Origin of the sequence: Streptomyces sp. SAJ15 (genome assembly GCF_007595705.1) — a bacterium.
Classification (GTDB): Bacteria; Actinomycetota; Actinomycetes; order Streptomycetales; family Streptomycetaceae; genus Streptomyces.
Genome location: NZ_NISY01000010.1, coordinates 57,672 through 170,041 on the forward strand (window position 1 = coordinate 57,672; position 112,370 = coordinate 170,041).

The window sequence follows — 112,370 nt, forward strand, 5'->3', positions numbered from 1 at the left end:
CGGATGCTCCGCACCGTGTGGACATGCTCATCGGTGTACTCGCGGTACCCGCTCGGCCGTCGCAGCGGACTCAGCAGCCCCTGCTCCTCGTAGTACCGCAGGGCCCGTTCGCTGACTCCGGTCCGCTGGGACAACGCCCCGATACGCATGTGTTGACAAGCCCCCCGAAAAAGCGAGTTGACTCTGACGTCGACGTGAGGGTTTAGCTTACGCGGCATGTCAACGGAAACACCCCACACGACCCTCCCCCCACAGCTGGCCGGGCCCCGAGAATGGCTCGGGCTGGCCGTGCTCGCGCTCCCCACCCTGCTGCTCGCCATGGACGTCACCGTCCTGTACCTGGCCGTCCCGCAGATGAGCGCCGCCCTCCAGCCGGGCGGCAGCGAACTGCTCTGGATCGCCGACATCTACGGCTTTATGATCGCCGGCTTCCTGGTCACCATGGGGACGCTGGGCGACCGGATCGGCCGCAGGAGACTCCTGATGATCGGGGCGGCCGCGTTCGGCGTCGCCTCGGTGCTCGCCGCGTACTCCACCAGCCCCCAGATGCTGATCGCGGCTCGGGCGCTGCTCGGAATGGCCGGGGCGACCCTGATGCCGTCCACCCTCGCGCTGATCAGCAACATGTTCCGTGACCCGAGGCAGCGCGGCACGGCCATCGGTGTCTGGGTGACCTGCTTCTCGGCCGGTGTCGCGCTCGGACCTGTGCTGGGCGGGCTGCTGCTCCAGGCGTTCTGGTGGGGCTCGGTCTTCCTGCTGGGCGTGCCGGTGATGATCCTGCTGCTGGTGACCGCCCCGGTGCTGCTTCCCGAGTACCGCGACAACCAGGCCGGTCGACTGGACCCGACCAGCGTCGTGCTGTCCCTCGCCGCCATCCTGCCGATCATCTACGGCATCAAGGAGCTGGCCAAGGACGGCCTCGCGATGCTGCCGGTGGCCGCCCTGACCGGCGGTCTGGTAGTCGGGGTGCTGTTCGTGCGCCGGCAGTCCGGGCTGGCCAGTCCCCTTCTCGACGTCACGCTGTTCAGGAACCGTTCGTTCAGCGCCGCCCTGGTAATCCAGCTGCTCAGCATCGCCGCCATAGGCGGCGTCTACCTGTTCATCACCCAGTACACCCAACTGGTCGAGGGACTCTCGCCGCTCAAGGCCGGGCTGTGGCTGCTGCCCGCCGCCGGTGCGCTCATCCTGGCGTCCGCCCTGACCCCGGCGCTCGCCCGCAAGGTGCCCGTCGCGTACGTCATCGGTGCCTCGCTGGCGATCTCGGCGGTCGGCTACCTGATACTCACCCAGGTCGACAGCGTCTCCGGGCTGCCCGTCCTCGTGACCGGCTTCGTCATCGTCTACCTGGGCATCAGCCCCATGCTCGTGCTGGGCACCGACCTGATCGTCGGGGCGGCCCCGCCGGAGAAGGCGGGCTCGGCCGCCGCGATGTCCGAGACGAGTACCGAGTTCGGCGTCGCCCTGGGCGTCGCGGTCCTCGGCACGGTGGGCGCCGCCGTCTACCGCGACCGGATGACCGGCACCATCCCCGGCGAGGTCCCGGCACGGGACGCCGAGTCCGCTCGCGAAAGCCTGCCCGACGCCATGGCCACGGCGGACGGTCTCCCCAGCCGACTGCACGACGTCCTGCTCGACCCCGCCCGCGCCGCCTTCACCGACGGCCTGAACACCACCAGCGGCATCAGCGCCCTGCTCGTCGCCGCCCTCGCCATAGGGGCCGTATGGCTGCTGCCGCGAACCCGCCCCGACCACGCCACCACAGAGCCGAGCGGCGCCGCGGACACCGAAACCACCACGGGGAGCACTGGTGCCACGAAGGCCGAAGCCCCTGAAGCCGCCGCGAGCACCGCGCGGTTCGCAACCGCCGAGGGCCCCGCCCCCGTAGCGGCCGACTCACCCCGCTAGAACGAGGGGATCGAGGTCGCTCAGACGGCCGCCATCGTCTTCCTGGCCAGCTCGTACGCGGGCAGCATCTCCTCGTGCTCCTGGCTGTCGAAGCCGCCCAGGTGCACCACCACCCCGCCCTTGGGGGTGACGACGGCGAAGGCGCGCTCACGCTTGGGATCGTCCTCGTAGCCGGGGGCGGCGTTGAGGTAGGAGACCTCGGCGGCGGCCAGGGAGCCGGCCTTGAGCTCGCGGTACTCGGGCTTGCGGTGGTACTTGTCGTCGGCCATGAAGGACTTCAGCAGCTCCATGGGCTTGGTGCCGGTGCCGCCGTTGTCGTTGGTCCACACCCGCAGGAAGCCGATGTTCCCGGCGGGCTTGGCGTCGATCTCGCAGGCGAGCTTGACCGGGCCCTGGCTGATGAGGAAGGCGGCCGGCTCGTCCTCCTTGGGCGGCTTCACGGCCTTCGGCTTCCAGGACTCGGCGAGGGCGAACTCCACCGGGAGCGGGCAGGCCGTGCCCCTGCCGCCGACCTGACCGGCCTTCGGGGCCGCCGCCACCGCGGCGTTCTTGCCGGCCTCGCCCGCGGTGCCGCCCTTGCCGTCCTTGCCGCTTTTGTCGTCGGTCGAACCGGAGTCGGACGAGCAGCCGGTGAGAACGCCCAGCGCGAGCGCAGCGCACACCGCTGCCGGCCCGATTTTCCGCATGACTGTCCTTTGCGCACGAGGGTTCGACGAATCGTCGGTGCAGAGTACGTCATGCCCCGAGCCCTCCGAGCAGGGGTCGGGCGGCTCACACCGGCCGCGTCGCCCCCGCGAACGGCATCTGGTCGACGGGGGCGAGACGCACCGCGGAGCCGGGGCGCGGGGCGTGGATCATCTGGCCGTCGCCGACGTAGAGGCCGACATGGCTGACGCCGGAGTAGAAGAAGACCAGGTCACCGGGGACGAGCTGGTCGCGGGCGATCCGCCGGCCGGCGCTGATCTGGGTGTAGGTGGTGCGCGGCAGGGCGACCCCGGCGGAGCGCCATGCGGCCTGGGTGAGCCCCGAACAGTCGTAGCCGGCGGGGCCGGTGGCGCCCCAGACGTACGGCTTGCCCAGGGCGCCGTACGCGTAGGAGACGGCCTGCGCGGCCCGGCCGGAGGGGGCCGGGGCCGCCGCCGCGGGCCGCGCGGAGGCGGCCTGCTTCGTCGGCCCGGGCGCGGCCGCGGGCCGGGCCGGCGCGTCGGCCGCCGCGATCCGTGCCCGCTGTGCCGCCGTCAGCTGCCGTAACAGCCGTTCCGCGGCGGCCAGTTTGCCCTCGATCGTCCGCTTGTGGCGGGACAGCGCGTCACGGGAGCGCCGAAGTTCGGCGAGTCGGTCGCCGGCCTCGGCGCGGGTCTGTCGGAGGCCGCGCAGCTGGCGCGCCACGCCGGCGGCGGCCGCGGCCTGCCGGCTGCCCGCGCGGTCGGCGAGCGAGGCGCGCTCCAGGTACTGGTCGGGGTTGGAGGAGAGGGCCAGTTGTAGCTCGGGGGCGACCGAGCCGGAGCGGTACTGCGCGGTGGCGGCGGAGCCCAACGCGTCACGGGAGGCGTTGAGCCGCTCCGCCTTGCGGGCGGCCTCGTCGCGCAGCTCGTCGTAGCGGGCGCGGGCGGTGTCCGCCTTCTCCTTCGCGTCGTTGTACCGCTCGGTGGCCTCCTCGGCCTGCCGGTGGTACTCGTCGACCTTCGACTTCACCTGCGCGGGGGAGAGCCGCGGCTGGGCCTGTGCGTCGGTGTCGGCCCCCGTCACGGCGCCGGCGACCCCGGCGAGGGCCAGGGCCGCGGCGGCGTGGGCCGAACCGCCGGGGAGCAGCCGCCGTCTGGGCTTCCGATGCGAGGCCACGACGTGATCACCATCCTTCCGAGTGACGGCGGCGCCCCTACGCAGCGTGACGAGGAGCGGGCCGGCGTCTGGAGGAGGACGCTAAGCCCGCGCGCGGGGCCAAGGCGGGGCGATGCGGGAGAGTGAATGGATTCGGCGGCTTGGCGACCGGAGCTGAGAGCTTGGGCGGCGGGTCGCCGCAGGTGAACGCGCGGGCTTGACCGAGCTTCCGAAGGCGCCGCGGCCGCGGTGCGCGCGATGGTATACGCGCCCGGCGGCGAGCGGCACGGCACCCACGCGGCCTGCCGGCGCCCCGCCGCGGCTACGCTCCGAGGCCATGAACGTACTGATCAACGTCTTCGTCGGCCTCCACATCATCGGCATCGCCGCCCTGCTCGGGGGCTTCCTCTCGCAGACGAAGGCGATGCGCGCGGGCGAGGCGCGGATGACCCCGGGCATGCTGCACGGCGCGCTCACCATGCTGATCACCGGCGTGGCCCTGGTCGGGCTCAACCAGGCCGACGACCAGGCGGTCAACAATCTCAAGATCGGCATCAAGATGGCGCTGCTGATCGTGATCCTCGCGCTGGTCTACGTGAAGCGGGACGAGGAGCGTGTCCCGAACCCGGTCTTCGGCCTGGTGGGCCTGCTGACCACGGCGAACGTCTTCATCGCGGTGCTGTGGACCTGAGCGGGCCGGGACCGGGGACGCCGGTTCCCGTACCCGCCGGTTCCCACGGCCGTCCGCCGCGGCGCCCCGGGGTGAGGCCGGGCGCCGCCGGCTACGCCGGGCGGACGTTGCCGTAGATCGGCATCTCCGTGATCGGAGCGATCTTCACGATGTCGCCCGGCTTCGGCGCGTGGATCATCATTCCGTCGCCGATGTAGAGCCCCACATGGCTGATGTCGTCGTAGAAGAAGACCAGGTCACCCGGGATGAGCTCGGACGTCGCCACCCGCTGGCCGACCTTCACCTGGTCCCAGGTGGTGCGCGGCAGGGTGACCTCGGCGGCCTTCCAGGCGGCCTGGGTGAGCCCCGAGCAGTCATATGAATCGGGGCCGGTCGCTCCCCAGACGTACGGCTTGCCGAGCTGGGCCCGGGCGAAGGCGATCGCCCGCTCCGCCTTGGTGGCGTGCGAGCCGGAGTCGCTCCCCGGGCCCGAGCCGGACCCGGTGTCGGTACCGGTCCCGCTGTCGCCGCCGGCGTCCTGGTCGGGCGTGGGCTGCCGCCTGCGCCGCTCGGCCTCCTCGCGCTGCCGCTCCTTCTCCGCCAGCTCGGCGGCCTTGCGGCGGGCCTCCGCCTCCTTGCGCCTCTCGATCGCCGCCAGTCGCGCCTTCTCCTCGGCGGTCAGCCGCGACAGCAGCGTGCGGGCCTCCGCCAGCTTGCCCTGGACGGTCTCCTTCTTGGTTCGCAGCCGCCTCTGCGACTCGGACAGCCGGGTCAGGCTCCGGGCGGCCTCGGCGCGCTGGGTGGCCGCCTCCGCCGTCTGGACGCGGAAGTCGTCGACCGCCTCCTTCTGGCGGCCGGTGAGCCGGTCCATGAGGTGGCTCCGGTCGAAGAAGTCCTGCGGGTCGGAGGCGAGCAGCAGGGTCGCGGTGTTCGCCACCCCGCCGTGCCGGTACTGGGCCGCGGCGTACGAGCCCAGGACGCGGCGTGCCTCGTTGAGCTTCTCGGTGCGCCGCGCGGCGTCCTCGATCATGCGGTCCACGGTGGCGCGCTGCGTGTCCGCGCGCTCCTTGGCCGCGTTGTACTCCTGGGTGGCGGTGCCCGCCTCCCGGTAGAGCAGCTCGACCCGCTCCCTGACCTCCTCCAGCGTCGGCTCGGGCGCGCGGGGCGCGGCCTGCGCGCTCGGGGCGGCCTGGGACAGCAGGGTGACGGAGGCGAGGGCGGCGGTGGTGACGCCGACGGCCGTCCGGCGCCCGGCGGGCGCGGACTGGATCCGGGCGGATATCCGGGGGCGCGGTTTGCGGTGCGACGCCAAGGAGGCGCCTCCTTCCGTGGACCGCCTACCGGGTTAGCTGTCGGGTTCGGGCGTCGGAAGGCTGCCCTACGGTCCGTACGGGCCGGCATCGAGCGAGAGCACCGATGGCCGGTGGTCCGATACGGTCTGATTCACCCCGGTCCTGCGTGTGGGTCCCCGGCTCCGGGTGCCTGGTGGGGCAGGGCCGGACTCGACGGAGGCGGCCCGTGCCGGCGCGGTCGCCGACGGGCGGTGCGGGCCGCTTGGGCGAGCACGCTAGCCAACGCGCGGGGCCCCTGGGAAGCCTGCTGTTCGATTTGCCCCGATACCATTCCGTGACTTCGTCGGCCCGTTGTCGGTGCGGACGCCTAGACTCGTGTGGCGATGAGCAGCAGCCTCTTTGACGACAGCTTCCTGGCGGGCCTCGAACCCTCGGGCGAGGAGCCCCCGCCGCCGCCCGAGGACCCCGAGGACGTCGGGTACGCGGCCGCGGAGGAGGTGCCGCACGACCTGTTCGGCGACACTTTTAACGTGCCCGCACCGAGGGAGCCCAGGGACACCCACTACCGGGACGGCGCCCCCCGCCCCGCCGTCGACCCGGCGGCGCTGCTGGAAGGGCTCAACGAGCAGCAGAGGGCGGCCGTCGAGCACTCCGGCGGACCGCTGCTGATCGTCGCCGGCGCCGGCTCCGGCAAGACCCGGGTGCTGACCCATCGCATCGCCCATCTGCTCGGCACCCGCCGGGTGCACCCCGGCCAGATCCTGGCGATCACCTTCACCAACAAGGCCGCCGGCGAGATGAAGGAGCGCGTCGAGGACCTGGTCGGCCCGCGGGCGAGCGCCATGTGGGTGATGACCTTCCACAGCGCCTGCGTGCGCATCCTGCGCCGCGAGTCGAAGAAGCTCGGCTTCACCTCCTCCTTCTCGATCTACGACGCGGCCGACTCCAAGCGGCTGATGGCGCTGGTCTGCCGGGACCTCGACCTGGACCCCAAGCGCTTCCCGCCCAAGTCCTTCAGCGCGAAGATCTCCAACCTCAAGAACGAGCTCATCGACGAGGAGACCTTCGCCGGCCAGGCCGCGGACGGCTTCGAGAAGACGCTCGCCCAGGCGTACGCGATGTACCAGTCGCGGCTGCGCGAGGCGAACGCGCTGGACTTCGACGACATCATCATGACGACGGTCAACCTGCTCCAGGCGTTCCCTGACGTCGCCGAGCACTACCGCCGTCGCTTCCGCCATGTGCTGGTCGACGAGTACCAGGACACCAACCACGCGCAGTACACCCTGGTGCGCGAGCTGGTGGGCACCGACACCGAGGAGCTCCCCGCCGCCGAGCTGTGCGTGGTGGGCGACGCCGACCAGTCGATCTACGCCTTCCGGGGCGCCACCATCCGCAACATCCTCCAGTTCGAGGAGGACTACCCGCAGGCCAGGACGATCCTGCTGGAGCAGAACTACCGCTCCACCCAGACCATCCTGAACGCCGCCAACGCGGTCATCGAGCGGAACGAGAACCGCCGCCCCAAGAACCTGTGGACCGAGGCCGGCGCCGGGGCGACGATCACCGGCTATGTCGCGGACACCGAGCACGACGAGGCCCAGTTCGTCGCCGACGAGATCGACCGGCTGACCGACGACGGCCACGCCAAGGCCGGCGACGTCGCCGTCTTCTACCGCACCAACGCCCAGTCCCGCGTCTTCGAAGAGATCTTCATCCGGGTGGGCCTGCCCTACAAGGTCGTCGGCGGTGTGCGCTTCTACGAGCGCAAGGAGGTCCGGGACGTCCTGGCCTACCTGCGGGTGCTGGCCAACCCCGAGGACACCGTCCCGCTGCGGCGCATCCTCAACGTGCCCAAGCGCGGCATCGGCGAGCGCGCCGAGGCGATGATCGAGGCCCTCGCGCTGCGCGAGAAGATCTCCTTCGCGCAGGCGCTGCGCCGCGTCGACGAGGCGTACGGCATGGCGGCCCGCTCCAGCAACGCCGTGAAGCGCTTCAACACGCTGCTGGAGGAGCTGCGCACGGTCGTGGAGTCGGGCGCCGGTCCCGCCACCGTGCTGGAGGCCGTCCTGGAGCGCACCGGCTACCTCGCCGAGCTGCAGAACTCCACCGACCCGCAGGACGAGACCCGCATCGAGAACCTCCAGGAGCTGGCCTCGGTCGCCCTGGAGTTCGAGCAGGAGCGCACCGAGGCCGAGCCGGGCACCCTCGCCGAGTTCCTGGAGCGGGTGGCCCTGGTCGCCGACTCCGACCAGATCCCCGACGAGGACACCGAGGGCACCGGCGTCATCACCCTGATGACCCTGCACACCGCCAAGGGCCTGGAGTTCCCGGTGGTCTTCCTGACCGGCTTGGAGGACGGCGTCTTCCCGCACATGCGGGCGCTGGGCCAGACCAAGGAGCTGGAGGAGGAGCGCCGGCTGGCGTACGTGGGCATCACCCGCGCCCGCGAGCGGCTGTACCTGACCCGGTCCACCATGCGCAGCGCCTGGGGCCAGCCCTCGTACAACCCGCCCTCCCGCTTCCTGGAGGAGATCCCCGACCAGTACCTGACCTGGAAGCGGACCGGGCCGTCGACACCGTCGGCCAGCATGGGCGCGCTGGGCTCGCGGGGCTCCGGGACGTCGATGGGCGCGATGGGCGCCATGGGCGCGGTCTCCGGGATCACCTCCGCCCTGTCGGCCTCCTCCGCGGCCCGCGGCAAGACGGCTGCCAGCGGCTTCGCCACCCGCCGCGCCAAGGAGCGCCCCGTGGTCGCGCTGGCCGTCGGCGACCGGGTCACCCACGACACCTTCGGGCTCGGCCGGGTGGTCGGGCTGAAGGGCAGCGGGGACAGCGCGGAGGCGACGATCGACTTCGGGGACGAGAAGCCGAAGCGGTTGCTTCTGCGGTACGCGCCTGTCGAGAAGCTCTGACGCTCCGCTAGGGGTGCGGGGGGAGTGGGGGCGGGAGGCTGAGGCCGTCTCTTGCCTGCGGGCCGGTTGTGGCTGAGCGCGCGGTTCCCCGCGCCCCTGAGGGGGACGCCTGGTTCGCGGTTCTGGGGCGGGCCCGCTGGGGCTGAGCGCGCGGTTCCCCGCGCCCCTTACGGGGTCTGGGCTGGGGGGAGGGTGCGGCAGAGGGCCTGTAGGGCGTCCGGGTAGGCGTGGTCGGGCGGGGTCGCGTAGCCGACCACCAGCCCGTCGACGGGGGGTGTGGGGCACTCGGGGTGGCGGTAGGGCGCCAGGCCCTCCAGGGCCAGGCCCTGCCAGACCGCGTCGCGCACCACGGCCCGCTCGGTGCCCGGCGGCAGGCCCAGCACGGCGTGCAGCCCGGCGGCGATGCCGGTGACGCGGATGTGCGGGGCATGCTCGGCGAGCGCGGCGACGAGCTGGTCGCGGCGGCTCCGGTAGCGCTGCCGCATCCGGCGTACGTGCCGGTCGTAGCCGCCCGACTCGATGAAGTCCGCCAGCGTCAGCTGCTCCAGGGCGCTGGTCCACGGCTCCCGCTGGCCCTTGGCCGCGATGACCGGCTCGACCAGATGGCCGGGCAGCACCATCCAGCCCATGCGCAGCGCGGGGGAGAGCGCCTTGCTGACGGAGCCCAGGTAGACGACCCGGTCGGGGTCCAGGCCCTGGACCGCGCCGACCGGCTGCCGGTCGTAGCGGAACTCCCCGTCGTAGTCGTCCTCCAGCACCAGCCCGCCGCCGGTCCGCGCCCAGTCGACCACGGCCGACCGTCGCTCGGGGTGGAGCGGGCCGCCGGTGGGGAACTGGTGGGCGGGGGTGAGCAGAACCGTTCCGGTCCCGCGCGCCGTCGGGCCGGACAGCGCGTCGACCACGGCGCCGTGCTCGTCGATGGGCAGCGGGACGGTGCGGACTTCGGCGTCGGCCAGGAGGGAGCGGTGGAAGGGCAGCCCGTAGGACTCCACGGCGAGCGGGGCGGGCCCGTCGGCGGGCGCGCCGGACCACCCCAGCACCCGGGCCAACAGCCGCAGGGCGCCGGCGAAGCCGGTGCAGATGACGATCCGGTCGGGTTCGGTGCGGACACCGCGGACGCGGGCGAGGTACTCGGTCAGGGCGCGGCGCAGCTCGATGCGGCCGTGGGGATCGCCGGGGCCGAACGCCTCGTTGGGGGCGACGTTCAGCGCCCGACGGGCGGAGGCCAGCCAGGCGGCACGCGGGAAGGCGGACGGGTCGGGCTTGCCCTGCACCAGATCCAGGACCGGGCGGGCATGCGGCTGCGGCGGGCGTCGACGCACCGGCGCGGGGCGCAACGGTTCGGCACGTCGGGCGACGCGGGTGCCGGAGCCCTGACGGGCGGTCAGCCAGCCCTCCGCGACCAGCTCGGCGTAGGCGTCGGCGACGGTGTTGCGGGCGATGCCGAGGTCGGCGGCGAGGGACCGGTAGGGCGGCAGCTTGGTTCCGGGGGCCAGCCGCCCGGTGCGGATGGCGTCACGCAGGGCGCGCATGAGGACGGCGCGGCGGCTACCGGCGCCGGTGAGCTCAAGGTGGAGGTCGCTGCCGAGGGTCTCGGCGGCTCTGAGCCAAGAGTCCGTCATGGGACGGAGCCTAGGTGGTGGGCCCGGGGGGACCGCGGGGTGGTCGCGGCTGTGACGGCGGGCGCGGCGCGGGGTCGCCGGCGGGCTACATCGGGTCGAGCCCGTGGCTGCGCAGCCACGGCACCGGGTCGATGGCCGAGCCGCTGCCCGGGCGGACCTCGAAGTGCAGGTGGGGGCCGGTGGAGTTGCCGGAGTTGCCGGAGTACGCGATGACGTCCCCGGCCTTCACCGAGCCACTCCGGATCTTGGTGGTGCTGAGATGGCAGTACCAGGTCTCGGTGCCGTCGGGGGAGGTCACTATCGCCATGTTTCCGTACGCGTTGTTCCACTGGGTGCGTACGGTGCCGTCGGTGGCGGCCATCACCGGCGTGCCGTAGCTCACCGGGAAGTCGATGCCGGTGTGCACCGACATCCAGTTGATGCCGGCCTGTCCGTAGCCGGCGCTCAGTCCGTGCTGGGCGACCGGGAGGGCGAACTTCGGCCGCAGCCGCTCCTTGCGCGCGGCCTCCTCCGCCGCCCGCTTCCGCTCGGCCTCCTGACGTTCCTTGAGGTCGATGCGCTCCTGGGTGCGGCTGGCGCGGTTGGCGAAGTCGTCGGCGTTGCGGGTGACCCCGGCGAGCTGGGTGTCCAGCTTGCTGTTGGCGACCGACGCCTTGACGGGCGGGGCGTCCTTGGCGGCCTGCGTCGTCTTGGACTCCTCCTTCGAACCGCTGCCGATGCCGCTGACGGCGGCCGCGGCCACCGCGGTCACACCCATGATGGCGACCGAGGGGACGGCGACGGTGAGGAGCGCGGAGCGCTTGGGGCGGGCGGCCGCGGTGCGGCGGCGGGCGCGCGCTCCGTCGCGGCGGGCGGACTCGCGGCGCGGGGCGTCGGCGTGGGATGCCGCGTCCGCGTCGGCGTGCGGCGCGACGAGGACGGGTTCGGCGTCGTCCGGGTCGCCGTGGAGCTCCGGATCCGGGCGGGGCGCGTCGTCGGCGTGCGCGGCTGCCTCGGCGGCCGTGGAATCCCCCTCGGGCGCGGGGTCGTGCCGGGGCTGCTCGCCGTCCTGGGCCCAGAGGGCGGCGTCCCAGGTCTGGGTCAGACCGGTGTCGGTTCCGGTACCGGTGTTCCAGTGGCCGGTGTCGTATGAGGCGCCGGTGTCGTACGAGCCGGTGCCGTGCGAGCCGGTGTCGTGCGAGCCGCCGGTGTCGTACGAGCCGGTGGCGTGCGCGTCGTAGCCGCCGGGGGCGGCCGCCGCCTCCCAGGTCCCGCCGTCCCAACCGCCCGAGGCGTCGGCGGCGTCCCAGGATCCGGTGTCCCAACCGCCGCTGTCCCAGGAGCCGCTGGTGTCCACGGCGCCGTGCTGGGCGGGGATGCCGGCCTGACCGGAGGCGTCGGCGACCGGCTGGTAGTCGGCACCGGACCAGAGCGCGGAGGTGTCGTACGCGCCGGAGTCCCAGTGCTGCGTGGCGTCGCTGGAACCGGCGGCCCACTGGGTGGCGTCGTACTGACCGCCGGTGTCGTACGAGCCGGTGCCGTGCGCGTCGTAGCCGGAGTAGGCGCCGGTGTCGTAGCCGGCGAGTTGGTCGAAGGAGCCGGTGGAGTAGACGTCGGTGCCGGTGACGTAGCCGTCGTACGCAGCGTAGGAGTGCGTGGAACCCTGCTGCTCCTCATAACCCCCGTAGTGCGGGGTGTAAGAGGCGTCGGGAGCGGGGACGGTCGGGATGGAGCTCCCCGACGGGTGACGGTCGTTCACCACCAACTTCTCTTTCGCCTCGGCAGCAGGAGCTGGGGGTCTGGGGGGATCCCCAGGGCGGTGCAGTGCGGCGACTGTACCCGGCAGTATGCGACGGCGACAATCTTCGGCGGGGCACCGGCGGCACCCGAAAGGGCTTTTGGCCGTCTTTCGGCTGTCTGAACGCCATTGCTTGGCCCGGCGTTCGAATCGCGTTCGGGGAATTCGTCGGTGTGTTCAGGCGACCGAGGCGGTGCCGGAAGCGTCCGCCGGTGGGTCCGGAGGGCCGTCCTGCGTGCGTTCCGGTGGCTTCTTCGAGCGAGGGTTGGACCGGGCGTCTCGGCGCGTCGACTTCGGCTCGGTCGACTTCCGGCCGGCCTCGTCCCGTCCTTCCGTTTCGGGGTGTTCCTCCGCTTCCGGTTCGATCGGGGACCCGTCCAGGGCCTGCCGCACCCCGGTGGCTATCGCGGGGTGCACCGGGAGCGCGAGATGCCCGACGCCCTTGACGCAGACGTTCTCGGCCTGAAGGTCGGGGTGGTCGATCTGGGCCGTCTCGACGGGCGTCATCACCTGGTCCATGTCGCTCCAGAAGCTCACGAACCGGGTGCGGCAGCCCGGCGCGGGCAGCCGCAGCTCCGCGATCACGGTCGAGTCCGGGCGCATCTGGCGCACGATGGGGTGCGCCGAGAGCAGCGGCGCGGCGCGGGTGCCGCTGTGCGGGGTGCCGAGCGTCACCAGGGTGTGGACGCGGGCGTCGCCGCCCAGGCGCTGCACGTAGTAGCGGGCGATCAGCCCGCCGAGGCTGTGCCCGACCAGATCCAGCCGGCGCTGGCCGGTGCGGGCGCAGATCTCCTCCACATGCTTGCCCAGCAGCTCGGCGGCGGTGCGGATGTCGCAGGTGAGCGGAGAGTAGTTGAGCGCCTCGACATGGTGCCGTCCGTGCTGACGCAGCGAGCGGCGCAGCAGCACGAAGACGGATCGGTTGTCGATGAACCCGTGGAGCAGAAGGACGGGCCTGTGAACCTGGCTTTCGGGAGATTTCGGCGCGCGCTCGGACGACGAGGGTGCCGAGTCCTCCGGCGGGTGCTCCTGCGCGAACCCCGTCGGGTACAGCAGGACGTGCGCGGCGAGCACCGCCACGTCGACGGCGGTGGCCCTCACCAGTGCCGTAGAGGAGCGCAGTGGGGAGAGTAGGGAATGGGGAAAGGGAATGGCCCTCATGGCGCCGACCTCCCGAAATCGGCACGACGGGGGGCGGCTCTGCCCCCGTGTGCCCTTGCGGGCAGCCGAGGCGGGGTGGGTGGGGGCCGGGCCCGGATGGACGGCCCGGCTCTTGGGCGGACCGCACCGCCGCGCCGTGCGGCTACGGCGCGGCGGTGCGATTCCCCGCTGCGGCTCCCTGACAGCCGTACACGACTCTCGTGTGCGTCCGCCTCGACTGCCTCTCGGCGTCGGATGCGGACCGGTTACGACTGTTTCCGATCGTGTCCCATATGTGATTTCCCCCTCGCCGCTCGCCGCGAAACTGCCGCGTGCGGGAAGCTGGGGATAACGTTCGTTCACCGCTTACGGGCGGTAACGGCTGTCGTGCAACGGAGCATGGAGGCAGTGATGGGAGTGACTGGTCCGATCCGCGTGGTGGTGGCCAAGCCGGGGCTCGACGGCCACGACCGCGGGGCCAAGGTCATCGCGCGGGCGCTGCGCGACGCCGGTATGGAGGTCATCTACACCGGCCTCCACCAGACACCGGAGCAGATCGTGGACACCGCGATCCAGGAGGACGCCGACGCGATCGGCCTGTCCATCCTCTCGGGCGCGCACATGACGCTGTTCGCGAAGGTGCTGGAGCTGCTGCGCGAGCGCGACGCGGCGGACATCAAGGTCTTCGGCGGCGGGATCATCCCCGAAGAGGACATCCCTCCGCTCAAGGAGCAGGGCGTCGCCGCGATCTTCACCCCCGGCGCGACCACCACCTCCATCGTGGAGTGGGTGCGGGAGAACGTCCGCCCGGTCGCCGCCTGAGGGACCCTGAGGGACCCTTCCCGCCTCCCGGCCCCGAGGGGACGCCGGGAGGCACCCCCATGCCACCGCGACCGTGGCGCCCGCAGCCACCGCGCCGTGGCGCCCACAGCCACCGCGACCGTGCGCGACGGGGATGGCGGGGGCCGGTGGTCGTGCGGCGGCAGCACCGTCGGGGCCGCCCGGCGGCAGGCCGGTCCCGTCACGGGGCGGGGGGCGAGCCCGCCGGGTCCGGGGTGAGGAGTTCGGCGCGCATGGTGGCGCGCAACCGCAGGGTGCCGACCAGCCGCTGGAAGGCTTCGGACCAGTAGCCGACCGCGCCGGGAGAGCCGTCCTCCGGATCGTCCGGGGCGGCGGTGAGCACCTCCAGGCGATCGGCCTGGGACGGGTCGAGGCAGCGCTCGGCCAGCCCCATGACGCCGCTGAAACTCCACGGGTAGCTACCGGCGTCCCGGGCGATGTCCAGGGCGTCGACGACCGCGTGGCCCAGCGGCTCGGCCCAGGGCACGGCGCAGACGCCGAGCAGTCGGAAGGCGTCGGACAGGCCGTGGGCGGCGATGAACTCGGCCACCCAGACCGCCCGCTCCGCGGCGGGCAGCGCCGACAGCAGCTTGGCCGGGTCGCGCCAGGACGCCGCGGTGGCGGCGGCCGCGAGCGCCGCCTCGCCCGCCGCGGGCGGCGTGCTGAGCGGCTCCGACGGGGCGCCGAGCAGGGCGCGGGACCAGGCGGTGTCGCGCTGCCGGACGGCCGCCCGGCACCAGGCGGCGTGCAGGTCGGGTTGCCAGCCGTCGGCCACGGGCAGGGCCACGATGGCCGCCGCGTCCAGCCCGCCGAACCACTCCGACCAGCGCTCCAGCGGAGTCGCCTCGACCAGCTGGCCCAGCCACCAGGCCCGCTCCCCGCGCCCCGCCGGCGGCTTCGCGACGACCCCGTCGCGCTGCATCCCGCCGTCGCACTCGACCGGCGCCTCGACGGCGACGCGCGCCGCCGTGCCGTCCGGCGCCACCTCCAGCGTGACGTACGCACGGGTCCGCTCGGCCATCCGAGCGGCGAGGGCGGATCCGGGGAGCGCGGAGAGCAACTCGGCGGCGGTGGCGCGCACATTGCGGCTGCGATCGGACAACGCCGCCTCGAGGAACGGCTCGTCGCCGGCCGACAGCTCCTCGCGCAGCGAGTCCAGGAACATCAGCCGGTCCTCCGCGCGCTCCGTCGCCCAGGTGCCGGCGAGCAGCGCCAGGCCGGCGGCGGGGTCGCGGTGCCGCACGGCGCCGAGCACCGCGACGCGCTCCGCGAACAGCCCCTCCTGCCAGCGGGGTTCGGCCGCCCGTAGCAGCGCCTCCGTCGTCTCCAGGGCGGCGCCCGAGGGGGCGGGGCCGAGCGCCGAGGGAAGCCCCGCGGCCGGCGGACGCCCGGCGGCCCCCCGCCGGGCGAACTTCCACTCCGGGTTGAGCGCGGCCAGCCACAGGGCGCGCGGCCCGGCGAGCACGAGCGCCTCCGGGCGCAGGTCGGTGCGGGCTCGGGCGGCGTCGAGCAGGGCGGGGAGCAGCGCGGCGGGCGCGCGGTAGCCGCGCTCGTTGGCGAGGGCGAGCCACTGCGGCAACAGCTCGGTGAGGTCGGGGGCGGCACGCGTGCCGGAGTGGCCACCGGCGGAGCGGTCCGCCAGCAGCAGTGCCAGCCGTCGCCGCGCGGCCGGGGGCAGCGGCGGGCGCGGGTCTTCCGGCGCGGCGGCGGGGGCGGCCCAGGCGGCGGCGGGCCGCAGCCCGGCCCGCCGGGCCACCGTGCTGAGCGCGGCGGCGTCCAGCAGCGCGGTTGGTGCCTCCTGCCCGGGGCGCGGGGTGACGGGCGGCCGGCGGCGGTCGGTACCCAGCAGGGCGGCGGCGAGGAGGTCGTCCCAGGCGGGGACGGCTCCGGCGCGGTCGTCCGCGTCGGTCGCGGGGTGGTTCACGGCGTCCTCCGTCTGTGCGGGCGGTCGATGGTCGGGCGGAGTCGGTGGGGTCGGGTCCGGTGAGGTCGGTCGTGGCGGACGGTCGTGGCGGTCGTGGCGGTCGTGGCGGACGGTCGGTCGGGCGGGTGGTGAGATCGGTCGTGGCGGCCGGTCGGGCCGGTCGGGGCGGTCGGTCGGGGCGGTCGATCGGGTGTCGCGGAAGGGCGGCGGTCCTCGGGGCCGCCCGTCGCGGGACCCGGCCACGGAGTCAACCGTGGCCGGGGGCGCAGCCCCCCGCGGGCCCGTACGCCGGGCCCGCGCAGGCAGCTCGTCTCGGGAGCGGTCCATGACCAGGCACGGAGCCCGTCGCCGGCCCGGGGCGCCGGCTCAAGCGGCCGGCTGCGGGTGTCGGTCCGGGCGCCCGGCCGGCGTCGGCCTCGGCGGTGGGCCGGGCGTCGGCCTCGGCGGTGGGCCGGGTCGCCGAGGTGCTCGGGTACGGCGGCCGTGTGGGCGGTGCTCATGAGTCCGGGCGAGTGAGGTCGGCGTCCATGGGGCCGGGTGGTCCGGTCGGGGCTCATGGGCCGGTTTGGGTGAGGTCGGAGGCACGGGGCTGAAGCCGCGGGACCGGGTGGGGCGGGACTCACAAGGGCACGAGGGCACGCGGCACGGGGCATGGGGGCCTGGCCCGCGGGGCCGGGTGGGCTGGGACTCACAAGGGCACGGGAAGGGGGTCCCAGGTCGTCACGGGGCTGAAGCCGCGGTGGCCGCACTCGCCGAAGACCGTGATCGGGCCGCCGCCGGAGACGGCGGCGAGCTGCCACAGGTCGGCGCGGCCCAGGCAGCGCGGGTCGACGGGGAGGGCGGTGCCGGTGCGGGTGTCGGCCAGCTGCCAGCCCTCCCCGCGGGGTATCGGCGTGACCTGCGCGAGCACGGTGGGCCAGGCGTCCAGCCACGGGTCCGCCCGCAACGCCTCCCCGTACGTGGCCAGGGCGGCGGCCGGGTCGACGCCAGGCGGCGGCCCCGGTTCGAGCCGCGCGGGCGCGGACTCGGCGCGGCGGGGGCCCAGCACCGCGCGGAGCGGCCGGGCCGAGGGGTAGTAGACGAGGTCGGCGTCGAGCATCAGGCCGGTGGGGAACGCGAGCTCCGGCGCGCGGCCGGCGGCGCCGAACGAGAGCAGCAGCGCCATCCGCTCCGTGCGCTCCCCGCGCAGCCAGATCCGGCGCGTGGTGAGCCTGCCGTCGGCGCTGTCCTGCTGGCCCAGCACCAGCCAACGGTCCCGTACGGCGGGGCCCGAGGAGAGCACCTCTGCCGCGTTCGAACTGATGCCGACGCGGGCGCGGGTGGTGGCGGCCAACTCCTCGGGCAGCTCGTCCAGATGGAGATAGCCCTGGTTGAGCAGGTGGATGAGCGCGGCCTCCTCCAGCAGTCGGGCAGGCCAGCCGGGGCCGGAGGCCCGGATGGCGCCCAGCTCGCGGACCCGCGCCTCCAGCCCGGGTGCCTGGGCGTCCACCATCCGGGCCGCCGTCTCGTCCCATGTCGCGTACGCGGCGTGCGAGTCGTCGGCGTCGCCGGTAGCGGCCAGTCCGTCGCGCAGCAGGTCGGCCAGGCGACGTTCCAACTCCGTGGCGCCGGCCGCGATCCGCTGACTACGGCGCTCGGCCCGCCGCCGGGCCGCCACCGGATCGGCGGCCCCCGAGCCACCCGGGCCACCCGAACCCCCCGGGCCCTTCGAGCCCGCCGTGTCGTCGGCACCGCCGGCGCCGGGCGTCGCACCCGCCGCCGCACGCTCGGACCGCCGCCGCCGACCGCTCAGCCACCGCTCGGCCCACGGCGGCGGCTCGGTCGCCTCCCGTACACCCCCCTCTCCCGCCTCGCCCGTCGCCCACAGCAACAACAGGCCCAACGCGTGTTTGCACGGAGACTTCCGGCTCGGGCATGTGCACACGGCGGTCGGGCTGGTCGGCCCGGAGAGATCGACCACCGTCTGGTACGGCGTCCCTCCGCCGCCCTTGCAGAGCCCCCACACGGAGGCCCCCGGCGAAGACGCCCCCGCGCCCCCGCCCGGGTCCACCGCGACGCTCGTGACCGTCCCCGTGTCCGACCACGGATCGGCGGTCGCGAGCCTGCTGCCCGCCTTGCGTGATGCGGCGTCAGGAGCCAGCTCCAGCACCTGCTCCGCCGTCCAGCGTTCCCCCTGCGGATTCATGTCCACGACGTTAGATTCCGCCACTGACAATCGCCCTGGCCTGCACGTTCGTTGACGCCGGACCGATTGTCAGTGGGGTGGTGCAAGGTGGTTCTCAGATCCGGATCCCGGACCGAGTGACGAGCTGGGGGAGCTGTGACCATGACTGTGCCCGGACCCGCGGACACGCCCTCGACGCCGGCCCAGACGCCGCCGTCCACCCCGTCCCCGACCCAGGCCCCGGCCGCTCTGCGACCGCATGCCGAGGACGCCTTCGCCGATGAGCTGAAGGCCCTCGCGGCCGCCGACGACCGGCCTCGGCCGGAGCGCTGGCGGCTCTCTCCCTGGGCGGTGGCCACCTACCTCCTGGGCGGCACGCTGTCCGACGGCACCGTCATCACCCCGAAGTACGTGGGCCCGCGGCGGATCGTCGAGGTCGCCGTGACCACGCTGGCCACCGACCGGGCGCTGCTGCTGCTCGGCGTGCCGGGCACCGCCAAGACCTGGGTGTCGGAGCACCTGGCGGCGGCGGTCAGCGGGGACTCGACGCTGCTGGTGCAGGGCACCGCCGGCACGCCGGAGGAGGCCATGCGCTACGGGTGGAACTACGCGCGGTTGCTCGCCCACGGCCCCGGCCGCGAGGCGCTGGTGCCCAGCCCGATCATGCGGGCCATGGCGCGGGGGATGACCGCCCGGGTGGAGGAGCTGACCCGCATCCCCGCCGATGTGCAGGACACGCTGATCACCGTCCTGTCGGAGAAGACGCTGCCGATCCCGGAGCTGGGGGAGGAGGTCCAGGCGGTGCGCGGCTTCAACCTGATCGCGACGGCCAACGACCGTGACCGGGGCGTCAACGAGCTCTCCAGCGCGCTGCGCCGCCGGTTCAACACCGTGGTGCTCCCGCTGCCCGCCACGCCCGAGGCCGAGGTCGACATCGTCGCCCGCCGCGTCGACCAGATCGGCCGCTCGCTCGACTTGCCCGCCGTGCCCGAGGGCGTGGACGAGATCCGCCGGGTGGTCACCGTCTTCCGCGAGCTGCGCGAGGGCGTCACCTCCGACGGGCGCACGAAGCTCAAGTCGCCCTCTGGCACGCTCTCGACGGCCGAGGCCATCTCCGTGGTGACCGGCGGCCTCGCCCTCGCCGCGCACTTCGGAGACGGCGTGCTGCGCGCGGGCGACGTGGCCGCGGGCATCCTGGGCGCGGTCGTCCGCGACCCGGCGGCGGACCGCGTCATCTGGCAGGAGTACCTGGAGGCGGTCGTCCGCGAGCGCGAGGGCTGGAAGGACTTCTACCGCGCCTGCCGTGAGGTGAGCGCGTGACCGCGTCGCGGCGGGGGGCGCGCGCTCCGCGCGGGGGGAGCGCGCCGGGCGGCGGTCGGCCGGGCGCCGGGCCGGGTCCCGTCCTGCTGGGCGTGCGGCACCACGGGCCGGGCTCGGCGCGAGCGGTGCGGGAGGCGCTGGACGCCTGCCGGCCGGCGGTGGTGCTCATCGAGGGACCGCCGGAGGCGGACGCGCTGGTGGGCCTCGCAGCCGACGAGCGGATGCGGCCGCCGGTGGCGCTGCTGGCGCACGTCGTGGACGACCCGGGGCGCGCGGCGTTCTGGCCGCTGGCGGAGTTCTCGCCGGAGTGGGTCGCCATCCGCTGGGCACTGGCCCACGAGGTGCCGGTGCGCTTCATCGACCTGCCCGCCGCGCACTCGCTCGCGCTCGCCGCCGCCGAGGAGGAGCGGGCCCGGCGGCGGGACGCCGATGCGGCGCGTCCCGACGGGACGAGCTCCGCCGCCGGGGGCCGCGATGCCGTGGGCGCCGGCCCGCGGGAGCCCGAGGTGGTCGAGCGTGAGGCGGTCGAGCCCGCCGGTGAACCGGCCGGCGCCGGCCCGGACATCGGAGCGACCCGCGTCGGCCCGGCTGCCGTCGGCCCGGAGGCCGGCGGTCCGGCAGCCGGTGTCCCCTCCGGTGACGACCCCGCCATCGTTGACCCGTCCGGCGGAGACGCGGAGGCGGCCGACCCGCGTGTGGACCCGTTGGCCGTGCTCGCCGGGGCGGCGGGGTACGACGATCCGGAGCGCTGGTGGGAGGACGTCGTGGAGCACCGCCGCGCGGCCGCGTTCCAGGAGGCTCGAGACGTCGACGCGGACGACAGCCACGCCGCCCGTGTGCTGGCCCCGTTCGAGGCGCTGGCCGAGGCCATGGCCGAGTTGCGCGCCGCGTACGGGCTCGGGGGCCACTCCCGCGATGCCGTGCGGGAGGCGCACATGCGGCTGCGGCTGCGTGAGGCACGGCGGGAGTTCGGGGACGCGGTCGCGGTCGTCTGCGGGGCGTGGCACGTGCCGGCGCTGTCCCAGAAGACGACCGTGACCGCCGACCGCGCCCTCCTCAAGGGGCTGCCCAAGGCCAAGGCGGAGTTGAGCTGGGTGCCGTGGACGCACCGCCGTCTGGCCCGACACAGCGGTTACGGCGCCGGCATCGCCTCGCCCGGCTGGTACGCCCATCTCTTCCACGCGCCCGACCGCCCCGTGGAGCGCTGGTTGACCCGGGTCGCCACCCTGCTCCGCGCCGAGGACCACGCGGTCTCCTCCGCCCATGTCATCGAGGCGGTGCGGCTCGCGGAGACGCTGGCGGTCATGCGCGGCCGCCCGCTGGCCGGACTGACGGAGACCCTGGACGCCGTCCGCGCGGTGATGTGCGAGGGCTCCGAGGTGCCGCTCGCCCTGGTCCGCGACCGCCTGGTGGTCGGTGACGAGCTGGGCGAGGTGCCCGACTCCGCACCGGCCACCCCGCTCCAGCGGGATCTCACCCGCGCTCAGCGTTCGTTGCGCCTCAAGCCGGAGGCGCAGGAGCGCGAGCTGGACCTGGACCTGCGCAAGGACACCGACGCGGCGCGCGGCCGGCTGCTGCACCGGCTGCGGCTGCTCGGTATCGACTGGGGCGTCCCCGCCCGCTCCGCGCGGGCCAACATCGGCACCTTCCGCGAGACCTGGCGGCTGTGCTGGGAGCCGGAGCTGTCGGTACGGGTCGCCGAGGCGGGGGTGTGGGGGACCACCGTGCTGTCCGCCGCCACCGCCAAGGCGGAGGCGCTGGCTGTGGGGGCGTCGACGCTCGCCGAGATCACCGAGCTCGCCGAGCGGTGTCTGCTCGCCGGCCTCTCCGACGCGCTCCCCGTGGTGATGCGCGCCCTGGCCGACCGCGCCGCGCTCGACGCCGACGTCGGGCACCTCGCCCAGGCCCTGCCCGCCCTGGTCCGTTCCGTGCGCTATGGAGATGTGCGCGGGACCGACACGGCGGCCCTCACGGACGTGGCCGCCGGTATCGCCGAGCGCGTGATCGTCGGCCTGCCGCCCGCCTGCGGCGGGCTGGACCGGGACGGGGCGGCCGAGATGCGCCGCCATCTGGACACCGTGCACCAAGCGGTCGGCCTCCTCGCCGAGGCGCGGTCCGGCCCGGTGACGCCTGCCGCGAGTGGTCCCGGCGACCCGTCCCCAGCCGGCGATCACGACCCGGGAGCCGGCGGTGACGACCCGGGCCGGCTGCCGCCCCCGCACATCCGCTCCGACATGGACGGGCTGGACACCCGGTGGCGCGGCGCGCTGCGTGGGCTGGCCGACCGGGACGGCGTGCCGGGGCTGATCCGTGGTCGGGCGGCGCGGCTGCTGCTGGACGATGGGTCCCTGGCCGAGGGGGAGGCGGCGCGGCTGATGCGGCTGGCGCTCTCGCCGGGCACCGCGCCGCCGGAAGCGGCCTCCTGGATCGAGGGCTTCATCGGCGGCGGCACGGGCGGCGGGATGCTCCTGGTGCACGACGAGCGGCTGCTGGCCCTGGTGGACGGCTGGCTGACCGGTGTGCCGGCCGACTCCTTCACGGATGTGCTGCCGTTGCTGCGGCGCACGTTCTCGGCGTACGAGCCCGGGGTCCGCCGCACCCTGGGCGAGCTGGTCCGCCGCGGCCCGGTCGACCGGTCGGGGGCCGCGGGAGCCGGCGGCCCTCCGCGCACCCCGCCCGCGCCCGGCTTCGCCCCGGAGCTCGACCCGGCCCGCGCGGCCGCCGTGCTGCCGACGCTCCGCCTGCTGCTGGGCCACCACCACCCCGGCGGTCCTCACCACCCCGGCGGTCCTCACGACCCCGGCGGTCCTCACGATGCCGGCGGTCTCCACGATCCCGGCGGTCGCCATGAGGCCATCGCCACGACGACCGGCGCGGAGGGGCGCGCATGACCAGTGAGGTGAGCGACATGACCGACGTGACCGCGGCCGCCGCGGAGGGGCGCGGCTTCGACGCCGGCACCGCCGACACCGCCGACACCTTCGAGGCCCGCGAGCGGCTGCGCCGTTGGCGGCTGGTGCTGGGCGGCGACGGGGGCGGCGCGGCCGACGGCACGGGGTGCGTGCTGGGAAGTCGGGACGCCGCGATGGACCGCACCCTGGAGGCGCTCTACGGGGGCGACGGCGGCAGGGGGCCCGGCGGGCCCGGCGGCCCCGGTGGGGCCGGCGCGGGCGGTGGGGCCGCGCGGTCCGCGGGGCTCGGCGGCTCCGCGCCCCAAGTCGCCCGCTGGCTCGGCGACATCCGTGCGTACTTCCCCACCTCGGTGGTCCAGGTCATGCAGCGCGACGCCATCGACCGGCTCGGGCTGTCGGCGCTGCTGCTGGAGCCGGAGATGCTGGAGGCGGTCGAGGCGGACGTGCACCTGGTGGGCACGCTGCTCTCGCTCAACAAGGCGATGCCTGAGACCACGAAGGAGACCGCGCGGGCCGTGGTCCGAAAGGTGGTCGAGGACCTGGAGCGGAGACTCGCGTCCCGCACCCGCGCCACGCTGACCGGGGCGCTGGACCGCTCGGCCCGGGTCAGCCGTCCGCGCCACCGTGACATCGACTGGGACCGCACCATCCGGGCCAACCTGAAGAACTACCTGCCGGAGCACCGCACGGTCGTGCCGGAGCGGTTGGTCGGCTACGGCCGGGCGGCGCGCGGGGTGCGCAAGGAGGTCATCCTCTGCGTCGACCAGTCGGGCTCGATGGCGGCGTCCGTCGTGTACGCCGCGGTGTTCGGCGCCGTGCTCGCCTCGATGCGCTCCATCGCCACCCGGCTGGTCGTCTTCGACACCGCCGTCGTGGACCTCACCGACCAGTTGGACGACCCGGTGGACGTGCTGTTCGGGACCCAGCTGGGTGGGGGCACCGACATCAACCGGGCGCTGGCGTACTGCCAGTCGCGGATCACCCGGCCCGCCGACACCGTCGTGGTGCTGATCAGCGATCTGTACGAGGGCGGCATCCGGGCCGAGATGCTGAAGCGGGTGGCGGCGATGAAGGCGTCGGGGGTGCGGTTCGTGTCGCTGCTGGCGCTGTCGGACGAGGGCGCGCCCGCGTATGACCGGGAGCACGCGGGGGCGCTCGCGGCGCTCGGTGCGCCGGCCTTCGCCTGTACGCCCGACCTGTTCCCGGAGGTGATGGCGGCCGCGATCGAGAAGCGTCAACTGCCCATACCGGACAAGGCGCCGCAACGGTAACCGGGGGGTTGCGCGGGCCCCCGCCCCTCGTGCAAGGATCAAGCCACCGGCCGGAACGTGTGGTCATCCGTTCGCCCGGCCAGTCCAGACTCCCCGTCACCACCCCGTCGTAGCGCGCGGGCCCCGCCATGCCGGGCACCGCGGCGCACCGTCGTTCCCAGGGAAGGTTCCGCTCGTGTCCGTCGCGTTCACCCTCTCCGCCGCCGTGCGCTTCTCGCGCACGGTCGCGGTGCGGCGGGCGCTGCTGACCGTGCTCCTCCTCGGGGGCTTCCTGGCGCTGGCGTTCGTCCTCGGCGGCACCGCTCAGGCCGCGGAGCGGGGCGAAGGGGCAAAGGCCCCTGTCGGTGCGGGCGGGCCAGGCGTCTCCCAGGCGCTCGACCCCCGGGAGTCCGGCGTCGACCACGAGGTCGACGCCACCGAGACCCGTGACGGAGCGGGGGACGCGGCCGCCGTGCGCCGCCCCCGCTCCCTCAGCCCCGTCGAGGCCGTCAAGGTCGTCGAGGCGACGCGCCAGCGGACCGTGGAGCGCGTCGTGTCCACGGCCGAGACCGCGCGGTCCGTCGAGACGGTGCTACGGGAGGCCGTGCGGCCGGTCACCGAGCCGGTGGAGCGCATCGCCGCGCCGGTCGGCGAGGTGGTGCGCGACACCACCGGTGCCCTGCCCGTGGACCCGGTCGGCGACGTCGGTCCCGGGGCCGGCGAGGGCGCCCGCCCGGCCGACCCGACGACGTCGGATGACGCGACCCGACCGGCGGCCGACGGCCGTGCGACGCCGGACGTCACCGCGTCCGACCGCCGAGCGGCGGCGTCGACCGATGCCATCAACACGCCAGCTACACAGGGCCGTTGGAGCGTTGCCGTCCCGTCGGCCGATGCCGCCGACGATGCGCGGCGCCCTGTGGCGCGGGTGGCTGACGGCCGGTCACGCGACGGGGAGTCCCCGGTGCCGAGCCGGCTCCCGCGGGCCCCGTACGGGACGGTGTCCTCGTCCGCCGGCGACGGCGGCGCCCCTCGCGGCGGGGATGCGCCCGCCGCCCTGCCGCCGTCCGGCGTGGCCCGCTTCGGGCTGGCGCCCGGCGCGGTGAGCGGCGACAGCTCCGCGCCGACGCGCGAGCGCTACCACGAAATCCTCGAATTCCCCGGCTAGGGCAGACCGTCTCCCCCGTCTGCTGAAGACCTGCCGCGCGGGGGCGGGACAGGTCTGCCCGTTCGCCAACTCCACGAATTCGAAGGACTTTCCTCCACCATGCGTACCAACCTTCGCCGTTCCATCCTCGTCGCCGCCGCTGCCACCGGAATCTGGGCGCTGGGCACCGCGGCCGCCAGTGCCGACGAGCGTCCCGAGGCGCCGGCGACCGACGCCGTGACCAGCACCGTGAGCGGCGCCACCGACACCGCCAAGGGCGCACTGCCGGCCGAGGACCTGTCGACCGAGAGCGTGTCGACCGGTGCGCTGGACGGCGTCACCGACACCGCCGACCTGGGCAAGGTCACCGACCTGGGCGAGACTGCGGACCTGGGCGAGACAGCCGAGCTCGGCAAGACCGCCGACCTGAGCACGGCGACCGACCTGGGCAAGGGCACGGACCTGGGCAAGGTGACCGACCTCGGCAAGACCGCGGACCTGGGTAAGGCCGCGGACCTGGGCAAGGCGGCCGACCTCGGTAAGGCGACCAAGCTGGGCAAGGCCGGGGAGCTGGGCAAGGCGGCCGACCTGGGACAGGCCCGCCGGGCGGTGGACGGGGCGGCCGAGCGCGCAGGCGACGTCGCCGACCTCGACGGTCTGTCCGGTGAGGTTCCCGGCGCGCTGTCGGACATCCCGGTGGTCGGTTCGCTGCCGTCCGTCCCGGCGGTCCCGTCTGTTCCCTCCACCCCCTCCGTGCCCTCCGCCCCCGGCGCCCCGACCCTGCCCGCCGAGCTGCCCTCGCTGCCCGCCGGCGCCGGCTCCGCCGATGACCTGCTCGCCGCGCTGGCAGGTGCCGGCGTCCGTCCCGAGCAGCTGACCGGCACCGCGCAGGGCGCCGTCGCCCAGACCCGCCCGACCGTCGACCGGGTGGCCGGCGACGTGCTGCCGCCCGTCGCGCGCCCGGTCGTCGTCGAGGCGGTCCCGGTGGCCGAGCGGGCCGCCGGCGACACCGGCGCGCTGGCCGAGCACGCGACCGGGGCCACCACCCCCTTCGCACGGACCGTGGCCGGCGGTGCGGTGTCCCTCACCACCGGCGCCACCGAGGGGGCCTACGACCTCGCGGGCGGGGTGACCGGCGATGTGCGGGGGCTCGCGGGCGACGCGACTGGGTCGGCGGGGGTCCTGGCCGGCGACGCGACCGGTGACGCCCGGACCTTCGCCGACGGAGTGACCGCCACGGCCGCCCCGTACGCCCAGGTCCTGACCACCACCGCGGTCGCCGACGGTCGGCGCGCCGCCGACAACGCCGTCTCCGGTGCCCAGCGGATCCTGCCGGCCGTCCCCGCCGACCTGAGCAACGCCGCCAACATTCCGGCGCTCCCGGCCCTGCCCACCGGGGCCGACCTGCCCACCGGTGCCGAGCTGCCGACGACCCCGCCGGCCGTCGACGGCGTCCCGGCGACCCTCCCGACGCTGCCCGCGACCGGCGGTCTCGGACTCTGATCCACCCGTGCCGCCATTCGGCCGTACGGCGGTACCGCCGAATGGCACGGGCGCGACGGCGCTGACCCGACCGACCGGGCGGCCCCCTTTGGGGAGGGGGCTGCCCGGTCGTCGCTTATGCCCTCGATGACCCCTACCGCATTCGAATGCATGGCCCGTACCCCGATCTGTGACCGTAATCACCGCGTGAGTGTGACCTGTGATTTAGGGACCCAGGTCCCACGGGGATAACCTGCGAGACGGACATGCCGCGTACCCGGCGCACGTGTGCCGCCCTCGTCAAAGATCGCGTCCTCACGCTGCCACCGCGGCACGCCCGCGCAGACAACGAACCGCGAAATCCAGGAAAAGGGACGGACGCGCGTGGACCTGTTCGAGTACCAGGCGAGGGACCTCTTCGCCAAGCACGGTGTACCGGTGCTGGCCGGTGAAGTCATCGACACGCCTGAGGCGGCGCGCGAGGTGACCGAGCGGCTCGGCGGCCGGTCGGTCGTCAAGGCGCAGGTGAAGGTCGGCGGCCGCGGCAAGGCCGGTGGCGTCAAGCTGGCCTCCGACCCGGAGGACGCGGTCGAGAAGGCCGGTCAGATCCTTGGCATGGACATCAAGGGCCACACGGTCCACAAGGTGATGCTGGCCGAGACCGCGCCGGAGATCGCCGAGGAGTACTACGTCTCGTACCTCCTCGACCGCACCAACCGCACCTTCCTGGCCATGGCCTCCGTCGAGGGCGGCATGGACATCGAGGAGGTCGCGGCCACCAAGCCCGAGGCCCTCGCCAAGATCCCGGTCGACGCCAACGAGGGCGTCACCGAGGAGAAGGCCCGCGAGATCGTCGCGGCCGCGAAGTTCCCGGCCGAGGTCGCCGACCAGGTCGCCGAGGTCCTCCAGACGCTGTGGAAGACCTTCATCGCCGAGGACGCGCTCCTCGTCGAGGTCAACCCGCTCGCCAAGGTCGCCGACGGCCGCGTCATCGCGCTCGACGGCAAGGTCTCCCTGGACGCGAACGCCGAGTTCCGTCAGCCGGGCATGGCCGACCTCGAGGACAAGGCGTCGGCCAACCCGCTGGAGGCCGCGGCCAAGGCCAAGGGCCTCAACTACGTCAAGCTCGACGGCGAGGTCGGCATCATCGGCAACGGCGCGGGTCTGGTCATGTCGACCCTCGACGTCGTCGCGTACGCCGGTGAGAGCCACGGTGGCGTCAAGCCGGCCAACTTCCTCGACATCGGTGGCGGCGCCTCCGCCGAGGTGATGGCGAACGGCCTGGAGATCATCCTGGGCGACCCGGACGTCAAGTCCGTCTTCGTCAACGTCTTCGGTGGCATCACCGCCTGTGACGCGGTCGCCAACGGCATCGTGCAGGCCCTGGAGCTGCTGAAGTCCAAGGGTGAAGAGGTCACCAAGCCGCTGGTGGTCCGCCTCGACGGCAACAACGCCGAGCTGGGTCGCAAGATCCTGACGGACGCCGACCACCCGCTGGTGCAGCAGGTGGACACCATGGACGGCGCGGCCGAGCGCGCCGCCGAGCTGGCTGCGAAGTAAGGGACGAGGGACACCACAACCATGGCTATCTTCCTCACCAAGGACAGCAAGGTCATCGTCCAGGGCATGACCGGCTCCGAGGGCCAGAAGCACACCCGTCGGATGCTCGCCTCCGGCACCAACATCGTCGGTGGCGTGAACCCGCGCAAGGCCGGCACCACGGTCGACTTCGACGGCACCGAGATCCCGGTCTTCGGCTCCGTGGCCGAGGCCATCGAGAAGACCGGTGCGGACGTCACCGTTATCTTCGTCCCGGAGAAGTTCACCAAGGACGCGGTCATCGAGGCGATCGACGCCGAGATCCCGCTGGCCGTGGTGATCACCGAGGGCATCGCGGTCCACGACACCGCCAGCTTCTGGGCCTACGCGGGCGAGAAGGGCAACAAGACCCGCATCATCGGCCCGAACTGCCCGGGTCTGATCACCCCCGGCCAGTCCAACGCCGGCATCATCCCGGCCGACATCACCAAGCCGGGTCGCATCGGTCTGGTGTCGAAGTCCGGCACGCTGACCTACCAGATGATGTACGAGCTGCGCGACATCGGCTTCTCGTCCTGCGTCGGCATCGGCGGTGACCCGATCATCGGCACCACCCACATCGACGCGCTCAAGGCGTTCCAGGACGACCCCGACACCGACCTGATCGTGATGATCGGCGAGATCGGCGGCGACGCCGAGGAGCGGGCGGCCGACTTCATCAAGGCCAACGTCACCAAGCCGGTCGTCGGCTACGTGGCGGGCTTCACCGCCCCCGAGGGCAAGACCATGGGCCACGCGGGCGCCATCGTCTCCGGTTCGTCCGGCACCGCCCAGGCGAAGAAGGAGGCCCTGGAGGCCGCGGGTGTGAAGGTCGGCAAGACGCCGTCCGAGACGGCGCGGCTGGCTCGGGCGGCCCTGGCGGGCTGATCCCGACCGCAGCGAGGCCGTGGGCCCGTACCCCTCCGGGGGTACGGGCCCACGGCCTTTCCGGCCCAACGCCCCCTTGTTTCACGTGGAACGTGCGTTCTGTCCGGGTGTGGCCGCGGGTGTCGAGGTGGCGGTGGAGGTGGCAGTGGGGGTGGGTGAGGGCGTCGGCGAGGAGGTGGATGCGGGCGAGGCCGTGGGGCCGGCCGCGGGGGAGCCGGCCGGCTCGGGGCGGACCGGGTCCGACGCCGGGGTCTCCGCGTTCCGGGTGACCGCGACGGTCAGCCCCATCAGGACCAGGAAGAGGACGGCGCCGGCGATGGCGGCCCGCGTCCAGCGGCGTACGGCCCGCTCGCTCGCCTGCCGCACGGCCCGGGCCGCCCGGGGCGGCGCCGGCTGCCCCGCGGCCAGCGCGGTCAGTTCCTCGCGGAGGATCCGGCTCTGCTCGGTGGGCGGCGCGTCGCGCAGCTCGGGCAGCGGATCGGTGAGCACCCGGTGCCCGCGGATGATCCGGTTGGCCGTGGCCGGCGTGCTCGCCTGCGACTCGGCGGCGGTCTCGGCCAGGCCGAGAGCGAGGCCGTCGTAGAGCACCAGGGCGCGGCGATAGGAGGCGGGCAGCGTGAGCAGCGTGCCGAACAGCGGTGGTGGGCCCGCGGCGCGGCCCCACCAGCGGCGGAGGAGCCACCGCCGGCGGGTGCGCGGCCGTCGGCGCCAGGGCGCCAGCGCGTAGTCGTGCGCGGCGGCCCGTATCCATCCGCCGGGGTCGCGGTCCACGGCCACCTCCGGCCAGCGCCGCCAGGCCAGCCGGAAGGCGTGCTCCACCGCCCGCCGCGCGGTGCGCGGACAGCCGGTGAGCAGATACGCCTGCCGCGCGAGCGGCGCGGCATGCCGGTCGTAGAGCGCGTCGAAGGCGGCCGCGGGGGTGGCGGCGGAAGTGCCGGTGTGAGTGCCGGCGGGGCTGTCGGCGGGAGCGGGAGCGGGGGCCGGTGCCGGTGTCGGTGCCGCGGGAGCCGACGCCGGTACGGCGGGGAGCGGCAGGGTGTCCTCCAACTCGGCCCAGGACGGGTCGGCGGCCTTCGACGCCTCGTCAGGTTCCGGGGCCCGCGGCGGTTCCCCGGTGCCGCGCTCGGTACGGGGCGGTCGCGCGGCCGTGGGGGGTGGCGCGGGGCCGATCGTCGCGCCGGCCTCGGGAGGTGGCGGGGCGGCGGCCGGTGCGCCGGGCTCCGGGTGCGACGGGGTGGCCTTGTGGCCGGTCGTGTGGTGCGGCGCGGACGTGTCGCCCCTCGCCGCCGCCGTGACCGTGTCGGTCTTCCGAAGCGGCCGGTGGGGAGAGCCGTCCGTCGGTGCGTCTGTCGGTGCGTCTGTCGCCCAACGGGGTGTCGGGCGTCGGCGTCGGCCCGTCCCCGCCTGCGCGTCGCACTGCGTCCCGGTGGCTTCGGCCGCCGGGTGGGGCTTCGCGGGTGCCCTGGTGGCGGCCCGGGGCGCCGTCCGGGTGCCGGTCGACGCCCTGGCGCCTCGGCCGATGCCCTCGTCGGCCCCGGAGTTGGCCGTGGAGCTCGCCCCGGAGTTCGCCTTCGAGTCGGACTCCTGGTTCCCGCTCGGGCTCAGGGTGGCCGTGGCGGTGGACAGGCCGGTGCCGGTGTCGGCGGATATGCCCGCTTGGGCTCGCCGGCGGCGGCTCGTGCGCTTTCTGCTCATGCCGATGCACCACCGCAGAAGTAGTCCAAAACGTGCATAACCATATCTTGGGCGACACGTCGGGTATTCGCCCGCTGCCGGGGCGAAACGGTGGTTATTGGCAGCATGGTCATGTGACCCAAATGTCCGACCACAGCCCCCCGTTGTCTCCGCCCTCCCCGTCCGACCACCTCGTCTCCCGCGGCTCGTCCGCCGCCGGGCAGGCGTTCCTGGGCGGGGTGATCGCCGCCGGGCTGGGCCTCGGTGTGCTCGCCGTCGCCGTACTGCTGCTGTGGATCGTGTCGCCGTATCCCGACAACGGCCCCGGCGGGGCCCTGCATATCGCGGCCGACCTGTGGCTGCTGGCGCACGGGGCGGAGCTGGTACGGGCCGAGACGTCGTCCGGCGCGGCCGCGCCCATCGGAGTGACGCCGCTGCTGATCAGCGTGTGGCCGTGCTGGCTGCTGTACCGGGCGGCGCGGGGCGCGCTGGAGCCGCCCCGGCTGGAGCCGCCCGCCGGGGCGGCGGATGTGGACGTGGCCGGGGCGGTCGATGCCGTCGCGGCCTGGCGCGGCCTGGCGCCGCGGGCCGCGCTCGGCTGGGTGACCGGCGGCTACCTGCTGGTCGGACTGGCCGCGGTGGCGTACGCGGCGGAGGCCGGGCCGCTACGGGTGGCGCCGCTCAGCGCCGTGCTGTGGCTGCCGTTGGTGTCCGTGTCCGTCGCGGCCGTCGGGGTGTGGGCGGGGGGACGGCGGCTGCGCGTGCCGCTGCCCGCCGTGGCCTACCGGCTGGTCGAGCCGGTACGGGAGCGGCTGCCGCGCCTCCGACCGCTGCTGCGCCGGGTGCCCGGCGCCGCCTGGTTGGCGGCCCGACGACTCCGGCGCCGGCCCGGCGTGGAGCCCTGGCCGTCGCGCGCCTGCCGGGCGGCGGCCCTACGGGCGGCGACCGGGGCGACGCTCGCCTTGCTCGGCGGCGGCGCGGTGCTGGTGGTGGTCTCGCTGATCGGTCACGCGCACGCCGTGCAGCAGACCTTCGGCGAGCTCTCCGACGCCTGGACGGGGCGCTTCGCGGTGCTGCTGCTGGCGCTGGTCCTGCTGCCGAACGCCATGGTGTGGGCCGCGGCGTACGGGCTGGGGCCCGGCTTCACGGTGGGCGCGGGCAGCGTGGTGGGCCCCCTCGGCGTGTCGGCCCGGCCGCTGCTCCCCGACTTTCCGCTGCTCGCCGCGCTGCCGGAGCCGAGCGCCCGAGGCGGCCCGCTGGTGTGGTCGCTCGCGGGCCTGCTGCCGCTCGCCGCCGGGCTGTCGGTGGCGTGCTTCGTCGGCGCCGCGGCGACCCGCCGCAGGCCCGCCTGGCACTGGCGCGAGACCGCCCTCGCGGCCGCCTTGGCGGCGCTGGGCTGCGGGATCGCCACGGCGCTGCTCGCGGCGTTCGCCGGCGGCCCGCTCGGCTCCCGGGCCCTCGCCCACTTCGGCCCCAGCTGGTGGCTGACCGGCGCCGCGGCGTTCGTCTGGGCGGCGCTCATCGGCGTGCCGGGCGCGCTGGTGTTGCGGGGGTGGCGCCTGTGGCGGCTCTGGCGACTCCTCCGGCGCGCCGCCCCGGAGCCCACCCCCGGAAGGGAGGCCCCCGCCGCCCCCGCGCTCACCCCCTCGGCACCGGCCGTCGCGCGGCCCGCCCCTGTCCCGACCGCGTTCGTCACCGTCCCTCCGGGACCGGAGTGCGTCGACGCGCCCGAGGCCGACGAACCCTTCGCGGAGGCGGCGACGGGGGACGCCGGGCCGCCCAGGTCCGCCCTCGACGCGCTGTTCGACGCCCAGCTCGACATCGAGGCGGACGGGGAGATCGACGCCGGGCCCGATGTCGAAGCCGATGTCGACACCGTCAGCCATGCCGGCGCTGTCCCCGATGTCGACATCGTCACCCGTGTCGATGCCGTCCTGGATGTCGACGCCGCGGTCGATGCCGAGAGCGCTGCCGGTGCCGGTGCCGGTGCCGGTCTGGGCGCCGGTGCCGGTGGCGGTGGCGAGGTCGAGTCCGGTGCCGGGGTCGGGGGACCCGACGGCGCGGTGCGGAAGGGCGAGCTGGGCGGCGGCGCGGCGCTGGTCAGCGAGGAGGACGACACCGAGGAGGGACTGCCGCGCCGACGCCGCTGGTGGGGGCGGCGGCGGGACATCTACGGAGACGACGACGAGTTCTAGCGCCTGGCGCGGCCGGTCGTGCCGGGCCGCTCCGGCCCGCCGCGTTCCGGCCCGCCGCCCGCCGCCCGCCCCGCGGTGCGCGGACGCGGGCCCGCACGGCCCGGCGCGAAACGCCGCCGCCCCCGTCGGCGGCCCGGCAGGGCGGTCGGCGGGGGCGGCGGGCAGGGCCGGCGGTGGATGCTCAGTCGTCCGTGGAGAGCAGGGGGCGGAGCTGCTCGGGGAGGATCTGTTCGCAGGCCTGACGCGACTCGTGGGTCAGGGCGTCGTCCACGCACGTGTAGTAGTCGCTGTAGACGAACTGGAAGGCGTACGTCGCCGCGACGATGGCCAGGGCGATGCCGCCGGCCACCAGGCCGCTGATGGCGGCGACGGACTGCGGCTTCGCGCCGTTGGCGCGAGGGGCCGGCAGGGGCGCGCGGGTCGCGTCGGGGGCGGGCGGCGGGGCGTCGACCGCCGGCCCGGCCGCCGCCGGGGCCGGCCGGGGCTTGGCCCGGAGCGAGCTGATCGCCCAGTACAGGGAGAGCGCGCCCAGCAGCAGGGCGATCTCCTTCAGGCTGAAGAGCGCGAAGAAGAACGCCCACATGCCCGCGAGCAGCGCATAGCGCGCCCGGCGCTGGACCGGGTCGGTCGGGTCCCAGCGGAGTCCGCCGGACCCGCCGCGCTGGCCGCCGTTCTGGCCGGGGGCCCGGTTGCCACCGGGGCCGCTGCCGAAGCCGCCGTTCTGGCGGCGCGGCTGTCGGCTGCTCCACTGGCTGCCCCACACCGGCGGCTGTTGCTGCGGGGGCTGCTGCGGCTGCGGCGGCACCTCGCCGGGCTGACCACCCGGCCGGCCCTCCGCGTCACCACCGGAGCCGTTGCCCGACCCGCCGCCGGAGCCGTTGCCGGATCCGTCACCGGAGCCGTTGCCCGACCCGCCACCGTGGCCGTTGCCCGACCCGCCGCCGTGGCCGGACCCGGCACCGCCGGACCCGCTGCCCGAGCCGGCCCCCGTACCTCTCTGTCCCGCACCGGTGTCGCCCGCGCCGGCACCCTCCCCGCCGTCACCCGGCGGGGACTGCGGGAACCGCGGGGCCTGCCGTGGCTGCCACGGCCGGTCCGGGCTGCCCTCCGGCGGCGGGGCGAAGGGGTTGTCGTGATCCTGGCCCCCGGGAGACGCGGGGGAGGAGGGTGGGTGCTGCTCCCGCGTCAGCGGCGAGTGAGCCGCGTGGCGGCGTCGGTCCGGCATGTGGAGTGTGTCTTCCCCTTGTGTCGTCGTCCCGCACACATCGTGTCATCGCCCCGCACGCCCGGCGCCGTGCGTGAACCGGCGTGCGCGCGTGACGCGAGTATGCGCCATACCACCAGTGTGCGGACGGGACGGCGTTCTTCCACGACGTCATCGGATTTCGCAGACCAGACGCTACCTCCCTGGTCCGCCCCCGTCCCGTGGGGGCTGCTCGGTGTGCCGGTATCGTTGCTGTCGGCCGACGGCTTCGTAGGGTCCCCTCAAACGGACCCGCTGTCGACTTGTACGACTACACAAACCCGTAGCGAGAAAGAGTCCCGCCGTGGCCTCCCCGCCCACCCCCGCCTCTCCGGCACCGGCCCGCCTCGTCGTCCTCGTCTCCGGCTCGGGTACGAACCTCCAGGCGCTGCTGGACGCCATCGCCGCCCAGGGGGCGGCCGCCTACGGTGCCGAGGTCGTCGCCGTCGGCGCGGACCGCTCCGGCATCGCCGGGCTCGAGCGTGCCGAGCGCGCCGGAATCCCCACGTTCGTGTGCCGGGTCCAGGACCACGCCACCCGTGCCGAGTGGGATCGCGCCCTCGCCGAGGCGACCGCCGCCCACGCACCCGACCTGGTCGTCTCGGCCGGGTTCATGAAGATCGTGGGGAGGGAGTTCCTGGCCCGCTTCGGCGGCCGCACCGTGAACACCCACCCCGCGCTGCTGCCGAGCTTCCCCGGCGCCCACGGCGTGCGCGACGCGCTCGCGTACGGGGCCAAGGTGACCGGCTGCACGGTCCACTTCGTCGACGACGGTGTCGACACCGGCCCGATCATCGCCCAGGGCGTGGTCGAGGTCCGGGACGAGGACGACGAATCCGCACTGCATGAGCGGATCAAGGAAGTCGAGCGACGGCTGCTCGTCGATGTCGTGGGACGCCTGGCCCGCGACGGCTATCGCATTGAGGGACGAAAGGTACTGATCCCGTGACCGCCACCGGCACCTCCACCTCCACCACCGCCACCGACGAGGGCACCAAGCGGCCCCTCCGCCGCGCCCTGGTCAGCGTCTACGACAAGACCGGACTCGAGGAGCTGGCCCGCGGGCTGCACGCGGCGGGCGTCCAGCTCGTCTCGACGGGCTCCACCGCCTCCAAGATCGCCGCCGCCGGCGTCCCGGTCACCAAGGTCGAGGAGCTCACCGGCTTCCCGGAGTGTCTCGACGGCCGGGTCAAGACCCTGCACCCGCGCGTGCACGCCGGCATCCTCGCCGACCAGCGCCTGGACGCGCACCGCGCGCAGCTCGCCGAGCTGGGCGTGGAGCCCTTCGAGCTGGTGATCGTCAACCTCTACCCCTTCGAGCAGACCGTCGCCTCCGGCGCCGCGCCCGACGAGTGCGTGGAGCAGATCGACATCGGCGGCCCCTCGATGGTCCGCGCCGCCGCCAAGAACCACCCCTCGGTTGCCGTGGTGGTCAACCCCGAGCGGTATGACGAGGTGCTCCAGGCCGCCGCCTCCGGCGGCTTCGACCTGGCCCGGCGCAAGCGGCTGGCCGCCGAGGCGTTCCAGCACACCGCCGCCTACGACCTGGCGGTGGCCTCCTGGTTCGCCGCGGACTACGCCGGCGACGGCGAGACCTTCGCGAACTTCATCGGCGTGGCGTACGAGCGCAAGAACGTGCTCCGTTACGGCGAGAACCCGCACCAGCCCGCGGCGCTCTACACCGGCGGTTGCGGCGGCCTGGCCGAGGCCGAGCAGCTGCACGGCAAGGAGATGTCCTACAACAACTACGTCGACACCGACGCCGCCCGCCGCGCCGCCTACGACCACGGCGCCGAGCAGCCGTGTGTCGCGATCATCAAGCACGCCAACCCGTGCGGCATCGCCGTGGGCGCGGACGTCGCCGAGGCACACCGCAAGGCGCACGCCTGTGACCCGCTCTCCGCCTTCGGCGGCGTGATCGCCGTCAACCGGCCGGTGTCGGTGGCCATGGCCGAGCAGGTCGCCGAGATCTTCACCGAGGTCATCGTGGCCCCGGACTACGAGGACGGCGCCGTGGAGGTGCTGGCCCGCAAGAAGAACATCCGGGTGCTGCGCTGCCCCGAGGGGCCGAGCACCCCGGCGGAGTTCCGGCCGATCGACGGCGGCGGCCTGGCCCAGGCCAAGGACGCCTTCCAGGCCGAGGGCGACGACCCGGCCAACTGGACCCTGGCCACCGGTGAGCCGCTGGACGCGGCGGGCCTGGCGGAGCTCTCCTTCGCCTGGCGCGCCTGCCGCGCGGTGAAGTCCAACGCCATCCTGCTGGCGAAGGACGGCGCCACGGTCGGAGTGGGCATGGGCCAGGTCAACCGGGTCGACTCCGCGAAGCTCGCCGTGCAGCGGGCGGGAGAGGAGCGGGCCAGCGGTTCGTACGCCGCGTCCGACGCCTTCTTCCCCTTCGCGGACGGGCTGGAGGTGCTGACCGCCGCCGGGATCAAGGCCGTGGTGCAGCCGGGCGGCTCGGTCCGCGACGAGCAGGTGATCGAGGCCGCGAAGAAGGCGGGGGTGACCATGTACTTCACGGGCACCCGACACTTCTTCCACTGAGTCGCCAAGCGCCATGAGTCGCCAAGCGCCATGAGTCGCCGAGCGCCATGAGCCGCTGAGCGCCGGAGCCATCGAGCGCCGGAGCCCTTCGAGGCCCCGAGCCGTCGAGGAGCCCCGAGCCGTCGAGGCGCCCAGGCGCCGAGCCACCGAGCCGTCCGACACGGGCCGCCGCCACCGCCGCGCGGCCCGTGTCGGCCGCTCCCACGCCCCTGCTGGACACCGACATCCCCGCATCCGGGAGGATGGAACCATGACCGCCCAGATTCTCGACGGCAAGGCCACCGCGGCCGCGATCAAGGCCGACCTCGTCTCCCGCGTGGAGGCGCTGAAGGCAGCCGGGCTCGCGCCCGGACTCGGCACCCTGCTGGTCGGCGAAGACCCCGGCAGCAAGTGGTACGTCGCGGGCAAGCACCGCGACTGCGCCGAGGTCGGCATCGCCTCCATCCGGCGCGAGCTGCCCGACACCGCCTCCCAGGAGGAGATCGAGGCGGCCGTCCGGGAGCTCAACGAGAACCCGGAGTGCACCGGTTACATCGTCCAGCTGCCGCTGCCCAAGGGCATCGACACCAACCGGGTGCTGGAGCTGATCGACCCGGCCAAGGACGCCGACGGGCTGCACCCGATGAGCCTGGGCCGCCTCGTCCTCAACGAGACCGGCCCGCTGCCGTGCACCCCGTACGGCATCATCGAGCTGCTGCGCCGCCACGGCGTGGAGATCAACGGGGCGCATGTCGTGGTCGTCGGCCGCGGCATCACCGTGGGGCGCTCCATCGGGCTGCTGCTCACCCGTCGCTCGGAGAACGCCACGGTCACGCTCTGCCACACCGGCACCCGCGACCTCTCCGCGCACCTGCGCCAGGCCGACATCATCGTGGCCGCGGCGGGTGTGGGCCACCTGATCAAGCCGGAGGACGTCAAGCCGGGCGCCGCGGTGCTCGACGTCGGCGTCAGCCGGGACGGCGAAGGCAAGATCATGGGCGATGTGGACCCGGGCGTGGCCGAGGTCGCCGGCTGGCTGTCGCCGAACCCCGGCGGCGTCGGCCCGATGACCCGCGCCCAGCTGCTCGTCAACGTGGTGGAAGCCGCGGAGCGGCGGGCGGCCGCGAAGTCCGGCTGAGGAAAGGGAGCGTGCGCCATGGGCGCTGAGGTGCGGTCGCCGGGTGCGGGCGCGGACGACGGCGTGGAGCCGGGTGTGGTGACGACGGAGACGGCCAGCGGCACGAGCGAGGACGCCGGTACGGGCACGGACCCGGGCGCGGGCACCGGCACGGACCCGGACGCGGGTGCCGGTACGGGCACGCGCACGGCCGTGGGTGAGGTCGCGGCCGCGCCGCGCCGCCTCTCCCGCCGTTTCCCGCTGATCACCCGGGACACCGCCCGCCCCGAGGGCGGCGGGCGCGCCGCGTCCGGTCACGCCCCGGCGCCGGTGCGACAGTGGCCGCTGCTGGCGGTGATGGCCGGCGTCGGCGTCGGACTGCTGGTCGTGGCCTTCGACGCGTTCCGGGCCGGCACGATCATCGTGGGGCTGGCGCTGCTGCTCGGCGCCGTGCTGCGGTGGCTGCTGCCGGACGTCGGCATGCTCGCGGTGCGCTCGCGCTTCACCGACCTGGCGACCTACGGCGGCCTGGGCCTGGCGGTCGTGCTGCTGTCGATGATGGCGCAGCCGGACCCCTGGCTCGAAGTGCCGTTCCTGGAGGACCTGGTGCACTTCACCGTCCGCTGACCCACGCGGCCCACGCGGCCCATGTGGCGCCTGTGGCCCATGTGGCGTACGGGCGTTGCCCCGTGAGGGCGCGCGCCTTTCACACCTTGGAGCGACCCGCTTCCGTTCATCGGAGGCGGGTCGCCCCTTTTTCTCTAGACGTCGAGTATCTTGATATCGAGATAAGTGCCTGACTCAGTGACCCCACGTGAGAGGGACGTCCAGCCCATGGCCAAGATCAAGGTGGTCAACCCCGTCGTCGAGCTCGACGGCGACGAGATGACCCGCATCATCTGGCAGCTCATCAAGGACAAGCTGCTCCTGCCCCACCTCGACGTCGACCTGCGCTACTTCGACCTCGGCATCCAGCACCGCGACGCCACCAGCGACCAGGTCACGGTCGAAGCGGCGCGTGCCATCAAGGAGCACGGGGTCGGGATCAAGTGCGCGACGATCAACCCGGATGAGGCGCGGGTCGAGGAGTTCGGCCTGAAGAAGATGTACCGGTCGCCCAACGGCACCATCCGGAACATCCTCGGCGGCGTCATCTTCCGCGAGCCGATCCTCATGGCCAACGTGCCCCGGCTGATCCCCGGCTGGACCAAGCCGATCGTGATCGGCCGCCACGCCTTCGGCGACCAGTACCGGGCGACCGATCTGAAGATCCCCGGCGAGGGCACGCTCACCATGACCTTCCAACCCAAGGACGGCTCCGAGCCGATGGAGTTGGATGTCTACGACTTCCCGGGCCCCGGCGTCGCGCTCTCCATGTACAACCTGGACCAGTCGATCCGGGACTTCGCCCGGGCGTCCTTCAGCTACGGCCTGAGCCGGGACTTCCCGGTCTACCTGTCTACGAAGAACACCATCCTGAAGGCGTACGACGGCCGCTTCAAGGATCTCTTCCAGGAGGTCTTCGACGCCGAGTTCAAGACCGAGTTCGACGCCCGGGGCCTCACCTACGAGCACCGCCTGATCGACGACATGGTCGCCTCGGCGCTCAAGTGGGAGGGCGGCTACGTCTGGGCCTGCAAGAACTACGACGGGGATGTGCAGTCCGATGTCGTCGCCCAGGGCTTCGGCTCGCTCGGGCTGATGACCTCGGTGCTGATGTCCCCCGACGGCCGGACGGTGGAGACCGAGGCCGCGCACGGCACGGTCACCCGCCACTACCGCCAGCACCAGCAGGGCAAGGAGACCTCGACCAACCCGCTCGCCTCGATCTACGCGTGGACGCGCGGTCTGGCGCACCGCGGCACGCTGGACGGCACCCCCGAGGTGGTCGACTTCGCGCGGAAGCTGGAGGAGGTCTGCGTCGAGACCGTCGAGGGCGGTCAGATGACCAAGGATCTGGCGCTGCTGATCGGCCCCGAGCAGCCGTGGCTGACGACGGAGCAGTTCCTGGACGCGCTCGACACCGGGCTGCAGAAGCGGCTGCTGGACTGAGCGCGGGGCACCGGACGGCGGCCGGTCCCCTCCCCCGAGAGGACCGGCCGCCGTCATGTCGTCGCCGGGCCGGATCAGCCGCCGCGCCGGATCAGCCGCTGCGCAGGTACTTCCAGGTCTTCTTGCCGACGACGCCGTCCTTCTTGATGTTGTGGGCACCCTGGAACTTCTTCACCGCGTTCGCGGTCCTGGTGCCGAACTTCCCGTCAATCGCGCCGGGGTTGTAGCCCCAGCCCTTGAGCATGCACTGGGCCTCCGTCACGTGCCTGCCCGAGTCGCCCTTGCCGATCACGGCGGACATGGTGTTGCTGTAGTTGGCGGTCCAGCCCCACTTGCCCCCCTCCAGCTTCTTCCACTTGTAGTCGCCGCCCTTGGGGCACGCGGCCTTCGCTTCGACGTCCTGCGGGGCCACGGTCGCGTGGCCCTTCTCCGCGGACGCGGCGAAGGCGCCCGTGGACGGGCCGGCGAGCGCCAGTCCGCCGAAGGCGACGACGCTGGCGGCGAGCACGAGGTGCTTGCGACGGTTCATGGTCGGGTTCCTCCCCTGTGAACTGCCGGTCGGCGGGTGCCGGTTGGCGCTACCGAGATTGCAGGCCATTTCGGGACGCCGGCCAGCGCCCCGGCGACCCTGGGACACCGTGGGACGTCCCACGCGCCGACCTGCTGGGACGCCGGTCGGGGTGCGGACGCCGTGGGACGCCGGGGCGGGCGCGCGGCTGACCGAAACCCGCCGCCGCCGGGCCGCGCGGGGAACTCGTACCGCCCGCGCGCCGCTCTATTCGGCACAGAGGCAGACATCGGGGGATGTCGAACGCGAATGGGGGGATCATGTCGCGTTGGAAAGAGCTGCCGGAAAGACTGGACTCACGGGTCCGGCAACTCGTCGTGCAGTTGCGGCGCCTGAAGGACCGGGGCGGGCTCAGCCTCTCCTCCCTGGCGACGCGCACGGGCTACAGCCGCTCCTCCTGGGAGCGGTACCTCAACGGAAAGGCGCTGCCGCCGCGGGACGCGGTGGAGGGGCTGGCACGGGCCGCCGGGGCCGACCCGACCCGGCTGCTGGTGCTGCACGAACTCGCCGAGGAGGCGTGGGGCAGGGGTACGGACGAGGACGGCGGCACGGGCACGGACGGGGGCACGGAGGCGGACGCGGCCCGGGAGCCGACCCCGGACCACCCGTCCCAGGAGCACCCGTCCGAGGACCACCCGTCCGAGGATCACCCGTCCCCGGACCACCCGTCGCGTGACCCGTCCCCGGACGAAGACCGCCGCCCGCGCGGACCCGTGGCGCTCATCGCGGCCCTCGTCATGGTGCTCGCCGCGGCGGCCGTGGCGCTGCTGGCCGTGGCGCCCTGGAGGGACGACGGCGCGCGCGGTGCCGGGGAACCGACGCGGGGGCCGCACGGGAGCGCCTCCTTCGCGCCCACCCCCGGCAGGACGTACAGCTGCGAGGTCCGCCGTGAGGGCGGCCTGTTGTACGCGGGCCACAGCACCACCCGGGACGCCATCCTCCAGATGAGCACGGCCGGGTGGGACGTGGCGGAGGCACAGTGCCTGCTGCGCCGCCACGGCTTCGACCCCGGCGGTGTGGACGGCGTCTTCGGCGACCGCACCGAGCGGGCGGTCAAGCGCTTCCAGAAGAGGTCCGAGCTGGTCGTGGACGGCAAGGTCGGCCCGCACACCTGGAAGGCGTTGCGCGGGTGACCCGGGGGACGCGAACGGCCGGAGGCGATCCGGCGGCCCGCGCGCCCGAGTGCGTACGGCTGGCCGAGGGGCTGCGCGAGCTGCGGTCGCGCACGGGGCTGAGCCTGGCCGCGCTCGCCGCCCGCACCGCCTACAGCAAGTCGTCCTGGGAGCGTTACCTCAACGCCAAGAAGCTGCCTCCCCGGCAGGCCGTGGAGGCGCTGTGCGCGCTGGCGGACGAGCCCGCGGGACGGATGGTGGCGCTGTGGGAGCTGGCGGAGGCGGAGTGGAGCGGGCGCGCGCAGAGCGCGCCGGCGGCCGGTGGCGGGGACGGCACCCCGCCACCGCGCGGGGACGTGCCGGACCTGCCGCCCGACCCCTCCCCGGAGGGCCGCCGCCGCTCCCGGCGCCGACGGACCGCCCTTCTCGTGGCCCTGTGCGCGCTGGCGGCCGTCGTGGTCCTCGGGGTGGCGGCGTCGTTCGGCGAGGACTCCGCCGGGGGCGCGGGCGCCCGGCACCGCGCCCCCGGCACCTCTCCGCCGCCGGCCGGCTGCTCCGGCGCGGGGTGCGCCGGCAAGGACCCGGAGGCGATGGCCTGCGGCACCCAGGAGCGGGTGCGGACGCTCGGCCCGACCCGGCGGACTCCCACCGGGGCCCGGATGGAGATCAGATACAGCGCCGAGTGCCGCGCCGCCTGGGGCCGGATCTGGAACGCCCGGCCCGGGGACGCCGTCGGCATCTCGGCGCCCGGCCGGCCCGCGCGCTGGGCCACGGTACGGGACGACTACGACGCGGCGGGGTATCTCTACACCCTCATGGTCGGGGTCGAAGAGCGCCCGCGCGGGCTGTCGGTGTGCTTCCGACCGAAGGGCGCCGGGGCGAGGGGCGGCGCGGATGATATGTGCTTCCGTCCTTGAGGCGCAGGGAGTTCGGGCCGACGTTCCTCGAAAGTCTCCACCGCGCGCGACCGCTCCCTGGCCTGTGGTCGTTCTGGGATACTGCTCGCCCAAGGGGCGCAAAAGGGGTACGAGCGGGGGCGGCAACCCCCCGATGCGCCCCGGGGTGGGGGAACTGCCGCCTCGAGCGGACGCATCTCCTGGGGTATCCGACACGGGGCGCCAGGGAGCGTCGCCCGGCGCGGGGCCGAAGGAGAAACCGCAGGGCACCGACACGGGGGGACAGGGGGAGGCATCATGCCTCGTTGGAGGGAGCTGCCGGAGGAACTCGACCCGCAGGTGCGGGAGTTCACGGGGCAGCTGCGGCGGCTCGTGGAGCGCGGCGGCATGAGCGTCGCGACGGTCGCGGACCGCACCGGGTACAGCAAGACATCGTGGGACCGCTATCTCAACGGCCGACTGCTGCCCCCGCGCGGGGCGGTCGAGGCGCTGGCCGAGGCGACCGGGACCGACGTCGCCCATCTGACCACGCTGTGGGAGCTGGCGGAGCGGGCCTGGAGCCGCTCCGAGATGCGCCACGACGTGACCATGGAGGCCATACGGGTGGCCCAGGCGCGGGCGGCGCTGGGGGAGTTCGGCCCACCCGCGCAGGCGAGGCAGACGAGGACGAACGGTCGCCCGAGCGAGCGGGTGGACGGGGTGGCGGCGGCGGGCGCGGCCGGGCCCGCCGCCCCCGCCCCGGCGGTCCGCCCCGCCCCGCCGCCTCTCGAACGCTTAGTCGTCACGCCGCCCTCGGCGGTGGTCCCGTCCTCCCCGCCGCCGGGCTCCGCCGCCCCGTCGCCGTCCTCCGCCGCCCCGTCGCGGCCGCCGGCACCGCCGGCCGGCGACCCGGGGCGGCCCGCCTCACCCCAGCCGCCCGAGGGGCAGCGCCGGCGCACGGCCGCGATGTTCGTGGCGGGCGTGGTCGGGGCGATCCTGGTGGTGGCGTCCGGGGTGCTGCTCTTCGGCGCCGACGAGGAACCCGCCGAGAACCGGGGACAGCCCTCGGCCACGCCCAGCACCGCCGGCGCGGCGCTCCCCAGCGGGGTCGGGTGCGCCGGGCAGGACTGCACGGGCAAGAACCCGGAGACCATGGGTTGCGGCGGCGAGCAGGCCCGGACGACGGCCAACGCGACCGTCGGCGACACCTATGTCGAGGTCCGCTACAGCGAGGTGTGCGGCGCCGCCTGGGCCCGGATCACCCGGGCCGCCCCCGGCGACTCGGTGCAGGTCTCGTCGGCCGGGGAGAACGGCGGCGGGGCCCGTACCCAGAGCGCGGACGTCAACGCCGACGGGGACGCCTACACCCAGATGCTGGCGGCCGCGTCGGCGGCGGAGGTCAAGGCGTGCGCGACGCTCGCCGACAGCACGACGGGCTGCACCCGCCCGGTCGAGCCGGGCGCGTCCCCCTGACCCTCACGGTCTGACCCTCACGGGTGAATTTCCGCGCGGACGGCCGAACGGGCGAGCCCCCGAAGGGAGCTCGCCCGTGGTGTGACGCCCGACCGGCCGCCGGATCAGCCGATGTGGGAGCTGAACGTGCCGTCCGCGGTGAGCACGACGGCCATCCCGTGGCCGCTGAGGAGCCCGGTGGCCCAGGCGCCGTGCTTCGGCTCCAGCGTGGCCACCACACGGCCCTCGGAGACGACCTTCATGATGTGGTGGTCGCCGACCTTGCTGATCTTGGCGGTAGAGCCGTCGACCAGCTTGAACGTGCCGGGGCCGTACTGCTCGCCGCCCACCCACGAGCGCACCTCGCCGTCGGGGGTGAGGACGGCCCACATGCCCTTGGCACTCTGGAAGCCGTCGCTCCGCTCCCCCTGCGCGTCGAGCTCGCCCGCCAGGTGAGGGCCGAAGAACATCTGCATGCGGTAGTGGTGGTCCCCCAGCTTGGTGATCTTTCCGGTGGAGCCGTCAGCCAGCTTCACGGTCTTGGTCGCCGCGGCCAGCGAGCCCTTGCCCTTGCCCTTCGCCGCGGAGGCGGACACCGAGGCGACCGGGGCCGCCTTCCCGTGGTCGGCGGCGACGGCCCCGGCCGCCGGGGCCAGCAGGGCGGCGGCCAGTGCGGCGGTGCCCAGGGCGCGGACGGCGGTACGGCGGCGGATCTTCGGAATCGACATGCGGATCTCCTGGTCAGGGAGGGGGCAGTGGTGGGTCGCATGCCGCGTGCGCTTCCCCTGTGGGGCGGTGAGGCGGGGCGGCCGTGCACTGACGAAGTTAGAGATCATCTCCGGCGGAATGATCTCTTCCGTGTAACGGCCACCCATCGGCGAGGCCGCGGTTTACCCACGTTCATGACGGTGGGCCGGTCGGGCCCGGATTCGCCCGCACTTTTCCGTCCCCGGTCACGCATGCGCCCGCCGATTCCGGGCAGGCGCTTCGCAAGCCCCCCACGGGTGAGCCGCCGCCAGGCGGCCGTCTGCGCACCCCTCCCCTCCATGCCGGCAGACGGCCGCCTCGCGGTGCCGGAGGCCGTCCCACCGGCGCCCGTGGCCCGCGTGAGACGCGGTGAGGAGTGACACAGAGGGGTGGAGGTCCTGGCGCTGCCGGGTCGGATAGCCTGACGCCGGTATCTCGACACCAAGAGATCGATCAAAAACCCAGCGCAGGAGACCGCCATGACCCGCACTCCCGTTACCGTCACCGTCACCGGCGCGGCAGGCCAGATCGGCTACGCGCTGCTCTTCCGCATCGCCTCCGGTCAGCTCCTCGGCGCGGACGTGCCGGTCAAGCTGCGCCTCCTGGAGATCCCGCAGGGTCTCAAGGCCGCCGAGGGCACCGCCATGGAGCTCGACGACTGCGCGTTCCCGCTGCTGCGCGGCATCGACATCACCGACGACCCGAACGTGGGCTTCGAGGGTGCCAACGTCGCCCTGCTGGTCGGCGCCCGCCCGCGCACCAAGGGCATGGAGCGCGGTGACCTGCTGGAGGCCAACGGCGGCATCTTCAAGCCGCAGGGCAAGGCCATCAACGACCACGCCGCGGACGACATCAAGGTCCTCGTCGTGGGCAACCCGGCCAACACCAACGCGCTGATCGCCCAGGCCGCCGCTCCGGACGTACCGGCCGAGCGCTTCACCGCGATGACCCGCCTGGACCACAACCGCGCCGTCTCCCAGCTCGCGCGGAAGACCGGCTCCGCCGTCTCCGAGATCCGCAAGCTGACGATCTGGGGCAACCACTCCGCCACCCAGTACCCGGACATCTTCCACGCGGAGATCGCGGGCAAGAACGCCGCCGAGATCGTCAACGACGAGCAGTGGCTGGCCGACACCTTCATCCCGACCGTCGCCAAGCGCGGCGCGGCGATCATCGAGGCCCGCGGCGCCTCCTCGGCCGCCTCCGCCGCCAACGCCGCCGTGGACCACGTCCACACCTGGGTCAACGGCACCGCCGAGGGCGACTGGACCTCCATGGGCATCCCGTCGGACGGCTCCTATGGCGTCCCGGAGGGCCTGATCTCCTCCTTCCCGGTCACCTGCAAGGACGGCAAGTACGAGATCGTCCAGGGCCTGGAGATCAACGAGTTCTCCCGCACCCGCATCGACGCCTCCGTCCAGGAGCTCGTCGAGGAGCGCGACGCGGTGCGCGGCCTGGGTCTCATCTGAGGTCGGATCAGACCCTGAAGTCGTACGCGGCCCCGTCCCGGAAAGTGCTTCTGGGACGGGGCCGTTGTGCGTGAGCGTTGCCGGAACGGGGTGCTAGCCGTTCCACACGACCGACGTGATCACGATGAGCTGCTTTCTGGGAAGGCACAGGAACCACAGGAGACCCGCGCCCTGGCAGACATCCAGGTTTCGTAAGCCTCCGCCTGACGCGGGGCCTACGCCGATTTCGGTGGCGCCGTCCCCCAGAACTGTGAGCGATTCGGCGACGCGCTCGACCTCGACCACCACGGAGGGCGGCAGTCCGTCGATGACGTATTCCTCGCTGGGGTCGTACTCCCAGCGCCAGGCACTCACGTGGCGATCTCCTCGCGCGCGGTCCGCAGAAGCTGACCGATCCGGGTCACCGCGTCGCGGCAGACTTCCTCGTCGGACCCGTGTTCGGCCAGGTACTCGAGTTCACGAAGGAGCGCCGCGCGGTCGGGCCAGCGTTGGACGGCGATGTGTACCGCCCACCGCTGCGTGAATGTCCTGAGCGGGCTCAGGCTGCTGGTCTCCTGCGCCTGGGTGGCTGCCCGACGAAGCGTGGAATCGAAGTCGTCGAGCTGGTCGGGCGTGAGACGAGCGACGGCGGCACGCAGATCGTCCGGGGTGAGCGGCGGCATGGGGATGAGCGGGCCGTTCTGGCCTTCTGGCTGGGCGCTCATGTGAAGGCCCCTTCTCGGGAGTGCGCTGCATGCGGTCACTGATTCTAGGTCCTTCCTTGTTCAGTGGGGCGCGGCAGCGCCGTGAGGCGGGGGGCACCTACGTCGCGTTCCGCGCGTAGGTGACGAGGGCCGCCCGCTGGATGGGGCAGAGGGACAGGGTGGAGCCGGTGGGGTCCCGCCTGGATCAGGGTGTCCCGCACCCGTAGTGCCTTGATCTGAGCCCCAACGATCCGCGGGCTCACCGGAATGCTGTTGTCCTTGTAGCCGTCACCCATGCCGCCACGCCTTCCGCCTCGCCGTCACGGCGCACCCGTACCGCGCCTGTCCCTAGAGAACGTAGATACGCCTGCGCCACCGTCGAGGGGGAATCCAGCAAATCCACTCCATCGAATGCCCTTGTCGCCAGAGGAAGTTCGTGCGACCGTCGCCGCCGTGCTGGGGGAGCGCGCCGCGCTGCACCGGTTCGAGGAGGTGGAGGAGGCGGTGCTCTTCTGCCAGGCGCTGTTGCGTGACAACGAGCTGCTGGTGGAGGTCGGGTGAACCACTGGTTCCTGCTGATGCCGGTGCGTCGGGTGAGGTCGCCGGGGGTGGTGAGGCCGGTCGAGCGTCGGGAGGCGTGCGCACGTCTTCTGGCAGCTCTGGGGCGGTTGGAGCGGCGAGCGGGCTCCCGTCGCCCTTTGTGAAAATTCTTGCGGCAAGTGTGGTCACGCCCGGAGGGAATTCCCGCATACTGAGACTGCGGTTATTTCGGTTAACTCCTCTCACGCGGAGATGAGTTCGAATTCCTGGGGTGTGCCGATGACCCTGCCCGGACAGCCGATCGCGCCGCCGCTTCCCCCACAGCGGCTTTTCCACTCCGAGGCCACTCGACTGCTGTGCGCGGGTGTGTATTTCGACGCCGAGTTCCGCCGCCGGGTGGTGGAGGAGCTGGTGGAGCACGAGGAGCGCCCGGTGGCGCCGTCGCTCGGGATCGACGCCGTGCCCGTGCTGGCGCACGCGGTGCGGGCGCGGCGGCAGGAGCTGGAGACGGCGCTGCTGTTGCTGGGGGTCTGGGCGGTCTTCCTGGGGATGACCGTCTCGGACTACGGCTGGCTGGGCGTCCTGCAGCCGACCTGGTTCACGCTCTACGCGGTGGTGTGCGCCGCGTCGTGGATGAGCCGGGCGGCGACCGGGCTGGGCACCTCCGTCTACACGCTGGACCGGGCGATGGTGCGTCAGGCCACCAGCGGGCGCATGAAGATGCTGCTGCCGTTCGGGCCGCGGCTGCTGACCCTGGGCTACTGGACGTTCGTGCTCTACGCGCTGGTGAACGGCGGCGACGCCTGGGCCGGGCTGGTCTTCCCGCTGCTGCTCGTGCTGCCGGTGTGGGTGCACCGCTCGCGGGTGGCCGCGGTGATGTGCAGGGAGCTGTCCCCGCTCGCCTATCCGCGACGGCCGCGCGCCGCGCTGCCGAGGCTCGACCGCTACCGGCGGATCGGGGCCGCGATCGACCGGGAGCAGCACGCGCCGCTCACCATCTACGACCCGTTCCGGCCCTTCATCGGCGCCGGGAAGCCGTACGAGCCGTGGTCGTTCGCGCTGGAGCTCAAGCGGGCGGCCACGGCCGGACCGGCGTCCGAGCCGCTGACCGGCCATGACGTGGTGAGCCTGATCAAGCCACGGCTGCAGGCGCTGCGGACCTCGGCCGCCGCCACCAGCCGCGACCGGCTGCGGGCGCTGGAGACCGAGGAGTTCGTCTATCTGCCGGTGGGGGCGCCCCGCTCGCACGTCGGCTACGAGCGGCAGGCCGTCTCGCGACACCTGCGCGACGCGGTGGACGAGGGCGGCGAGGCGCGGCGGCACTTCCTGCGGGTCCGGGTCGGGGCGTGGGACGAGCAGGTGGTGGTGTCCGTCCTGGTCCGGGTGCACACCCAGGGGGAGATGCTGGTGCTGGAGGTGGCGCCACACGTGCTGACCCCGGTGCGGCCCGAGTTCAAGGCGGCCGACGTGATCGCGGCGCGGGGCGAGGCCGATGTGCTGCGGGACGGGGTGCGGGCGCTGTTCGCCGCGCCGGGCGCCACCTTCGCGGCGGGGGTCTCGGCCGTCCGTACGGTGGTCTCGGAGTTCCGGGTCTGGCTGGCCGACCCGCGGCGGGCGCTGCCGGACGGGCCCGCCACCTCGGTGCGCGAGCTGGGCAGCACCAAGGAGGTGTCGCTCTTTCAGGAGATGGACGTCAGCCGCTATGTGAAGACGATTCAGGACCGGATCGCGAGCGGCGTGCGGGAGGCGCTGCGGGCCAAGGGCTATCAGACCGGCGAGTTCGAGCAGCAGATCATCAACGTCAGCGGCGGCGGTGTGTTCATCGGTTCCATGAGCGGCGGCGCGGTCGCCACCGGTGAGCGGGCCACCGCCAGGCACGGGGAGGGCGGACGCGGTGAGCGGAAGGGACGCTGAGGACGGGCCGGGCGGGCCGGACGGGGCGACGGCGGAGGAAGACCGTATGGGGCGTACGGGGGAGGAGCGCCCGGCGCCCTCGCCGGCGGGCGGCATCGTCATCGGCACCATGACGGGCGGCGCGGCCGCGGTCGGAGACCGGGCCACGGCCGAGTACCGCGCCGGGCGGGCCGGTCCGCCCCCGGCCGGTCGGCCCGCGACCGCGGTGCCGCCGGTCGTCCCGGGCGGGATCGGCGTCGGCGCGATGACGGGCGGGGCGGTCGCCGCCGGGCCCGGGGCGCGCGCCGTGCACGGCACGGAGGGGGCGACCGAGGTCCCGCCCGAGCTGCTCGCGGCCGTGCGCGCGCTGCGCGAGGAGCTGGCGCCGCTCGCCCCGTCGGCGCCGATGGACGAGGTGGCCGCCGCGCTCGCCGAGGTGGAGGAGGAGCTCGCCGACGGCGCCGGCGCGGCCGACCGCGAACGGCTGGGGCGGCTGCGCGGGCGACTGGAGGCGGCTGCCACGGCGGTCGGCGGGCTGGCCTCCGCGGTGGCGCTGGCGCAGGCCATCGGACAGTTCCTGGCCTGAGGCCGTGGGGCGATCGCGGGGTAACGGGGAGAGGGGTGCGTGGGGATGAGCTACTGGGACCCGGAGCGGCAGCAGTGGGTGCACGGCGACCTGCCGCCCCCGCCGCCGTACGCCCCCGGAGAGGTCGGGGTTTCGGAGGTGGCCGGCGATCCGGGCGGCACCGGCGGGCGCGACACCACGCGCGCCCTGGTGCTGGCCCTCGTGACGCTCGTGGTCTTCGCCGGGATCGGGGTCGGCATGTGGCTGCTGGTGCGCGACGACGACGAGGAGGACCGGAGCGGCCCGGGGCCGGTCGTGCCCTCGGCGACCGAGTCCGGTTGGCCGTCCACCACCCCGGAGACCACGTCACCGCCCACGTCGCCGCCGACGACGGACTGGTCGCTCCCCTCGACGGACTGGCCGACGCCGACGCCGACGACGGACGAGCCGACTCCGGGGTTGGGCGCCGAGCGCGAGACGCCGTCCGGCTACACGCGGGTCGAGGACCCGGCGGGCTTCACCGTCGATGTGCCGGTCGGCTGGCAGCGCACGTCCAGGTCCGACGGCGTCTTCTACACCTCGCCGGACGAGCGCCGGCTGCTGCAGATCTTCACCCTGGAGGATCCGGAGGGCACGCCGTACGAGTCCCTGGAGGCGACGGAGTCCCACCTCGCCCAGACGATGGCCGGCTCCGGCTACCGGCTCCACGGCCTGCGGCCGCTCGGCGCCGGCGACGCGGCGGAGCTCCAGTACGCGTACGACCACCCCAGGTTCGGCGCCCGTCGCGTCATCGACCGGGCGTTCACCGGGCCTGACGGGGTGCAGTACGCGGTGCTGGTGGCGGGGCCGACCTCGTCCTGGCCGGAGCAGGAGACGATCCAGGAGACGGCCCTGAACGCGTTCTGCCCTACGGGGCACTGCGGGTCATGAAGAGTGCGGGGACGCCGCCCAGGGGACACCCTGGGCGGCGCCCCCGGCTCTTGGAACGACTGCCCGCGACCGGCGGGATCTCGGCTCAGGAAGCCTTCTTGGCTTCCTGCTCGACCTGGGCCAGCTCCACCGTCTCGGCCGCCGACGGCTTCTTCGGGGTGAAGTCCTCGTCCCAGCCGGTGTACAGGATGGTGGCCTTGTCCTTGCCCTTCAGCTCGACCTTGAGCGGGTAGGGCTTGCCCTCGGCGGCGACGTACAGCGTCATGGGATCACCCTCGCTGTTCTTGCCCTCGATGGCGACGGCCTTCTTGCCGTCGACCTCGGCGGTCCCACCCTTGGTCCACTTCTTGTCCTGGGACTCGGTGGTGTCCTTCTGCATCCGCTTGATGTCGCACAGCCCGGCCATGGCCTTCATCGCCGGGTTGGTCGCGGTGTCGTGGATGTACTTGCCCTTGAACTTCTTCTCCACGACGTCACCACCCGTCGGAACCATGGCCTGGCCCATCATGCCGGTCGGCTTCATCCAGATGTCGTCGCCGATCTTGATCAGGCTGTAGCCGCCGGACTTGCCCGCGTCCATGGAGGAGTCGCAGTTGCCCGCCGTGTTCAGCGTGAACTCGGCCGTGGTCTTCTCGCCCTCGGACACGCCCTCGAGCTTGGCCTTCAGCGACGTCGCGGACTTCATCGCCTCGCGCGCCCTGTCGGCGACCTCGTTGGCCGAGAGCTTCTCGACGCCGGAGGCGCCGCCCTCGCCGCTGTCCTTGTCGTCGCCGCCGCAGCCGGTCACGGCGAGCGCCAGTGCCGCGCACGCGGCCACGGCCCAAGCCCGGTTCTTGCTCGTCATCAGGTGTACTTCGCCCTTTATCTCATGATCTTGCTTGACGGTAGGAACCTACCGGGGCACCTCCCAGCGGTAGCCGGGGGAGGGGCGGCGACGCATGACCGGGCCCCCATCCCTGCGGATGGGGGCCCGGTCATGTCGGCTTACTTACTTGGCGGCCTCGACCGCGGTGATCTCGACCGTCTCGGTGGCGGACGGCTTCTGCGGGGTGACCTTCTCGTCCCAGCCCGAGTACAGGATGGTGGCCTTCTCCTTGCCCTGCTGCTCGGCCTTGAGCGGGTAGGGCTTGCCCTCGGTGGCGATGTAGAGGGTCATCGGCTCACCGTCGTTGTCGGTGCCCTTGATGGCGATGGCCTTCTTGCCGTCGACCTCGGTGGCGTCACCCTTGGTCCACTTCTTGTCCTTGGAGTCGGTGGCCTCCTTCTGGATGGCCTTGATGTCGCAGGCCTCACCGATGTCCTTGAACTTCTCGTGGTCCGTGGTGCCGTGGACGTACTTGTCCTTGAACTTGCCGGCGCCCGACTCCAGCATCATCTGGGCCATCATGCCGGTCGGCTTGACCCAGGCCTCGTTGCCGATCTTGACCAGGCTGTAGCCGCCCATGGTGCCCATGGTCATGTCGGTCTGGCAGTTGCCCTCGGAGTCCATGGCCAGCTTGGCCGTGGTCTTCTGGCCCTCGCTGACGCCGTCGACCGTGGCGGTCATGGACTTCGCGGAGACCATCGCGTCCTTCGCCTTCTGGGCGATCTCGTTGGCCTCGAGCTTCTCCACGCCGTTGGCGCCGCTCTCGACGGAGGAGCCGCCGTTGGAGCCGCCCTTCGCGTCGTCCTTCTTGTCGTCGCCGCCACAGCCGGTCACGGCCAGCGCCAGCGCCGCGCAGGCGGCCACGGCCCAAACCCGGTTCTTGCTCGTCATCACGGGAGTATTCGCCCTTATCTGATCGTCTTGATTGCCTATGAGCGCCATACCCTAAGGCTCGGGTGGGCGTCTGGCGCCGCCGCCCACCCCGTCGATCAGGCGCCGCCCAGCTGCTCCTGCAGCTTGGCCATGTCGACCACCTGGTCCGCCGGCGGGGTCGTCGTCGGCACCGGCTTGTCCCAGTCGGTGAGCTCGATGGAGCCGGACTCGGTGCCCTTCTGCACGATCTTCAGCGGGTAGGGCTTGCCCTCCGCGGCGACGTAGAGGGTCATCGGGTCGCCGTCCGACGACTTGCCGTTGACGGGGATGACCTTGTTGCCGTCGACGGTGACGAGCGTGCCCTTGGTCATCTTGTCGTCGCTGTCGTCGGTGTCCAGCGACTGCTGGAAGCCGGCGAGGTCGCACACGTCCGTCATGTCCTTGAACATCTCGTCGGACGTGGAGCCGTGGACCCACTTGCCCTTGAAGAGCTCGGCGGCGGCCGCGCCGTCCGAGCCGGCCTGGGTCTTCCAGAAGGTCTCGTCCGGCTTCATCCAGACCTTGTCGCTGAGCTTGATGAGCTCGAAGGAGCCCTCGGTGCCCATCTCCATGGAGCCGGCGCAGTTGCCCGAGCCGTCGAGGGCGAGGTCCATCTTCTGCCGGGTGCCGGCGGAGGTGAGGTCCATCTTCATGCGGAGCGACTTCGCCGACTCCAGCTCGGTCTCCGCCTTCTTGGAGATCTCCTTGGCGGACAGCTTGGCGAGTTCCGAGCCGGCGTCCGAGCCCTTGTCCGGCTTGGTTCCGAGGATGCTCCCGTCCTTGTCGGACTTTCCGCCCTTGTCGGACTTGTCGCTGCCGCAGCCGGTGATGGCCAGCGCCAGCGCCGCACACGCGGCCACGGCCCAAGCCCGGTTCATCCTCGTCATCGCGCCCGCCCTGCCCTTTTCATCTTGTCGTGCCTTCTTACCTGCGCTTTACCTTACGAGCAGGGACGTGCGCAGATGCAGTCCGGTTCGCCTTTTGTGGTCACTATTCAGTGACGCCGGCCACTTTCGCCGAGCAATCAGGCATACATATGAACGTTTCGGTTAGGGGTCCCAGCTGCTGGCGTGGCCAGTGGGAAAACCTGGAAGACCGGAAGGCAGAAGAAACGTGTCGGCAGTCGAGACCATTCATGTGGACGGGGTGTGGCGGGGTGCCTCGTCCGGCGCTCAGCGGGAGGTCCTCGACCCCGCCGACGCCACCGTGCTGGCCGTCGTCGCCGAGGGCGGCGCCGAGGACACCGACGCGGCGGTGGCCGCCGCCCGGCGCGCCTTCGACGCCGGGCCCTGGCCGCGTACGCCCGTCGCCGAGCGCGCCGAGCTGCTGCGCCGCGTCGCCGGGCTGCTCCAGCGCGACCGGGAGGCGATCGCGCTCACCGAGAGCCGCGACACCGGCAAGACCCTCGAAGAGGGCCGCATCGACGTCGACGACGTCACCAACGCCTTCCGTTACTTCGCCGACCTCGTGGTCAACGAGGCGGGCGGACGCGTGGTGGACGCCGGCAGCCCCGATGTGCACAGCGTGGTCGTGTACGAGCCGGTGGGCGTCTGCGGCCTGATCACCCCCTGGAACTACCCCCTGCTCCAGGCGAGTTGGAAGATCGCTCCGGCGCTCGCGGCCGGCAACACCTTCGTCATCAAGCCCAGCGAGATCACCCCGCTCTCCACCGTCCATCTGCTGCGCCTGCTGGTGGAGGCCGGACTCCCGGCCGGCGTGGCCAACCTGGTCACCGGCGCCGGCGACCCGGTCGGCGCCCGGCTCGCCGACCACCCCGACGTGGACCTGGTCTCCTTCACCGGCGGCCTGGCCAGCGGCACCAAGGTGATGGCGGCCGCCGCCCCGAGTGTGAAGAAGGTGGCGCTGGAGCTGGGCGGCAAGAACCCCAACGTCGTCTTCGCCGACGCATGCGCCACCGCCGAGGGCTTCGACACCGCCGTGGACCAGGCGCTCAACGCCGCCTTCATCCACAGCGGCCAGGTCTGCTCGGCCGGCTCCCGGCTCATCGTCGAGGAGTCCGTGCGCGAGCGCTTCGTCGCCGAACTCGCCCGCCGCGCCGAGCGGATCACCCTCGGCCGCGGCACCGAGAGCGGCGTGGAGTGCGGCCCGCTGGTCTCCGCCCAGCAGCTGGCCAAGACCGCGGCGTATGTGGAGTCCGCGCTCGCCGAAGGCGCCCTGCTGCGCTGCGGCGGCGCCCGGCCCGAGCCCTCCGAGGCCGACCCCGAGCGGCCCGCCTCCGGGTACTTCTACCTGCCGACCGTGCTCGACGGCTGCCACCGCGGGATGCGGGTGGTGCGCGAGGAGACCTTCGGCCCGATCCTCACCGTGGAGACCTTCCGCACCGAGGACGAGGCCGTGGCGCTCGCCAACGACACCGAGTACGGGCTGGCCGGGGCCGTGTGGTCCGCGGACACCGCCCGCGCCCGACGGGTCGCCGGCCGGCTGCGGCACGGCACGGTCTGGATCAACGACTACCACCCCTACCTGCCGCAGGCGGAGTGGGGCGGCTTCGGCAAGTCCGGCGTCGGCCGCGAGCTGGGCCCCTCCGGCCTGGCCGAGTACCGCGAGGCCAAGCACGTCTACGAGAACCTCCGGCCGCGGCCGGTCCGCTGGTTCGCCGGCTGAGCGACCACCGCCCACCGACGCCGACCAGCCTGCGCAACAGAGGAGTACCCGAATGCCCCCCCAGCCCTCCCACGTCTACGACTACGTCGTCGTCGGCGGCGGCACCGCCGGCTCGGTGATCGCCTCCCGGCTCACCGAGGACCCGTCCGTCCGCGTCGCCGTCATCGAAGGCGGCCCCTCCGACGTCGACCGCCCCGAGGTGCTCACCCTGCGCCGCTGGCTCGGACTGCTCGGCGGCGAACTCGACTACGACTACCCGACGGTGGAACAGCCACGCGGCAACTCCCACATCAGACACAGCCGCGCCCGCGTCCTCGGCGGCTGCTCCTCGCACAACACCCTGATCTCCTTCAAGCCGCTCCCCGGCGACTGGGACGAGTGGGCCGAGGCCGGCGCCGAGGGCTGGGACGCGGCCTCCATGGACCCGTACTTCCACCGGCTGCGCAACAACATCGTCCCCGTGGACGAGAAGGACCGGAACGCCATCGCCCGCGACTTCGTCGAGGCGGCCCGGGTCGCCGCCGACGTGCCGCGCGTCGAGGGCTTCAACCAGCGGCCCTTCCACGAGGGCGTCGGCTTCTTCGACCTCGCGTACCACCCGGAGGACAACAAGCGCTCCTCCGCCTCCGTCGCCTACCTCCACCCCCACCTGGAGGCCGGCGACCGCCCCAACCTGACGCTGCTGCTGGAGACCTGGGCGCACCAGCTGGAGTTCGACGCCACGCTCCGCGCCACCGGTGTGCGGGTGCGCACCAAGGACGGCGAGGAGCTGCTGATCGAGGCCGAGCGCGAGGTGCTGGTCTGCGCCGGCGCCGTCGACACCCCGCGGCTGCTGCTGCACTCCGGCATCGGCCCCAGGGCCGACCTGGAGGCGCTGGGCATCCCCGTCCTGCACGACCTGCCGGGCGTCGGCGAGAACCTGCTGGACCACCCCGAGTCGGTGATCGTCTGGGAGACGAACGGGCCGATCCCGGAGAACTCCGCGATGGACTCCGACGCCGGGCTCTTCGTCCGTCGCGACCCCGAATCCCGCGGTCCGGACCTGATGTTCCACTTCTACCAGATCCCCTTCACCGACAACCCGGAGCGGCTCGGCTACCAGAAGCCCGAGCACGGTGTGTCGATGACCCCCAACATCCCCAAGCCGCGTAGCCGCGGCCGGCTCTACCTCACCAGCGCCGACCCGGCCGTCAAGCCCGCCCTCGACTTCCGCTACTTCACCGACGAGGACGACTACGACGCGAAGACGCTGGTCGACGGCATCCGCCTGGCCCGTGAGATCGCCCGCACCGAGCCGCTGGCCGGCTGGCTCAGGCGCGAGGTCTGCCCCGGCCCCGAGCTCACCACCGACGAGGAGCTCAGCGACTACGCGCGCAAGGTCGCGCACACGGTCTACCACCCGGCCGGCACCTGCAAGATGGGCGCGCCGACCGACGAACAGGCCGTCGTCGACCCGCAGTTGCGGGTGCGGGGGCTCTCCGGCATCCGGATCGCCGACGCGTCGGTCTTCCCGACCATGACCGCCGTCAACCCGATGATCGGTGTGCTGATGGTGGGGGAGAAGTGCGCGGAACTCATCGCGCGGGGGGAAGCGGCAGCGCCCGGGGCACCGGGGGCGATCGCACAGGGGGACAGCAAACAGACCCCGGGAGGTCATGCGTGATGAACGCCGTCGAGCCCGTCTTCTCCGTACGCAACCTGTGGAAGGTCTTCGGCCCCAAGGCCGACCGGATCCCCGGCAGTCCGGAGGCCGCGCTGTCCGCCGCCGAACTGCGCGAGCGCACCGGCTGCACCGCCGCCGTCCGGGACGTCTCCTTCGACGTCCGCAAGGGTGAGGTCTTCGTCGTCATGGGCCTCTCCGGCTCCGGCAAGTCCACCCTCGTCCGCTGCCTGACCCGCCTCATCGAGCCGACCTCCGGCCACCTCGCGATCGACGGCGAGGACGTACTGGCCATGGACCGGGCGCGCCTGCGCGAGCTGCGCCGACACCGCGCCGCCATGGTCTTCCAGCACTTCGGCCTGCTGCCGCACCGCACCGTGCTCGACAACGTCGCCTACGGGCTGGAGATCCAGGGCGTCGGCAAGGCCGAACGCCGCGAGCGGGCCGCGCGGATGGTGGAGAAGGTCGGCCTCGCCGGCCTGGAGCGGCGCCGCCCCGGCCAGCTCTCCGGCGGCCAGCAGCAGCGCGTCGGCCTGGCCCGCGCGCTCGCCGTCGACCCCGAGGTCCTCCTCTTCGACGAGCCGTTCAGCGCCCTGGACCCGCTGATCCGACGGGACATGCAGGAAGAGGTGGTCCGGCTCCACCGCGAGGAGGGCCGCACCATGGTCTTCATCACCCACGACCTCAGCGAGGCGCTGCGGCTCGGCGACCGGATCGCCCTGATGCGCGACGGCAGGGTCGTCCAGCTCGGCACCCCCGAGGAGATCGTCGGCTCCCCGGCCGACGACTACGTACGGGACTTCGTCCGCGACGTCCCCCGCGAGCAGGTGCTGACCGTGCGCGGCGCGCTGCGCCCGGCGATCGGCGACGAGGGCACCTCCGGCCCGGTCCTCACCCCCGACACCACCGTGTCGCGGGCGATCGAGGCGGTCGCCCGCAGCGGCTCCGCGGCCCGCGTGGTCGAGGACGGCCGCTGCCTCGGCGTGGTCGACCACCGGCGCCTGCTGGCGGTGGTCGCCGGGCTGAAGCCGGACGGCACGCCCGAGGCCGCGGCCGCCGAGGGAGTGGCGGCGGCATGAGCGCAGTGACCACCACCTCCGCGCCCGGCACCGGTAAGGCCAAGAGCAAGGCCGGCGCCGCGGGCGCCGCGGCCGCCACCGGTTCCGCCGGGCGGAAGACGGCCGACTCCGCGACCTCCTACGCCCACAGACGCGGCCTGCCGGCCGCCCTGGCCCGGCACCGCACCCTGGCCAAGCTGCTGACGCTGGCCGCCCTGGCCGCCCTGCTGGTGCCGCTGGCGCACGCCCGCTGGGCCAGCGGCAGCTGGCCGGAGGCGCTGACCGTTGACCTGGCCCAGCCGCTCGGCGACGCCAACACCTGGATCATCGACAACCGGGACAGCCACCCGGTCTTCCTCTACTTCTTCGGGCACATCAGCAACGGGATCATCATCTCGGTGCGCGCCGTCTACGTGACGCTCCTCGCCCTCGGCTGGGCCGGGGTCACCGCCGCCGCCACCCTGCTGTCCTGGCGCGTGGCCGGGGCGCGGGTGGCGGCCACCGCCGGGGTGTCGTTCGCCGTCTGCGGGCTGCTCGGCATGTGGGTGCCGACGATGCAGACGCTCGCCCTGATGGCGGTCGCGGTCACCGTGTCCGTGGTCATCGGCGCCCTGCTGGGCCTGGCCGCCGGGCTGTCCGACCGCACCGACCGCGCGCTGCGCCCCGTGCTCGACACCATGCAGGTGCTGCCGGCCTTCGCCTATCTGCTCCCGGTGGTGCTGGTCTTCGGCATCGGCGTGCCCGGCGCCGTGCTGGCCACCGTCATCTACGCGGCCCCGCCGATGGCCCGGCTCACCGCGCTGGGCCTGCGCGGCGCCGACGCCGGGGTGCTGGAGGCCGTCTCCTCGCTCGGCGCCACCGGCCGGCAGCGGCTGCTGTCCGCGCGGCTGCCGCTGGCCCGCCGCGAGCTGCTGCTGGGCCTCAACCAGACCATCATGATGGCGCTGTCGATGGCCGTCATCGCCTCGATGATCGGCGGCGGCGGCCTCGGCGACCGCGTCTACCAGGCGCTGTCCACCGTCGACGTCGGCAAGGCGCTGGCCGCCGGCATCCCGATCGTGCTGCTCGCCGTCGTCCTGGACCGCACCACCGCGGCCGCCGGCGAGCGCGCCGGCGCCGAGCGCGGCGGCCCGGCCTGGGCCCGCGGCTGGCGGGCCTGGACGGGAGTCGCGGCGCTCACGGCGGCCGCGGCGCTCGCGGCCCGTGCGCTTGGCTCCCTCACCTGGCCGGAGAGCTGGACCCTGGCCATCGCCGAACCCGTCAACGACGCCAAGGAGTGGATGGTGGACCACCTCTACTCCGGCGTGCCGGTCATCGGCGGCACCGCCGACTGGGCGGCCGCGTACGTGCGGTGGGTGCTGGACCCGCTGCGCGACGGCCTCCAGTGGCTGCCCTGGTGGGCGGTGCTGCTCGCGGTCGCCACCCTGGCCTGGCTGATCGGCACCTGGGGCACCGCCCTGACCGCCACCCTCGCCATGGCCGCGATCGGCGTGCTCGGCGTGTGGGAGCCGTCCATGGACACGCTCTCGCAGGTCCTGGCCGCGCTGGCGGTCACGCTGGTGCTGGGCTTCGCGATCGGCGTCGCCGCCGCGCGCAGCCCCCGGCTGGAGCGGTTGCTGCGCCCGGTGCTGGACGTGTGCCAGACCATGCCGCAGTTCGTCTACCTGATCCCGGTGGTCGCGCTCTTCGGCGTCGGCCGGGCCCCGGCCGCGGCCGCCGCCATCGTCTACGCGCTGCCCGCCGTCATCCGCATCACCACCCAGGGCCTGCGCCAGGTCGACCCGGCCGCCCTGGAGTCCGCCCGGTCCCTGGGCGCCACCCGCAACCAGCAGCTGTGGCAGGTCCAGCTGCCGCTGGCCCGCCCGGCCCTGCTGCTCGCCGTCAACCAGGCGGTCGTCCTGGTCCTCGCCGTCGTCATCATCGGCGGCCTGGTCGGCTCCGGGGCGCTCGGCTACGACGTCGTCTTCGGCCTCGCCCAGGGCGACCTGGCCACCGGCCTGGTCGCCGGCACCGCCATCGTCTGCCTCGGACTGATGCTGGACCGGGTGACGCAGCCGACCGCCCGCCGCGACCGGAAGGGAGCCTGACATGACCACTCGTACGAAGCTGGCCTCGGCGGCCGCGGCTGTCCTGGCGGTCACCCTCACCGGCTGCGGCGCGGCCGACATGACCCAGCAGACCTCGCCGTACGCCAACGTCGACGGGGCGAAGACGGTCACCCTGTCCGTCCAGTCCTGGGTCGGCGCGCAGGCCAACGTGGCCGTCGCCCAGTACCTGCTGGAGCACGAGCTGGACTACCGCGTCGACACCGTCCAGGTCGACGAGGTCCCCGCCTGGGACGCCCTCAGCCAGGGCCGGGTCGACGCCCTCCTGGAGGACTGGGGCCACCCCGAGCAGGAACAGCGCTACGTCGAGGACAAGAAGACCATCGCCCGCGGCGGCGACCTCGGCGTCACCGGCCACATCGGCTGGTACGTCCCCAAGTACTTCGCCGACGCCCACCCCGACGTCACCGACTGGAAGAACCTCAACAAGTACGCCGACGAGTTCCGCACCCCGGAGAGCGGCGGCAAGGGCCAGCTCCTCGATGGCTCCCCCTCCTACATCACCAACGACAAGGCCCTGGTGAACAACCTCGACCTGGACCTCCAGGTCGTCTTCGCCGGCTCCGAGGCCGCCCAGATCACCCAGATCAAGCAGTTCGCCAAGGAGAAGAAGCCCTTCCTCACCTACTGGTACGAACCCCAGTGGCTCTTCAACGAGGTCCCCATGGTCGAGGTGAAGCTGCCGAAGTACACCGACGCCTGCGCCGAGAAGGGCGCCGCCGACCCGAAGACCGTCGACTGCGCCTACCCCACCACCCCGCTGCAGAAGTACCTCAACGCCGACTTCGCGAAGGAGGGCGGCAAGGCGGCGGAGTTCCTGAAGAGGTTCCGCTGGACCAAGGAGATGCAGAACGAGGTGTCGGAGCTCATCGCTTCCAAGGGCCTCACTCCCGAGGAGGCGGCCGAGCGCTGGGTGAAGGACCACCGGGAGGTGTGGCGGGCGTGGCTCTGACATGAGCCGACGAGCGCCCCACCCGCGCTGAGAGCGAGGCCCCGGCGCAAGGGCTACTTCGGAAAGAGAGAGGTGTCGAGTTCGAAGCCGAAAGGTTCGGGCAGCGGCACCCGTTCCCCGAACGGAACGGTCTTCTCGTCCCGGAACCGGCCCTTGCCGTCGGGGTTCGCGTACACGGTCGTGCTCCCGCCGCCGTCATGCGGATCCACGAGCAGGTAGACGGGGACCTGCGAGTGGGCGTAGCCCCAGAGCTTGGAGGTGCGGTCGCGACGTGCCGTGGACGGTGAGGTGATCTCGCACGCGAGGAGTACGTCGTCGGCGGGAAGCTGCCACTCCTTGCGGTTGTCGGTCAGCGCGGCCGCCTCGCAGACGAGGAGATCGGGGATGAACCGCTCACCGGTCGCCGGGAGGACGACGGTTTCCGTGTTGGTGATCATCCACTCGTCCGGGGTCGCCTTGATGAGCATGCGCATCAGCCGGCCGAAGATCCAGTTGTGCTGACTCGTGGGCGTGGGTGAAATGACGATCTCCCCCCCGATGAGCTCCGCGCGCTGCCCCTCAGGCAGGTCAAGGTGCTCATAGGTGTGCATGAGCTCTTCCAGCGTCTGGTCGGGCAGCGGCGCCGTCATCACGAGACCTCCCATGTCCGAGCCCTTCCTCCGTGACTCCGAGCCGACGAGCCGTACCGCCGCCGTCGGAGCCTGTGACCATCATGGGCCCATGGCGCGGCCCACGACACGACGATCGCCCTCGCCTGTCACAACGACGGCGAGGGCGATCGGTTACGCCATGTGTTCGATGAGCGACATGGGGCAGGTCGTTCATGGTGCGGTGGTGCAGCCGCGATCCTTTGCCGCAGCGGTGGCGAACGCTTTTTCGTCCGCGACGGTGCCGGCCGTCCCGGTGTCCGGCTGGATGTCCTCCGTGAGCGCCTTGACCGCTGCCGCCTTCCCCGGGTTGTTCGTCTTGAGTACGCCCAGACCCTGTGGTCCCCCGTCGGACATGTGACCCGCCTTCCCCCGTGTCCCGGCCTTGATGATCAAGCCGGCGGCCACGCTAACTCGCCCGACTGGCACCGCAGATGAGACGAGGGCGGTCTTAACGGATCCTCTACGTCACGGCGTCGCTCACGCGTGGGTGCCCGGCTGGTAGGCGCCCGGCACCGAGCGGCAGGTGACGGCGATCCGGTTCCAGGAGTTGATGGCGATGATGAGGGAGATCAGCTGGGACAGCTCCTTCTCGTCGAAGTGCTCGGCCGCCCGCTGGAAGACCTCGTCCGGCACGAAGCCGTCGGTCAGCACCGTGACGGCCTCGGTCAGGGCGAGCGCCGCCTGCTCCTTCTCCGTGTAGTAACCCGGCGCCTCCTCCCACGCGTTGAGGAGGTAGATACGCGCCTCGCTCTCGCCGTTGTGCCGCGCGTCCTTGGTGTGCATGTCCAGGCAGAAGGCACAGTGGTTGATCTGCGAGGCTCGGATCTTCACCAGCTCGATCAGAACCGGGTCCAGGCCCTTGCGGGCGGCCATCTCCAGGCCGAGCATGGCCTTGTAGACCTCGGGGGCGTGCTGCGCGAGGTTGAGTCGGGGCTGGTGCGCGTGGGTGTTCTCCTGAGTGGTCATGCCTCCACGCTAAGCCGGGATCAACCCATGAGTATGGTCCAATTCCATGGAGGATTCCCGGGCCACTTTCGGCAGTGATCTGCACCTCGACCTGCCCGGCGCGCCGGGCTCCGGCGACCGCGGCCGAGGAGGGGCGGGGGTGCGCGCCGCGCTCACCTCGGCCCTGCGGGAGGCCGTCCGCGGCGGACGACTGTCCCCCGGCATCCGGCTGCCGTCCTCCCGTTCGCTCGCGGCCGACCTCGGCATCGCCCGCAACACCGTCGCCGACGCCTACGGGGACCTGGTCGCCGAGGGTTGGCTCACCGCCCGTCAGGGCTCCGGCACCCGCGTCGCGCAGCGCGTCATTCCGCCCGCGCCCGCCCCGCCGCGCTCTCCCGCGGTCCGGCTGAGCCCGCGCCCCGTCTACAACCTCCGGCCCGGCAGCCCGGACGTCTCCGCCTTCCCCCGCGCGGCCTGGCTCGCCGCCTCCCGCCGCGCCCTGACCCACGCCCCCAGCGACGCCTTCGGCCACGTCGACCAGCGCGGCCGCGCGGAGCTGCGCCAGGTGCTGGCCGGATACCTGGCGCGCGCCCGCGGGGTGCGGGCGGACCCCGAGCGCATCGTCGTCTTCTCGGGCTTCGTCCAGGGGCTCACCCTGCTCGGCCGGGTGCTCGCCGCGCGCGGGTCGAAGGAGGTGGCGGTCGAGTCGTACGGGCTGTACTTCCACCGCGACGTCTTCCCCCGCGTGGGGCTGCGCACCCGCCCGCTGACCGTGGACGAGCACGGCGCGCGCACCGGTGAGCTGACGACGGCACCCGAGCTGCGCCACGCACGGGCGGTGCTGCTCACCCCGGCGCACCAGTTCCCGACCGGAGTCTCGCTCCACCCCGACCGGCGGGCGGCGGTGGTCGACTGGGCGCGGTCGGTCGACGGGCTGGTCCTGGAGGACGACTACGACGGCGAGTTCCGCTACGACAGACAGTCGGTGGGCGCTCTTCAGGGTCTGGATCCGGAGCGGGTCGTCTACCTCGGCACCGCCAGCAAGAGCCTCGCCCCGGCGCTCCGGCTGGCCTGGATGGTGCTGCCCGACCGACTCGTGGACGAGGTGCTGGCGCTGAAGGCGACCGGCGAGTGGCCGCAGGGCGCGCTGGACCAGCTCACGCTCGCGGAGTTCATCGACTCGGGCGCGTACGACCGGCATGTGCGCGGCATGCGACTGCGCTACCGGCGCCGGCGCGACCAGCTCGTCGCCGCGCTCGCCGAACGCGCCCCGCACATCCGGGTCAGCGGCATCGCCGCCGGACTCCACGCCGTCCTCGAACTGCCCCCGGGCACCGAACGGTCCGTCATCCAGGGCGCCGCCTGGCACGGTCTGGCGCTGGAGGGCCTGGCGACCTTCCGCTACGGGGACGAGGGTGGCCGCGACGCCCTGGTCTTCGCCTATGGCACCCCGCCCGACCACGCCTTCGCGGGCGCGCTGGACGCGCTGTGCCGCGTGCTCTAGCGGCTCGCCCCACCGCGGCCCCGGCGCCGGCCGCGGCGGGCTCGCCCCGAGCCTTCCGGTCGGCCGCGGTCGCGCCTAGCCGGGGACGATCTCCCCGTCCCGGAGGTGGTAGCGGTGTGTCGGCGAACACCCGATCGACGGCGTGATCAGCAGGCTGACCGCGATGGGCTGCGGCGGGGCGCTCGCCGTGGAGAACTGGCACACCGCCTGCGACCCGGTCAGCGGGAACCAGAACCAGCCGTCGGCCGCGCCGACCGTCTCCTGGTCCCGGAGCCTCCAGCGGCCGTCGGCCTGGGTGTAGGTGGCCAGTCTCACCGTCGCCGCGTACGGGTCGGAGGCGGAGCGGACGGCGGTGAGGGTGACCTGGAGGTCCGTCCCGAGCGTGCTGGAGGCGATCTGCCGGGTCTGGGCCCGGGAGGGGGTGTCGCCGCGGTCCTGCGGGCCGACGGCGGTGGCCTGCGGCCCGACAGCCGCCATCGAGGCCAGGGCCAGGGCGCCGGCGGTCAGCGCGGTGTGCCGGATCCGGCGGGTGCTGGTCTTCATGCTGATCTCCTCAGGGGGAGCGCGTGGGGGACCCTGCTGTCGAAGAGACGCCCGAGTGTCTCCGACGGTTGTATGGAGATGGTCTGATATCACCCGTTTGGCGGAGTGACGATTTGCTCCACACTGTGCAGTTTTTCCACCGTGCGCGGGAGCTCAACGCTGTAGAGTGACGGTCGTGGCAGAGCGGACACCGGGGCCGGAGCGGCGCAAGGCCCCCAGCAGGCGGGAGCGACTCCGCGCGGAGACCTCGCGAGAGATCAAGACCATCGCGCTCAAGCTCATGGCCGAGGGCGGCCCGGACGCCATCACCCTGCGCGCCATCGCCCGCGAGATGGGCATGACGGCCGGCGCGATCTACGGCTACTACCCCACCCGCGACGACCTCGTCTCGACCCTCATCGCCGACGTCTACACCTCGCTGGTCCAGGCGGTCGAGTCCGCGCGCGACGCGCTGCCGCCGGACGACGCCGCGGGCCGACTGCTGGCCTGGGCGACGGCCTTCCGCGCCTGGTCGCTCGCCAACCCCGAGGGCTTCCGACTCATCTACGGCGACCCCGTCCCCGGCTACCAGCGGCCCGAGGGCGGCGCCGCCGCCGAGGCCGCGCACCGGGCCTGCCTCGGCCTCACCGGACTGGTCGCCGGCGCCTGGCCGCACGCCCGGTCCCGGCACGCCGACACCGACTTCGGCTGGGACGACTTCGACCCCGCCCTGGTCACCGTGGTCCGCGCCGCCCACCCCGAACTGCCCCCCGCCGCCGTCGCCCTGGCCCTCCGCGTGTGGGGCCGCATGCACGGCCTGGTCGCCCTGGAGGTCTACGGCCACCTCCGCCCCCAGACCCCCCGCACCGCCACCCTCTACGAGGCCGAACTCCGCGACCTCACCCACTCCCTGGGTCTGGCGACCTGACCCGCTCCCCGGCTCCGAGGGGGTGATCGAAGGGGCGGTGCGGCCCCTTCGATCCGTGCGAACGCGACCGTCGTCAGTCCCCGGCCGACAGAACCCCGCGCAACTGGGCCAGCCCCCAGTCCAGATCCTCCTTGCTGATCACCAGCGGTGGGGCGATGCGGATCGTGGAGCCGTGGGTGTCCTTCACCAGCACGCCGCGGTCCATGAGCTTCTCGGAGATCTCGCGACCGGTGCCGTGCGCCGGGTCGATGTCGATGCCGGCCCACAGACCGCGGCCGCGCACCTCGCGCACCGGGCCGCCGCCGGCCAACAGGCCGAGCTCGCTGTGAAGGTGGTCGCCCAGCTCGGTGGCCCGCTGCTGGAACTCACCGGTGCGCAGCATCGCGATGACCTCCAGGGCGACCGCGCAGGCGAGCGGGTTGCCGCCGAAGGTGGATCCGTGTTCGCCGGGGCGGTAGACGCCCAGCACCTCCGCGGAGGAGACCACCGCGGAGACCGGGACCACGCCGCCGCCCAGCGCCTTGCCCAGGACGTAGACGTCGGGCACCACACCCTCGTGCTCGCAGGCGAAGGTGGCCCCGGTGCGGCCGAGTCCGGACTGGATCTCGTCGGCGATGAAGAGCGTGCCGCGGGCCCGGGTCAGCTCCCGTACGCCGGCGAGGTAGCCCGGCGGCGGCACCAGCACGCCCGCCTCGCCCTGGATCGGCTCCAGCAGCACGGCCACCGTGTGCTCGTCGACGGCCGCGTCCAGCGCCGCCAGATCGCCGTACGGGACGATCTCGAAGCCGGGGGTGTACGGCCCGTAGTCCGCGCGGGCCTCGGGGTCGGTGGAGAAGCTGACGATGGTGGTGGTGCGGCCGTGGAAGTTGTTCTCGGCCACGACGATCTTCGCCTTGCCGTCCGGCACGCCCTTGACGCGGTAGCCCCACTTGCGCGCGGTCTTGACCGCCGTCTCGATGGCCTCCGCGCCGGTGTTCATGGGCAGCACCATCTCCATGCCGCACAGGTCGGCCAGTTCGGTGCAGAACTCCGCGAAGCGGTCGTGGTGGAACGCGCGCGAGGTGAGGGTGACCCGGTCCAGCTGGGCCTTGGCGGCGTCGAGCAGCCGGCGGTTGCGATGGCCGAAGTTCAGCGCCGAGTAGCCGGCGAGCATGTCGAGGTAGCGGCGGCCCTCGACGTCGGTCATCCACGCGCCCTCCGCGGACGCGACGACGACGGGCAGCGGGTGGTAGTTGTGCGCGCTGTGGGCCTCGGCGGCTGCGATCGCGCGTTCCATGGACGTCAACGTGTGCTCCGTTCGGTGTCGGGGCCGGTTGATGTCTCATTTCTATCGTCGCTCGGTTGAAATGCGAAGGGAACTTTCGGGGATGGCCGATCACCGCTTGTTGACCTTCGGGGGTAGCGGGGCGGCCGTCCACCGCCGACCGTGGCGCGATCCGTCCGCCGTAGACTGAAGCCGCGCGCCGTGACTGGCGAACGTGGAACCGACCACGAGGAAGCGGCGCGCGGCCTGACCCGTCACGAGGTGCCCGGCCCGCCCCCAGACTCCGTCCGGGGGTACCCCCGGACGCCCGAGGATCACGACCGCCACGAGGTGCCGCCCGCCTGGGCACCCCGGGAACACGACCGGAAACGCACACGCGAGCGCACGCCGCACCGATCGATCGACCCGGAGGACCGTCATGAGCCTGCCGCTGTCCCATCCCGCCCTGTCCGCCACGGATCCCGAACTCGCCGCCCTGGTGGGCGCGGAGGAGCAGTTGCAGGCGCGGACCCTGCGGCTGATCCCGAGCGAGAACTACGTCTCGACCGCGGTGCTGGAAGCCGCCGGGACCGTGCTCCAGAACAAGTACAGCGAGGGGTATTCCGGCCGCCGTTACTACGAGGGCCAGCAGGTCATCGACCAGGTCGAGACGCTCGCCGTGGAGCGCGCCAAGGCGCTCTTCGGCACCGGCCACGCCAATGTGCAGCCCTATTCCGGCTCGCCCGCCAACCTCGCCTGTTACCTGGCCTTCGCCCAGCCCGGCGAGACCGTGATGGGGATGTCGCTGCCGATGGGCGGCCATCTCACCCACGGCTGGGGGGTGTCCGCCACCGGCAAGTGGTTCCACGGCGTGCAGTACGGGGTGCGCAAGGACACCGGCGTCATCGACTTCGACGAGGTGCGGGAGCTGGCGCTCAAGGAGCGGCCCAAGCTGATCTTCTGCGGCGGCACCGCGGTCCCCCGCACCATCGACTTCGCCGCCTTCGGCGAGATCGCCCGCGAGGTGGACGCCGTCCTCGTCGCCGACATCGCGCACATCGCCGGCCTGATCGCGGGCGGCGCGCACCCCTCCCCGATGCCGCACGCCGATGTGATCTCCACGACCACCCACAAGACGCTGCGCGGGCCGCGCGGCGCGATGCTGCTGGCGCGCGAGCCCGAGCGGCTCGGAAAGGCCCTGGACAAGGCGGTCTTCCCCGGCCTCCAGGGCGGTCCGCACAACCAGACCACCGCCGCCATCGCCGTGGCCCTGCACGAGGCGGCGCAGCCCGCCTTCCGGGAGTACGCGCGGGCCGTGGTCCGCAACGCCGGGGCACTGGCCGAGGAACTGCTGGCGCGCGGCTACGACCTGGTCTCCGGCGGCACCGACAACCACCTCATCCTGATCGACCTGACCTCCAAGGACGTCGCGGGCAAGGTCGCGGCCAAGGCGCTGGACCGGGCCGGGATCGTGGTGAACTACAACACCGTGCCGTTCGACCCGCGCAAGCCCTTCGACCCCTCGGGCATCCGCATCGGCACCCCCTCGCTGACCTCCCGCGGTCTCACCGTGGAGCACATGCGCACGGTCGCCGAGTGGATCGACCGCGGGGTGACGGCCGCGAAGTCGGGCGACGAGGCGGCGCTGGCCGCGATCCGCGCCGAGGTCGCCGAGCTGATGGCCGCCTACCCGGCCCCGGGGCTCCCCACCGACTGAGCCCCCGGAGGCCGCCGTCCGGAGCCCGTCCGCGGCCCGTCGGCAGTCCGGCGAGGGCGCGGATCGGCAGCCGAACAGGGCGCCGATCGGGAGCCGATCACGAGCCGGTCGGGAGTCGATCCGACTCCTGACCGGCTCCGGCCAGCCGCCCGGCCGGTACCGGCCGTTCCGCGCGGGGTCGGTCCGAGCCGGCCGCGGCACCTGCGAGAATGGGTGCCATGGCCCTCGAACGCCCGCCCGTCGCCCACCACCGCCCTCAGGCGAACGGCTCCGCCATGCTGAGCCGCCCCCGTGCGCTCTCCGGCATCCAGCCCACCGCAGGCTCTTTCCACCTCGGGAACTACCTCGGTGCCGTCCGGCAGTACGTCGCGCTCCAGGAGTCCCACGACGCGTTCTACATGGTCGTGGACCTGCACGCGATCACCGTGCCGCAGGACCCGAAGGAGCTGCGCGCCAACACCCGCGTGGCCGCGGCCCAGCTGTTGGCCGCCGGTCTCGACCCGGAGCGCTGCACCCTGTTCATCCAGAGCCACGTGCCCGAGCACGCGCAGCTCGGCTGGCTGATGAACTGCCTGGCGGGCTTCGGCGAGGCGTCGCGCATGACGCAGTTCAAGGACAAGTCCGCGAAGCAGGGCGCCGACCGCACCACGGTCGGGCTGTTCACCTACCCGATCCTCCAGGTCGCCGACATCCTGCTCTACCAGGCCGACCACGTGCCGGTGGGCGAGGACCAGCGGCAGCACATCGAGCTGACCCGGGACCTGGCCGAGCGCTTCAACACCCGCTTCGGCGACACCTTCACGATCCCGAACCCGTACATCGTGAAGGAGACGGGCAAGATCTACGACCTCCAGGACCCGGCGATCAAGATGAGCAAGTCGGCGTCCACGCCGAAGGGCATCATCAACCTCCTGGACGAGCCGAAGGTCTCCGCCAAGAAGGTCAAGAGCGCGGTCACCGACACCGAGACGGAGATCCGTTTCGACGAGGAGGCCAAGCCCGGGGTCAGCAACCTGCTGACGATCTACGCGACCCTCACCGACACCACCATCGCCGACCTCGAGCGCAAGTACGAGGGCAAGGGGTACGGCGCGCTCAAGACCGACCTGGCCGACGTCCTGGTCGAGTGGGTGACGCCGTTCCGGGCCCGCACCCAGGAATATCTGGACGACCCCGAGACGCTGGACGGAGTCCTGGCCAAGGGCGCGGAGAAGGCGCGCGCCGTGGCCGGCGAGACGCTGGCGCTGGCGTACGACAGGATGGGATTCCTGCCGGCGAAGCACTGACCGCGCCCGCCAGCCGGGAAGGCCGGCAAAGCTACCGAAGCTACCGCACGGAGGTGTCCCGCGTCAGGGGTCCTTGGACCCTGGTGCGCGGGACCGACGGAAGTAGCCGCGAGGGCGGCACAGCCGCCACACTGGCACACGACTGGCATGCTGGACATGGCAGTGGCCGGGGCCCGGCAGGGCCAGGAGGGAGAACGCAGTGGGGACCGTAACGCTCGGCGTTTCGATCGCGGTCCCGGAGCCGTACGGCAGCTTCCTCCAGGAGCGGCGTGCCGGCTTCGGGGACCCGGCAGCCCTCGGCATTCCCACCCACGTCACCCTGCTGCCGCCGACCGAGGTCGACTCCGCCGCGCTGCCGGCGATCCAGGCCCACCTGGCCGAGGTGGCGGCCGCGAGCCTGGCCTTCCCGATGCGCCTGGAGGGCACCGACACCTTCCGTCCGCTCTCCCCGGTGGTCTTCGTCAAGATCGTCGAGGGCGCGGACGGGTGCGCGGCGCTCCAGGAGCGGGTCCGCGCGCTGCACGGGCCGTGCGCCCGTGAGCTCCAGTTCCCGTACCACCCGCATGTGACCGTGGCGCACGGCATCGACGAGGAGTCGATGGACCGGGCGCAGGCGGAGCTGAAGGACTTCGAGGCGTCCTGGTCCATCGACGGCTTCGCGCTGTACGAGCAGGGCGCGGACGGCGTGTGGCGCCTGGAGCGCGAGTTTCCGTTCGGGGCGGGGGCCGAGGGGCCGGCGACGCCGCCGGGAGTCCCCCGCCAGGTGAACCTGTCGCGTCCCCCCGCCCCGTCCCTCTAGCGGGCGGGGCGGGGGCCCGTCCGGGCCCCTGAGAGCCCATCGGGGTCGGCGCTCGCCCTTACGGGCTCCGTGGCCGGGCTCAGCCCGGGATGCGGCGGAAGACCGAGCGCGGCACATGCCGCAGGGCGGTCATCAGCGGTCGCAGCGCGGCCGGCGCCCAGACCGTGTGCGCACGGCGGCGCAGCCCCAGCTCGATGGCGGCGGCGACCGCCTCCGGGGTGCTGGCCAGCGGCGCGGCGGCGCGGCCGGCGGTCATCTTGGTGCGCACGAAGCCGGGGCGCACCACCATGACGTGGACCCCGCTGTCGTGCAGCGCGTCGCCCAGCCCCTGGGCGAAGGCGTCCAGGCCGGCCTTGCTGGATCCGTAGATGAAGTTGGCCCGGCGGGCCCGCTCGGCGGCCACGGAGGACAGCACCACGAGCGAGCCGTGCCCCTGGCGGCGCAGCGCCTGGGCGCAGACCAGCGCGGAGGAGACCCCGCCGGTGTAGTTGGTCTGGGCGACGCGGACCGCGGCGAGCGGGTCGTGCTCGTCGTGCTGCTGGTCGCCGAGGACGCCGAAGGCCAGCAGCACCATGTCGATGTCGCCCTCGGTGAAGACCTTGCCCAGGGTGGCCTCGTGCGACTCGTGGTCGAGGGCGTCGAAGGGGATCGTGCGGGCGTCCGTGTCGCCGATCCGCCGCAGCGCCTCGGCCGCCTCGTCCAGCGCGGCCGAGGGGCGGCCCGCCAGCCACACCGTGCGGGTGCGGCGGGAGATCAGCCGGCGTGCGGTGGCCAGGGCGATCTCGGAGGTGCCGCCGAGGATCAGCAGCGACTGCGGGGCGCCGAAGGCGTCTTTCATGGCGGGCTCCAGTTCGGGGGTGTTCGCGTTCGGGGGTCACAGCGCCAGTCGGCGGGCCAGGTCCGAGGTGAGGACCCCGTCCGGGTCGAGGGAGCGGCGCAGCGCGCGGAAGTCCGCGAGCCTGGGGTACATCGCGGCGAGCAGCTCGGGCCGCAGCCGCGCGTCCTTGGCCAGGTAGACCCGGCCGCCGGCCGTCGCCACCTGCTCGTCGAGCTCGTCGAGGAAGCGGCCCAGGCCCGGCAGGGTCGCCGGGAGGTCCAGCGCCAGGGTCCAGCCGGCGGTCGGGAAGGAGAGCCAGCCCGGGTCGCCGGCGCCGAAGCGCTTGAGGACGGCCAGGAAGGAGGGGCAACGGCGGCAGGCGATGGCCGCGACGATGCGGCGCAGCGTCTCCTCCTGCCCGTAGCCGACGACGAACTGGTACTGGACGAAGCCCCCCGGCCCGTAGATCCGGTTCCAGTGGGGCAGGCCGTCCAGCGGGTGGAAGAAGGCCGGGATGGTCTGGAGCGCGCCGGTGTGCAGTGCGGGCGCCTTGCGGTACCAGACCTCGTTGAAGAGGCCGACCGTGGTGCGGGTGAGCAGCCCGCCCGGCAGATGCCGGGGCGCGGCCGGCAGCCGCACCGGCCGGAACGCCAGCGGCCGCCCGGGGCGGCGGACGCGCGGCGGCAGCGCGTCCAGCGGGGCGTGGTCGCCCCGGGTGAGCACGGCGCGTCCGGTGGCGGCGCCGCGCGCCAGCAGGTCGATCCAGGCCACGGAGTAGCGGTAGCGGTGGTCGGTGGCGGCGAGCCGGGCCATCAGGTCGTCCAGGTCGGTCGCCCGCTCGGTGTCCACCGTCATCAGCGAGGTCTCCACCGGTAGCAGTCCGATGGTGGCGCGGAGCACCACGCCGGTGAGCCCCATGCCGCCGGCCGTGGCGTGGAACAGCTCGTCCTCGGGGGTGAGGGTGCGGGTGGTGCCGTCGGCGGTGAGGAGCTCCATGGCCCGTACGTGCCGGGTGAAGGAGCCCGAGACATGGTGGTTCTTGCCGTGGATGTCGGCGGCGATCGCGCCGCCCACCGTCACCTGGCGGGTGCCGGGGGAGACCGGCACGAACCAGCCCAGCGGCAGCAGCACCTCCATCAGCCGGTGCAGGCTCGTCCCCGCGTCGCACACCACCTCGCCGCGCTCGGCGTCGATCGAGCGGATCCGGTCCAGCCCGGTCATGTCCAGCACGGTGCCGCCCGCGTTCTGCGCCGCGTCGCCGTACGAGCGGCCGAGCCCGCGCGCGATCCCGCCGCGCCGTCCGGCCGCCTCGCGCACCGACCGGGCGACCTCCTCGTACGAGCGGGGGCGCACAACGTGCGCGGCGGCGGTGGGGGCGGTGCGGCCCCAGCCGGTGACCGCGGTGACAGGTGGCATGCCGGTGACCGTAGCGCCCGAAAGATGCTGTGTGTGGTGAAACGCACCTGTCTCGGCGAAAAGGGTGATAAACGGAGTGTCGGATAAGAATCTCGCGATGTCCCGGAGTCCGGCGGGGAGAGTCGAGGAGGACGCGTCCGTGACTCCGCGACGGAGAGGTGAGCCGGGTGTCACCCATCGCACCGCACGAGCCCGAGCGCCCGCCCCCGCCGGTGCCGCCGGCCGACGACCCCGAACCGAACCGGCAGCACCGCCCGCCCGAGGACGTTCCCCCGCGCGGCGGCCGGGACGGGGGCGCTCTGCCTGGCGGCGGCCTGCCTGGCGGTGGTCTGCCGGCGGGTGGTCTGCCTGGCGGCGGCCCGCTGGGGGGTGGGCTGGCCTGGGGCGACCTGCCTGAGGGGGGCTCGGGCGGTCCGTTCGTGGACGCCTCGGGCGGATCCGCTCTGCCCGGTGCCGGCCTGCCTGGTAGCGGCCCGAGGGGCCTGGCTTGGAGCGGCCTGCCGGAGGGTGGCTCGGCGGGGACTGGCCGGCGCGGGGGTGGCCTGTACGGGGGTGATCCGGCGGGGGGTGGTCCGCCTGCGGACGGCTCGCGCGGGGGCGGCCTGCGCGGCGGTGATCGACAGGAGGGTGATTCGTCCGGGGACGGCTCGCCCGGCAGCGGTCTGCCTGGCGGCCGCCGGCCAGGGGGTGGCGGCGGGCTGCCCGAGGGTGGTGCGGCCGGGGATGGAGTGCCCGGTGGGGATCCGTCCGGGAGCGGTCCGACCGGGCGTGGCCTCGCCGCGCGGCGTGCCGCGCTCCGGTGGCATGCCGTGGGCGGGGGCGCGCTGGCCGATCGGCGTCGGTGGGTCGATCGTCGGTTGCTGCTGGCGCTGCGGGACCGGGGCGCGGACCCGCGGGTGGCCGCGGCCGCCCGCGCGCTGTCCTGGGCCGGCGAGCACGCGGCGCTGTGGCTGGTCACCGGGGTGACGGGCGCCGCCCGGGCACACGCGGCCGGCGACGCCCGGCTGCGCGCCCGCCGGCTGCGCGGCACGGCGCTGGTGGCCGCCGCCCACCTGACGAGCATGGCGGTCAAGCGGGTGGTGCGCCGTCCCCGCCCCGACCTGCCCGGCCGCCCGCCGCTCGTCCGCACCGCCGCCGCGTACTCCTTCCCCAGCTCCCACGCGGCCTCCGCGACCGCGGCGGCGATCGCCTTCGCCCCGCTCCCCGGCACGGTCTCCGGCCGGCCCTCCGGGGCGCGGTGGCTCCCGGCCGTCGCGGCCGCCATGTGCGCCTCCCGTGTGGTCGCGGGGGTGCACTACCCCACCGACGTCGCCGCGGGCGCCCTCCTGGGCGCCCTGACCGTGCGGCTGGGTCGGACCCCGCGACCCCGGGGGACCCGGGATGTCCGCCCCCGAACGCCCGCGGTGGCCCGCGCGGCGGACCGGAGTCGACGGTCGGCCGTCCGGGGGCGGGGGGCCTCCGGCGCGTCGCGCGGGGTGGTGCGGCGTATGACGGGTCGGGGGAGGGGGCGTCATGGCTGATCGGGGGCGTGGGCGGGGCACGTTGTTGGAGGAGCCGCCGGAGCCGCCCTCCTCGCTCGGGGTGGACGCGGGGGTCGGGCGGCCGGGGCGGCTGCTGGGCCTGCTCCGGACCGCCCGCCCCCGCCAGTGGGTCAAGAACGTGCTGGTCGTGGCCGCGCCGGCGGCGGCCGGAGAGCTGATCTCGGCGCATGTGGCGCTCCGGCTCGCGCTGGTGTTCGCGCTGTTCACGGCCGCCGCGTCCGCCGTCTACCTGATCAATGACGCGCTGGACGCCGAGGCCGACCGGGCGCACCCCGAGAAGTGCCGCCGCCCGGTCGCCGCCGGTCAGGTGCCGGTGTCGCTGGCGTACGCCGTGGGCGGGGCGCTGGCGCTGGCGGTGCCCGTCGTCGCCTCCGTGACCTGCAACGCGGCCACGGCGGGGCTGCTGCTCGCGTACGTCGTCATGCAGTTGGCCTACTGCGTCTCGCTCAAGCACGTCCTCGTCGTGGACCTGGTCGTCGTCACCACCGGCTTCCTGATGCGCGCCATGGTGGGAGGGGTGGCGCTCGGCATCCCGCTCTCCCGCTGGTTCCTGATCACCACCGGCTTCGGCGCGCTGTTCATGGTGGCCGCCAAGCGCTACAGCGAGGCGCTGCTGATGGCTCGGAAGGTGTCCCCGGGCGGCCCCGGCGCCTCGCGGGCGCTGCTGCGCGAGTACACCACCGGCTATCTGCGCTTCGTATGGCAGCTCGCGGCCGGGGTCGCCGTCCTCGCGTACTGCCTGTGGGCGCTGGAGGCCGGCGCCGGCGCGGAGGACCTGCTGCCCTGGCGCCAGTTGTCCATGATCCCGTTCATTCTCGCGGTGCTGCGCTACGCGGTCTTCGCGGATCGCGGCACCGCCGGGGCCCCGGAGGACGTGGTGCTGCGCGACCGCCCGCTGGCCGTGATCGCGTTGGTGTGGCTGGGGCTGTACGGCCTGGCGGTGACCGGGCTATGACAGTGCCGCCACCGCCACCGCCACCGCCACCGTCATCTCTGCCGCCACCGCCGTCGTCCCTGCCGCCACCGCCGTCGGCGGCCCCGTCGGCACTGTCGTCGGCGCCTCCGACGCGGCCGAGGTCGTCGTTGGCGCGGGCGCGCGCCCTGCTGCCGGAGCTGGCGGGGTTCGCGGCCGCCGGGGCGGCGGCCTACGTGGTCGACGTGGTGCTCTTCGTCTGGTTGCGTGGGCCGGGTGGGCTGGGCCCGCTCCCGGCCAAGGCGCTGTCCTTCGTGGCGGCGTGCTCGGTGGCGTACGCCGGGAACGCGGCGGGCACCTACCGCCGGCGCGCCCCGGCCGGCGCCCGCGCCACCCGTCGGGCGGCGCGGTTCGCGGTCTTCTGCGGCATCAACGCGGCGGGCGCCGCGGTGCAACTGCTGTGCCTGGTGGTGTCCCACTACGCGCTGGGGCTGACCTCCGCCCGTGCGGACGCCGTGTCAGGGGCGGGCGTGGGCATGGCGCTCGCCACCTGTCTGCGCTTCTGGGGGACCCGGACGTTGGTCTTCCGGGTGCGCCCGGGGTCGAGCGAGGTCGGTCGCCGGGACACATGAACGCCGAAGTGGCGGTAAGGGGCTGACTCATGGACTGGCTGAAGAGAGTCCCCGGGATCGGCCCGGCCGTCACCCGGGTGACGCGCACCCACGCGTGGCGTTCGTACGAGGTCCTGGACCGGGTGCACTGGACCCGGCTGGCGGCCGCGATCACCTTCATCAGCTTCCTGGCGCTGTTCCCGCTGATCACCGTGGGCGCGGCGATCGGCGCGGCGGTGCTCAGCGAGGAGCGCATGCACCGGCTGGAGGCCGAGCTCGCCGAGCAGGTCCCCGGCATCTCGGGCCAACTGGACCTGAGCGGGCTGGTGGACAACGCCGCGACGGTCGGCATCGTCGCGGGCGCGCTGCTGCTGTTCGCCGGCATCAGCTGGGTGGGCTCGCTGCGCGAGTGCCTACGGGCCGTGTGGGAGCTGGACGAGGACGACGACAACCCCGTGCTGCGCAAGCTCAGGGACGCCGGCATCCTGGTCGGCCTCGGCGGGGTCGCCCTCGCCTCCTTTTCGGTGTCCGCCTTCACCGTCACCGCCGTCGACTGGTCCGCCGAACAGATGGGCGTCGACAAGGACGGCTGGGGCGCCTGGCTGCTCCGGCTGGCCGCGTTCGTGGCGGCGGTGGCCGCCGACTTCCTGATGATCCTCTACGTCCTCACCCTGCTCCCCGGCGTCCAGCCGCCCCGCCGCGACCTCCTCCAGGCCGCCCTCATCGGCGCCGTCGGCTTCGAGCTGCTCAAGCTGCTGCTCAGCGGCTATCTGCGCGGCGTCGCCGCCAAGAGCATGTACGGCGCCTTCGGCGTCCCCATCGCCCTCCTCCTTTGGATCAACTTCACGGCCAAGCTCACCCTCTACTGCGCGGCGTGGACCACGGTGCGACGCAGGTACGACGTACGGTGATAGAGGTGACGCAAGGGACGTCTCAAGCCTCGGGTGGTGCACATGAGCGACATCCTCACGCGATTCCTGGCCTCGCTGTCCGACGACAGCCGCGAGAAGGTGCTCCAGCAGTCCGCCGAGCGCCAGGAGGAGCTGGCGGAGAGCTGGGAGAACCGGGCGGAGGAGCAGGGCGAGGACATCCTCGACGAACTCGACCCGGCGTTGGCCGCCCACCAGGCGGCCGAGGAGATCGTCCGTGAGGCGCTGTGACGCCTCACGGACGATGAGCCGGGCGGGTCAGTCGCCCGCGCGGCGGAACGCGGCGTCGGTGCGGCCGCCGTTCACTTGGGCGCCTGCCGCCAGTCGTTGGGGTCGATGCGCTCGGTCCACACCATGCGTTCCTTGATGTCCCGGGCCGGCCCGTTCTCGTGGTTCAGCGCCTCCTGGCTCTTGCTGTAGCCGGGGAGGAACGACTCCATGTCGGTGTCGTTCTTCAGCTCGTACTGGACGACGATGGAGCCGTCGGGCTCCTGGCTCTTGACCGAGTAGTACACGTCATAGGAGCCGAGCAGCGACTCCGCCTCGTTGGTCTTGCCGCCCCACAGGTTGTCGACGCCCGAGAGGCCCGTCATGTCCTTGACGTACTTCAAGCCGAGTGCGGGCTTCGACAGCTCGGACAGCGAGTGCTTCACATGGCCCTCGCCCTCCCCCTTGTACCAGGCGGTGAGGGTGTCGTCCCGGATCTTCGCCATGCTCGGGCTCTGGCGCAGCTGCTCGATGAACTTGTCGTGCTGCGAGAAGTGCAGCACCTTCTCGCCGCTGCCGGTGACCCAGTCGCCCGCCAGGCCGCGCGGGGTCTGGTTGTTCGGAGACGGATAGGGGTCCAGCCCCTTCATGTCCCGCCCCAGCGCGTCATAGCGGTCGACGCTGATGTCGGCCGTGCTGTTGATGTCCGTGCGGAGCTTCTGCGTGTTGAACCACTCGTCGAGCCCGACGTTCTCCATCAGGGTGATCGACAGGTTCTGGTCGGCCTGGAACGCCACCCGGAGCAGGTCGCCCAGCTCGTCCGACGCGTCCTTGATCTTCTTGTTCAGTTCCTGGAGGGACTTCTCGTCCTTGGCCTTCTCGGAGGTCGTCACCTCCAGCGTCCCGTCGTCCTTCTCCTTGACGGTCAGCCCCTGAGTGGCGAATCGTTTCACCGCCTCGTTGAGGTTCTTCTGGGCGGCCTTGAGCTCACCGACCCCGTCCACCATGGCCTTCTTGACCGCCTCGACCACCTTGGCGGCCGCCGTGATCTGCCGCTGGATGTCGTCGATCTGCGCCCAGGCGTACGGGGCGGCCGCGCCCTCCCAGTACCCCTTGTCCTTCAGCGGCTTGAGCACGTCGTCGCGGACGTCGTCGTCCAGGTCCTTGATCCCGTCGTACACCTCCTGCCACTTGGTGGCGAGGGTGTCCAGCGGGCCGAAGTCCGCTTCCCGGAAGTGGGTGTAGAAGCTGTCCTTCGACATCAGCGGCTCCAGCGCTCGTCGAGGAAGGGGGACTGCGGCTGTTGTATCAGCGGCGGGTTCTGGTACTGCGGCAGCAGCGGGCTGTACGGCTGCTTGAGGCGGTTGAACACGTCCTTGGTGCTCTGGTTCCGCTGGTGGTAGCTGTTGGCCGCCGCGATCAGACTCTCGGAGATGTAGGCGAGCCAGGCGGTCACCGTGCCCGCCTGGCGCTCCCAGTTCTTGTTGGAGGCCGTCAGCGCGGAGGCGATCTGGAGGCCCTCCACGGCCCGGGCGGCCTTCTTCGTCGGCTCCTCCAGCGCGGCCGCCTGCTTGCTGAGCTTGTCGAACACCCCGTCAGCCTTGAGCGCGGCGCCCCGGAGCACCCCTTCCTCGATCTTGAGGTTGGGTGCCACCGGGCCGTGGACGCCCGGCGGCAGGCTACGCGGGGGCGGCGGCGGGGCGCCGGGCAGGTAGGCGTTCGGCTGGTACGGCTGCGCCGCGCCCGGCGCCGGCACCGACCACTCGTTCAGGGTCGGCTTGCGCTCGGGCGGCAGCGGCAGCCCACCGTAGCCGATCGGGTTGTCCGGCTTGGGCAGGTCGTCGCTGGTCCGTGGATTGTCGGTGCTCACGCGTGTCGTCCCCCGTGTGCTCTGTGGATCCCTGGCGGATCTTCAACGCCCCGAGGTTAGTCCAGGCCCGACCCGCGTCTCCAACCTCAGCCGCGCCGCGGCCAGCGCCGCCGCACCCCGTAGGCGACCGCGCCCAGGGCCACCAGGGAGCCGCCCGCGATGCCGGCCGCCGTCCACTTGCCGGAGGAGCCGGAGCCGGTCGCGGCGACCGAGGCCTGGGCGGGCTTGCTGCCGCCGGGGTGCTTGGCGGTGGCCAGGCCCTCGGGGCCGGGGGCGACGAGGGTGCCCACCGGCTCGACCTTGCCGGACGCCTTGAACCCCCAGTCGAACAGGCGGGCGGTCTCCCGGTAGACCTCGTTGTGCTCCTTCTTCCGCGGGTTCATCACGGTGACGAGGAGGACGCGGTCGCCGCGCTGGGCGACCCCGGTGAAGGTGGTGCCGGCGTTGGTGGTGGAGCCGTTCTTGACGCCGGCGATGCCCTGGTAGGGCTTCATGTCGTAGTCGCCGGTCAGCAGGCGATTGGTGTTCTGTATCTCGAAGGAGTCGCGGATCGGCTTCCCGGCCTTGTCCTTCTTGACCTTCTTGGTCTTCTCGTCCTTCTTGAACTCGCCGGGGAACTTCGCCGTCGCCGTCCCGCAGTACTCCCGGAAGTCCGCCTTCTGCAGGCCCGAGCGGGCGAACAGCGTCAGGTCGTAGGCGCTGCTGAGCTGCCCCTTCTCGTCGTAGCCGTCGGGGCTGACGACATGGGTGTCGAGGGCGTTGAGCTCCTTGGCGTGGGCCTGCATGTCGCGGATGGTCTTCTGCTTGCCGCCGTTCATGGCGGACAGGACGTGCACGGCGTCGTTGCCGGACTTCAGGAAGACGCCCAGCCACAGGTCGTGCACCGAGTAGGTGTAGTGCTCCTTGATCCCGACCATGCTGCTGCCCTCGCCTATGCCCTCCAGGTCGGACAGCGCCACCTTGTGGGTCTTGTCCTTGGGGAGCCGGGGCAGGACGGTGTCGGCGAAGAGCATCTTCAGGGTGGAGGCCGGGGCCAGCCGCCAGTGGGCGTTGTGGGCGGCCAGGACCTCGCCCGACTCGGCGTCCGCGACCAGCCAGGAGCGACCGGTGAGGCCCTTGGGCAGGGCCGGGGCGCCCGGCTTGAGGGCGACCTGGGTGCCGGGCCGGCCCAGCCGCTCGCCGCCCACCGTGGACGTCTTGGCCGGGGGCTTCGGCTCCGGCGTCCTGGTGTTCCGGGAACCCCCGGGGCCCTCGTCGGCGTGGGCGGGGGCGGCGGCCAGCAGCACGGAGCCGGTGAGCGTCAGGGCCGCGGCGGCGGCGCGGGCCGAGGCGACCCGGCGGGGGGTGGGGGAAGTCATGGACACGCAGGTGAACGTATCGTTCGCGCTCCGTGAGCCGGACGGCGGCTCCGGGTTGTCCGACCCCCGCGCGGGCGCGCCCCGCCGGACGCCCATACTGGAAGCCATGAAGCTCAGCCGCCCCGTCTCCTGGTTCCTGCTGTCCTTCGGGGCGTGGAGCTGGGTCATCTGGTTCACCTTCGTGAAGAATCTCTGGAAGGACGGCAGCGGGCTCGCGTTCGACGACGCCGGCGATCCCACCGCGTACTTCTGGGTGCATCTGCTGCTCGCGATCACCTCGTTTCTCTTGGGGACGGGCATCGGAGTGATCGGGTTCCGTGGGCTGCGCGCCCTACGACGCAGTGACGCCGCCGCCTAAGGCGTCCTAGGGAGGTCCCGCGTGGTCGCGGTCTATGTCCTGGTGGCGCTCACCGTGCTCGGCCTGCTGGCCGGGGTGCACTGGTACCTGTGGCGACGGCTCATCCGCGATACGACGGCGCCCGGAGGCCGCGTACGCCGCGCCGGCACCGTGGCGGCCTTCCTGCTCCCGTCGATCACCGTCGCCGCCCTGGTCGGCGGCCGCGCCGGCGTCCCGTTCACGATCGAGCGGGTGCTCGCCTGGCCCGGCTATCTGTGGCTGGCGCTGGTCCTGTATCTGACCCTCGGCCTGCTGGTCGGCGAGGCCGTGCGGCCGCTGCTACGACTCCTGCTGGAGTACCGGGACCGCCGGCACGGCCGGGATCGGGACCGTCGGGGCGCCGTCGCGCCGGCCGGGGCCGAGACCCCGGTTCGCGGGGACGGCCCGGGCGGTGCCGTGGACCGGGTGGCGGGCCGGACGGAGACGCCGGGGCGCGCGCCGGCCCCGGTCCGCGCGGAGACCGCCCCCGCGGTCGAGAGGACCGACGCCGGCGCCCCCGTCCGTACGGAGATCGCTCCCGCGGCGGAGAGGACCGACGCCGACGCCGACGCTCTCGACGGGCCGGCTCCGGCCGAGCCGGAGCCGGCCGCCGGGAGCCCCGCGGTCGGGTCCTCCCGCCGGCTCTTCGTCGCCCGCACCGTCGCCGTCGGCGCCGCCGCGGCGGCCACGGGCACCGTCGGGTACGGCACGTACAACGTGCTGCGCGGCCCACGGATCAAGCGGGTCACCGTGCCGCTGGCGAAGCTGCCGCGGGCCGCGCACGGGTTCCGGATCGCCGTGGTCAGCGACATCCACCTGGGCCCGATCCTGGGCCGCGCCCACGCGCAGCGGGTGGTCGACACCGTCAACCGCACCGACCCGGACCTGATCGCCGTCGTCGGCGACCTGGTCGACGGCCGCGTGTCGGAGCTCGGCCGGGCCGCCGAGCCGCTGCGCGGGCTCACCGCCCGCCACGGGGCGTACTTCGTCACCGGCAACCACGAGTACTTCTCGGGCGCCGCGCCCTGGCTGGACCACGTCCGCGAGCTGGGGCTGCACCCGCTGGAGAACGCCCGGGTGGAGCTCCCCGCCTTCGACCTCGCGGGGGTCAACGACCCCGCCGGCGAGAGGGAGGGCGAGGGCCCCGACTTCGGGAAGGCGCTGGGCGACCGGGACCCGGCCCGTGCCTCCGTGCTCCTCGCCCACCAGCCGGTGGTGATCCACGACGCCGTCGACCACGGCGTGGACCTCCAACTGTCCGGCCACACCCACGGCGGCCAGATGTGGCCCGGCAACCTCGTCGCCGCCCTCGCCAACCCCACCCTGGCCGGCCTGGAGCGCTACGGCGACACCCAGCTCTACGTCAGCCGCGGCGCGGGCGCCTGGGGCCCGCCGGTGCGGGTGGGCGCGCCGCCGGACGTCACGGTCGTCCAGCTCGCGGCCCGGAGCGCCTGAGCCCTACCGGCCTCAGCCGGGGTGCCTCGCGGTCAGCACCACGTAGCCGAGGTCGAGCGCCGCGCCGATCCGCTTGAACTCCGCGACATGCCCGTCGAACTGGTCGCTCTTGACGCCGAAGGCCGCCGCGAAGGCGTCCGGTTTGGCCAGCGCGGCGGCTTCCATCGCCTGATGGGACGGGCCGATGATGTCGTCGCCCAAGTCGGCCAGCTCCTCCAGGCGCAGCCCCGCCTCGCTGATCAGCCGTGGGTACTCCGCCAGCTCGATGTGGTCCGGGATCGCGAACATCGAGGCGGCGCGCTCGTAGGCCGCGCGCTCCTGTGCCGCGATCGGCTCCCGCAGCACGATGTCCATCACCGCGAGCCGCCCACCGGGGCGCAGCACGCGCGCGATCTCACCCAGCGCCTGCGCCGGGCTGTGCAGGTGGAACAGGCACTCCACCACCCACACCGCGTCGAACGAGGCGTCGGGGAAGGGCAGCTCCATGGCGTCGGCGCGCTGGAAGCGCACCCGGTCGGCGACCCCCTCGCGCTCGGCGCGCGCCGTCGCCCGCTCGACCTGCACGGGGCTGATGGTGACGCCGACGACCTCCTTGACCGGCGTGGACAGGGCCAGCCGCACGGCCGGCTTCCCGGAGTCGCAGCCCACGTTCAGGACCCGGCGGCCGCCGACCTCGCCGAGCTTGTGGATGAGGAGGTCGGCCAGCCGGGCGGCGGCCACCTCCACCGAGCTCCCGTCGTGCGGCGCCGGCCAGTAGCCGAAGTGCAGGTTCCCCTCCGACGCCTCGTCGAGGACGTCGGTGAGCCGGTCGTAGTGGTCCGCCACGTGGTCGGGGGTGATGTTCCGCGGCGTGTCGGTCATGGCTAACCCCTCCATGTCGTCGTGCCCCTGCGAACGGCTGCTGCCGCCGCCGACGCCCCACCGTAGGGACCCGGGGCCGATCGGAGACCCCCCCTAGAGGCTCTGGTTTTCCGGCGTGCTGCTCTGGCCAACGGTTCGGCTCCGGCCCGCGGTTCGGCTCCCCCGCCCGTACGGGTCAGGCGTCGTCCAGGTCAGGCGTCGACCGAGTGAGCGGCGCCCGCCCCCACCGACCGCCGGACGAGGCGCGCCGCGCCGACGGCGCCCATGGTGTCCAAGTTGCGGCGGATACGCGCGAGTTGGTGGCGGGCCGGGCATGCGTGTGGTTGGGTGCTGAGCACCAGGGCGGGCGCGTGGGACACCCGCACGCCCGAGTGGTGGGGGGCCTAAGGGGGCGCGGGGAGTGCGCAAGGTCGGAACGCGTGTCGTGATCGTCGCCGTGCTGCTGGCCCTCGCCGGGGCCGGGGGATATCGCCTGATGTCCGCCTCGGACGGCGAGGAGAAGGCGATCCGAGTGGGCACCACGGACAACGTCACCGCGCTCGATCCGGCGGGCGCCTACGACGGCGGCTCATGGGCGATGTTCAGCAACCTCTACCAGTCGCTGCTGACCTTCACCCCCGGCTCCAGCCGGCCGGAGCCGGACGCGGCCCGCGACTGCGCGTTCCAGGGCGGCGAACTGACCCGGTACGTGTGTCTGTTACGGCCCGGGCTGCGGTTCTCCAGCGGCCGCGCCGTGACCGCCGAGGACGTGAAGTTCTCCTTCGACCGCGTTCGGGCCATCGGCGACGGGAAGGGCCCCGGCACGCTGCTGGACACCCTGAAGCGGGTCCGCGCGGAGGGCTCGGACAAGGTGGTCTTCGAGCTGCGCTCCCCGGACGCCACCTTCCCGTTCAAGATCGCGACCGGTGCCGGTTCGATCGTGGACCGGCATGACTACCCGGCCGACAGGCTCCGCACCGGCACCCGGGTGACCGGCTCTGGCCCCTATCTGCTGGACCGCTATGTGAAGGGCGACCGGGCCGAGCTGCGGCCCAATCCGGACTACCAGGGGGCGGTCGACACCGGCGCCCCGGTCACCGTGCGCTACTTCACCACCGCCGAGGAGCTCAGCGCCGCCTGGGAGCGGCGTCAGGTGGACGTGGTCGGCAAGGACATGCCGCCCCGAGAGCTGGCGGACCTCAACCCCGCCGACCCGAAGATCAAGTACATGGAGTCCACCGGCGCCACCACCCGCAACCTGGTCTTCGACCTGCGGGGTGACTCCCCGATGCGGGAGCCGGCGGTGCGCCGGGCCGTCGCGGCCGTCGTCGACCGGGAGGCGATCGCCCGCGATGTGCACGCGCGCACCGTCGACCCGCTGTACTCCCTCATCCCGCAGGGGATGAACGGCCACACCACCCCGTACTACGACACCTATCCCCGGCCCGATCCCGGACGCGCGGAGCGCCTGCTGCGCGAGGCCGGGATCGTCGCCCCGGTCCGCTTCTCGCTGGGCTTCGCGCGCGGCGACACCACCGAGCGGGAGGCGGTGACGGTGCGGCGGCAACTGGAGGCGACCGGGCTGTTCAAGGTGTCCCTGGAGCGGCGGGAGTGGGAGGCGTTCCAGGAGGACTTCGCCCGGGGGCGCTTCGACGCCTTCCTGATCAGCTGGATCGCCGACTTCCCCGACCCGGACACCTTCACCACCCCGCTCGTCGGCCCCGAGTCCGCCTTCCACAACGGCTATCGGGAGGCCCGGGTGAACAGGCTCATCCGGGCCACCCAGTTCGAGTCCGAGCGCTCCCGCACCGTGGTGGACTTCCGCACCATCCAGCGGATCGTCGCCGACGACGTGCCGATGGTCCCGCTGTGGCAGAAGAAGGACACGGTGCTGTCCACCAACTCCATCGCCGGCACCCAGTACCTGGCCGACGCCACCGGAATGTGGCGGCTGTGGAAGCTGCGACGGATCTGAGCGGGGTGGCCGAGGTCTCGGGCCGTCGTGATGGCGATCCGGGCGGTACCGGGCGGTCGGCGCCGCCGCGGTCCGGGATGCCGTGCTCCCGGTTCAGAGCCCGTGGCGGCGCAGGAAGTCCTCGATCAGCCGCTGCCAGGCCGCCGGCCGCTCCGCCATCACCACATGCCCGGTGGGGATCTCCACGTACTCCGCCCCGGCGATGCCGTCCGCCAGTCGGCGGGACTGGGCGGGCGAGACCAGGGCGTCGCCGGTGGGGCAGATCACCAGCGTGGGCGCGGTGATCCGGGACAGGTCGGCGCTGACGTCGGCCGTCGCGACGGCCCCGGCCTGGTCGGGGGTGCCGGCCGGCACGCTCTCCCTGACCAGCCGGTAGAACTGCTCGACCTGGTCGCTCGGCAGCCCGTTGAAGAACTCCTCGCTGAAGCCGGTCAGCGCGGTGAAGCGGGCGAAGGAGTCCAGGTCCCCCTTCTCCAGCAGCCGTCGCCACACCTCCACGGTGGCCAGCAGCCGGTTGTCGGGCTTGACTATCCCGGCGGTGAGCACGAGGCCGGTGACACGCTCCGGGTGGCGGGCGGCGATCCGCACCGAGACCAGCGTGCCCAGGGAGTAGCCGATCAGGGTGAAGGTCCGCGCCCCGGCGGCGTCGGCGGCGGCCAGCACCGCGTCGGCGAGCCCGTCGATGGTGAGCGGCTCGGTCGCGCGCGGGGTGGCGCCGGAGCCGGGGTAGTCCGGGGCGATGACGGTGTGGTCCTTGGCCAGCCCCGGGAGGAGCGGCGAGTAGTTGGCCTCGGCGCTGCCGCTGGCGCCGTGGGCGAGGAGCAGGGCGGGGCCGGAGCCGAGGACGGTGGTCGCGAGTGCGGTGGGCTGCGTAGTCATGATCGACAGCCTGCCACCTGACATGGATGTCAAGGTCAAGTCCGCGCCAGCGGCGCACCGTGGCACGCGGAGCGGCTCGTTCGCCCCCTTGTGCCCGAAAACCGAAGGAGCGGAGGGTGTTGCTGGGGAGAAGGGGGCACCTATGGGGGAGACACCGGTCCTCAGACGCGTCGCGTTCCAACTACCGCGACATCCCGCGTCGATCGCCACGGCCCGGCACCGGATCCGTGAGCAGCTGGTCGCGTGGAGCCGTGAGGCGTGGCTGGTGGAAGACGCGGTCCTGGTGGTCTCGGAGCTGACGACCAACACGGTCCGGCACGGGCATGTCCTGGAGCGGGAGTTCGAGGTCGCGGTCACGATGATGGCCGACGGCTCCTGTGTGGTGGAGGTCGCCGACGGGGGCAGCCGCTACGACCCCGTCCCGCCGTCCGCCCAACCGCCCCCCGAGGCCGAGTCCGGCCGCGGACTGCGCCTCGTCGACTCCCTCGCCGAGTCCTGGGGCGTGTGGAACCGCGGCCGCTTCGGCAAGACGGTCTGGGCGCTGCTGCGTCCGGCCGGTGACGCCGGCGGCTGACCCCGCCGCCCGGGTGGGCGGCAGCGCCGCGGTCCGCAGCCCCGACAGGCGGTCGTGCGGGGCGAGTCCCGCCGCGTGCCGGAGCGTCACCAGCGCGTACGCCGTGACCGTGGCGACGGCCAGCAGCACGGCGAGGGTCTGCGTCGGGTACCCGGCGGCGGTGTAGAGCGTCTCCCGTCCGCCCGCGTGCCGGGCGACGGAGACGGTCGAGGCGACGGACGCCGGGCTCGGATCGTAGAAGAGCACCGTCAGGGCGGTGAGCAGGAGCGTCGACAGCGGCAGCGCGGGGACGGCCAGGACCGCGGCGCGCACGCACAGCCGTCCCGGCGTGGGGCGCGAGGCGCCGTCCGCGCCGACCAGGCGCAGCCGCAGCAGCCGCTTCCCCGGAGTGGCCCCCGTGAGCCACGGCAGCAGCACCCACCACACGGCGCCCACCGCCGCCGTGGTCCGGGTGGCCGCGGCGAGGTCGAGCGGGCCGCCGAGGAGCCGCGCCGTGGCCAGGCCGGCCGTCGTCAACGCCGTGACCGCGGACAGATCGACGACGAGCGCCGTCAGTCGACGCCCGAACGGGACCGGGCGACGGGCCCGGGCCCGCTCGTCCAGCGCCTCCAGCGGCGGGAGGGCGCGGGCGAGCGGGGCGGCCGCCAGCCAGCCGAGGACCGCGCCGGTGGTGTTGGTCAGCAGGTCGTCGACGTCGAAGAGCCGGTACGGGCAGGGGTACAGCCCCCACACCCCGGTCCACTGGGTCAGCTCGAAGAACAACGCCGCCGAGGCCCCGATCAGCGCGGTGCCGGCGAGGCCGCGGCGGACGTGGTAGCGCAGGAAGACGCCCAGCGGCAGCAGCAGCGCCAGGTTGAACAGGGCCCCGGCGACCGCCGGGTTGCTCAGCGCCAACGCGTCCAGGGTGACCTTGTGTCCGGCCTCCTTCCAGATGTCGCCGAAGGTGTTGCCGGGCACCAGCTGGGGGTGGGCGACCGCGGCGTAGGCGGCGCAGATGTCCACCGATCGCCTGGGGAGCGGCACGATCGTCAGACACAGAGCGGTGAGCGCGTAGTACAGGAAGCCGAAGAGCGACAGCGCGCGCCACTGCGAGAGCACCCCGTGCCGCCGGTAGAGGACGACGGCCGTCGGCAGCAGCAGGACCAGTGCCAGCAGGGGGAAGAGCGCGGAGGCGGTCTTGATCGGAAGGAGGTACGCGGTCGCCATGGCGCGACTATACGCCATGTGTATACATGCGGTGTATAGCTGGAGGAGGGAAGGCCGTGCCCCCGCGGGGGAGAGGGCATGGGAAGGCCCCGTGTCCGGTGGGGACACGGGGCCTTTCCGAAACCGCGGCCGGGGTGACCGGCCGGCAGGTCAGATGCGTCGCGTGATCAGCGCGCGCTTCACTTCCTGGATGGCCTTGGTGACCTCGATGCCGCGCGGGCAGGCGTCCGTGCAGTTGAAGGTCGTGCGGCAGCGCCAGACGCCGTTGTTGTCGTTGAGGATCTCCAGCCGCTGCTCACCGGCCTCGTCGCGCGAGTCGAAGATGAAGCGGTGCGCGTTGACGATCGCCGCCGGGCCGAAGTACTGGCCGTCGTTCCAGAACACCGGGCACGAGGAGGTGCACGCGGCGCACAGGATGCACTTGGTGGTGTCGTCGAAGCGCTCGCGGTCCTCGGCGGACTGCAGCCGCTCCCGCGTCGGCTCGTTGCCCTTGGTGATCAGGAAGGGCATCACATCGCGGAACGCCTGGAAGAACGGCTCCATGTCCACGACGAGGTCCTTCAGGACCGTGAGGCCCTTGATCGGCTCGACCGTGATCGGCTTGTCCGGGTTGATGTCCTTGATCAGCGTCTTGCAGGCCAGCCGGTTGCGGCCGTTGATCCGCATGGCGTCGGAGCCGCAGATCCCGTGCGCGCAGGAGCGACGGAAGGTCAGCGTGCCGTCGTGGTCCCACTTGATCTTGTGGAGACCGTCGAGCACACGCTCCTTCGGGTCGATCTCGACCTGGAAGTCCTGCCAGGTCGCCTGGTCGGAGACCTCCGGGTTGAACCGGCGGATCCGGAAGGTGACCGTGATGTAAGGGGAGGCGGCCGGCTCGGCGGGGGACGCCGCCGCGCCCTTGTCCAGAACGGGGGTAGCCATCAGTACTTACGCTCCATCGGCTGGTAGCGGGTCTGGACGACCGGCTTGTAGTCGAGACGGATGGACTCGGTGCCGTCGTCGCCGACCTCGCGGTACGCCATGGTGTGGCGCATGAAGTTGACGTCGTCGCGGTTGGGGAAGTCCTCGCGGTAGTGACCGCCACGGGACTCCTTGCGGGCCAGCGCGGAGACCGCCATGACCTCGGCCAGGTCGAGCAGGTTGCCCAGCTCGATGGCCTCCAGCAGGTCGGTGTTGAAGCGCTTGCCCTTGTCCTGCACGGCGACGTTCCGGTACCGCTCGCGCAGCTCGCCGATCTTCTCGACCGCCGTCTTGATGGTCTGCTCGGTGCGGAAGACCATGACGTTGGCGTCCATGGTCTCCTGCAGCTCCTTGCGGAGCTCGGCGACCCGCTCGTTGCCGGTGGAGGCGCGCAGCTGCTCCACCTGGTCGATCACCAGCCGCGCCGGGTCCTCCGGCAGCTCGACGTAGTCGGCCTTGGCGGAGTACTCCGCGGCGGCGATGCCCGCGCGGCGGCCGAAGACGTTGATGTCGAGCAGCGAGTTGGTGCCCAGGCGGTTGGCGCCGTGCACCGAGACGCAGGCCACCTCGCCGGCGGCGTACAGGCCCGGCACCACGGTGGTGTTGTCGGCCAGCACCTCACCCTCGACGTTGGTCGGGATGCCGCCCATGGCGTAGTGCGCGGTGGGCTGGATCGGGATCGGGTCGGTGTACGGCTCGATGCCCAGGTAGGTGCGCGCGAACTCGGTGATGTCCGGCAGCTTGGCGTCCAGCTGCTCCGGCGGCAGGTGGGTGAGGTCCAGGTAGACGTGGTCGCCCTCGGGACCGCAGCCGCGACCCTCGCGGATCTCGGTGTAGATCGAGCGCGAGACCACGTCGCGGGAGGCGAGGTCCTTCATGACGGGCGCGTACTTCTCCATGAAGCGCTCGCCGTCCTTGTTGCGCAGGATGCCGCCCTCACCGCGGGCGCCCTCGGTGAGCAGGATGCCCATGCGCCAGATGCCGGTCGGGTGGAACTGGAAGAACTCCATGTCCTCCAGCGGCAGCCCGCGGCGGTAGACGGCGGCCTGGCCGTCACCGGTGAGGGTGTGCGCGTTGGAGGTCACCTTGAAGAACTTGCCGCAGCCGCCGGAGGCGTAGATCACGGCCTTCGCCTGGAAGACGTGGATCTCGCCGGTGGCCAGCTCGTACGCCACCACGCCGGCCGACTTCTTGACGCCGTCGACCTCGGTGATGAGCTGGTCGAGGACGTAGAACTCGTTGAAGAACTCCACGCCCTCCTTGACGCAGTTCTGGTACAGCGTCTGGAGGATCATGTGGCCGGTGCGGTCGGCCGCGTAGCAGGAGCGGCGGACCGGGGCCTCGCCGTGGTTGCGGGAGTGGCCGCCGAAGCGACGCTGGTCGATGGTGCCGTTCGGGGTCCGGTTGAACGGCAGACCCATCTTCTCCAGGTCGAGGACGGCGTCGATGGCCTCCTTCGCCAGGATCTCGGCGGCGTCCTGGTCGACCAGGTAGTCACCACCCTTGACCGTGTCGAAGGTGTGCCACTCCCAGTTGTCCTCCTCGACGTTCGCGAGGGCGGCGGCCATGCCGCCCTGGGCGGCGCCGGTGTGGGAGCGGGTCGGGTAGAGCTTGGTGAGCACCGCGGTGCGGCTGCGCTTCGTCGCCTCGATGGCCGCGCGCATGCCGGCGCCGCCGGCCCCGACGATGACGGTGTCGTACTTGTGGATCTTCATGAGTGGATTACCTCAGCCCTGGGTGCCAGGGGCGCGTAGCGCCTTCCGTTGAGGGCGGTGGTCGGCGACGGGAGGGCCTAGCGGATGTTCGGGTCGAAGGTGAAGAGCACCAGCGTGCCCAGCACGATGGTGAACCCCGCCGCGGTGTAGAGCAGCCCCTTGAGCCACAGGCGCGTGCTGTCGCGCTCCGCGTAGTCGTTGATGACCGTGCGCAGGCCGTTGGCGCCGTGCAGGGTGGCGAGCCACAGCATGATCAGGTCCCAGGCCTGCCAGAACGGGGAGGCCCAGCGGCCGGCCACGAAGGCGAAGCCGATCCGGCTCACGCCGCCGTCCAGCACCAGCTGGATCAGCAGGTGACCCAGGACCAGCACCACCAGGACGATGCCGGACAGCCGCATGAACAGCCATCCGTACATCTCGAAATTGGTTCGGCTGGCCTTCTTGGGGGTCTTCTTGGTGCGGGCCCGCGGCGGCTCGATCACCGGCGCCGGGTTGTCCACGTCGTACAGACTGACGTCGTCGTTCACGGTGCTCACGTCGCTCGGGGAAGTCGTCTCAGCGCTCATCGTCGATCACGCCTCAGTTCCCGAAGAGTTCGCGCAGCGTGTGCTGCAGGATCGGGTAGAAGGCGCCGGCCATCAGGACCAGCCATACGCCCATCACGGTCCACAGCATCTGCTTCTGGTACTTCGGGCCCTTCGACCAGAAGTCCACGGCGATGACGCGCAGGCCGTTCAGGGCGTGGAAGAGGATGGCGGCGACGAGGCCGTACTCCATCACGTTGACGACGGGGTTCTTGTACGTCGCGACGACATCGTCGTACGCCTCGGGGGAGACGCGGACGAGCGATGTGTCGAGTACGTGCACGAACAGGAAGAAGAAAATGAGGACGCCGGTGACTCGGTGAGCCACCCAGGACCACATGCCTTCCCGGCCGCGGTAAAGCGTTCCAGCCGGCACGGAAAACCCTCCGGAAGCGGGGATGTGGGGCCTTCCGGCTTTGGTCGGTCGGTCTGGCCCGGCCGGGTACGGTCCACCGGCCCCGGCCATCGTAGCGACGTGTTGTCGGTTCCTTCGCGCGGGGTCGATCAGCCGGATTAATCAGGCACGTACGGCCTATAGGGCAGAAGTGAACTGATCCGGCATTTGGGGGGTGCGGCGGCGTCGGGCGGCCAGATGGGTGAGTCGGGAGCGCGCGGCGCGCCGCAGCTCATCGGCGGTGACGGCGCGCTTCTCGTCGGCGAGCGCCTCGTCGAGGTCGGCGGCCGTGAGTCGACGGCTCGCCTCGTCGGCCGCCCGCAGCAGCGCCTCCAGGTCGGGGTAGGGGCGGCGGGCGGCCACCCGTCGGGCCCAGCGTCGGCTGCCGCAGCAGGCCAGCAGCGCCTCCTCGGCGGCGCCGGCGGGGGCGGCGTTGAAGCGGTCGAGGGGGCTGAGGGGGCTGAGGGGCCCCTCGAGGTGGAGTGCGGGGGTGGTCGGTTCGGGCGGGTCTGCGGTGTCGCTGGATGGCATGGGCTTCTCGGGTGGGTGGTCGAGGGGAACCGTGGAAAGGAAGGAGGGGATCGGGAGGGTGAGGGAGGTGGGGGAGGCGTGAGGGAGGCGCGGGGAGCGATGAGCGAAGGGGGACAAGGAAGGTGAAGGGGTGTGAGATGAGCGAAAGGGGGAGAAGGGGTGTCGCCACCGTAACGGTGTAAGTCGGATGTCGGCTGATAGATGCGCAAAATTCACCCGGAAGACAGGGGTGTGTGGCACAGGGTGGACGTCGAGGCCCCTGTCGAGGTCGCCGCGACCCCCGGGCGCGCATCCCTTATGGGAGGGTTCATTCCATGAGGATGCCGATCAGCATCTCCAGAGCCACGGCGGTGTGGAGCGGCGTGGCCGCGGTCGCCGTGCTGATCACCCTGATCGTCCTGTCCTGCCAGCGGGACACCGGAGCCCCCGCCGGCCCCCCGGTGTCGCTGCCGCCGGCCGTCTCCCCCTCCCCCTCGCCCTCCCCGTCCCCCTCGACCCGCACCCCGCTGCCGCCACCCGGCCCGGTCCCCGCCGCCATCCCCGCCCTGCGCTCGTACCGCACCGAGCCCGGCCACGGCTGGCTGCCGGGCAAGGACACCCGGGTGGTCGCCGATCCCAGGGGGCCGCTCGCCGACGAGGCGCGGCAGCTCGCCGAGGAGCTCGGCGGCCGCACCGCCGACGGCCCCGCCCGCCGGGGCGACCTGGAGTTGGCGCTCCGCCCCGACCAGGCCGGCGGCCCCGAGGCGTACACCCTGCGGGTGCACGACGGACGGGCCCGGATCACCGCCGCGGGTGAGGCAGGCGCCTTCTACGGCACCCGCACCGTGCTGCAGGCCGCCCGCGCGGGCGCGCGCCTCCCCGACGGGGTGCTGGAGGACGCCCCCGACCGGCCGCAGCGCGGACTCATGCTCGACATCGCCCGCAAGCACTACTCCGCCGAGTGGATCGAGGCGCGGCTACGCGAGATGGCCGACCTCAAGCTCAACCAGCTCGCCCTGCACTTCTCCGACGACCAGGGTTTCCGCGTCCAGAGCGACAGTCACCCGGAGGTGGTCTCCGCGCAGCACCTCACCAAGGACGAGGTGCGGCGGATCCTGGCGCTGGCCGAGCGGCTGCACATCACCGTCGTTCCCGAGATCGACTCGCCCGGCCACCTCGGCGCGGTGCTGCGCGCCCACCCCGAGCTCCAGCTGCGCAACGCCGCCGGGACGCCCGTCATGGGCGCCATCGACATCTCCAACCCCGCCTCGTCTCGCATGGTGGACGACCTGACCCGCGAATTCTCCGAGCTTTTCCCCGGGCGTCACTGGCACTTGGGCGGCGACGAGTACCGCGCGCTGATGTCCAGCGACCCCGAGGCGTCCTACCCGCAGCTGGCGGCCGCCGCCCGGCGCGCCTTCGGTCCCTCCGCGCGGGTGCGGGACCTCGCCACCGACTGGTTGAACGACCGTGCGGCCGTCGCGCGCGAGCAGGGCAAACAGCCCAAAGCGTGGAACGACGGCTTCTTCCGCGGCGGTGTCGTGGCCCCGGACCCGGGCATTGAGGTGGAGTACTGGACCGGCAGGGAAATCGGGGCGCGGCCGCCGGTGGAGTATCTGCGGGCGGGGCAGAAGGTGGTCAACCTCAACGATGAATACCTCTATTACGTACTCGGCGAGCCCAATGAGTTCCGCTATCCGACCGGGGAGCGCATCTATGCGGAATGGTCGCCGGCGGTGCTGCGCGGCACGACGCCGGTACCGGACGCCGGTCTCACCGGCGCGGACCGGGTGAAGGGCGGCAAGCTCGCGGTCTGGGGCGATCTGCCGAACGCGCAGACCCCCGAGCAGGTGGCGGCGGGAATCCGGATGCCGCTGCGGGCGCTGGCCCAGCGGCTGTGGGACCCGCGGCCGCCCGTGCTGAGCTGGGCGGAGTTCCAGGCGCTGGCGGACCGGGTGGACTGACCGGCCCCGTGGGAGATCGGTGGCGCGCGGCGGCGGAAAGGCGCGCCACGGCGGAAAAGGGGGCGCCCGGACCGGAAGACATCCGGTGAATAGGCCGGGAACGGAGGGACGGCCGGGGCCGCCACCCCCCACAGGAGAGGCCCCGACCGTCGTCCGGTACGGGCCCGCGAGCGGGCCCGTATCTCTTACAGCGCCACGTGCCGCGATTTCGTCACACCCGGCGCCCGGCCCCGCTCTGGACTTGGCTGGGCAGATGCCCGTAACGTGCAGGTCCGCGCTTTGGGCGCGGTGTGTCGTTTATTCCTTCCGTGGACGAGGACCAAAGGCCACGGCTCAGGGGGATCTGGAAAATGTATTCGTGTGGGAACTGCCGCGCTGTCGCTGTCGGCCCCGACGGGCGATGTGCCGCCTGTGGGACGTATCAGCAGTCACAGCAGCCGCAGGCGACCATGCCCGCAGCCCCACCCACCCCGTACGCCCCGTACCCGGCCGCGCCGGCCGTGGGAATGCCGGCCGGTGGCGTGGACCTGCGGCGCGGGCTGGCCACCGCGCTGACCGTGATGTTCTCCGTGATGATCCCCGCGCTGGTCCTGGTGCTCATAGGCGAGGGCGGTCAGCACCAGGTGGCCTCCGACTTCCTGGACAACCCGTTCAGCGTCACGCAGGAGGAGATCGACGACGCGGATGACTTCGCCCTCGGGGCGTCGTTCATCTATGGGCTGATCGGGCTCACCGTGGCGATCCTGTGGGCGATCTGGTTCCGCAGGCTGCGGCTGAACGCCGAGGTGTTCGCGCCGGGCACGCACCGGTTCGGCAGCGGCTGGGCCGCCGGCTCCTGGTTCACCCCGGTCGTCAACCTGTGGTTCCCCAAGCAGATCGCCAACGACATCTGGCGCGCCAGCTCCCCGCAGGGGCCGCAGCAGGTACGGCGCGGCCTGCTCAACGGCTGGTGGGTGACGTTCATGGTCGCCATGGCCGTCAACCTCATCAGCAACGTCCAGTACACGGTCAACGACCGGAAGCTGGAGGACTTGCAGGAAGACGCCAAGCGCGGCAAGTTCGTCAACCAGGACGACGCCATGGACGCGATGGAAGGCATCAAGAACTCCCTCGGCGTCAACATGTTCTCGACGGTCATCCTGATCGCCGCCGCCATCCTCGGACTGCTGCTGGTCCGGCAGATCACCGCGATGCAGGAGCAGCGTGCCGCGCTGCCGCCGCAGGCCGGCGTGGGCTACGGCATGGCCGGCGTGGCCCCTTACGGCCCGGCGGGTGCCGCGCCCTACGGCGCCGCCCCGTACGGCGCGCCCACGCCGCCCGCCGCCCCGTACGGTGCGCCGACGCAGCCCGGCGCCGCCCCCGCACCCCAGCCCGGGCCGTACCCGCCGTACGGTCCCGGCCCGACCGGAACCTGATCGCGGGAGGCACGGCATCGGCGCAACCATCGGCATCGCTGGACCTCAGTTTCTCCGAGTGGAGCGGGAAGAGAGCGTGCAGGGGGACGACGCGGAACTGACCGCCGCGGTGCGCGCGGCGCAGAACGGGGACGAGACGGCGTTCCGTACGGTGTACCGGTCGGTACACCCGCGCCTGCTCGGGTATGTGAGAACGCTGGTCGGCGACGCGGACGCGGAGGACATCACCTCCGAGGCGTGGCTTCAGATAGCCCGCGACCTGGACCGGTTCAGCGGCACCGCGGACCGGTTCCGCGGCTGGGCGGCCCGGATAGCCCGCAACCGGGCGCTGGACCACATCCGGATGCGCGGCCGCCGCCCCCTCATCGGCGGCGACGAGAGCGAGCTCGAGGGCTGGGCCGCGGAGGCCGACACGGCCGGTGAGGCGCTGGAGGCGCTGGGCACCGACCGCACCTTCGGCCTCATCGCCCAACTGCCCCAGGACCAGGCCGAGGCCGTGGTGCTGCGGGTGGTGGTCGGGCTCGACGCCAAGAGCGCCGCCGAGGTGCTCGGCAAGCGACCGGGCGCGGTGCGCACCGCCGCCCATCGCGGTCTGCGCCGCCTCGCCGATCTGCTGGGCGGCCCGTCCGGAGGCGAATCCACGGTGCTGGACGGGGTGCCCGCCCAGCGTGAGTCACGCGGCGGGCCGGCCCGTTCGGCCGGTGTGACGGATTCGCGCGCGCGGACGCAGAAGGACATGTGATGGGCGACGACCACCGCTACAGCTGGCTGGATGAGGATGCCGTGGAGCGGTTGCTTCGTGGCGAGCCCGTCGAGACCTACCGGTCCGTCGGCGCCAGGGACGACCAGTCACGCATGGAAGCGGAACGTCTGGCCGCCGTCCTCGACGTCGTCGCCACCCCCGCCCCGCCATCCGGTGATCGGCCGCTGCCCGGGGAGGACGCCGCCGTGGCCGCCTTCCGGGCGGGTCGGGAGCGTGCCGCCCGCGCCTGCTCGGGTGGCTCCGCGCCCTCCCGGTTGCGCCGTCCGCTGCGCGCCGGAATGGTCGCGGCGCTGGCGGGATGTGCCTTCGGCGGGATGGCCGTGGCTGCCGCCGCCGGGGTGCTGCCCACCCCCTTCCACCAGAGCGGCGACGAGTCGCGGCCCGGTTCCGCGGTGTCCGCGGCCGGGTCCGGGGCCGGCACCACGGCGGAGCCCCGACTGTCGGAAGACGGCTCGACAACGTCGTCAACGCCCTCCGGGGACGGGTCGCCCGGCGATCCCGACGCCGCGCGCCCGACCGGGCCGAAGACCTCCCGCCCCTTCGTCGACGGTCGCTGGGAGGACGAGGCCCGGGACCCGGAGACCGGACGCCCGTCGCGCCCGCGCGACGAGGGCCGGGAGCAGCGGGGCCGGGGCGAGAAGCACTGGGCCCTGGTGATCTGCCGGACGTATCTGGCCGCCGAGGACGGCGACGCCGCGCGGGTGGACCCCGAGGCGATACGCCGGCTGGAGCGGGCCGCGGGCGGCCCCGAGGCCGTCCGGGCCTACTGCGAGCAGGTCGTGACGCGGAACGGGGGCACCGACGACGGCCGTGGCGGCGGATCGAACGACGGCTCCGGCGACGGCGGCCGCTCCGGCGGCGACCACGGCGGCTCCGACGGCGACGACGACGGCAGCCGCGGTGGCGGGGACGACGGACCGGGCACCGACGGCGGCGGCGACCCCGCGCCCGGCCCCGTGCCCACCAGCACCCAGGGCCCCGGCACCCCGCCCCCACCGCCGCCTCCGCCCGCCCCCACCGGCGGCCCGACGCCCGCCCCGAGTGACGCGCCCAGCGGCTCCGGCGCGCCCGAGCCGACCGAGGTGTGACGTTTTCCGCGGCGGTGACGCTGTAGAAAGTAGGGCCGACTGGTCATCGGCCGCGTTGGAGCCGGGGTCCCCCCCGTACCTACGGCTCCGCGCACCCTGGCGCGGGCGGGGCACGTTCCCCCGGCCCCGCCCGCGCCGTAAAGTCCGCCCCTCCGGCGGCTCTACCTGTAGATCACGACCTTGTCGCCGACGCGGACCTGCTCGAAGACCGCGGCGATCGTCTTCTTGTCCCGGACGTTGACACAGCCGTGCGAGGCCCCGCCGTAGCCGCGGGCCGCGAAGTCCGCCGAGTAGTGCACCGCCTGGCCGCCGCTGAAGAACAGCGCGTACGGCATCGGTGTGTCGTAGAGCGTCGACACATGGTCGCGGCTCTTGAAGTTCACCTGGAAGGCGCCCTCCCGGGTCGGGGTGTACTGCGAGCCGAAGCGCACATCCACCGCCGCGACCACCTTCCCGTTCACCATCCACGCCAGCGTGCGGCTGGTCTTGCTGACGCACAGCGCGCGCCCGGTCAGACAGCGCCGGTCCGGCGCGGCGAGCGGCCGGCTGGTGGTCGGGCGCAGCTCCAGCCGCGAGGGGCGCCTGGTGTCGGCGCGCAGCGTGGACCAGGTGCTCCGGTCCACGCCGCCGCTGACGGGCAGTGCCCGGGAGCGCTGGTAGGAGCCGACCGAGGCGGTGGTGACCGGGCCGTAGAAGCCGGTCGGGTTGCGGTCGAAGAGCCCCAGTTGGCGCAGTCGGGCCTGGAGCTCGCGCACCCGCTCGCCGCGGCTTCCGGGCGCGATCACCGGCTGGGCGGCGGGCGGCGTGGGCCGCGCGGTGGTCGGGCGCGGGACGGGGGTCCGGGACGTCGGGGACCCGCCGGCCGTCGGCTCCGCCGTCACCGGGGGCGAGGGAGTGGGTGGCGGCGACGGCCGTGCGGGGGCCGTCCCCGACGGGGCGCCGGTCGTGCCGGCGGCCGCCGCGACCCGCTCCCGTTGCTCCCGCTGCTGCTGCTGCTCGCGCTCCGCGACGGTGGTCTTGCAGCCCGCCGCCAGCGCCACGACCGCCGCGGCCGCGCAGAACCGGCTTAAGCCGGAGACCGATGTTCGACGCATGGTGTACCCCCCACCTTTCTCCCGAGGTTCAAGAATGCCCGAAGCTGCCCGTCCGCGAACATCGGCGCATGCTGTGAGGGAGAGGACACCACTCGTTACGGGAGGCGGGCATCCATGGCGCGCGTGTCGGAGTCGGGGCTGCCCATCGAGCCGGTCTACGAGCCCGAGGCGCTGGGCGCCTGGGACCCGGCCACCGCACTGGGCGAGCCCGGCGGCTACCCCTTCACCCGGGGGGTGTACCCGACGATGTACACCGGCCGCCCCTGGACGATGCGGCAGTACGCGGGCTTCGGCACCGCCGCCGAGTCCAACGCCCGCTACCGGCAGCTGATCGAGCACGGCACCACCGGCCTCTCGGTCGCCTTCGACCTGCCGACCCAGATGGGCTATGACTCCGACGCCGAACTCGCGCACGGCGAGGTCGGCAAGGTGGGGGTGGCCGTCGACTCGATCGACGACATGCGGCTGCTGTTCGCCGGCATCCCGCTGGACGAGGTCTCCACCTCGATGACGATCAACGCCCCCGCGGCGCTGCTCCTGCTGCTGTACGAACTGGTCGCCGAGGAGCAGGGCGTGGCGGCCGACCAGCTCACCGGCACCCTCCAGAACGACGTCCTGAAGGAGTACATCGCCCGTGGGACCTACATCTTCCCGCCGGGCCCCTCGCTGCGGCTGACCGCCGACATCTTCCAGTACTGCAAGGCCGAGATGCCGCGGTGGAACACCATCTCCATCTCCGGCTACCACATGGCCGAGGCCGGCGCCTCGCCCGCACAGGAGATCGCCTTCACCCTGGCCAACGGCGTCGAGTACGTCCGCACGGCCATCGAGGCGGGGATGTACGTGGACGAGTTCGCGCCCCGACTCTCCTTCTTCTTCGTCGCCCGCACCACCCTTCTGGAGGAGGTGGCCAAGTTCCGCGCCGCCCGCCGGCTGTGGGCCCGCGTCATGCGCGAGGAGTTCGGCGCCCGCAACCCGCGCTCGCAGATGCTGCGCTTCCACACCCAGACCGCCGGGGTCCAGCTCACCGCCCAGCAGCCCCAGGTCAACCTGGTCCGGGTGGCGGTGCAGGCGCTGGCCGCGGTCCTCGGCGGCACCCAGTCGCTGCACACCAACGCCTTCGACGAGGCCATCGCGCTGCCCACCGAGAACTCCGCCCGCCTCGCGCTGCGCACCCAGCAGGTGCTGGCCCACGAGACGGATGTGACGGCCACCGTCGACCCCTTCGCCGGGTCCTACGCCATCGAGGCGATGACCGACGACATCGAGACGGCGGCGGCCGAGCTGATGCAGGAGGTGGAGGGGTTCGGCGGGGCCGTGGCCGCCATCGAACGGGGCTTCCAGAAGGACGAGATCGAACGGAACGCCTACCGCATCGCCCGCGAGACCGAGGAGGGGCAGCGGGTCGTCGTCGGCGTCAACCGCTTCCAGACCGCCGAGGAGGAGCCGTACGAACCGCTCCGCGTGGACCCGGCGATCGAGGCCCAGCAGGTCGAACGGCTGGAACGGCTGCGCGCCGACCGCGACGCCGGCGCGGTGCGGGCCGCCCTGGAGGCGCTGAAGAAGACCGCCGAGAGGGAGGCCGGCCACGGCAACGTGCTCTACCCGATGAAGCGGGCGCTGGCCGCGCGCGCCACCGTCGGCGAGGTCTGCGGTGCGCTGCGGGAGATCTGGGGTACATACGACGCGACGACCGCGTTCTGAGCGGTCCGAGGCGTTGGGGGGACGAGGTGCGCACACGGATCGGTGCGGCGGCGATACCGGTCGCGTTGCTGCTGGCGGGGGCGGCGCTGACGGGCTGCGAGGACGACGAGGGCGGGGGCGAGCCCTCGGCGCCCCTCCCGGGCGACCGGGCGTCGGCGACCTCACGGCCGGCCGACCGGCCGAGCGGGGACCCGTCGGGGGCGAGCACCCCACGCCCGGTGCGCGGCGCACCCCTGCGCTTCCTGCCGGTCGAGCGGGAGGCCCCCGGGGCCTGCCGCGGCGCCTCGCCGACCTCCTTCACCGAGCGGAGCGACACCGCGGGCACCAGCTGCCTGACCGTCACGCCCCGCGAGAGCGACGGCATGACGATCACCGGGACCGCGGCCGCGAAGGCGTCGTTCGACGAGTACGGCTCCGGCTGGATCGTGACCGTCACACTGACCGACACCGACGCCCGGCGCTTCGGGGAGCTCAGCGAGCGGCTGGCGACCCGTACGCCGCCGACCAACCGCGTCGCCATGATCCGCGACGGCCGGCTGCTGTCGGCCCCCGCCGTCACCACCGCCATCACCGGCGGCAAGGTCCAGATCTCGGGGAGCTTCACCCAGGACACGGCCCGGCGGCTGGCCGAGGACCTCGGCGGCTGAGGCGGCGGCGCCGGACGGAGGGGTGAGCCCGGGCCGGGCGGCCGGCGGCTGGGCGACACTGGTCCCATGTCCTCACCGCGTCGCGCCTGTCCCGTGTGCACCCGTCAGATCGCGGTCGTCGGCGGGCGCTTCGCCCGCCACGATCCGCCCGGCCGGCGGAGCGGCCTCGACCTCGTCTCCTGCCCGGGCTCCCGACGGATCGCGCCGCTGCTGGCTGCGGAGCCGTCGCTGTTCCCGACGGACCAGCCGCCGACGACGGGCCAACAGGCGCTGTTCTGAGCGGTGCGGCGCCGGTGCGGCGCGCGCGTCGCCGCGTGCCCGCCGCGTGGCGCGCCGCGGCTCAGCTCCGCTTGAGCACCTCGAAGATGCTGCTGAAGCCGTGCTCCCCGAAGCCCCGGTCGAGGGCGCGGTCCGCGTCGGCCTTGACCGCGTCCAGCCCGGTCATGTCGATGCCCTTGGCGCGTCCGGCGTGCAGGACGTGCTCGATGCCCGCGGTCATCATCGCCAGGTTGGCCTCGCCGCCCGGGTAGGTGCCCTCGGCGATCTCGGCGCCGGTGCCCGCGATGATCGGGGGCATGATGGTGATGATCTCGCTCAGGAACGGCGCGAAGTCGGTCGCCCCCACGCCCTCCGCGTCCACCATGGCGAAGGAGCGCAGCACTCCGCCGTAGGTCGAGTAGAACAGGTTGAGCATCGCCAGGTCGTAGACGGCGGCGGTCCCGGCGTCGGCGCCGAGGTAGGGCACGTGGCCCGCCAGCGCCTTCAGGGTCTCCTGATGCGCCTCGTGGGCGGGGTGCGAGCCGCTGAACAGGATCAGCGCCTCCGGCCGGCCGACCACCGGGGTGGGCACCATGATCGCGCCGTCGAGGTAGTCGATGCCGTGGCCCGTCGCCCATTCGGCGGCCTTGCGCGCACGCTCCGGGGTGTCGGAGGTCAGGTTGACCAGCACCCGACCGGCGAGGGCGTCGGCGAGCGGTTCGAGGAGCGCGTCGCTGGCGTCGTAGTCGAGGAGACAGACGATCACCAGCGGGCTCGCCGTGACGGCCTCCCTGACGTCGGCGGCGCGGCGCGCGCCCCTGGCCACCAGCTCCGCGTCCTTGCCCGGCGAGCGGTTCCACACGGTGGTGGGGTGGCCCGACTCCAGCAGCGCGGTGGCCAGCGCCCGGCCCATCGCGCCCAGACCGAGGACCGTGACAGGTGTGCTCATCTCTCTGCTCCCGTTTCGCTTCGCGACCCCGTCCGGGGGCGTCCTCACCAGAGTTGGCCGCGGCGCCGAGATGATCAAGTACGCACAAAAAGGTGCGTCCTGACCCGAAGGTAAGCGTGCAGGTCAGACGAGTCCGAGCTGAACGGCGAGCATCGCCACCACCACCGTCAGGGTCCAGCCGGCGAGGTGCTCCAGCCGCCCGTCCGAGGGGCCGCCGGTGCGGGCGGGCAGGAAACGGCGGGCGTGGGGCGCTGCGATGTCGCTCATGCGGTCAGGCTGCGTGGCCCATGGGTCCTCCGTAAAGAGGTCGAAGGCCCTATCGTGCGGAACGTGTGCGAACTCACGGACGGGGGTGGGTGTGTGGTGGCACGCGCGGGCAGGGGAGGCGGAAGGTGAGCGGTGGGCCGACCGGACTGGTCGGGCAGGTGGCGGCGCTGGCGGAGGGCGAGGTCTCGTCCCGCCGGCTGGTGGAGGAGGCGCTGCGGCGCATCGAGGCGACGCGGTCCACGCTCAACGCCTTCCGTCGGGTGCGCGCGGAGGCGGCGCTCGCGGAGGCCGACGCGGCCGATCGGCGGTTGGCCGCGGGGGAGCGGGGGCCGCTGCTGGGGGTGCCGATCGCGATCAAGGACGACACCGATCTCGCGGGGGAGCCGACCGCCTTCGGCTGCCTCGGCGACTTCCCGCCCGCCCCCGCCGACGCCCAGGCCGTACGGCGGCTGCGCGCGGCCGGGGCCGTGATCGTCGGCAAGACCAACACACCGGAGCTGGGGCAGTGGCCCTTCACCGAGGGCCCCGCCTTCGGCGCGACCCGCAACCCCTGGGACCTGGAGCACACCCCCGGCGGTTCCTCGGGCGGGGCGGCCGCCGCCGTGGCGGCCGGCCTGGTCCCCGCCGCGCTCGGCTCGGACGGGGCCGGTTCGATCCGCATCCCCGCCGCCTGGACCCATCTCATCGGCGTCAAGCCGCAGCGCGGCCGGATCTCCACCTGGCCGGACCCGGAGTCCTTCTACGGGATCACCTGCAACGGCCCCCTCGCCCGCACGGTCGCCGACGCCGCCCTGCTGCTGAGCGCCGCGGCCGGCAACCACCCCGACGATCCGTACCAGCCGCCGCGGGTCGACCCGGTCGGCGCCGTGAGCCGTGACCCCGGCCGGCTCCGCGTCGCCCTCTCCTTCAAGCCCGCCTTCACCGGGCTCCCGCCACGCCTCGACCCGGCCGTGCGCACCGCCGTGCTCCACCTGGCCGACCGGCTGGCCGCCCTCGGCCATGACATCGCCGAGGCCGACCCGCGCTACGGCCTGGTCGGCCCCACGCTCATCCCGCGCGGCTCGGCGGGCGTCCGCGACTGGGTGGCACGCACCCCCGACCCGACCCTCCTCGACCCGCGCACCCACACCGCGGCCCGCACCGGCCGACTCCTCGGCGGCCGCGCGCTGCGCCTCGCCCGCGCGGCCGAGGTCCCGCTGCGGCGGCGCGTCGGCGCCCTCTTCCGGCGCTTCGACGTGCTGCTGACCCCGACCACCGCCGTGCCGCCGCCCCGCGTCGGCTCGATGCTCGGCCTCTCCGGCTGGGACACCGACCGCACCATGATCCAGGCGTGCCCGTACGCCTGGCCCTGGAACGTCCTCGGCTGGCCGGGCGTCAACGTCCCCGCCGGCCTCACCCCGGACCGGCTCCCGGTCGGCGCCCAACTCCTCGGCCCGGCCGACAGCGAACCCCTGCTCCTGTCGCTGGCCGCCCAACTGGAGGCGGACCAGCGCTGGGGCGACCTCTGGCCACCCGGCCACCCACCGGCCTGAGCCCCGACGGGTCGGGGCCCGGGTGTCGGCCCGGCCCGGCGGCTGGCTCGCTCACGGCGCCAGGATGTCCAGCTCCGCCATCGCCCCCACCGTGATCTCACGGGTCAACCGCTCCGCGGCCGCCGCGTCGCGGGCGCGCACCGCCTCGGCCACCCGCACATGCAAGGTGACCGCCGCCGGGTCCGGATCGGTGAACATCACCTGGTGTTCGGTGCGCCCCGTCAGCACCTCGGCGACCACATCGCCGAGCCGGGCGAACATCTCGTTGCCCGACGCCCGGAGGATCACCCGGTGGAAGGCGATGTCGTGCACCAGATAGCCCTCAAGCTGCTGACCCCGTGAGGTGGCGACCATGCCGAGGGCGTGGCCGGTCAGCTCGGCGCACTGCTCGGGGGTGGCCAGTTCGGCGGCGAGCGCGGCGGCGGCCGGTTCCACGGCGGAGCGCAGAGCGGTGAGCGAGCGCAGCTGTCGTGGACGGTCGGCGCCCGCCAGCCGCCAGCGGATGACCTGCGGGTCGAAGACGTTCCACTCCTCGGTGGGGCGCACCGTCACCCCGACCCGGCGCCGCGACTCCACCAGATGCATGGACTCCAGGACGCGCACGGCCTCCCGCACCACGGTCCGGGACACGTCGAACCGCTGCTCCAACTCGTCCGTGCGCAGCACCGTGCCCGGTGGGTAGTCGCCGGCCGTGATCGCTGGCCCCAGGGAGTCCAGCACCCGTGCGTGCAGGCCCCCGGCGTGTGGCCCCCGCCCCCCGGCGTGTGGCCCCCGCCCCCCAGCGTGTTGCCCCCGCCCCCCACCCTCGTTGTCCATAGCCAGCAGCCTACGCGTCGCCATCCCGCTCCAATTAAGTATGACTTTTACATCACGACCTCTTGAATACGTCGTATCAGTGAGGTTGAGTGTGCCGCGGCGCTGCGGTCGACGACGACGGCAGTCGAGAAGAACAGCGAGGTATCCCGATGCGAGCCACCCCCAGGGTCGTCGTGGTCATGGGCGTGTCCGGCACCGGCAAGACCACGGTCGGCACGCTGCTGGCCGAGGCGTTGGGCGTCCCGTACGCCGAGGCCGACGACTTCCACTCGTCGGCCAACATCGCCAAGATGTCGGCCGGCGTTCCGCTGGACGACGAGGACCGGGCCCCCTGGCTGGACGCCATCGGAGCCTGGGCGCACGAGCACAGCGGACCCGGCGCGCACGGCGGGGTCGTCAGCTGCTCGGCGCTCAAGCGCGCCTACCGGGACCGGCTGCGCCAGGCCGCGCCCGACCTGTTCTTCGTCCATCTCACCGGCGACCACGATCTGATCGCCGAGCGGATGGCGGCCCGCCAGGGCCACTTCATGACCGCCAAGCTGCTGGACTCGCAGTTCGCGACCCTCGAACCGCTCCAGCCGGACGAGCCCGGCATCGCGCTCGACATCACCCCGGACCCGGCGGTCATCACCGGACAAGCCCTCGCGGCGCTGCGCTGAAGGCAAGGCGTCGCCCGCACTCCCCTAGGGAACCGCCGTGACACATCTCAGAGTCGAGATGCTGGCCGCGACCCCCGTCGAACCGATCACCTCGGCAGGTCACGCACAGCTGGGCATCGCCGTCCTCACCGGCATCGCCGTCCTCGTCGTCCTCATCACCAAGTTCAAGCTCCACGCCTTCCTGTCGCTGACCATCGGCTCGCTGGTGCTCGGCGCCGTCGCGGGCGCCCCGCTGGACAAGGCGATATCCAGCTTCACCACCGGTCTGGGCGCCACCGTCGCGGGCGTCGGCGTCCTGATCGCGCTGGGCGCCATCCTGGGCAAGCTGCTGGCGGACTCCGGCGGCGCCGACCAGATCGTCGACACGATCCTGGCGAAGGCGAGCGAGCGCTCGATGCCCTGGGCGATGGCGTTCATCGCCGGGCTGATCGGGCTGCCGCTGTTCTTCGAGGTCGGGATCGTGCTGCTGATCCCGGTGGTGCTGCTGGTCGCCCAGCGCGGCGGCTTCTCCCTGATGCGCATCGGCATACCGGCGCTGGCCGGCCTGTCCGCGATGCACGGCCTGGTGCCGCCGCACCCCGGTCCGCTGGTCGCCATCGACGCGGTCGGCGCCAACCTGGGCGTGACGCTGGCGCTCGGCGTGCTGGTCGCGGTGCCGACCGCGGTCATCGCGGGCCCGCTCTTCTCCCGCTACGCGGCCCGCTGGGTGGACATCACCCCGCCCGAGAACATGATCCCCAAGCGCCCCTCGGAGGACCTGGACCGCCGCCCGAGCTTCGCCGCCACGGTCTGCACCGTGCTGCTGCCCGTGGTCCTGATGCTGCTCAAGGCGCTGGTGGACATCGTCGTCGACGACCCGGACAACCACCTCCAGCGCGTCACCGACATCATCGGCGCCCCGCTGATCGCCCTGCTGGCGGCGGTCCTGGTCGGCCTGTTCACGCTCGGCCGCGCGGCGGGCTTCGGCCGGGACCGGCTGGCCTCGACGGTCGAGAGGTCGCTCGCCCCGATCGCCGGGATCCTGCTGATCGTCGGCGCCGGCGGCGGCTTCAAGCAGACCCTCATCGACATCGGCGTCGGCCAGATGATCCTCGACCTCTCCGAGGACTGGAACGTCTCCGCGCTCTTCCTGGCCTGGCTCATCGCCGTCGGCATCCGGCTGGCCACCGGCTCCGCGACGGTGGCCACCATCTCGGCCGCCGGCCTGGTCGCCCCGCTCGCCGCCGACATGAGCACGACCCACACCGCGCTGCTGGTGCTGGCCATCGGCGCCGGGTCCCTCTTCTTCAGCCATGTCAACGACGCCGGGTTCTGGCTGGTGAAGGAGTACTTCGGGATGAGCGTCGGGCAGACGGTGAAGACCTGGTCCGTGATGGAGACGATCATCTCGGTGGTCTCCCTGGTCTTCGTGCTGCTGCTGTCGCTGGTTCTCTAGCGGCGTCACCGAAGCCCGGCGGTGGCGACTACCCGAGTGAGGCCAGCCACTCCCGGAGCTCCCGCGCCGCGTCCGGCCCGTCCGCGGCGAAGCCGACGTAGCCGTCCGGCCGGACCAGGAACAGCCCCCGCTCGCCGTAGCCGTCGCGGATGTGGCCCCCGGTGTCGAGCAGGTCGGCGGACGGGCCCCCGATCCGGCAGGTGCGCACGAACTCCTGCTCCAGACGTGGGGGTTCGAGGTCCCCGCCGAGGGCCAGCAGGGTGAAGTGGGGGCCGCGGAAGGCGTCGAAGAGGCGGTACGGGCTGCCGTCGCGGCGGGCACAGGGCGCGTCGGGGGCGCGGTCGCCCGCCTGGAGCGCCGGTTCCACCGGATGCGTACGGCGCTCCGCCGCCAGCGGGCCGCCCCGGTAGTTCAGGCCCAACTGGTGCACCTCCGCGGTGCGCTGGGAGCTGGTGTCCGAGCCGGCGCCCCTGCCCACCATGGCCGCGCGGTGGATGCGGGTGGAGATGCCGAGCACGCCGGCGGCGATCGGGAGGCGCTCCTCCTCGTAGGTGTCGAGGAGCGCGGGGCGCGCCCCGAGGCGGAGCACCTGGCCGAGCTTCCAGCCGAGGCGCGCTTCGAGGAGGGCCTGCGGGCGATCGTCGCGGGCGTGGAGGCGACGCTGCTGCCCGGCTGAGCGCACGCGCACCGCGTCGCCCCGCGCTCGACGCGGCCGGTCACGGCCGCCGGGCGGCGCCCTTCACCCGGTCTTCCGGGGCCGTCGGCCGCGCCGGGGCGAGCGACCGCTTGAGCAGCGGGGTGAGCGGCTGTTCCACGAAGCGGTAGAGCAGCCAGGCCAGGCACAGCATCAGGGCGATGGTGAGCGCGAAGGTCGCGTGCGAGTCCACGCCGAGCTCGCGGTGGAGCAGCTCCACCGTGACCCAGCCCAGGTGCTCGTGGACCAGGTAGAAGGGGTAGGTGAGGGCGCCCGCGACGGTGAGCCAGCGCCAGTTCGCCCATGCGAGGCGCCCCATGGCGATCAGGGCGACGGCCAGATAGCCGACGGCGACGACGGCGATGATGCCCAGCGGCTCGCGGTAGGAGAAGAAGTTCGGGTTGGGCGCGTGCCACAGCTCGGCCACCGCGTAGTGCTGACCGAGCAGAAAGCTGGTGGCGACGATTCCCCAGGCCAGGACGGAGTGGCCGAAGCGGTGCACCAGGTACAGCCCGATGCCGCCGATGAAGTACGGGGCGTACTCGGGCATCAGGACCACGTCCAGCAGCGGCTGGTCGGCGGCGTCCGCCATGGCCGCGGCCAGGGTCCACACGGCGCAGAAGAGCACCACGCGATGGCGGCTGGCGCCGGGCAGCACCACGAAGAGCGCGAAGAGGGCGTAGAACCGCAGCTCGGCCCAGAGGGTCCAGCACACCCCGAGCACCCGGTCGGCGCCGAGCGGCTGTTGGAGCATGGTGAGGTTCACCAGCGTGTCGCTGGCGGAGACCGTGGCGTAGGCGACCGCGGGCAGCGCGAAGACGGCGGTGACGATGAGGATCGCGGCCCAGTAGGCGGGGAAGAGCCGGGAGACCCGGGAGGCGAAGAACGAGCGCAGCGGCCGCCCCCAGCCGCTCATGCAGATCACGAAACCGCTGATGACGAAGAAGATCTGGACGCCCAGACAGCCGTAGGCGAAGAGGCTGGAGGCGGTGGGGAACTGCTCCCGCGGCGAGCTGCCCCAGGCGTGGCTGATCTCGCCGCCCCGGCCGCCGTAGTGATAGGCGGCGACCATCAGGGCGGCGAGCAGCCGCAGTCCGTCAAGAGCGCGGAGTCGTGCGGGGGGCGCGCCTTGCTTGTCGCGCGCCCCCGGTCGTATCTCCGGTTCTCGCTGGTCGGGCGTTCCCGGGACCGAGGGGGAAGCCGGGAGTGTGGTGCTCGGAGCTGTCATCCGAACGCCGTCCTCTTCTTGATCTTGCGCTGGACGGCGCGTGCTCGGCGTGCCACGCGACGGACCGTCTCATTGCGCGGGATGAACGACAGTTGCGCGGGGACCGCGCCCGGCAGGGCGAGCGCGGTGAGCCGGCGGCGCTTGAAGTACCGCCAGGTGTGCTGGTCCAGGTGGGCGGCCAGATAGCGCTCGGTGGCCGGCCGCAGGTGCGGGTAGAGCTGGGCCTGCATGGCGAAGCCGACGGCCGTGACCAGGCCGGTCAGCTCCGTGCCGAGCCGCTCGGCGCGCTCGCCGGTGGGCGGCGTCCAGCCGCTGACGGCCTCGCGGTCCTCCAGGTCCGGCAGCAGCGCGTCGACGATGGTCACCGGCACCCGGTTGCTGTTCTGGTACGGGGTGAGCCGCTCCAGCAGCAGTTCGGTGCCGATCCGTGCGGCCGGCAGCCCGTAGCAGGTGGTGGCCGTCAGCAGCGCGGTGGAGAAGCAGCCCACCACCAGGGCCGGTCGCATCCGCTGGTAGAGCACCTCGGCGAGGACCGGCGAGTCCAGCACGGTCAGCTCGGCGCCCAGCTCCTCCGCCTCCCGCTCCAGCATCCGCGACCAGCGGGCCGGGGCGGTCGGGTGCGGCTTGAAGACCAGCGTGTGGTGGCCGAGGGCGAAGGCGCCGCGCAACATCCGCACATGCAGCTCCTCCTCTTCCTCGGGGGTGAGGATGTCCAGCGCGGACAGGTACTGCCCCAGCAGCAGCGCCGGACCGCCGGTGGCCGCCGTGGCCTCGCCGGTCTCCAGCTCCGGGGAGGCGTAGGCCAGCTCGGCCAGCACCTTGGTGAAGGTGTCGGTGGGCACGACCTCCGGCCGCACGCCGAACTCGGTGAGGAGCAGTGGCGTGAGGCCCGGCACCAGGTCCAGATGGAGCAGTCGGCGGACGCGGGTGCCGATCAGCGGGTCGATCTTGTTGCGGGTCGGCCCGTAGCTCATCAGCCCGTCGGCGTAGACGTCCACCGCGCAGCCGGGGAAGAGCCTGGCCAGTGCCAGGGCCGGGTTGACCTGGATGGACTCCACGACGAGCTCGACCTCGTCGTCGCCCAGGCCCCACAGCAGCCGCAGATGACGCTCCCACAGCGGGATGTCGTCGTGGCGCGGGGACCAGCCGCCGGGGTGGAAGGGGTGGATCGTCTCGTTCCAGGACACCACCCGGTCGAAGCGGTCGCGCAGCCGGGAGAAGCCGGGCATCTGGTCCAGCGACGGGGTGGTCTCCGGGATCGCCGCGTTGTTGCTGACCAGCAGCAGCCGGCGGTCGGCGGGGTCGAAGAGGTCCGCGTCGATCGCGGCGGCCAGCGTGGCCGCGCCGTAGAGCGTCGAGGCGAAGAAGATCTGGGTGCGCTTCCGGGCGCCGCGGGCGGGCATCAGGCCGCCACCGTGCCGGCGTGCCGGCGGACTCGCCGCAGTCGGGCGGCTCGCTCGTAATCCATCGAGTTCAGCGCGTCCTTCAATACGTCCTGCGGCATGCGCTTCATCGCCGCCGCACTCATGCTGCGCAGCTTACGTGCCACCGCGGGTTCGAAACGCTCGATGTTGCCGAGATGGTGCGAAATAATCGCGCAATACGTTCGTACGGCCTTCGGGAGGAGTTTGTCCGCTTCTCGGTCGCGCGCGGTTTCTTCGATTACCTGATCGAATGCGCGAATGAAATCGAGCTGCCGCACATCGCCGATCTGGGTGAGCGAGGAGGCGACTCCGCGCCGATAGAAGATTCCGAGCAGCCCGGCGGCGGCGAAACTCCCGGCCTCGCGGTGCAGCCGCCAGATCCAGGGTCGGTCCTCGGCGGTGCGCAGCCCGTGGGTGAAGTGCAGCAGCCCCTGGTCGAGGAGGCGGCGGTGGTAGACGCCGGCCCAGGCGTACGGGTAGTCCACGGCGGTGGAGCGGTCGGCGGGCAGTATGACGTCGCGCGGGTTGAGCGCCACGCCCCGGCGGCCCACCGGGACCCGGTGCACGCCGCGCGAGCGGTTGGTGCACTGCACGTGGTCCACGCGCAGGAAGTCGACGTCCAACTCCTCGATGATCTCGACGAGTTGGGTGTAGTAGTCGGGGGCGATCCAGTCGTCCCCGTCGAGGAAGGTCAGGTACTCGCCGCGCGCCGCGTCCAGGCCGGTGTTACGGGCGGTGGCGAGCCCGCCGTTCTGTTCGTGTCGCACCAGGACCGCCCCCGGAAGCTCGCGTTCCGCGCGCTCCAGGATCTCCGGCGTCCCATCGGCCGAGCAGTCGTCGACGAGGATGAATTCGAAGTCGTCGCGCGCGTTGGCGCGCAGACTTCGCAGGGTGTCTGGGGCATATGTCTGCACGTTGTAGAACGGCACGATGACGGAGAGCTTAACCACTCGGGTGACGGTAGGTCGCCGTCCGGCATTCGTCTTGACCTGTGGTGTACCTAAAGGTGAACGACGCACGTCGGAACGGTTAACCCGGTGCTCCAGTCAGCCGATTCGCCAAGCGTCGACGTGCTGTTAACCGTTTGTTGCGCTTGAGTTGGGCCGTGAATCGGAATGGCTTCCTACCGTCGGCGACGTGCCCACCCGTACCCATTCGACTTCCGCCCCGACCGCCCTGCGCGCCGCCGTCCTGGCCGACTCCGACACCCGTTGGAAATGGGGAGCGCTGACCGCGCGTCGCCTCGTGTCGACCGATCAGTCGGACAATCCGCAGGATATTCGGCTCGACGGATTCCTGCTGCGCGGACGGTCGACGCCGACGGTGCGTCAGCTGCGCGAGGTGGGGGTGCGGGCGGACGCGCTGCGCGAGGTCACGGGAGCGGAGTTCGTGCGCGCCGTGGACCGCGAGCGGTACGACGTCATCGTGCTCTCCTGCGTCGGCGGCGGGGTGCAGGCGATGCTGCACGGGCTGTCCCGGGCCTGGGCGACCCCCGCCGGATCCGCTGGCGGGCGCCGCCCGGTGGTCGTCACCGGCTACGTCGGCGTCGTCTACGAGAAGCTCGCCGACGGGCTGCTGCTGCGGCACGGCGCGGACGTGGTGCTCGCCAACTCCCGGTACGACGCGGACCGCTTCCGCGAGGTCTACCGGGGCGTGGGCGCCGCCGACGACGGCGTCGTCGAGTGCGCGCTGCCCTTCCTCGGCGGCGCGCGGTACGACGCCGAGGCCCGGAAGGGCCGCCGCCACCCCGGCGGCACGGTGGTCTTCGCCGTCCAGCCCTCCGTCCCCGACAACCGCGAGGACCGCGGCTACCTGCTGCGCCGCGCGCTGGAGCACGCCCGGAAGCACCCCGACCGCGAGGTGCTGGTCAAGCTGCGCAGCAAGCCCGGCGAGCACACCACGCACATCGAGGAGCTGCCCTACCAGAAGCTGGCGGCCCGCATCGACGGCGGCACCCCGGCCAACTTCCGCCTGGCCTACGGCAACATGGGCGAGGTCCTGGACACCGCGGACCTGCTGGTGACCGTCAGCTCGACCGCCGCCCTGGAGTCGCTGCACCGCGGCGTCCCCACCGCCATCCTCACCGACCTGGGCGTCCGCGAGGCGCTCGGCAACCACCACTTCCTCGGCTCCGGCTGCCTCGCCTCCTGGGACCAGCTGGACCAGGGCCACCTGCCCGAGCCCGACCCGGAGTGGCTCGCCCGCCAGGGCGTCTGCGCCGACGGCTCGTACATAACCGCCTTCGACGCCGCGCGCGCCCGGGTCGCCGAGCTGGCCGCGGCCCCCGCCCTGCCGCCGCTGACCCCCTACTACAGCCGCACCACCGCGCCCGGCTATCTGCCCCGCGTCCTTGACCGCTACGGCTTCCGGCCGGACGGCACCCCGCGCCCCGGCGCCCCCGGCGCCGACACCGCCGAGGCCGGCGCGCTGCGCCGGGCCGTCCGGTCCACCGTGCGGGAGGCGGCCCGCGGCGCCTACCGCCACGGCGTCCAGCGGGTCGCCCCCGTCATCCGCCGGATGGGGGAGCTGTGACGAACCGCAGCACCCTCGCCGCGCCCCGCCGGTTGAGCGCTGTGAGTCAGCGCAACGCCCTTGCCACCACCCGCCGCCGGGGAGAGCCGTGAGCCACCCCGACGGCACCGAAGGAGCCGCAATGCCCGCCACCCCCGAGCGCCGCGTGGTCGCCGTGATCCCCGCCCGCGGCGGATCCAAGGGCGTGCCCGCCAAGAACCTCGCCGCCGTGGGAGGAGTGCCGCTGGTCGCCCGGGCGGTGCGCGAGTGCCGCGCCAGTCGGCTGGTGACGGACGTGGTCGTCTCCACGGACGACGCCGGCATCGCCGCCGCCGCGCGCGGCGCGGGCGCCGAGGTGGTCCAGCGCCCGCCGGCCATCGCCGGCGACACCGCCACCAGCGAGGCCGCGGTGCTGCACGCCCTGGACGCCTTCGAGTCCCGCCACGGGACGGCCGCGGACGTGGTGCTGCTGGTGCAGTGCACCAGCCCCTTCATCGCCCGGGAGGACGTCGACGGGGTGGCCGCCGCGGTGCTGGAGGACGGCGCCGACTCCGCGCTGACCGTCGCCCCCTTCCACGGCTTCGTATGGCGCGACACGGCGGACGACGACGGCTTCGCCGCGCGCGCCGCGGTCGCCGGCGCGCCGGACCCGGTGACGGTGGTCGGCCAGGCGTCGGCCGCGGTCGACGGGGGCGCCCCGGGCCCGGTGACGGTCCCCGCGGGCCGCACCGGGGAC

98 protein-coding genes, 3 pseudogenes and 1 riboswitch (2 of these 102 cut by a window edge) are annotated in these 112,370 nt (G+C 73.1%); of the genes and pseudogenes, 57 read left to right on the forward strand and 44 right to left on the reverse strand.

All coding sequences use genetic code 11. The features are described 5' to 3' along the window. Positions 1-149 carry the start of a MerR family transcriptional regulator gene (locus CD790_RS23620; protein WP_144385332.1) on the reverse strand. 280 nt of this gene lie to the left of the window's left edge, so the window shows 149 of its 429 coding nt (coding positions 1-149); its start codon is at positions 147-149; its stop codon lies off the left edge, out of view. Between the two features lie 67 nt (positions 150-216). Between CD790_RS23620 and CD790_RS23625 the strand changes: the two genes are divergently transcribed. Next, positions 217-1,905 carry an MFS transporter gene (locus tag CD790_RS23625; RefSeq protein WP_144385333.1) on the forward strand — a complete coding sequence of 563 codons (1,689 nt, stop codon included), beginning with the start codon at positions 217-219 and terminating at the stop codon, positions 1,903-1,905. A gap of 20 nt (positions 1,906-1,925) precedes the next feature. On the opposite strand, the gene CD790_RS23630 is transcribed toward CD790_RS23625, so the two are convergent. Together CD790_RS23630 and CD790_RS23635 are read right to left on the reverse strand one after the other, a co-directional pair. After that, the gene (locus CD790_RS23630) at positions 1,926-2,591 is read right to left on the reverse strand and encodes a lipoprotein (protein ID WP_144385334.1); all 666 of its coding nucleotides are present in this window, start codon (positions 2,589-2,591) and stop codon (positions 1,926-1,928) included. 85 nt (positions 2,592-2,676) lie between these two features. Then, positions 2,677-3,747 carry a C40 family peptidase gene (locus CD790_RS23635; protein WP_144385335.1) on the reverse strand — a complete coding sequence of 357 codons (1,071 nt, stop codon included), beginning with the start codon at positions 3,745-3,747 and terminating at the stop codon, positions 2,677-2,679. A gap of 316 nt (positions 3,748-4,063) precedes the next feature. On the opposite strand from CD790_RS23635, the gene CD790_RS23640 reads away from it, so the two are divergent. Further along, complete coding sequence (locus CD790_RS23640; protein ID WP_144385336.1) at positions 4,064-4,417, forward strand: hypothetical protein; 354 nt, start codon at positions 4,064-4,066, stop codon at positions 4,415-4,417. Between the two features lie 91 nt (positions 4,418-4,508). On the opposite strand, the gene CD790_RS23645 is transcribed toward CD790_RS23640, so the two are convergent. Continuing rightward, positions 4,509-5,708 (reverse strand): C40 family peptidase, encoded by a 1,200-nt coding sequence (locus tag CD790_RS23645; RefSeq protein ID WP_144385337.1) that lies wholly within the window; start codon positions 5,706-5,708, stop codon positions 4,509-4,511. Positions 5,709-5,714: 6 nt separating this feature from the next. Then, a riboswitch (cyclic di-AMP (ydaO/yuaA leader) is annotated at positions 5,715-5,899 on the reverse strand. Positions 5,900-6,071: 172 nt separating this feature from the next. Between CD790_RS23645 and pcrA the strand changes: the two genes are divergently transcribed. Continuing rightward, on the forward strand, positions 6,072-8,603 hold the full coding sequence (gene pcrA, locus CD790_RS23650) for a DNA helicase PcrA (RefSeq protein WP_144385338.1): 2,532 nt from the start codon (positions 6,072-6,074) through the stop codon (positions 8,601-8,603). Between the two features lie 167 nt (positions 8,604-8,770). On the opposite strand, the gene CD790_RS23655 is transcribed toward pcrA, so the two are convergent. From CD790_RS23655 to CD790_RS23665, 3 genes and pseudogenes are all read right to left on the reverse strand, one after another. Beyond that, positions 8,771-10,225: a PLP-dependent aminotransferase family protein gene (locus CD790_RS23655; RefSeq protein ID WP_144385339.1), complete on the reverse strand. Its 1,455-nt coding sequence runs from the start codon at positions 10,223-10,225 to the stop codon at positions 8,771-8,773. A gap of 85 nt (positions 10,226-10,310) precedes the next feature. After that, positions 10,311-11,963, reverse strand: coding sequence for a M23 family metallopeptidase (locus CD790_RS23660; protein ID WP_144385340.1), 1,653 nt, complete (start codon positions 11,961-11,963; stop codon positions 10,311-10,313). Positions 11,964-12,368: 405 nt separating this feature from the next. After that, positions 12,369-13,163: pseudogene (locus CD790_RS23665) on the reverse strand (esterase/lipase family protein); the annotation flags it as partial. 390 nt (positions 13,164-13,553) lie between these two features. On the opposite strand from CD790_RS23665, the gene CD790_RS23670 reads away from it, so the two are divergent. Next, on the forward strand, positions 13,554-13,964 hold the full coding sequence (locus CD790_RS23670) for a cobalamin B12-binding domain-containing protein (RefSeq protein WP_144385342.1): 411 nt from the start codon (positions 13,554-13,556) through the stop codon (positions 13,962-13,964). A gap of 199 nt (positions 13,965-14,163) precedes the next feature. Here the strand turns inward: CD790_RS23670 and CD790_RS23675 are convergent, their stop codons facing one another. After that, positions 14,164-15,906, reverse strand: a complete 1,743-nt coding sequence (locus tag CD790_RS23675; protein WP_144385343.1) for a DUF5691 domain-containing protein — start codon at positions 15,904-15,906, stop codon at positions 14,164-14,166. A 688-nt stretch (positions 15,907-16,594) separates the two neighbouring features. Next, a complete protein-coding gene (locus CD790_RS23680) occupies positions 16,595-18,091 on the reverse strand; it encodes an SWIM zinc finger family protein (protein ID WP_144385344.1) in 1,497 nt (498 codons plus the stop codon). A 141-nt stretch (positions 18,092-18,232) separates the two neighbouring features. Here CD790_RS23680 and CD790_RS23685 point away from each other — a divergent pair, with 141 nt between their 5' ends. From CD790_RS23685 to sucD, 7 genes are all read left to right on the forward strand, one after another. After that, on the forward strand, positions 18,233-19,390 hold the full coding sequence (locus CD790_RS23685; RefSeq protein WP_144385345.1) for an AAA family ATPase: 1,158 nt from the start codon (positions 18,233-18,235) through the stop codon (positions 19,388-19,390). Positions 19,391-19,473: 83 nt separating this feature from the next. Next, the gene (locus CD790_RS23695) at positions 19,474-22,281 is read left to right on the forward strand and encodes a DUF5682 family protein (RefSeq protein WP_399218135.1); all 2,808 of its coding nucleotides are present in this window, start codon (positions 19,474-19,476) and stop codon (positions 22,279-22,281) included. A 17-nt stretch (positions 22,282-22,298) separates the two neighbouring features. Beyond that, positions 22,299-23,573 (forward strand): VWA domain-containing protein, encoded by a 1,275-nt coding sequence (locus tag CD790_RS23700; RefSeq protein WP_144385454.1) that lies wholly within the window; start codon positions 22,299-22,301, stop codon positions 23,571-23,573. A gap of 175 nt (positions 23,574-23,748) precedes the next feature. Next, the gene (locus CD790_RS23705; protein WP_144385346.1) at positions 23,749-24,720 is read left to right on the forward strand and encodes a hypothetical protein; all 972 of its coding nucleotides are present in this window, start codon (positions 23,749-23,751) and stop codon (positions 24,718-24,720) included. Positions 24,721-24,819: 99 nt separating this feature from the next. Next, positions 24,820-26,202, forward strand: a complete 1,383-nt coding sequence (locus CD790_RS23710) for a hypothetical protein (protein WP_144385347.1) — start codon at positions 24,820-24,822, stop codon at positions 26,200-26,202. A gap of 363 nt (positions 26,203-26,565) precedes the next feature. Further along, positions 26,566-27,741 carry an ADP-forming succinate--CoA ligase subunit beta gene (sucC, locus tag CD790_RS23715; protein ID WP_144385348.1) on the forward strand — a complete coding sequence of 392 codons (1,176 nt, stop codon included), beginning with the start codon at positions 26,566-26,568 and terminating at the stop codon, positions 27,739-27,741. 21 nt (positions 27,742-27,762) lie between these two features. Beyond that, positions 27,763-28,647, forward strand: coding sequence for a succinate--CoA ligase subunit alpha (gene sucD / locus CD790_RS23720; protein WP_144385349.1), 885 nt, complete (start codon positions 27,763-27,765; stop codon positions 28,645-28,647). An 81-nt stretch (positions 28,648-28,728) separates the two neighbouring features. Here sucD and CD790_RS23725 read toward each other — a convergent pair whose 3' ends face one another. Further along, positions 28,729-30,342: an RNA polymerase sigma factor gene (locus CD790_RS23725; RefSeq protein ID WP_144385350.1), complete on the reverse strand. Its 1,614-nt coding sequence runs from the start codon at positions 30,340-30,342 to the stop codon at positions 28,729-28,731. 122 nt (positions 30,343-30,464) lie between these two features. Here CD790_RS23725 and CD790_RS23730 point away from each other — a divergent pair, with 122 nt between their 5' ends. After that, positions 30,465-32,516 (forward strand): DUF6350 family protein, encoded by a 2,052-nt coding sequence (locus CD790_RS23730; protein WP_260867837.1) that lies wholly within the window; start codon positions 30,465-30,467, stop codon positions 32,514-32,516. A 181-nt stretch (positions 32,517-32,697) separates the two neighbouring features. On the opposite strand, the gene CD790_RS23735 is transcribed toward CD790_RS23730, so the two are convergent. Then, on the reverse strand, positions 32,698-33,741 hold the full coding sequence (locus tag CD790_RS23735; RefSeq protein ID WP_186319197.1) for a hypothetical protein: 1,044 nt from the start codon (positions 33,739-33,741) through the stop codon (positions 32,698-32,700). Positions 33,742-34,063: 322 nt separating this feature from the next. On the opposite strand from CD790_RS23735, the gene purN reads away from it, so the two are divergent. From purN to CD790_RS23760, 5 genes are all read left to right on the forward strand, one after another. Then, positions 34,064-34,708, forward strand: a complete 645-nt coding sequence (purN, locus tag CD790_RS23740; protein ID WP_144385351.1) for a phosphoribosylglycinamide formyltransferase — start codon at positions 34,064-34,066, stop codon at positions 34,706-34,708. Continuing rightward, positions 34,705-36,303, forward strand: coding sequence for a bifunctional phosphoribosylaminoimidazolecarboxamide formyltransferase/IMP cyclohydrolase (gene purH, locus CD790_RS23745; RefSeq protein WP_144385352.1), 1,599 nt, complete (start codon positions 34,705-34,707; stop codon positions 36,301-36,303). Before purN ends, purH begins: the two co-directional genes overlap by 4 nt. 250 nt (positions 36,304-36,553) lie before the next feature. Then, a complete protein-coding gene (locus CD790_RS23750; protein ID WP_144385353.1) occupies positions 36,554-37,420 on the forward strand; it encodes a bifunctional methylenetetrahydrofolate dehydrogenase/methenyltetrahydrofolate cyclohydrolase in 867 nt (288 codons plus the stop codon). A gap of 18 nt (positions 37,421-37,438) precedes the next feature. Further along, on the forward strand, positions 37,439-38,026 hold the full coding sequence (locus CD790_RS23755; RefSeq protein WP_144385354.1) for a DUF3017 domain-containing protein: 588 nt from the start codon (positions 37,439-37,441) through the stop codon (positions 38,024-38,026). A 207-nt stretch (positions 38,027-38,233) separates the two neighbouring features. Continuing rightward, positions 38,234-39,451, forward strand: coding sequence for an NADP-dependent isocitrate dehydrogenase (locus tag CD790_RS23760; protein ID WP_144385355.1), 1,218 nt, complete (start codon positions 38,234-38,236; stop codon positions 39,449-39,451). Positions 39,452-39,542: 91 nt separating this feature from the next. Here CD790_RS23760 and CD790_RS23765 read toward each other — a convergent pair whose 3' ends face one another. Next, the gene (locus CD790_RS23765) at positions 39,543-39,980 is read right to left on the reverse strand and encodes a peptidoglycan-binding protein (RefSeq protein WP_144385356.1); all 438 of its coding nucleotides are present in this window, start codon (positions 39,978-39,980) and stop codon (positions 39,543-39,545) included. A 299-nt stretch (positions 39,981-40,279) separates the two neighbouring features. On the opposite strand from CD790_RS23765, the gene CD790_RS23770 reads away from it, so the two are divergent. The 3 genes from CD790_RS23770 to CD790_RS23780 all read left to right on the forward strand — a co-directional run bounded on the left by CD790_RS23770 (position 40,280) and on the right by CD790_RS23780 (position 43,479). Further along, on the forward strand, positions 40,280-41,152 hold the full coding sequence (locus tag CD790_RS23770) for a peptidoglycan-binding protein (RefSeq protein ID WP_144385357.1): 873 nt from the start codon (positions 40,280-40,282) through the stop codon (positions 41,150-41,152). Beyond that, complete coding sequence (locus CD790_RS23775; RefSeq protein ID WP_144385358.1) at positions 41,149-42,048, forward strand: XRE family transcriptional regulator; 900 nt, start codon at positions 41,149-41,151, stop codon at positions 42,046-42,048. The genes CD790_RS23770 and CD790_RS23775 overlap by 4 nt, the downstream gene beginning before the upstream one ends. A 276-nt stretch (positions 42,049-42,324) precedes the next feature. After that, the gene (locus CD790_RS23780; RefSeq protein ID WP_144385359.1) at positions 42,325-43,479 is read left to right on the forward strand and encodes an XRE family transcriptional regulator; all 1,155 of its coding nucleotides are present in this window, start codon (positions 42,325-42,327) and stop codon (positions 43,477-43,479) included. Positions 43,480-43,583: 104 nt separating this feature from the next. Here CD790_RS23780 and CD790_RS23785 read toward each other — a convergent pair whose 3' ends face one another. Next, positions 43,584-44,186 carry a hypothetical protein gene (locus tag CD790_RS23785; protein WP_144385360.1) on the reverse strand — a complete coding sequence of 201 codons (603 nt, stop codon included), beginning with the start codon at positions 44,184-44,186 and terminating at the stop codon, positions 43,584-43,586. Between the two features lie 498 nt (positions 44,187-44,684). Here CD790_RS23785 and CD790_RS23790 point away from each other — a divergent pair, with 498 nt between their 5' ends. After that, positions 44,685-45,674 carry a malate dehydrogenase gene (locus CD790_RS23790; RefSeq protein ID WP_144385361.1) on the forward strand — a complete coding sequence of 330 codons (990 nt, stop codon included), beginning with the start codon at positions 44,685-44,687 and terminating at the stop codon, positions 45,672-45,674. 93 nt (positions 45,675-45,767) lie between these two features. On the opposite strand, the gene CD790_RS23795 is transcribed toward CD790_RS23790, so the two are convergent. After that, complete coding sequence (locus CD790_RS23795) at positions 45,768-46,028, reverse strand: hypothetical protein (RefSeq protein WP_144385362.1); 261 nt, start codon at positions 46,026-46,028, stop codon at positions 45,768-45,770. Next, positions 46,025-46,378 carry a DUF6247 family protein gene (locus tag CD790_RS23800; RefSeq protein WP_144385363.1) on the reverse strand — a complete coding sequence of 118 codons (354 nt, stop codon included), beginning with the start codon at positions 46,376-46,378 and terminating at the stop codon, positions 46,025-46,027. Before CD790_RS23800 ends, CD790_RS23795 begins: the two co-directional genes overlap by 4 nt. A 390-nt stretch (positions 46,379-46,768) precedes the next feature. Here CD790_RS23800 and CD790_RS34815 point away from each other — a divergent pair, with 390 nt between their 5' ends. The 4 genes from CD790_RS34815 (at position 46,769) to CD790_RS23815 (ending at position 50,285) form a co-directional block, all read left to right on the forward strand. Then, on the forward strand, positions 46,769-46,918 hold the full coding sequence (locus CD790_RS34815) for a hypothetical protein (RefSeq protein WP_186319198.1): 150 nt from the start codon (positions 46,769-46,771) through the stop codon (positions 46,916-46,918). Positions 46,919-47,149: 231 nt separating this feature from the next. Beyond that, a complete protein-coding gene (locus tag CD790_RS23805; RefSeq protein WP_260867819.1) occupies positions 47,150-48,811 on the forward strand; it encodes a hypothetical protein in 1,662 nt (553 codons plus the stop codon). 46 nt (positions 48,812-48,857) lie between these two features. Next, positions 48,858-49,376: a hypothetical protein gene (locus CD790_RS23810; protein WP_144385364.1), complete on the forward strand. Its 519-nt coding sequence runs from the start codon at positions 48,858-48,860 to the stop codon at positions 49,374-49,376. A 45-nt stretch (positions 49,377-49,421) separates the two neighbouring features. Next, positions 49,422-50,285, forward strand: a complete 864-nt coding sequence (locus CD790_RS23815) for a hypothetical protein (RefSeq protein ID WP_144385365.1) — start codon at positions 49,422-49,424, stop codon at positions 50,283-50,285. Positions 50,286-50,370: 85 nt separating this feature from the next. Here CD790_RS23815 and CD790_RS23820 read toward each other — a convergent pair whose 3' ends face one another. The 3 genes from CD790_RS23820 to CD790_RS23830 all read right to left on the reverse strand — a co-directional run bounded on the left by CD790_RS23820 (position 50,371) and on the right by CD790_RS23830 (position 52,940). Then, a complete protein-coding gene (locus CD790_RS23820) occupies positions 50,371-51,129 on the reverse strand; it encodes a hypothetical protein (protein WP_144385366.1) in 759 nt (252 codons plus the stop codon). Positions 51,130-51,273: 144 nt separating this feature from the next. Continuing rightward, entirely contained in the window at positions 51,274-52,041 is a 768-nt protein-coding gene (locus CD790_RS23825) for a hypothetical protein (protein ID WP_144385367.1), read from the reverse strand. A 98-nt stretch (positions 52,042-52,139) separates the two neighbouring features. Continuing rightward, a complete protein-coding gene (locus CD790_RS23830; protein ID WP_186319199.1) occupies positions 52,140-52,940 on the reverse strand; it encodes a hypothetical protein in 801 nt (266 codons plus the stop codon). Positions 52,941-53,175: 235 nt separating this feature from the next. Between CD790_RS23830 and CD790_RS23835 the strand changes: the two genes are divergently transcribed. The 5 genes from CD790_RS23835 to CD790_RS23855 are packed head-to-tail and all read left to right on the forward strand — an operon-like array spanning position 53,176 to position 60,462. After that, positions 53,176-54,687, forward strand: coding sequence for an aldehyde dehydrogenase family protein (locus CD790_RS23835; RefSeq protein ID WP_144385369.1), 1,512 nt, complete (start codon positions 53,176-53,178; stop codon positions 54,685-54,687). 52 nt (positions 54,688-54,739) lie between these two features. Continuing rightward, the gene (locus CD790_RS23840; RefSeq protein WP_144385370.1) at positions 54,740-56,350 is read left to right on the forward strand and encodes a GMC family oxidoreductase; all 1,611 of its coding nucleotides are present in this window, start codon (positions 54,740-54,742) and stop codon (positions 56,348-56,350) included. Further along, on the forward strand, positions 56,350-57,426 hold the full coding sequence (locus tag CD790_RS23845; RefSeq protein WP_144385371.1) for a glycine betaine/L-proline ABC transporter ATP-binding protein: 1,077 nt from the start codon (positions 56,350-56,352) through the stop codon (positions 57,424-57,426). Before CD790_RS23840 ends, CD790_RS23845 begins: the two co-directional genes overlap by 1 nt. Next, positions 57,423-59,492 carry a proline/glycine betaine ABC transporter permease gene (locus tag CD790_RS23850; RefSeq protein ID WP_144385372.1) on the forward strand — a complete coding sequence of 690 codons (2,070 nt, stop codon included), beginning with the start codon at positions 57,423-57,425 and terminating at the stop codon, positions 59,490-59,492. The genes CD790_RS23845 and CD790_RS23850 overlap by 4 nt, the downstream gene beginning before the upstream one ends. Position 59,493: 1 nt before the next feature. Further along, entirely contained in the window at positions 59,494-60,462 is a 969-nt protein-coding gene (locus CD790_RS23855) for an ABC transporter substrate-binding protein (protein ID WP_144385373.1), read from the forward strand. Positions 60,463-60,515: 53 nt separating this feature from the next. Here the strand turns inward: CD790_RS23855 and CD790_RS23860 are convergent, their stop codons facing one another. From CD790_RS23860 to CD790_RS23870, 3 genes are all read right to left on the reverse strand, one after another. Continuing rightward, entirely contained in the window at positions 60,516-61,106 is a 591-nt protein-coding gene (locus tag CD790_RS23860) for a Uma2 family endonuclease (protein ID WP_144385374.1), read from the reverse strand. A gap of 177 nt (positions 61,107-61,283) precedes the next feature. Beyond that, complete coding sequence (locus CD790_RS23865; RefSeq protein ID WP_186319200.1) at positions 61,284-61,505, reverse strand: hypothetical protein; 222 nt, start codon at positions 61,503-61,505, stop codon at positions 61,284-61,286. An 84-nt stretch (positions 61,506-61,589) separates the two neighbouring features. Further along, complete coding sequence (locus CD790_RS23870; protein WP_144385376.1) at positions 61,590-62,078, reverse strand: carboxymuconolactone decarboxylase family protein; 489 nt, start codon at positions 62,076-62,078, stop codon at positions 61,590-61,592. Between the two features lie 46 nt (positions 62,079-62,124). Here CD790_RS23870 and CD790_RS23875 point away from each other — a divergent pair, with 46 nt between their 5' ends. Beyond that, entirely contained in the window at positions 62,125-63,561 is a 1,437-nt protein-coding gene (locus CD790_RS23875) for a PLP-dependent aminotransferase family protein (protein ID WP_144385377.1), read from the forward strand. A gap of 75 nt (positions 63,562-63,636) precedes the next feature. Here CD790_RS23875 and CD790_RS23880 read toward each other — a convergent pair whose 3' ends face one another. Further along, positions 63,637-64,104: a hypothetical protein gene (locus CD790_RS23880; RefSeq protein WP_144385378.1), complete on the reverse strand. Its 468-nt coding sequence runs from the start codon at positions 64,102-64,104 to the stop codon at positions 63,637-63,639. A gap of 175 nt (positions 64,105-64,279) precedes the next feature. Here CD790_RS23880 and CD790_RS23885 point away from each other — a divergent pair, with 175 nt between their 5' ends. Next, entirely contained in the window at positions 64,280-65,011 is a 732-nt protein-coding gene (locus CD790_RS23885; RefSeq protein ID WP_260867821.1) for a TetR/AcrR family transcriptional regulator, read from the forward strand. Positions 65,012-65,084: 73 nt separating this feature from the next. Here CD790_RS23885 and rocD read toward each other — a convergent pair whose 3' ends face one another. After that, positions 65,085-66,287 carry an ornithine--oxo-acid transaminase gene (gene rocD, locus CD790_RS23890; protein WP_186319201.1) on the reverse strand — a complete coding sequence of 401 codons (1,203 nt, stop codon included), beginning with the start codon at positions 66,285-66,287 and terminating at the stop codon, positions 65,085-65,087. Between the two features lie 406 nt (positions 66,288-66,693). Between rocD and glyA the strand changes: the two genes are divergently transcribed. The 3 genes from glyA to CD790_RS23905 all read left to right on the forward strand — a co-directional run bounded on the left by glyA (position 66,694) and on the right by CD790_RS23905 (position 70,056). Beyond that, positions 66,694-67,971, forward strand: coding sequence for a serine hydroxymethyltransferase (gene glyA, locus CD790_RS23895; RefSeq protein ID WP_144385380.1), 1,278 nt, complete (start codon positions 66,694-66,696; stop codon positions 67,969-67,971). A gap of 275 nt (positions 67,972-68,246) precedes the next feature. After that, positions 68,247-69,257, forward strand: a complete 1,011-nt coding sequence (trpS, locus tag CD790_RS23900) for a tryptophan--tRNA ligase (protein ID WP_260867838.1) — start codon at positions 68,247-68,249, stop codon at positions 69,255-69,257. 199 nt (positions 69,258-69,456) lie between these two features. Next, on the forward strand, positions 69,457-70,056 hold the full coding sequence (locus CD790_RS23905; RefSeq protein WP_144385382.1) for a 2'-5' RNA ligase family protein: 600 nt from the start codon (positions 69,457-69,459) through the stop codon (positions 70,054-70,056). A gap of 79 nt (positions 70,057-70,135) precedes the next feature. On the opposite strand, the gene CD790_RS23910 is transcribed toward CD790_RS23905, so the two are convergent. Both CD790_RS23910 and CD790_RS23915 read right to left on the reverse strand, forming a co-directional pair. Then, a complete protein-coding gene (locus tag CD790_RS23910; protein WP_144385383.1) occupies positions 70,136-70,894 on the reverse strand; it encodes a decaprenylphospho-beta-D-erythro-pentofuranosid-2-ulose 2-reductase in 759 nt (252 codons plus the stop codon). A gap of 36 nt (positions 70,895-70,930) precedes the next feature. Further along, on the reverse strand, positions 70,931-72,289 hold the full coding sequence (locus CD790_RS23915; protein ID WP_144385384.1) for an FAD-binding oxidoreductase: 1,359 nt from the start codon (positions 72,287-72,289) through the stop codon (positions 70,931-70,933). 857 nt (positions 72,290-73,146) lie between these two features. Between CD790_RS23915 and CD790_RS23925 the strand changes: the two genes are divergently transcribed. The 5 genes from CD790_RS23925 to CD790_RS23945 all read left to right on the forward strand — a co-directional run bounded on the left by CD790_RS23925 (position 73,147) and on the right by CD790_RS23945 (position 76,514). Next, complete coding sequence (locus CD790_RS23925; protein WP_260867822.1) at positions 73,147-73,809, forward strand: phosphatase PAP2 family protein; 663 nt, start codon at positions 73,147-73,149, stop codon at positions 73,807-73,809. Continuing rightward, positions 73,802-74,785 carry a decaprenyl-phosphate phosphoribosyltransferase gene (locus tag CD790_RS23930; protein ID WP_144385387.1) on the forward strand — a complete coding sequence of 328 codons (984 nt, stop codon included), beginning with the start codon at positions 73,802-73,804 and terminating at the stop codon, positions 74,783-74,785. The genes CD790_RS23925 and CD790_RS23930 overlap by 8 nt, the downstream gene beginning before the upstream one ends. A 128-nt stretch (positions 74,786-74,913) precedes the next feature. After that, entirely contained in the window at positions 74,914-75,375 is a 462-nt protein-coding gene (locus CD790_RS23935; RefSeq protein WP_260867823.1) for a GtrA family protein, read from the forward strand. A gap of 29 nt (positions 75,376-75,404) precedes the next feature. Next, positions 75,405-76,265, forward strand: a complete 861-nt coding sequence (locus tag CD790_RS23940) for a YihY/virulence factor BrkB family protein (protein WP_144385389.1) — start codon at positions 75,405-75,407, stop codon at positions 76,263-76,265. A gap of 42 nt (positions 76,266-76,307) precedes the next feature. Next, positions 76,308-76,514: a hypothetical protein gene (locus CD790_RS23945; RefSeq protein WP_144385390.1), complete on the forward strand. Its 207-nt coding sequence runs from the start codon at positions 76,308-76,310 to the stop codon at positions 76,512-76,514. A 71-nt stretch (positions 76,515-76,585) separates the two neighbouring features. Here CD790_RS23945 and CD790_RS23950 read toward each other — a convergent pair whose 3' ends face one another. From CD790_RS23950 to CD790_RS23960, 3 genes are all read right to left on the reverse strand, one after another. After that, complete coding sequence (locus tag CD790_RS23950; RefSeq protein WP_144385391.1) at positions 76,586-77,752, reverse strand: hypothetical protein; 1,167 nt, start codon at positions 77,750-77,752, stop codon at positions 76,586-76,588. Next, on the reverse strand, positions 77,752-78,360 hold the full coding sequence (locus CD790_RS23955; RefSeq protein WP_144385392.1) for a hypothetical protein: 609 nt from the start codon (positions 78,358-78,360) through the stop codon (positions 77,752-77,754). Before CD790_RS23955 ends, CD790_RS23950 begins: the two co-directional genes overlap by 1 nt. Before the next feature lie 86 nt (positions 78,361-78,446). Beyond that, positions 78,447-79,718, reverse strand: a complete 1,272-nt coding sequence (locus CD790_RS23960) for a D-alanyl-D-alanine carboxypeptidase family protein (RefSeq protein ID WP_399218138.1) — start codon at positions 79,716-79,718, stop codon at positions 78,447-78,449. A gap of 106 nt (positions 79,719-79,824) precedes the next feature. On the opposite strand from CD790_RS23960, the gene CD790_RS36130 reads away from it, so the two are divergent. Beyond that, on the forward strand, positions 79,825-80,076 hold the full coding sequence (locus tag CD790_RS36130) for an SCO4848 family membrane protein (protein ID WP_260867825.1): 252 nt from the start codon (positions 79,825-79,827) through the stop codon (positions 80,074-80,076). 21 nt (positions 80,077-80,097) lie between these two features. Next, complete coding sequence (locus CD790_RS23965) at positions 80,098-81,549, forward strand: metallophosphoesterase (protein WP_144385394.1); 1,452 nt, start codon at positions 80,098-80,100, stop codon at positions 81,547-81,549. Positions 81,550-81,561: 12 nt separating this feature from the next. Here the strand turns inward: CD790_RS23965 and CD790_RS23970 are convergent, their stop codons facing one another. Next, positions 81,562-82,410, reverse strand: coding sequence for a methyltransferase domain-containing protein (locus CD790_RS23970; RefSeq protein WP_144385395.1), 849 nt, complete (start codon positions 82,408-82,410; stop codon positions 81,562-81,564). A 400-nt stretch (positions 82,411-82,810) separates the two neighbouring features. Between CD790_RS23970 and CD790_RS23975 the strand changes: the two genes are divergently transcribed. Continuing rightward, positions 82,811-84,364 carry an ABC transporter substrate-binding protein gene (locus CD790_RS23975; protein WP_260867826.1) on the forward strand — a complete coding sequence of 518 codons (1,554 nt, stop codon included), beginning with the start codon at positions 82,811-82,813 and terminating at the stop codon, positions 84,362-84,364. A 93-nt stretch (positions 84,365-84,457) separates the two neighbouring features. Here the strand turns inward: CD790_RS23975 and CD790_RS23980 are convergent, their stop codons facing one another. Next, positions 84,458-85,243, reverse strand: coding sequence for an alpha/beta fold hydrolase (locus CD790_RS23980; RefSeq protein ID WP_144385396.1), 786 nt, complete (start codon positions 85,241-85,243; stop codon positions 84,458-84,460). A gap of 142 nt (positions 85,244-85,385) precedes the next feature. Here CD790_RS23980 and CD790_RS23985 point away from each other — a divergent pair, with 142 nt between their 5' ends. Further along, positions 85,386-85,817 carry an ATP-binding protein gene (locus CD790_RS23985; RefSeq protein ID WP_144385459.1) on the forward strand — a complete coding sequence of 144 codons (432 nt, stop codon included), beginning with the start codon at positions 85,386-85,388 and terminating at the stop codon, positions 85,815-85,817. A gap of 228 nt (positions 85,818-86,045) precedes the next feature. Here the strand turns inward: CD790_RS23985 and CD790_RS23990 are convergent. The 6 genes and pseudogenes from CD790_RS23990 to CD790_RS24015 all read right to left on the reverse strand — a co-directional run. After that, positions 86,046-87,041 (reverse strand): annotated as a pseudogene (locus CD790_RS23990) (VanZ family protein); the annotation flags it as partial. 132 nt (positions 87,042-87,173) lie between these two features. Beyond that, entirely contained in the window at positions 87,174-87,944 is a 771-nt protein-coding gene (locus CD790_RS23995) for a succinate dehydrogenase iron-sulfur subunit (RefSeq protein WP_144385397.1), read from the reverse strand. Continuing rightward, positions 87,944-89,698 (reverse strand): succinate dehydrogenase flavoprotein subunit, encoded by a 1,755-nt coding sequence (gene sdhA / locus CD790_RS24000; RefSeq protein ID WP_144385398.1) that lies wholly within the window; start codon positions 89,696-89,698, stop codon positions 87,944-87,946. The genes CD790_RS23995 and sdhA overlap by 1 nt, the downstream gene beginning before the upstream one ends. A gap of 77 nt (positions 89,699-89,775) precedes the next feature. Then, positions 89,776-90,264: a succinate dehydrogenase hydrophobic membrane anchor subunit gene (locus tag CD790_RS24005; RefSeq protein WP_144385399.1), complete on the reverse strand. Its 489-nt coding sequence runs from the start codon at positions 90,262-90,264 to the stop codon at positions 89,776-89,778. A gap of 13 nt (positions 90,265-90,277) precedes the next feature. Further along, positions 90,278-90,658, reverse strand: coding sequence for a succinate dehydrogenase, cytochrome b556 subunit (sdhC, locus tag CD790_RS24010; protein WP_144385400.1), 381 nt, complete (start codon positions 90,656-90,658; stop codon positions 90,278-90,280). 156 nt (positions 90,659-90,814) lie between these two features. Beyond that, positions 90,815-91,207: a 2-oxo-4-hydroxy-4-carboxy-5-ureidoimidazoline decarboxylase gene (locus CD790_RS24015; protein WP_144385401.1), complete on the reverse strand. Its 393-nt coding sequence runs from the start codon at positions 91,205-91,207 to the stop codon at positions 90,815-90,817. 314 nt (positions 91,208-91,521) lie between these two features. Here CD790_RS24015 and CD790_RS24020 point away from each other — a divergent pair, with 314 nt between their 5' ends. The 4 genes from CD790_RS24020 (at position 91,522) to CD790_RS24035 (ending at position 96,416) form a co-directional block, all read left to right on the forward strand. Next, complete coding sequence (locus CD790_RS24020; RefSeq protein ID WP_144385402.1) at positions 91,522-93,150, forward strand: glycoside hydrolase family 20 protein; 1,629 nt, start codon at positions 91,522-91,524, stop codon at positions 93,148-93,150. A gap of 449 nt (positions 93,151-93,599) precedes the next feature. Then, positions 93,600-94,565 carry a DUF4328 domain-containing protein gene (locus CD790_RS24025; protein WP_260867827.1) on the forward strand — a complete coding sequence of 322 codons (966 nt, stop codon included), beginning with the start codon at positions 93,600-93,602 and terminating at the stop codon, positions 94,563-94,565. A gap of 76 nt (positions 94,566-94,641) precedes the next feature. Next, the gene (locus CD790_RS24030) at positions 94,642-95,307 is read left to right on the forward strand and encodes an RNA polymerase sigma factor (protein WP_144385460.1); all 666 of its coding nucleotides are present in this window, start codon (positions 94,642-94,644) and stop codon (positions 95,305-95,307) included. Further along, positions 95,307-96,416, forward strand: coding sequence for a hypothetical protein (locus CD790_RS24035; RefSeq protein ID WP_144385404.1), 1,110 nt, complete (start codon positions 95,307-95,309; stop codon positions 96,414-96,416). Before CD790_RS24030 ends, CD790_RS24035 begins: the two co-directional genes overlap by 1 nt. Positions 96,417-96,577: 161 nt before the next feature. Here the strand turns inward: CD790_RS24035 and CD790_RS24040 are convergent, their stop codons facing one another. Next, the gene (locus CD790_RS24040) at positions 96,578-97,510 is read right to left on the reverse strand and encodes a L,D-transpeptidase family protein (RefSeq protein WP_144385405.1); all 933 of its coding nucleotides are present in this window, start codon (positions 97,508-97,510) and stop codon (positions 96,578-96,580) included. A 114-nt stretch (positions 97,511-97,624) separates the two neighbouring features. Between CD790_RS24040 and CD790_RS24045 the strand changes: the two genes are divergently transcribed. The 3 genes from CD790_RS24045 to CD790_RS24055 all read left to right on the forward strand — a co-directional run bounded on the left by CD790_RS24045 (position 97,625) and on the right by CD790_RS24055 (position 100,140). Further along, positions 97,625-99,214 carry a methylmalonyl-CoA mutase gene (locus tag CD790_RS24045; protein ID WP_144385406.1) on the forward strand — a complete coding sequence of 530 codons (1,590 nt, stop codon included), beginning with the start codon at positions 97,625-97,627 and terminating at the stop codon, positions 99,212-99,214. A 26-nt stretch (positions 99,215-99,240) separates the two neighbouring features. Then, a complete protein-coding gene (locus CD790_RS24050) occupies positions 99,241-99,861 on the forward strand; it encodes a SecDF P1 head subdomain-containing protein (protein WP_144385407.1) in 621 nt (206 codons plus the stop codon). 66 nt (positions 99,862-99,927) lie between these two features. Then, complete coding sequence (locus CD790_RS24055; protein ID WP_144385408.1) at positions 99,928-100,140, forward strand: hypothetical protein; 213 nt, start codon at positions 99,928-99,930, stop codon at positions 100,138-100,140. 61 nt (positions 100,141-100,201) lie between these two features. Here the strand turns inward: CD790_RS24055 and CD790_RS24060 are convergent, their stop codons facing one another. After that, on the reverse strand, positions 100,202-101,068 hold the full coding sequence (locus CD790_RS24060; protein WP_144385409.1) for an NAD(P)-dependent oxidoreductase: 867 nt from the start codon (positions 101,066-101,068) through the stop codon (positions 100,202-100,204). A gap of 123 nt (positions 101,069-101,191) precedes the next feature. After that, positions 101,192-101,335 (reverse strand): SCO1431 family membrane protein, encoded by a 144-nt coding sequence (locus CD790_RS24065; protein WP_144385410.1) that lies wholly within the window; start codon positions 101,333-101,335, stop codon positions 101,192-101,194. A gap of 125 nt (positions 101,336-101,460) precedes the next feature. Between CD790_RS24065 and CD790_RS24070 the strand changes: the two genes are divergently transcribed. Beyond that, the gene (locus CD790_RS24070) at positions 101,461-102,867 is read left to right on the forward strand and encodes an amidase (RefSeq protein ID WP_144385411.1); all 1,407 of its coding nucleotides are present in this window, start codon (positions 101,461-101,463) and stop codon (positions 102,865-102,867) included. Positions 102,868-102,918: 51 nt separating this feature from the next. Here CD790_RS24070 and CD790_RS24075 read toward each other — a convergent pair whose 3' ends face one another. Then, the gene (locus tag CD790_RS24075; protein WP_260867828.1) at positions 102,919-103,587 is read right to left on the reverse strand and encodes a FadR/GntR family transcriptional regulator; all 669 of its coding nucleotides are present in this window, start codon (positions 103,585-103,587) and stop codon (positions 102,919-102,921) included. A 245-nt stretch (positions 103,588-103,832) separates the two neighbouring features. Here CD790_RS24075 and CD790_RS24080 point away from each other — a divergent pair, with 245 nt between their 5' ends. Together CD790_RS24080 and CD790_RS24085 are read left to right on the forward strand one after the other, a co-directional pair. Next, positions 103,833-104,342: a gluconokinase gene (locus tag CD790_RS24080; protein ID WP_144385413.1), complete on the forward strand. Its 510-nt coding sequence runs from the start codon at positions 103,833-103,835 to the stop codon at positions 104,340-104,342. A 37-nt stretch (positions 104,343-104,379) separates the two neighbouring features. Next, positions 104,380-105,777 carry a GntP family permease gene (locus CD790_RS24085; protein ID WP_144385414.1) on the forward strand — a complete coding sequence of 466 codons (1,398 nt, stop codon included), beginning with the start codon at positions 104,380-104,382 and terminating at the stop codon, positions 105,775-105,777. A 28-nt stretch (positions 105,778-105,805) separates the two neighbouring features. Here CD790_RS24085 and CD790_RS24090 read toward each other — a convergent pair whose 3' ends face one another. The 4 genes from CD790_RS24090 to CD790_RS24105 are packed head-to-tail and all read right to left on the reverse strand — an operon-like array spanning position 105,806 to position 110,073. Then, a complete protein-coding gene (locus tag CD790_RS24090; RefSeq protein WP_144385415.1) occupies positions 105,806-106,465 on the reverse strand; it encodes an FAD-dependent monooxygenase in 660 nt (219 codons plus the stop codon). A 28-nt stretch (positions 106,466-106,493) separates the two neighbouring features. Further along, positions 106,494-107,699, reverse strand: coding sequence for an acyltransferase (locus tag CD790_RS24095; RefSeq protein WP_144385416.1), 1,206 nt, complete (start codon positions 107,697-107,699; stop codon positions 106,494-106,496). After that, positions 107,696-109,102 (reverse strand): polysialyltransferase family glycosyltransferase, encoded by a 1,407-nt coding sequence (locus CD790_RS24100; RefSeq protein WP_144385417.1) that lies wholly within the window; start codon positions 109,100-109,102, stop codon positions 107,696-107,698. The genes CD790_RS24095 and CD790_RS24100 overlap by 4 nt, the downstream gene beginning before the upstream one ends. Further along, positions 109,102-110,073, reverse strand: a complete 972-nt coding sequence (locus CD790_RS24105) for a glycosyltransferase family 2 protein (RefSeq protein ID WP_144385418.1) — start codon at positions 110,071-110,073, stop codon at positions 109,102-109,104. The genes CD790_RS24100 and CD790_RS24105 overlap by 1 nt, the downstream gene beginning before the upstream one ends. Before the next feature lie 187 nt (positions 110,074-110,260). Here CD790_RS24105 and CD790_RS24110 point away from each other — a divergent pair, with 187 nt between their 5' ends. From CD790_RS24110 to CD790_RS24115, 3 genes and pseudogenes are all read left to right on the forward strand, one after another. Further along, the gene (locus CD790_RS24110) at positions 110,261-111,655 is read left to right on the forward strand and encodes a DUF6716 putative glycosyltransferase (protein ID WP_144385419.1); all 1,395 of its coding nucleotides are present in this window, start codon (positions 110,261-110,263) and stop codon (positions 111,653-111,655) included. A gap of 121 nt (positions 111,656-111,776) precedes the next feature. Beyond that, positions 111,777-112,187 (forward strand): annotated as a pseudogene (locus CD790_RS36960) (cytidylyltransferase domain-containing protein); the annotation flags it as partial. Between the two features lie 99 nt (positions 112,188-112,286). After that, positions 112,287-112,370, forward strand: partial view of an HAD hydrolase family protein gene (locus CD790_RS24115; RefSeq protein ID WP_399218140.1) — the beginning only. It continues 1,014 nt past the right edge of the window; the window shows 84 of its 1,098 coding nt (coding positions 1-84); its start codon is at positions 112,287-112,289; its stop codon lies beyond the right edge, outside the window.

What these genes read in the sequence shown, in the direction of transcription:
- CD790_RS23670 (WP_144385342.1), top strand. Translation starts at nt 13,554, where the DNA reads ATGGGAGTGACTGGTCCGATCCGCGTGGTGGTGGCCAAGCCGGGGCTC.
- CD790_RS23755 (WP_144385354.1), top strand. Translation starts at nt 37,439, where the DNA reads ATGGGCGCTGAGGTGCGGTCGCCGGGTGCGGGCGCGGACGACGGCGTG.
- CD790_RS23640 (WP_144385336.1), top strand. Translation starts at nt 4,064, where the DNA reads ATGAACGTACTGATCAACGTCTTCGTCGGCCTCCACATCATCGGCATC.
- CD790_RS23630 (WP_144385334.1), bottom strand. Translation starts at nt 2,591, where the DNA reads ATGCGGAAAATCGGGCCGGCAGCGGTGTGCGCTGCGCTCGCGCTGGGC.
- CD790_RS24045 (WP_144385406.1), top strand. Translation starts at nt 97,625, where the DNA reads ATGGCGCGCGTGTCGGAGTCGGGGCTGCCCATCGAGCCGGTCTACGAG.
- CD790_RS34815 (WP_186319198.1), top strand. Translation starts at nt 46,769, where the DNA reads ATGCCCTTGTCGCCAGAGGAAGTTCGTGCGACCGTCGCCGCCGTGCTG.
- CD790_RS23875 (WP_144385377.1), top strand. Translation starts at nt 62,125, where the DNA reads ATGGAGGATTCCCGGGCCACTTTCGGCAGTGATCTGCACCTCGACCTG.
- CD790_RS23710 (WP_144385347.1), top strand. Translation starts at nt 24,820, where the DNA reads ATGCGTACCAACCTTCGCCGTTCCATCCTCGTCGCCGCCGCTGCCACC.
- CD790_RS23830 (WP_186319199.1), bottom strand. Translation starts at nt 52,940, where the DNA reads ATGAACCGGGCTTGGGCCGTGGCCGCGTGTGCGGCGCTGGCGCTGGCC.
- CD790_RS23930 (WP_144385387.1), top strand. Translation starts at nt 73,802, where the DNA reads ATGGCTGATCGGGGGCGTGGGCGGGGCACGTTGTTGGAGGAGCCGCCG.
- CD790_RS23845 (WP_144385371.1), top strand. Translation starts at nt 56,350, where the DNA reads ATGAACGCCGTCGAGCCCGTCTTCTCCGTACGCAACCTGTGGAAGGTC.
- CD790_RS24095 (WP_144385416.1), bottom strand. Translation starts at nt 107,699, where the DNA reads ATGACAGCTCCGAGCACCACACTCCCGGCTTCCCCCTCGGTCCCGGGA.
- CD790_RS24015 (WP_144385401.1), bottom strand. Translation starts at nt 91,207, where the DNA reads ATGCCATCCAGCGACACCGCAGACCCGCCCGAACCGACCACCCCCGCA.
- CD790_RS23825 (WP_144385367.1), bottom strand. Translation starts at nt 52,041, where the DNA reads ATGACGAGCAAGAACCGGGTTTGGGCCGTGGCCGCCTGCGCGGCGCTG.
- sdhA (WP_144385398.1), bottom strand. Translation starts at nt 89,698, where the DNA reads ATGAAGATCCACAAGTACGACACCGTCATCGTCGGGGCCGGCGGCGCC.
- sucD (WP_144385349.1), top strand. Translation starts at nt 27,763, where the DNA reads ATGGCTATCTTCCTCACCAAGGACAGCAAGGTCATCGTCCAGGGCATG.
- CD790_RS23780 (WP_144385359.1), top strand. Translation starts at nt 42,325, where the DNA reads ATGCCTCGTTGGAGGGAGCTGCCGGAGGAACTCGACCCGCAGGTGCGG.
- CD790_RS23725 (WP_144385350.1), bottom strand. Translation starts at nt 30,342, where the DNA reads ATGAGCAGAAAGCGCACGAGCCGCCGCCGGCGAGCCCAAGCGGGCATA.
- CD790_RS24005 (WP_144385399.1), bottom strand. Translation starts at nt 90,264, where the DNA reads ATGAGCGCTGAGACGACTTCCCCGAGCGACGTGAGCACCGTGAACGAC.
- CD790_RS23765 (WP_144385356.1), bottom strand. Translation starts at nt 39,980, where the DNA reads ATGAACCGTCGCAAGCACCTCGTGCTCGCCGCCAGCGTCGTCGCCTTC.
- CD790_RS23805 (WP_260867819.1), top strand. Translation starts at nt 47,150, where the DNA reads ATGAGTTCGAATTCCTGGGGTGTGCCGATGACCCTGCCCGGACAGCCG.
- pcrA (WP_144385338.1), top strand. Translation starts at nt 6,072, where the DNA reads ATGAGCAGCAGCCTCTTTGACGACAGCTTCCTGGCGGGCCTCGAACCC.
- CD790_RS23700 (WP_144385454.1), top strand. Translation starts at nt 22,299, where the DNA reads ATGACCGACGTGACCGCGGCCGCCGCGGAGGGGCGCGGCTTCGACGCC.
- glyA (WP_144385380.1), top strand. Translation starts at nt 66,694, where the DNA reads ATGAGCCTGCCGCTGTCCCATCCCGCCCTGTCCGCCACGGATCCCGAA.
- CD790_RS23655 (WP_144385339.1), bottom strand. Translation starts at nt 10,225, where the DNA reads ATGACGGACTCTTGGCTCAGAGCCGCCGAGACCCTCGGCAGCGACCTC.
- CD790_RS23940 (WP_144385389.1), top strand. Translation starts at nt 75,405, where the DNA reads ATGGACTGGCTGAAGAGAGTCCCCGGGATCGGCCCGGCCGTCACCCGG.
- CD790_RS23790 (WP_144385361.1), top strand. Translation starts at nt 44,685, where the DNA reads ATGACCCGCACTCCCGTTACCGTCACCGTCACCGGCGCGGCAGGCCAG.
- CD790_RS23860 (WP_144385374.1), bottom strand. Translation starts at nt 61,106, where the DNA reads ATGGGAGGTCTCGTGATGACGGCGCCGCTGCCCGACCAGACGCTGGAA.
- CD790_RS24080 (WP_144385413.1), top strand. Translation starts at nt 103,833, where the DNA reads ATGCGAGCCACCCCCAGGGTCGTCGTGGTCATGGGCGTGTCCGGCACC.
- CD790_RS23760 (WP_144385355.1), top strand. Translation starts at nt 38,234, where the DNA reads ATGGCCAAGATCAAGGTGGTCAACCCCGTCGTCGAGCTCGACGGCGAC.
- CD790_RS24100 (WP_144385417.1), bottom strand. Translation starts at nt 109,102, where the DNA reads ATGCCCGCCCGCGGCGCCCGGAAGCGCACCCAGATCTTCTTCGCCTCG.
- CD790_RS36130 (WP_260867825.1), top strand. Translation starts at nt 79,825, where the DNA reads ATGAAGCTCAGCCGCCCCGTCTCCTGGTTCCTGCTGTCCTTCGGGGCG.
- CD790_RS24020 (WP_144385402.1), top strand. Translation starts at nt 91,522, where the DNA reads ATGAGGATGCCGATCAGCATCTCCAGAGCCACGGCGGTGTGGAGCGGC.
- CD790_RS23880 (WP_144385378.1), bottom strand. Translation starts at nt 64,104, where the DNA reads ATGAAGACCAGCACCCGCCGGATCCGGCACACCGCGCTGACCGCCGGC.
- CD790_RS23950 (WP_144385391.1), bottom strand. Translation starts at nt 77,752, where the DNA reads ATGTCGAAGGACAGCTTCTACACCCACTTCCGGGAAGCGGACTTCGGC.
- CD790_RS23910 (WP_144385383.1), bottom strand. Translation starts at nt 70,894, where the DNA reads ATGAAAGACGCCTTCGGCGCCCCGCAGTCGCTGCTGATCCTCGGCGGC.
- CD790_RS23800 (WP_144385363.1), bottom strand. Translation starts at nt 46,378, where the DNA reads ATGAGCGCCCAGCCAGAAGGCCAGAACGGCCCGCTCATCCCCATGCCG.
- CD790_RS23915 (WP_144385384.1), bottom strand. Translation starts at nt 72,289, where the DNA reads ATGCCACCTGTCACCGCGGTCACCGGCTGGGGCCGCACCGCCCCCACC.
- CD790_RS23770 (WP_144385357.1), top strand. Translation starts at nt 40,280, where the DNA reads ATGTCGCGTTGGAAAGAGCTGCCGGAAAGACTGGACTCACGGGTCCGG.
- CD790_RS23995 (WP_144385397.1), bottom strand. Translation starts at nt 87,944, where the DNA reads ATGGCTACCCCCGTTCTGGACAAGGGCGCGGCGGCGTCCCCCGCCGAG.
- CD790_RS23785 (WP_144385360.1), bottom strand. Translation starts at nt 44,186, where the DNA reads ATGTCGATTCCGAAGATCCGCCGCCGTACCGCCGTCCGCGCCCTGGGC.
- CD790_RS23625 (WP_144385333.1), top strand. Translation starts at nt 217, where the DNA reads ATGTCAACGGAAACACCCCACACGACCCTCCCCCCACAGCTGGCCGGG.
- CD790_RS23985 (WP_144385459.1), top strand. Translation starts at nt 85,386, where the DNA reads ATGGGGGAGACACCGGTCCTCAGACGCGTCGCGTTCCAACTACCGCGA.
- CD790_RS24065 (WP_144385410.1), bottom strand. Translation starts at nt 101,335, where the DNA reads ATGAGCGACATCGCAGCGCCCCACGCCCGCCGTTTCCTGCCCGCCCGC.
- CD790_RS23815 (WP_144385365.1), top strand. Translation starts at nt 49,422, where the DNA reads ATGAGCTACTGGGACCCGGAGCGGCAGCAGTGGGTGCACGGCGACCTG.
- CD790_RS23735 (WP_186319197.1), bottom strand. Translation starts at nt 33,741, where the DNA reads ATGCCGGACCGACGCCGCCACGCGGCTCACTCGCCGCTGACGCGGGAG.
- CD790_RS23980 (WP_144385396.1), bottom strand. Translation starts at nt 85,243, where the DNA reads ATGACTACGCAGCCCACCGCACTCGCGACCACCGTCCTCGGCTCCGGC.
- CD790_RS23945 (WP_144385390.1), top strand. Translation starts at nt 76,308, where the DNA reads ATGAGCGACATCCTCACGCGATTCCTGGCCTCGCTGTCCGACGACAGC.
- CD790_RS23870 (WP_144385376.1), bottom strand. Translation starts at nt 62,078, where the DNA reads ATGACCACTCAGGAGAACACCCACGCGCACCAGCCCCGACTCAACCTC.
- CD790_RS24055 (WP_144385408.1), top strand. Translation starts at nt 99,928, where the DNA reads ATGTCCTCACCGCGTCGCGCCTGTCCCGTGTGCACCCGTCAGATCGCG.
- CD790_RS23840 (WP_144385370.1), top strand. Translation starts at nt 54,740, where the DNA reads ATGCCCCCCCAGCCCTCCCACGTCTACGACTACGTCGTCGTCGGCGGC.
- CD790_RS23810 (WP_144385364.1), top strand. Translation starts at nt 48,858, where the DNA reads ATGGGGCGTACGGGGGAGGAGCGCCCGGCGCCCTCGCCGGCGGGCGGC.
- CD790_RS24040 (WP_144385405.1), bottom strand. Translation starts at nt 97,510, where the DNA reads ATGCGTCGAACATCGGTCTCCGGCTTAAGCCGGTTCTGCGCGGCCGCG.
- CD790_RS24060 (WP_144385409.1), bottom strand. Translation starts at nt 101,068, where the DNA reads ATGAGCACACCTGTCACGGTCCTCGGTCTGGGCGCGATGGGCCGGGCG.
- CD790_RS23970 (WP_144385395.1), bottom strand. Translation starts at nt 82,410, where the DNA reads ATGACCGACACGCCGCGGAACATCACCCCCGACCACGTGGCGGACCAC.
- CD790_RS23730 (WP_260867837.1), top strand. Translation starts at nt 30,465, where the DNA reads ATGTCCGACCACAGCCCCCCGTTGTCTCCGCCCTCCCCGTCCGACCAC.
- CD790_RS24035 (WP_144385404.1), top strand. Translation starts at nt 95,307, where the DNA reads ATGGGCGACGACCACCGCTACAGCTGGCTGGATGAGGATGCCGTGGAG.
- CD790_RS24025 (WP_260867827.1), top strand. Translation starts at nt 93,600, where the DNA reads ATGCCCGCAGCCCCACCCACCCCGTACGCCCCGTACCCGGCCGCGCCG.
- CD790_RS23680 (WP_144385344.1), bottom strand. Translation starts at nt 18,091, where the DNA reads ATGAATCCGCAGGGGGAACGCTGGACGGCGGAGCAGGTGCTGGAGCTG.
- trpS (WP_260867838.1), top strand. Translation starts at nt 68,247, where the DNA reads ATGCTGAGCCGCCCCCGTGCGCTCTCCGGCATCCAGCCCACCGCAGGC.
- CD790_RS23750 (WP_144385353.1), top strand. Translation starts at nt 36,554, where the DNA reads ATGACCGCCCAGATTCTCGACGGCAAGGCCACCGCGGCCGCGATCAAG.
- CD790_RS23960 (WP_399218138.1), bottom strand. Translation starts at nt 79,718, where the DNA reads ATGACTTCCCCCACCCCCCGCCGGGTCGCCTCGGCCCGCGCCGCCGCC.
- CD790_RS23855 (WP_144385373.1), top strand. Translation starts at nt 59,494, where the DNA reads ATGACCACTCGTACGAAGCTGGCCTCGGCGGCCGCGGCTGTCCTGGCG.
- CD790_RS23850 (WP_144385372.1), top strand. Translation starts at nt 57,423, where the DNA reads ATGAGCGCAGTGACCACCACCTCCGCGCCCGGCACCGGTAAGGCCAAG.
- CD790_RS23685 (WP_144385345.1), top strand. Translation starts at nt 18,233, where the DNA reads ATGACTGTGCCCGGACCCGCGGACACGCCCTCGACGCCGGCCCAGACG.
- rocD (WP_186319201.1), bottom strand. Translation starts at nt 66,287, where the DNA reads ATGGAACGCGCGATCGCAGCCGCCGAGGCCCACAGCGCGCACAACTAC.
- CD790_RS23820 (WP_144385366.1), bottom strand. Translation starts at nt 51,129, where the DNA reads ATGACGAGCAAGAACCGGGCTTGGGCCGTGGCCGCGTGCGCGGCACTG.